This window comes from Mesorhizobium escarrei (assembly GCF_935825525.1).
GTDB classification, from domain to species: domain Bacteria; phylum Pseudomonadota; class Alphaproteobacteria; order Rhizobiales; family Rhizobiaceae; genus Mesorhizobium; species Mesorhizobium escarrei.
Window position 1 is genome coordinate 1 of record NZ_CAKXZT010000149.1, and the last position, 114,108, is coordinate 114,108.

General features: G+C 60.4%; 106 protein-coding genes and 4 pseudogenes (1 of these 110 only partly in view). 50 read left to right on the forward strand and 60 right to left on the reverse strand.

Annotated features, from left to right (window positions below):
* The 5 genes from NMG80_RS25825 to NMG80_RS25845 all read right to left on the reverse strand — a co-directional run.
* On the reverse strand, positions 1-2,065 hold a 2,065-nt coding region (locus NMG80_RS25825; protein WP_254020731.1), incomplete at its 3' end, for a xanthine dehydrogenase family protein molybdopterin-binding subunit.
* Positions 2,062-2,520, reverse strand: coding sequence for a (2Fe-2S)-binding protein (locus NMG80_RS25830; protein ID WP_254020732.1), 459 nt, complete (start codon positions 2,518-2,520; stop codon positions 2,062-2,064). The genes NMG80_RS25830 and NMG80_RS25825, both read right to left, overlap by 4 nt.
* 32 nt (positions 2,521-2,552) lie before the next feature.
* The gene (locus NMG80_RS25835; RefSeq protein ID WP_254020733.1) at positions 2,553-2,873 is read right to left on the reverse strand and encodes a c-type cytochrome; all 321 of its coding nucleotides are present in this window, start codon (positions 2,871-2,873) and stop codon (positions 2,553-2,555) included.
* A 104-nt stretch (positions 2,874-2,977) separates the two neighbouring features.
* Positions 2,978-5,152 (reverse strand): xanthine dehydrogenase family protein molybdopterin-binding subunit, encoded by a 2,175-nt coding sequence (locus NMG80_RS25840; RefSeq protein WP_254020734.1) that lies wholly within the window; start codon positions 5,150-5,152, stop codon positions 2,978-2,980.
* Positions 5,153-5,165: 13 nt separating this feature from the next.
* Entirely contained in the window at positions 5,166-5,636 is a 471-nt protein-coding gene (locus tag NMG80_RS25845) for a (2Fe-2S)-binding protein (protein WP_254020735.1), read from the reverse strand.
* A gap of 296 nt (positions 5,637-5,932) precedes the next feature.
* Between NMG80_RS25845 and NMG80_RS25850 the strand changes: the two genes are divergently transcribed.
* Both NMG80_RS25850 and NMG80_RS37455 read left to right on the forward strand, forming a co-directional pair.
* Positions 5,933-6,835: a LysR family transcriptional regulator gene (locus tag NMG80_RS25850; RefSeq protein ID WP_254020736.1), complete on the forward strand. Its 903-nt coding sequence runs from the start codon at positions 5,933-5,935 to the stop codon at positions 6,833-6,835.
* A gap of 208 nt (positions 6,836-7,043) precedes the next feature.
* Positions 7,044-7,271: an NAD(P)-binding domain-containing protein gene (locus NMG80_RS37455; RefSeq protein ID WP_367186010.1), complete on the forward strand. Its 228-nt coding sequence runs from the start codon at positions 7,044-7,046 to the stop codon at positions 7,269-7,271.
* A 223-nt stretch (positions 7,272-7,494) separates the two neighbouring features.
* Here the strand turns inward: NMG80_RS37455 and NMG80_RS25860 are convergent, their stop codons facing one another.
* Positions 7,495-8,256, reverse strand: coding sequence for an alpha/beta hydrolase (locus NMG80_RS25860; RefSeq protein WP_254020737.1), 762 nt, complete (start codon positions 8,254-8,256; stop codon positions 7,495-7,497).
* Positions 8,257-8,404: 148 nt separating this feature from the next.
* On the opposite strand from NMG80_RS25860, the gene NMG80_RS25865 reads away from it, so the two are divergent.
* Entirely contained in the window at positions 8,405-8,863 is a 459-nt protein-coding gene (locus NMG80_RS25865; protein ID WP_254020738.1) for a MarR family winged helix-turn-helix transcriptional regulator, read from the forward strand.
* A gap of 92 nt (positions 8,864-8,955) precedes the next feature.
* Here the strand turns inward: NMG80_RS25865 and NMG80_RS25870 are convergent, their stop codons facing one another.
* On the reverse strand, positions 8,956-9,192 hold the full coding sequence (locus tag NMG80_RS25870) for a hypothetical protein (RefSeq protein ID WP_254020739.1): 237 nt from the start codon (positions 9,190-9,192) through the stop codon (positions 8,956-8,958).
* Between the two features lie 191 nt (positions 9,193-9,383).
* Here NMG80_RS25870 and NMG80_RS25875 point away from each other — a divergent pair, with 191 nt between their 5' ends.
* Both NMG80_RS25875 and NMG80_RS25880 read left to right on the forward strand, forming a co-directional pair.
* Entirely contained in the window at positions 9,384-9,542 is a 159-nt protein-coding gene (locus NMG80_RS25875; protein WP_436798680.1) for an ATP-binding cassette domain-containing protein, read from the forward strand.
* A 396-nt stretch (positions 9,543-9,938) separates the two neighbouring features.
* The gene (locus NMG80_RS25880; RefSeq protein ID WP_254020740.1) at positions 9,939-10,370 is read left to right on the forward strand and encodes a diacylglycerol kinase; all 432 of its coding nucleotides are present in this window, start codon (positions 9,939-9,941) and stop codon (positions 10,368-10,370) included.
* 66 nt (positions 10,371-10,436) lie between these two features.
* Here the strand turns inward: NMG80_RS25880 and NMG80_RS25885 are convergent, their stop codons facing one another.
* The gene (locus tag NMG80_RS25885) at positions 10,437-11,660 is read right to left on the reverse strand and encodes a DUF6600 domain-containing protein (protein ID WP_254020741.1); all 1,224 of its coding nucleotides are present in this window, start codon (positions 11,658-11,660) and stop codon (positions 10,437-10,439) included.
* 596 nt (positions 11,661-12,256) lie between these two features.
* Positions 12,257-12,502, reverse strand: a complete 246-nt coding sequence (locus tag NMG80_RS25895; RefSeq protein ID WP_254020742.1) for a type II toxin-antitoxin system Phd/YefM family antitoxin — start codon at positions 12,500-12,502, stop codon at positions 12,257-12,259.
* 388 nt (positions 12,503-12,890) lie between these two features.
* On the opposite strand from NMG80_RS25895, the gene rnk reads away from it, so the two are divergent.
* The 3 genes from rnk (at position 12,891) to NMG80_RS25910 (ending at position 14,904) form a co-directional block, all read left to right on the forward strand.
* Positions 12,891-13,352 carry a nucleoside diphosphate kinase regulator gene (gene rnk, locus NMG80_RS25900; protein ID WP_254020743.1) on the forward strand — a complete coding sequence of 154 codons (462 nt, stop codon included), beginning with the start codon at positions 12,891-12,893 and terminating at the stop codon, positions 13,350-13,352.
* A 578-nt stretch (positions 13,353-13,930) separates the two neighbouring features.
* Positions 13,931-14,410 carry a VOC family protein gene (locus NMG80_RS25905; protein WP_254020744.1) on the forward strand — a complete coding sequence of 160 codons (480 nt, stop codon included), beginning with the start codon at positions 13,931-13,933 and terminating at the stop codon, positions 14,408-14,410.
* 50 nt (positions 14,411-14,460) lie between these two features.
* The gene (locus NMG80_RS25910) at positions 14,461-14,904 is read left to right on the forward strand and encodes an SRPBCC family protein (RefSeq protein WP_254020745.1); all 444 of its coding nucleotides are present in this window, start codon (positions 14,461-14,463) and stop codon (positions 14,902-14,904) included.
* Between the two features lie 656 nt (positions 14,905-15,560).
* Here NMG80_RS25910 and NMG80_RS38170 read toward each other — a convergent pair.
* A complete protein-coding gene (locus NMG80_RS38170) occupies positions 15,561-15,773 on the reverse strand; it encodes a Y4oE-related protein (RefSeq protein ID WP_495664013.1) in 213 nt (70 codons plus the stop codon).
* A 200-nt stretch (positions 15,774-15,973) separates the two neighbouring features.
* The gene (locus NMG80_RS25915) at positions 15,974-16,888 is read right to left on the reverse strand and encodes a nucleotidyltransferase and HEPN domain-containing protein (protein WP_254020853.1); all 915 of its coding nucleotides are present in this window, start codon (positions 16,886-16,888) and stop codon (positions 15,974-15,976) included.
* A gap of 51 nt (positions 16,889-16,939) precedes the next feature.
* On the opposite strand from NMG80_RS25915, the gene NMG80_RS25920 reads away from it, so the two are divergent.
* The 4 genes from NMG80_RS25920 to NMG80_RS25940 all read left to right on the forward strand — a co-directional run bounded on the left by NMG80_RS25920 (position 16,940) and on the right by NMG80_RS25940 (position 20,480).
* A complete protein-coding gene (locus NMG80_RS25920) occupies positions 16,940-17,944 on the forward strand; it encodes a winged helix-turn-helix transcriptional regulator (protein ID WP_254020746.1) in 1,005 nt (334 codons plus the stop codon).
* Positions 17,945-18,132: 188 nt separating this feature from the next.
* Positions 18,133-19,443: an 8-amino-7-oxononanoate synthase family protein gene (locus NMG80_RS25930; RefSeq protein ID WP_254020748.1), complete on the forward strand. Its 1,311-nt coding sequence runs from the start codon at positions 18,133-18,135 to the stop codon at positions 19,441-19,443.
* A 59-nt stretch (positions 19,444-19,502) separates the two neighbouring features.
* Positions 19,503-19,964 (forward strand): GNAT family N-acetyltransferase, encoded by a 462-nt coding sequence (locus NMG80_RS25935; protein ID WP_254020854.1) that lies wholly within the window; start codon positions 19,503-19,505, stop codon positions 19,962-19,964.
* A gap of 225 nt (positions 19,965-20,189) precedes the next feature.
* Entirely contained in the window at positions 20,190-20,480 is a 291-nt protein-coding gene (locus tag NMG80_RS25940) for a hypothetical protein (protein WP_254020749.1), read from the forward strand.
* 245 nt (positions 20,481-20,725) lie between these two features.
* Here NMG80_RS25940 and NMG80_RS25945 read toward each other — a convergent pair whose 3' ends face one another.
* From NMG80_RS25945 to NMG80_RS25965, 5 genes are read right to left on the reverse strand one after another with little or no spacing between them, the layout of a single operon-like run.
* A complete protein-coding gene (locus NMG80_RS25945) occupies positions 20,726-22,234 on the reverse strand; it encodes a M81 family metallopeptidase (RefSeq protein ID WP_254020750.1) in 1,509 nt (502 codons plus the stop codon).
* 19 nt (positions 22,235-22,253) lie between these two features.
* Positions 22,254-23,309: an ABC transporter substrate-binding protein gene (locus NMG80_RS25950; protein ID WP_254020751.1), complete on the reverse strand. Its 1,056-nt coding sequence runs from the start codon at positions 23,307-23,309 to the stop codon at positions 22,254-22,256.
* Between the two features lie 38 nt (positions 23,310-23,347).
* Complete coding sequence (locus tag NMG80_RS25955) at positions 23,348-24,142, reverse strand: ABC transporter permease (RefSeq protein WP_436798684.1); 795 nt, start codon at positions 24,140-24,142, stop codon at positions 23,348-23,350.
* Positions 24,143-24,191: 49 nt separating this feature from the next.
* Complete coding sequence (locus tag NMG80_RS25960; protein ID WP_436798681.1) at positions 24,192-25,091, reverse strand: ABC transporter permease; 900 nt, start codon at positions 25,089-25,091, stop codon at positions 24,192-24,194.
* Positions 25,091-26,194 (reverse strand): ABC transporter ATP-binding protein, encoded by a 1,104-nt coding sequence (locus NMG80_RS25965; protein WP_254020753.1) that lies wholly within the window; start codon positions 26,192-26,194, stop codon positions 25,091-25,093. The genes NMG80_RS25960 and NMG80_RS25965 overlap by 1 nt, the downstream gene beginning before the upstream one ends.
* A 248-nt stretch (positions 26,195-26,442) precedes the next feature.
* On the opposite strand from NMG80_RS25965, the gene NMG80_RS25970 reads away from it, so the two are divergent.
* The 6 genes and pseudogenes from NMG80_RS25970 to NMG80_RS37985 all read left to right on the forward strand — a co-directional run.
* On the forward strand, positions 26,443-27,147 hold the full coding sequence (locus NMG80_RS25970) for a GntR family transcriptional regulator (protein ID WP_254020856.1): 705 nt from the start codon (positions 26,443-26,445) through the stop codon (positions 27,145-27,147).
* Positions 27,148-27,224: 77 nt separating this feature from the next.
* Positions 27,225-28,556 (forward strand): aspartate aminotransferase family protein, encoded by a 1,332-nt coding sequence (locus NMG80_RS25975; protein WP_254020754.1) that lies wholly within the window; start codon positions 27,225-27,227, stop codon positions 28,554-28,556.
* 10 nt (positions 28,557-28,566) lie between these two features.
* Complete coding sequence (locus NMG80_RS25980; RefSeq protein WP_254020755.1) at positions 28,567-30,282, forward strand: acetolactate synthase catalytic subunit; 1,716 nt, start codon at positions 28,567-28,569, stop codon at positions 30,280-30,282.
* Positions 30,279-31,055 carry a 3-oxoacyl-ACP reductase FabG gene (gene fabG / locus NMG80_RS25985; protein ID WP_254020756.1) on the forward strand — a complete coding sequence of 259 codons (777 nt, stop codon included), beginning with the start codon at positions 30,279-30,281 and terminating at the stop codon, positions 31,053-31,055. Before NMG80_RS25980 ends, fabG begins: the two co-directional genes overlap by 4 nt.
* Positions 31,056-31,156: 101 nt before the next feature.
* Positions 31,157-31,900, forward strand: coding sequence for a response regulator transcription factor (locus NMG80_RS25990; RefSeq protein ID WP_254020757.1), 744 nt, complete (start codon positions 31,157-31,159; stop codon positions 31,898-31,900).
* A gap of 294 nt (positions 31,901-32,194) precedes the next feature.
* Positions 32,195-32,401 (forward strand): annotated as a pseudogene (locus NMG80_RS37985) (hypothetical protein); the annotation flags it as partial.
* A gap of 15 nt (positions 32,402-32,416) precedes the next feature.
* Here NMG80_RS37985 and NMG80_RS37990 read toward each other — a convergent pair.
* The gene (locus tag NMG80_RS37990; protein ID WP_436798688.1) at positions 32,417-32,623 is read right to left on the reverse strand and encodes a hypothetical protein; all 207 of its coding nucleotides are present in this window, start codon (positions 32,621-32,623) and stop codon (positions 32,417-32,419) included.
* Between NMG80_RS37990 and NMG80_RS37995 the strand changes: the two genes are divergently transcribed.
* Together NMG80_RS37995 and NMG80_RS26000 are read left to right on the forward strand one after the other, a co-directional pair.
* Positions 32,561-32,902: an antitoxin Xre/MbcA/ParS-like domain-containing protein gene (locus NMG80_RS37995; protein ID WP_436798685.1), complete on the forward strand. Its 342-nt coding sequence runs from the start codon at positions 32,561-32,563 to the stop codon at positions 32,900-32,902. The two genes, NMG80_RS37990 and NMG80_RS37995, sit on opposite strands and share 63 nt — an antisense overlap.
* A gap of 376 nt (positions 32,903-33,278) precedes the next feature.
* Complete coding sequence (locus NMG80_RS26000; RefSeq protein WP_254020759.1) at positions 33,279-34,427, forward strand: porin; 1,149 nt, start codon at positions 33,279-33,281, stop codon at positions 34,425-34,427.
* A 454-nt stretch (positions 34,428-34,881) separates the two neighbouring features.
* On the opposite strand, the gene NMG80_RS26005 is transcribed toward NMG80_RS26000, so the two are convergent.
* On the reverse strand, positions 34,882-35,196 hold the full coding sequence (locus tag NMG80_RS26005; RefSeq protein ID WP_254020760.1) for a MarR family transcriptional regulator: 315 nt from the start codon (positions 35,194-35,196) through the stop codon (positions 34,882-34,884).
* A 575-nt stretch (positions 35,197-35,771) separates the two neighbouring features.
* Between NMG80_RS26005 and NMG80_RS26010 the strand changes: the two genes are divergently transcribed.
* On the forward strand, positions 35,772-36,188 hold the full coding sequence (locus NMG80_RS26010) for a LysR family transcriptional regulator (RefSeq protein ID WP_254020761.1): 417 nt from the start codon (positions 35,772-35,774) through the stop codon (positions 36,186-36,188).
* On the opposite strand, the gene NMG80_RS26015 is transcribed toward NMG80_RS26010, so the two are convergent.
* The 14 genes from NMG80_RS26015 to NMG80_RS26080 form a co-directional block, all read right to left on the reverse strand.
* Positions 36,180-36,407, reverse strand: a complete 228-nt coding sequence (locus tag NMG80_RS26015; protein WP_254020762.1) for a DUF2274 domain-containing protein — start codon at positions 36,405-36,407, stop codon at positions 36,180-36,182. The two genes, NMG80_RS26010 and NMG80_RS26015, sit on opposite strands and share 9 nt — an antisense overlap.
* Complete coding sequence (locus NMG80_RS26020) at positions 36,404-37,618, reverse strand: TraB/TrbI/VirB10 family type IV secretion system protein (RefSeq protein WP_254020763.1); 1,215 nt, start codon at positions 37,616-37,618, stop codon at positions 36,404-36,406. Before NMG80_RS26020 ends, NMG80_RS26015 begins: the two co-directional genes overlap by 4 nt.
* On the reverse strand, positions 37,615-38,625 hold the full coding sequence (gene trbG, locus NMG80_RS26025) for a P-type conjugative transfer protein TrbG (protein WP_254020764.1): 1,011 nt from the start codon (positions 38,623-38,625) through the stop codon (positions 37,615-37,617). The genes NMG80_RS26020 and trbG overlap by 4 nt, the downstream gene beginning before the upstream one ends.
* Positions 38,626-38,672: 47 nt before the next feature.
* On the reverse strand, positions 38,673-39,359 hold the full coding sequence (trbF, locus tag NMG80_RS26030) for a conjugal transfer protein TrbF (protein ID WP_254020765.1): 687 nt from the start codon (positions 39,357-39,359) through the stop codon (positions 38,673-38,675).
* Positions 39,356-40,723, reverse strand: coding sequence for a P-type conjugative transfer protein TrbL (gene trbL, locus NMG80_RS26035; protein WP_254020766.1), 1,368 nt, complete (start codon positions 40,721-40,723; stop codon positions 39,356-39,358). The genes trbF and trbL overlap by 4 nt, the downstream gene beginning before the upstream one ends.
* Positions 40,720-41,088: a putative entry exclusion protein TrbK-alt gene (gene trbK-alt / locus NMG80_RS26040; RefSeq protein ID WP_254020767.1), complete on the reverse strand. Its 369-nt coding sequence runs from the start codon at positions 41,086-41,088 to the stop codon at positions 40,720-40,722. The genes trbL and trbK-alt overlap by 4 nt, the downstream gene beginning before the upstream one ends.
* Positions 41,089-41,100: 12 nt before the next feature.
* Positions 41,101-41,847 (reverse strand): P-type conjugative transfer protein TrbJ, encoded by a 747-nt coding sequence (gene trbJ / locus NMG80_RS26045; protein ID WP_436798682.1) that lies wholly within the window; start codon positions 41,845-41,847, stop codon positions 41,101-41,103.
* Positions 41,844-44,342, reverse strand: coding sequence for a conjugal transfer protein TrbE (gene trbE, locus NMG80_RS26050; RefSeq protein WP_254020768.1), 2,499 nt, complete (start codon positions 44,340-44,342; stop codon positions 41,844-41,846). Before trbE ends, trbJ begins: the two co-directional genes overlap by 4 nt.
* Before the next feature lie 13 nt (positions 44,343-44,355).
* Entirely contained in the window at positions 44,356-44,619 is a 264-nt protein-coding gene (locus tag NMG80_RS26055; protein ID WP_236370675.1) for a VirB3 family type IV secretion system protein, read from the reverse strand.
* Positions 44,619-44,888, reverse strand: coding sequence for a TrbC/VirB2 family type IV secretion system protein (locus NMG80_RS26060; RefSeq protein WP_236370677.1), 270 nt, complete (start codon positions 44,886-44,888; stop codon positions 44,619-44,621). The genes NMG80_RS26055 and NMG80_RS26060 overlap by 1 nt, the downstream gene beginning before the upstream one ends.
* Before the next feature lie 49 nt (positions 44,889-44,937).
* Positions 44,938-45,978 carry a P-type conjugative transfer ATPase TrbB gene (gene trbB, locus NMG80_RS26065; RefSeq protein WP_254020769.1) on the reverse strand — a complete coding sequence of 347 codons (1,041 nt, stop codon included), beginning with the start codon at positions 45,976-45,978 and terminating at the stop codon, positions 44,938-44,940.
* Positions 45,979-46,141: 163 nt separating this feature from the next.
* Positions 46,142-46,543 (reverse strand): CopG family transcriptional regulator, encoded by a 402-nt coding sequence (locus NMG80_RS26070; protein ID WP_254020858.1) that lies wholly within the window; start codon positions 46,541-46,543, stop codon positions 46,142-46,144.
* A 54-nt stretch (positions 46,544-46,597) separates the two neighbouring features.
* Positions 46,598-48,595, reverse strand: a complete 1,998-nt coding sequence (locus NMG80_RS26075) for a conjugal transfer protein TraG (protein ID WP_254020770.1) — start codon at positions 48,593-48,595, stop codon at positions 46,598-46,600.
* A gap of 274 nt (positions 48,596-48,869) precedes the next feature.
* Positions 48,870-50,303 (reverse strand): tyrosine-type recombinase/integrase, encoded by a 1,434-nt coding sequence (locus NMG80_RS26080; protein ID WP_254020771.1) that lies wholly within the window; start codon positions 50,301-50,303, stop codon positions 48,870-48,872.
* A 676-nt stretch (positions 50,304-50,979) separates the two neighbouring features.
* Here NMG80_RS26080 and NMG80_RS26085 point away from each other — a divergent pair.
* Complete coding sequence (locus NMG80_RS26085) at positions 50,980-52,176, forward strand: DUF932 domain-containing protein (protein WP_254020772.1); 1,197 nt, start codon at positions 50,980-50,982, stop codon at positions 52,174-52,176.
* Positions 52,177-52,238: 62 nt separating this feature from the next.
* On the opposite strand, the gene NMG80_RS26090 is transcribed toward NMG80_RS26085, so the two are convergent.
* Positions 52,239-52,592: a hypothetical protein gene (locus NMG80_RS26090; protein ID WP_254020773.1), complete on the reverse strand. Its 354-nt coding sequence runs from the start codon at positions 52,590-52,592 to the stop codon at positions 52,239-52,241.
* A gap of 90 nt (positions 52,593-52,682) precedes the next feature.
* Between NMG80_RS26090 and NMG80_RS26095 the strand changes: the two genes are divergently transcribed.
* From NMG80_RS26095 to NMG80_RS26155, 13 genes and pseudogenes are all read left to right on the forward strand, one after another.
* On the forward strand, positions 52,683-52,982 hold the full coding sequence (locus NMG80_RS26095; RefSeq protein ID WP_436798683.1) for a hypothetical protein: 300 nt from the start codon (positions 52,683-52,685) through the stop codon (positions 52,980-52,982).
* Positions 52,982-54,034 carry a DUF7146 domain-containing protein gene (locus NMG80_RS26100; protein WP_254020774.1) on the forward strand — a complete coding sequence of 351 codons (1,053 nt, stop codon included), beginning with the start codon at positions 52,982-52,984 and terminating at the stop codon, positions 54,032-54,034. Before NMG80_RS26095 ends, NMG80_RS26100 begins: the two co-directional genes overlap by 1 nt.
* 328 nt (positions 54,035-54,362) lie before the next feature.
* The gene (locus tag NMG80_RS26105; RefSeq protein WP_254020775.1) at positions 54,363-55,241 is read left to right on the forward strand and encodes a peptidyl-prolyl cis-trans isomerase; all 879 of its coding nucleotides are present in this window, start codon (positions 54,363-54,365) and stop codon (positions 55,239-55,241) included.
* Positions 55,238-56,251 carry a HupE/UreJ family protein gene (locus tag NMG80_RS26110; RefSeq protein WP_254020776.1) on the forward strand — a complete coding sequence of 338 codons (1,014 nt, stop codon included), beginning with the start codon at positions 55,238-55,240 and terminating at the stop codon, positions 56,249-56,251. The genes NMG80_RS26105 and NMG80_RS26110 overlap by 4 nt, the downstream gene beginning before the upstream one ends.
* A 2-nt stretch (positions 56,252-56,253) precedes the next feature.
* Positions 56,254-57,012, forward strand: coding sequence for a hypothetical protein (locus NMG80_RS26115; protein ID WP_254020777.1), 759 nt, complete (start codon positions 56,254-56,256; stop codon positions 57,010-57,012).
* Positions 57,005-58,939 (forward strand): DUF3604 domain-containing protein, encoded by a 1,935-nt coding sequence (locus tag NMG80_RS26120; RefSeq protein WP_254020778.1) that lies wholly within the window; start codon positions 57,005-57,007, stop codon positions 58,937-58,939. Before NMG80_RS26115 ends, NMG80_RS26120 begins: the two co-directional genes overlap by 8 nt.
* Positions 58,940-58,987: 48 nt before the next feature.
* On the forward strand, positions 58,988-59,359 hold the full coding sequence (locus tag NMG80_RS26125; protein ID WP_254020779.1) for a hypothetical protein: 372 nt from the start codon (positions 58,988-58,990) through the stop codon (positions 59,357-59,359).
* On the forward strand, positions 59,334-60,203 hold the full coding sequence (locus NMG80_RS26130; protein ID WP_254020780.1) for a DUF7146 domain-containing protein: 870 nt from the start codon (positions 59,334-59,336) through the stop codon (positions 60,201-60,203). Before NMG80_RS26125 ends, NMG80_RS26130 begins: the two co-directional genes overlap by 26 nt.
* 314 nt (positions 60,204-60,517) lie before the next feature.
* Complete coding sequence (locus tag NMG80_RS26135; RefSeq protein WP_254020781.1) at positions 60,518-61,444, forward strand: DUF2493 domain-containing protein; 927 nt, start codon at positions 60,518-60,520, stop codon at positions 61,442-61,444.
* Positions 61,445-62,421: 977 nt separating this feature from the next.
* Positions 62,422-63,554, forward strand: a pseudogene (locus NMG80_RS26140) (IS110 family RNA-guided transposase).
* Positions 63,555-64,106: 552 nt separating this feature from the next.
* Entirely contained in the window at positions 64,107-64,433 is a 327-nt protein-coding gene (locus tag NMG80_RS26145; RefSeq protein WP_254020782.1) for a DUF736 domain-containing protein, read from the forward strand.
* 145 nt (positions 64,434-64,578) lie between these two features.
* Positions 64,579-64,908 carry a DUF736 domain-containing protein gene (locus tag NMG80_RS26150; RefSeq protein ID WP_254020783.1) on the forward strand — a complete coding sequence of 110 codons (330 nt, stop codon included), beginning with the start codon at positions 64,579-64,581 and terminating at the stop codon, positions 64,906-64,908.
* A gap of 182 nt (positions 64,909-65,090) precedes the next feature.
* A pseudogene (locus NMG80_RS26155) lies at positions 65,091-65,348 on the forward strand (DUF2285 domain-containing protein); the annotation flags it as partial.
* A gap of 149 nt (positions 65,349-65,497) precedes the next feature.
* Here the strand turns inward: NMG80_RS26155 and NMG80_RS26160 are convergent.
* Positions 65,498-65,761, reverse strand: a complete 264-nt coding sequence (locus NMG80_RS26160) for a helix-turn-helix domain-containing protein (RefSeq protein ID WP_254020784.1) — start codon at positions 65,759-65,761, stop codon at positions 65,498-65,500.
* A gap of 107 nt (positions 65,762-65,868) precedes the next feature.
* Between NMG80_RS26160 and NMG80_RS26165 the strand changes: the two genes are divergently transcribed.
* From NMG80_RS26165 to NMG80_RS26195, 8 genes are all read left to right on the forward strand, one after another.
* On the forward strand, positions 65,869-66,147 hold the full coding sequence (locus tag NMG80_RS26165; protein ID WP_254020785.1) for a DNA -binding domain-containing protein: 279 nt from the start codon (positions 65,869-65,871) through the stop codon (positions 66,145-66,147).
* Between the two features lie 180 nt (positions 66,148-66,327).
* Positions 66,328-66,498 carry a transcriptional regulator domain-containing protein gene (locus tag NMG80_RS37460; RefSeq protein ID WP_367186013.1) on the forward strand — a complete coding sequence of 57 codons (171 nt, stop codon included), beginning with the start codon at positions 66,328-66,330 and terminating at the stop codon, positions 66,496-66,498.
* Positions 66,428-67,084: a DUF2285 domain-containing protein gene (locus NMG80_RS26170; RefSeq protein WP_254020786.1), complete on the forward strand. Its 657-nt coding sequence runs from the start codon at positions 66,428-66,430 to the stop codon at positions 67,082-67,084. The genes NMG80_RS37460 and NMG80_RS26170 overlap by 71 nt, the downstream gene beginning before the upstream one ends.
* 135 nt (positions 67,085-67,219) lie before the next feature.
* Entirely contained in the window at positions 67,220-67,510 is a 291-nt protein-coding gene (locus NMG80_RS26175) for a helix-turn-helix transcriptional regulator (protein ID WP_254020787.1), read from the forward strand.
* Positions 67,511-67,686: 176 nt separating this feature from the next.
* The gene (locus NMG80_RS26180; protein WP_254020788.1) at positions 67,687-68,226 is read left to right on the forward strand and encodes a S26 family signal peptidase; all 540 of its coding nucleotides are present in this window, start codon (positions 67,687-67,689) and stop codon (positions 68,224-68,226) included.
* A gap of 67 nt (positions 68,227-68,293) precedes the next feature.
* Positions 68,294-68,620 carry a DUF736 domain-containing protein gene (locus tag NMG80_RS26185; RefSeq protein ID WP_254020789.1) on the forward strand — a complete coding sequence of 109 codons (327 nt, stop codon included), beginning with the start codon at positions 68,294-68,296 and terminating at the stop codon, positions 68,618-68,620.
* Positions 68,621-68,855: 235 nt separating this feature from the next.
* The gene (locus NMG80_RS26190; RefSeq protein WP_254020790.1) at positions 68,856-69,713 is read left to right on the forward strand and encodes a lytic transglycosylase domain-containing protein; all 858 of its coding nucleotides are present in this window, start codon (positions 68,856-68,858) and stop codon (positions 69,711-69,713) included.
* A 216-nt stretch (positions 69,714-69,929) separates the two neighbouring features.
* Entirely contained in the window at positions 69,930-71,696 is a 1,767-nt protein-coding gene (locus NMG80_RS26195) for a relaxase/mobilization nuclease domain-containing protein (RefSeq protein WP_436798686.1), read from the forward strand.
* Positions 71,697-71,951: 255 nt separating this feature from the next.
* On the opposite strand, the gene NMG80_RS26200 is transcribed toward NMG80_RS26195, so the two are convergent.
* The 4 genes from NMG80_RS26200 to NMG80_RS26215 all read right to left on the reverse strand — a co-directional run bounded on the left by NMG80_RS26200 (position 71,952) and on the right by NMG80_RS26215 (position 77,356).
* Positions 71,952-73,571 carry an ABC transporter ATP-binding protein gene (locus tag NMG80_RS26200; protein WP_254020792.1) on the reverse strand — a complete coding sequence of 540 codons (1,620 nt, stop codon included), beginning with the start codon at positions 73,569-73,571 and terminating at the stop codon, positions 71,952-71,954.
* A 1-nt stretch (position 73,572) separates the two neighbouring features.
* A complete protein-coding gene (locus tag NMG80_RS26205; RefSeq protein WP_254020793.1) occupies positions 73,573-74,694 on the reverse strand; it encodes an ABC transporter permease in 1,122 nt (373 codons plus the stop codon).
* A complete protein-coding gene (locus NMG80_RS26210) occupies positions 74,687-75,610 on the reverse strand; it encodes an ABC transporter permease subunit (protein WP_254020794.1) in 924 nt (307 codons plus the stop codon). The genes NMG80_RS26205 and NMG80_RS26210 overlap by 8 nt, the downstream gene beginning before the upstream one ends.
* A 153-nt stretch (positions 75,611-75,763) precedes the next feature.
* The gene (locus tag NMG80_RS26215) at positions 75,764-77,356 is read right to left on the reverse strand and encodes a peptide ABC transporter substrate-binding protein (RefSeq protein WP_254020795.1); all 1,593 of its coding nucleotides are present in this window, start codon (positions 77,354-77,356) and stop codon (positions 75,764-75,766) included.
* Between the two features lie 386 nt (positions 77,357-77,742).
* On the opposite strand from NMG80_RS26215, the pseudogene NMG80_RS26220 reads away from it, so the two are divergent.
* Positions 77,743-77,921 (forward strand): annotated as a pseudogene (locus tag NMG80_RS26220) (integrase); the annotation flags it as partial.
* Positions 77,922-77,946: 25 nt separating this feature from the next.
* Here the strand turns inward: NMG80_RS26220 and NMG80_RS26225 are convergent.
* The 3 genes from NMG80_RS26225 to NMG80_RS26235 form a co-directional block, all read right to left on the reverse strand.
* On the reverse strand, positions 77,947-78,429 hold the full coding sequence (locus tag NMG80_RS26225; protein ID WP_254020796.1) for an RES family NAD+ phosphorylase: 483 nt from the start codon (positions 78,427-78,429) through the stop codon (positions 77,947-77,949).
* Complete coding sequence (locus NMG80_RS26230) at positions 78,426-78,857, reverse strand: Xre family toxin-antitoxin system antitoxin (protein WP_254020797.1); 432 nt, start codon at positions 78,855-78,857, stop codon at positions 78,426-78,428. Before NMG80_RS26230 ends, NMG80_RS26225 begins: the two co-directional genes overlap by 4 nt.
* 141 nt (positions 78,858-78,998) lie before the next feature.
* A complete protein-coding gene (locus NMG80_RS26235; protein WP_254020798.1) occupies positions 78,999-79,694 on the reverse strand; it encodes a GGDEF domain-containing protein in 696 nt (231 codons plus the stop codon).
* A gap of 778 nt (positions 79,695-80,472) precedes the next feature.
* Between NMG80_RS26235 and NMG80_RS26240 the strand changes: the two genes are divergently transcribed.
* Together NMG80_RS26240 and NMG80_RS26245 are read left to right on the forward strand one after the other, a co-directional pair.
* The gene (locus NMG80_RS26240) at positions 80,473-80,931 is read left to right on the forward strand and encodes a TadE/TadG family type IV pilus assembly protein (protein ID WP_254020799.1); all 459 of its coding nucleotides are present in this window, start codon (positions 80,473-80,475) and stop codon (positions 80,929-80,931) included.
* Between the two features lie 45 nt (positions 80,932-80,976).
* A complete protein-coding gene (locus tag NMG80_RS26245) occupies positions 80,977-82,716 on the forward strand; it encodes a pilus assembly protein TadG-related protein (protein ID WP_254020859.1) in 1,740 nt (579 codons plus the stop codon).
* 10 nt (positions 82,717-82,726) lie between these two features.
* Here NMG80_RS26245 and bglA read toward each other — a convergent pair whose 3' ends face one another.
* From bglA to NMG80_RS26295, 10 genes are all read right to left on the reverse strand, one after another.
* Complete coding sequence (gene bglA / locus NMG80_RS26250; protein ID WP_254020800.1) at positions 82,727-84,352, reverse strand: beta-galactosidase BglA; 1,626 nt, start codon at positions 84,350-84,352, stop codon at positions 82,727-82,729.
* Entirely contained in the window at positions 84,342-86,399 is a 2,058-nt protein-coding gene (gene glgX, locus NMG80_RS26255) for a glycogen debranching protein GlgX (RefSeq protein ID WP_254020801.1), read from the reverse strand. The genes bglA and glgX overlap by 11 nt, the downstream gene beginning before the upstream one ends.
* A gap of 73 nt (positions 86,400-86,472) precedes the next feature.
* Complete coding sequence (locus NMG80_RS26260; RefSeq protein ID WP_254020802.1) at positions 86,473-88,101, reverse strand: alpha-D-glucose phosphate-specific phosphoglucomutase; 1,629 nt, start codon at positions 88,099-88,101, stop codon at positions 86,473-86,475.
* Between the two features lie 3 nt (positions 88,102-88,104).
* Entirely contained in the window at positions 88,105-89,550 is a 1,446-nt protein-coding gene (glgA, locus tag NMG80_RS26265; RefSeq protein ID WP_254020803.1) for a glycogen synthase GlgA, read from the reverse strand.
* A complete protein-coding gene (gene glgC, locus NMG80_RS26270) occupies positions 89,551-90,819 on the reverse strand; it encodes a glucose-1-phosphate adenylyltransferase (protein ID WP_254020804.1) in 1,269 nt (422 codons plus the stop codon).
* 35 nt (positions 90,820-90,854) lie between these two features.
* Entirely contained in the window at positions 90,855-93,068 is a 2,214-nt protein-coding gene (gene glgB, locus NMG80_RS26275; protein WP_254020805.1) for a 1,4-alpha-glucan branching protein GlgB, read from the reverse strand.
* Between the two features lie 58 nt (positions 93,069-93,126).
* Complete coding sequence (locus tag NMG80_RS26280) at positions 93,127-95,589, reverse strand: glycogen/starch/alpha-glucan phosphorylase (protein WP_254020806.1); 2,463 nt, start codon at positions 95,587-95,589, stop codon at positions 93,127-93,129.
* Between the two features lie 258 nt (positions 95,590-95,847).
* Complete coding sequence (locus NMG80_RS26285) at positions 95,848-96,630, reverse strand: ATP-binding cassette domain-containing protein (RefSeq protein WP_023802796.1); 783 nt, start codon at positions 96,628-96,630, stop codon at positions 95,848-95,850.
* 2 nt (positions 96,631-96,632) lie between these two features.
* Positions 96,633-97,697, reverse strand: coding sequence for an ABC transporter permease (locus NMG80_RS26290; RefSeq protein WP_236388051.1), 1,065 nt, complete (start codon positions 97,695-97,697; stop codon positions 96,633-96,635).
* Between the two features lie 157 nt (positions 97,698-97,854).
* Positions 97,855-98,832 carry a sugar ABC transporter substrate-binding protein gene (locus tag NMG80_RS26295; protein ID WP_254020860.1) on the reverse strand — a complete coding sequence of 326 codons (978 nt, stop codon included), beginning with the start codon at positions 98,830-98,832 and terminating at the stop codon, positions 97,855-97,857.
* Positions 98,833-99,103: 271 nt separating this feature from the next.
* On the opposite strand from NMG80_RS26295, the gene NMG80_RS26300 reads away from it, so the two are divergent.
* The 4 genes from NMG80_RS26300 (at position 99,104) to NMG80_RS26315 (ending at position 103,098) form a co-directional block, all read left to right on the forward strand.
* A complete protein-coding gene (locus tag NMG80_RS26300) occupies positions 99,104-100,330 on the forward strand; it encodes an ROK family transcriptional regulator (RefSeq protein WP_254020807.1) in 1,227 nt (408 codons plus the stop codon).
* A gap of 3 nt (positions 100,331-100,333) precedes the next feature.
* Positions 100,334-100,780 carry an RbsD/FucU family protein gene (locus NMG80_RS26305; protein ID WP_254020808.1) on the forward strand — a complete coding sequence of 149 codons (447 nt, stop codon included), beginning with the start codon at positions 100,334-100,336 and terminating at the stop codon, positions 100,778-100,780.
* Positions 100,777-101,700, forward strand: coding sequence for a carbohydrate kinase family protein (locus NMG80_RS26310; RefSeq protein WP_254020809.1), 924 nt, complete (start codon positions 100,777-100,779; stop codon positions 101,698-101,700). The genes NMG80_RS26305 and NMG80_RS26310 overlap by 4 nt, the downstream gene beginning before the upstream one ends.
* Before the next feature lie 255 nt (positions 101,701-101,955).
* The gene (locus tag NMG80_RS26315) at positions 101,956-103,098 is read left to right on the forward strand and encodes a DegT/DnrJ/EryC1/StrS family aminotransferase (RefSeq protein ID WP_254020810.1); all 1,143 of its coding nucleotides are present in this window, start codon (positions 101,956-101,958) and stop codon (positions 103,096-103,098) included.
* 234 nt (positions 103,099-103,332) lie between these two features.
* Here NMG80_RS26315 and NMG80_RS26320 read toward each other — a convergent pair whose 3' ends face one another.
* The 9 genes from NMG80_RS26320 to NMG80_RS26360 form a co-directional block, all read right to left on the reverse strand.
* Complete coding sequence (locus NMG80_RS26320; protein ID WP_254020811.1) at positions 103,333-103,572, reverse strand: type II toxin-antitoxin system VapB family antitoxin; 240 nt, start codon at positions 103,570-103,572, stop codon at positions 103,333-103,335.
* Positions 103,573-103,869: 297 nt separating this feature from the next.
* Positions 103,870-104,658, reverse strand: a complete 789-nt coding sequence (gene cysQ, locus NMG80_RS26325; RefSeq protein ID WP_254020861.1) for a 3'(2'),5'-bisphosphate nucleotidase CysQ — start codon at positions 104,656-104,658, stop codon at positions 103,870-103,872.
* A 10-nt stretch (positions 104,659-104,668) separates the two neighbouring features.
* Positions 104,669-106,606 (reverse strand): sulfate adenylyltransferase subunit CysN, encoded by a 1,938-nt coding sequence (gene cysN / locus NMG80_RS26330; protein WP_254020812.1) that lies wholly within the window; start codon positions 106,604-106,606, stop codon positions 104,669-104,671.
* A gap of 2 nt (positions 106,607-106,608) precedes the next feature.
* On the reverse strand, positions 106,609-107,514 hold the full coding sequence (gene cysD, locus NMG80_RS26335) for a sulfate adenylyltransferase subunit CysD (protein ID WP_254020813.1): 906 nt from the start codon (positions 107,512-107,514) through the stop codon (positions 106,609-106,611).
* A 244-nt stretch (positions 107,515-107,758) separates the two neighbouring features.
* A complete protein-coding gene (locus tag NMG80_RS26340) occupies positions 107,759-109,072 on the reverse strand; it encodes an O-antigen ligase family protein (RefSeq protein WP_254020814.1) in 1,314 nt (437 codons plus the stop codon).
* A complete protein-coding gene (locus tag NMG80_RS26345) occupies positions 109,069-110,328 on the reverse strand; it encodes a tetratricopeptide repeat protein (RefSeq protein WP_254020815.1) in 1,260 nt (419 codons plus the stop codon). The genes NMG80_RS26340 and NMG80_RS26345 overlap by 4 nt, the downstream gene beginning before the upstream one ends.
* Positions 110,216-112,588 carry a GumC family protein gene (locus NMG80_RS26350; protein ID WP_254020816.1) on the reverse strand — a complete coding sequence of 791 codons (2,373 nt, stop codon included), beginning with the start codon at positions 112,586-112,588 and terminating at the stop codon, positions 110,216-110,218. The genes NMG80_RS26345 and NMG80_RS26350 overlap by 113 nt, the downstream gene beginning before the upstream one ends.
* Before the next feature lie 46 nt (positions 112,589-112,634).
* On the reverse strand, positions 112,635-113,420 hold the full coding sequence (locus NMG80_RS26355; RefSeq protein ID WP_254020817.1) for a polysaccharide biosynthesis/export family protein: 786 nt from the start codon (positions 113,418-113,420) through the stop codon (positions 112,635-112,637).
* Positions 113,420-114,108: the 3' portion of a tyrosine-protein phosphatase gene (locus NMG80_RS26360; RefSeq protein ID WP_254020818.1), read on the reverse strand. It continues 121 nt past the right edge of the window; the window shows 689 of its 810 coding nt (coding positions 122-810); its start codon lies beyond the right edge, outside the window; it ends in the stop codon at positions 113,420-113,422. Before NMG80_RS26360 ends, NMG80_RS26355 begins: the two co-directional genes overlap by 1 nt.

A 114,108-nucleotide genomic window follows, 5' to 3' on the forward strand; every position in this document is an offset into this window, starting at 1 on the left:
CCTTATTCCACGCCGAAACACATGCACCATCCCACTGGCCCATGGCGGGAACCAGATGCACGTCGATTTCAGGCATCTCGTTGAACCGCAGGTATTGATAGGTATCGAAGTTCGTTTCGATCATCCTGCCATTCTCCACCGTCATTTGGCCGTAGAGGGCCGCGGCGAGGCCTTGCACGATCGCACCCTGGATCTGCTGGATCAGTATGTCGGGGTGCACGACGTAGTTCGGGTCGACCGCACAGGTCACACGATGAACCCGCAACCGGCCATCGGCGATCGAAACTTCGGCCACCTGCGCGCACCAGGAGTTGTCGCCCTGCACCAAGGCGATGCCTTGATGGTGTCCCTGTTTCGCCGCGCCCCATCCGGCATGTTCGGCCGCTGCGTCAAGCGTCGCAAGGGCGCGCGGATTCGCAGCCAGCATTTCGCGGCGCATAGCGTAGGGGTCTATGCCGCGCACCTCGGCGATCTCATCAAGAAAAGCTTCGCGGAACCAGCCGTTCTGCGAATAATTCACGCCGCGCCAAAAGCCGACGGGAATATGCGTCTTTCGCTGCGAGACCGCGACATTCAAAGCCGGAAGCACATAAGGCATGTCCTCCTCGACGAAGGCATCCATCAGCGAATGGTCGATGCCGTCGCGAAGGAAGAAGGGCGCGAGCGTTTCGCCGATCGAGGACCCGGAGAGACGGACCTTCCAGGCGGTCAACCGGCCGTTGGCGTCGAAGGACGCGCTTTGACGGGCGATTACCATCGGCCGGTAGTAGTCGTGGGTGAAATCCTCGCGGGACCAGATCATCTTGACCGGAACATCAGGAACCTGCCGGGCGATCTGGACGGCGGCTACGGCCCAGTCTTGAGCCAGTCCCCGGCGGCCAAACCCCCCGCCGATCAAGCATTTGTAGACGTGGACCTGGGTTTCATTCATTCCCAGAGCCCGTGCGACCGTGCGGCTCGTTCCTTCGCCGTTTTGGGTGGGCGCCCAGATTTCCGTGCGGTCGTTGGTCACCCGCGCGGTCGCCGTCTGTGGCTCCATGGTTGCGTGGGCCAGGAAGGGCGCCTCATATTCCGCCTCGATGATTTTGGCTGCGTTCGCCAGTGCGCTGTCGGCCCCGCCGACATCGGCGCCGACAGCTGCGTCGGCAGCCTCACATCCCTGCTGAAAGAGCGCGCGCAGAGAATCGTTCGAGACACCATCCCCGACGGATTCGTCCCAGCTGACAGGCAGGCTCTGGAGCGCGAGATGGGCCTGGTACCAGGTATCCGCCACGACGGCGACGGCACCATCGTCAACACGCAACACATGGCGAACGCCCGGCATCGACATAACCGCGTCAGCTTCGTAGGAGACAAGCCGGCCGCCGATAGTCGGACAGGCCTTCACCGCCGCATGCAGCATGCCAGGAAGCGACGTGTCGATGGCGAAGATCGGCTCGCCGAAGACCCGCAGGGCCGCATCGAGACGACGCGCCGAGGTGCCGAGGAGCCGCCATGCCCCGGGAGGCTTCAGGGCGACCTCGGCGGGGACAGGCCGCGCCGAAGCCCCTTCGGCCAGTTCGCCATAGGTCAAGGTTCGGCCCGACGGTGTGTGCGTCACGATGCTGTCGCGGGCCGTGCATACCCCAGACGCAACGCCCCACCTGTCCGCTGCTTCGGCGATTAACATCTCCCTTGCCTGCGCTCCGGCCTGCCTCAGGTATTCCTGCGAGGCGCGCACGGAAATGGAGGTCGACGTGACCATGTCGCCCCAAGGCTTGTCGTTGTGGATGTTCTCGTAGGTGTCGCAATATTCCGCGCGCACCTTGGCCCAGTCGCACTCCAACTCTTCTGCGACCAACATAGGCAAGGCCGTCATGATGCCTTGCCCCATGTCGCTGCGGGCGACACGGATCGTGACGATCCCGTCCGGATTGATGGCGATCCAGGCCGTGACATCGGCGGCTTTGTCAGCAGCGACATCCGAAGTCTGCGCCAATACGCTTGGCACGCCGAAGGCCAGGCCGCCGGCCGCCGCAGCAATGCCGAAGAAGAACTGACGACGGGTCTGCGTAAAGGCGGTCATCGCTGCAATCCCGCAGCACGATGGATGGCCTCGCGGATTCTCTGATATGTTCCGCATCTGCAGAGATTGCCGGACATCGCTCCGTCGATATCGGCGTCGGTCGGCTTCGGATTGGCGGCCAGCAGCGCCGCCGCCTGCATGACCTGGCCCGACTGGCAGTAGCCGCACTGCGCGACATCGACCTCGAGCCAGGCGACTTGTGTCGGATGCGGACTCTCGGGGGTTCCAAGACCTTCAATCGTCGTGATCTGCGCCCCTTCGACATCGGACAGCATGGTGACGCAGGAGCGAACGGCCTCGCCGTTTACGTGGACCGTGCAACAGCCGCAAAGCCCAACGCCGCACCCAAAGCGGGTTCCCATCAAACCGAGATGATCACGAAGCACCCACAACAAGGGGATGGCACCATCCGCTTCGACTTCTCGAGGAATTGCATTGACCGTCAAGGACGCCATTCTTCGCTTTCTCGCTGCTCGGTTTCGACTCTTCAATCCGACTGAAGCGTCTTCAGATATGCGATCAGATCCGCGCGGTCCCTGGCCTGGGGGAGACTGACCGTCATCGTCGTGCCGGGAAGAAACTTGGCCGGCGCCGCGAGGTAGCCATCGAGGGCCTGTTCATCCCACACGGCGTGATTGTCGTTCATCGCGCTCGAATATCTGGCTCCGGCCACCGACCCGGCAGCGCGACCGACCACGCCGTTCAGCGGCGGTCCGATGCGGTTCTTGCCATCAAGCGAATGACAGGCAGCGCACCGGGCGAAGACGACCTTGCCGCGGGCGGGATCACCGTCCGCCTGCGCCGGCATGGTCGCGATCGAGAGAAGGGCAGCCGCCCAAAAGAGTCTGGGCGAACGTTGTTGTTGGAGAGTCTTCGCCAATGAAGCGTCGGTTCTCATGTCTCGCGTTGCCTTCAGGTAGGAATGAGGCCGCTGCCGGCGAGCGGGAGATGACGTATGCGTTGGCCGGTCGCGGCGAAGACGGCGTTCATCACCGCTGGAGTGGCCACGGCGATCGGCGGCTCGCCACCGCCACCCCAGAAATCCCTGGACTGCAGAACGACGGTCTCGACCCTCGGCATCTCAGCCAGACGCAAGACGCGATACGTATCGAAGTTGGTCTGCTGGATCGCGCCCCCTTCGACGGTGCACTGTCCGTAAAGAGCCGCGGAAAGGCCGAATGCGCAGGCGCCTTCGGCCTGGCGCGCGATTAGTTCCGGATTTGCCGCGTTGCCCACATCGATCGCAACGACGAGGCGGTCGAGCCTAACGAGAGTATCCTTCAGCGAGACTTCCGCAACCGCTGCAACATAGCTTCCATAACCATTGGCGACTGCAATTCCGCGAAAGACGCCCTCCGGCGCTGCCTGACGCCAGCCGCCGCGCTCGGCGGCGGCTTCGAGTACGGCACGGTGTTTGGGATGCCCAGACATCATCTCAAGCCTGAAATCGAGCGGATCACGCCCTGCGGCGTGGGCTAGCTCATCGACGAAGGACTCGAAATAAAAGAGATTCTGGTTGAGGTTGACTCCGCGCCATGAGCCGGGTCGGATCGACGGATTGAACATGACATGGTCGATCAGCAGGTTGGGGATGCCGTAGCTGAGCGTGCCGTTGCCTTCTCCTACGTAAAGTCCGTGGAAAACGCGCGGGTCCTGACCGTCGACGAGCCGGTGTGGTGCGATCGAACCGGAGATCGACTGACCCGAGATGCGCATGTGCAAACCAGCGATCCCGCCTTCTGCGTCAAGCGCTCCGGTCAGGCGGCAGCGCGTGACCGGATGATAGTAGTCGTGGGTCATGTCTTCTTCGCGCGACCAGATCATCTTCACCGGCGTACCGGGCATCTGCTTGGCGATCAGCACCGCCATCCGCGCATAGTCGTGGTAGAGACGTCTACCGAATCCACCGCCGAGATGAAGCCGGTGGACCTCGCAGTTTTCTGCAGGCAGCCCGCTGGCCTCGGCGATGGTCTCTAGGCAGGCACCGGCATGCTGGGTGGGTGCCCAGATCTCGCAACGATCCGATGTGTAGAGCGCTGTGGCGTTGATCGGCTCCATGGCCGCGTGAGCCTGATACGGATAGCTATAGTCGGCGGTGATCACCCGTTCACTGCCTTCGATCGCAGAAAGCGCTTCGCCGACCGTCGTGCCGGAGTAACCTTGTTCGGCGTCAAGCCCTTCCCGCAGGCGATCCGAAATCGTCGCATCGTTTACGGTTGTGTATGGGCCCGGATCCCACTCGATTTCCACGGCACCCAAGGCCGTGCTGGCCTGCCACCATCGGTCTGCTACTACTACGACGGCAGTGTCATCAATCGTGAGTACGTGGCGGACGCCGGGCATCGACCTGGCGACATCCGCGTTGAAACCACGCAGTTTACCCCCGAAAACCGGGCAGGACTGGACAGCGGCGTTCAGCATTCCCGGCAGGGCGACATCGATGCAATAGAGTTGCTTGCCGGTCAGTTTGTCGGGCGTATCCAGGCGGCGTAGTGGCTGGCCCAAGATCCGCCAGTCTTCAGGTCTCTTGAGGGACACGTTGGCTGGCGGCTCCGTCTCCGCCGCCAAGTGGGCAACCTCTCCGAAGCTCACGCTGCGGCCGCTCGGCATATGTCGGATGGTACCCGCCGCGACCGAACATTCGCGCTCTGCGACATCCCATAGACGAGCGGCTGCGGCGACCAGCATCACGCGAGCGGTGGCGCCTGCCTGCCGAAGCGGCTCATGCAGCTCACGTATCGAACCGCTGCCGCCCGTCTGAAAGTCGCCCCAGAATTCGCCGCGTACAAGATTCTCCCTAGGCGACGCATACTCGGTTCGCACTTGCGACCAGTCGCATTCCAGTTCTTCGACCAATAGCTGCGCCAGTCCGGTAAGCGAGCCCTGCCCCATCTCTGATCGGGAAATCCGAATGACGACGTCATTGCTGGGATAGATCATGACCCAGCCACCAAGTTCATGTGGCGCTCTTGTCGGGTCGAAGGTCTCGGCTGGAGCACGCGCGGCGAAGCTCAGCGCGAATGTGCCGAATGCTGCCGCAGTCGTTTTGAGGAAATAGCGGCGAGACAAGGATGTGCCTGCGGTCATCGCGCCCGCTCCGTTAGTTGCTGCTCTGTTTGGCAAGTTCGACCGCCACTTGTCGGATCGCGGCTCTGACCCGGTTGTACGCACCGCAGCGACAAATGTTGGTTATCTGCTCGGCGATGATCTCGTCGGTAGGCTGCGGATGCTGTGACAGAAGCGCGGCCGCGGCCATTATCATTCCCGATTGGCAATAGCCGCATTGCGGGACGTCGCCTTGCAGCCAGGCCTTCTGCACGGGGTGTGATCCGTCTTCGGAGAGTCCCTCGATCGTGACGATCTTCTGGTCCTGTTTGATGGCGCCTACGGGCATTGAACATGACCGAACGGCCACGCCATCTATGTGCACAGTGCAGGCGCCGCATTGGGCAATCCCGCAGCCATATTTGGTGCCAGTCAGACCCGCTTCCTCGCGCAGCACCCACAGGAGTGGAGTATCCGTGGAGGTGTCGATTTCGTAAGTTTGTCCATTGATCCTCAGGTCGATCATCTACTGCCTTCACTTCTGAACTCAACGTCTTCAAGACGCCGCGGTGGGACTCGTTTTTCCCGACCTCATCAGATTTGGGCGTCGAGCTTGTCCTTCCAACATCGGGAAATTCTCTTATTGTGTCCAATCGGAGTTTGCCTCATATTGATAGAGTATCTCTATCAGCAAGGTGTTTTCGGGCACGACGTCGCGCGATTTGCCTTGGCCCATGCGAGCTTCTGCCGGGCAGCGTCGGCGATCGAGGCATCGCGCACCCGGCCTCCGCGAAGATGGTATGCTCCGAGAAAGGGAGTGCCTTGGATTATCGCGCCCTAGAGTGCTTTGTGATCACTGCGGAGGAGTTGCACTTCCGCCGCGCGTCTGCCCGCCTTAATCTGACGCAGCCGTCGCTAAGCGCGCGAATAAAAGCGCTTGAGAAGGAAGTCGGTACCCAATTGTTGGAAAGGACCCGCCGGCATGTTGCGTTGACGCCTGCGGGAAGGGCCTTTTTGGACAGCGCTCGCTCGGCGGTCGCGAATACCACCGAAGCCCTTAGAAGCGCTCGCATGGCGGCTTCTGGCGAAGCTGGCCGCTTACGATTCGGGTTCACCGGCCTATCCACCTTTGGCGATATGCCCGACCTCGTGCAACGGTTCCGCAGCCGCTTCCCAGCTGTTGAGGTCGAACTCGTTCATGCCGACACGGCAAAGCTAGAGACGGGGTTGCTGACGGAAGAGATAGACGTTGCCTTGCTCCATCCGCCGCTTGAGCATGACCAGTTTTCCCGATTGGACTTCCCACCAGAGGATCTCGTCCTGGCGCTGCCGATGTCGAACGAGCTTGGTAGGTTAGAGGCTATTCGTATGCCGCTTCTGTCTGGCCAGCCGCTTCTGCTCCCCCCTCGGCGCGCCGGGCCGCATCTTTACGATCAGATTATTCACCTTTGCCGTACGGAAGGTGGTTTTAGTCCTTGGGTCGTGCAGGAAGTAGCCACCATGACAACCCTTATCGGACTGGCTGCTGCCGGACTTGGCTGCGGCTTTGTGCTGCGTTCGTTGGACATCATCAAGCATCCGGGTGTGGCCTATCGCCCACTCGCAAGCAAAGCGCCTCGTGTTGATACTTCACTCGTGTGGCGTAAGGGGCGCTTATCCAAAGTAGCGAGCAACTTGGTACAGATCGCCCGCGTAGAGATGCCCCACCATCGTAATGGTCCCTGAAGTCTACGGGCTAGCGCCAAACCTAATACCGGCCCGAATGCAATCGCATTAGGAAACGGCTATGGCGATCGAGGCATACACGCGAGCCTTCCAGAAGGCGCGATCCATATCTCGTCGAGCACGATCAGCGTGGCGCTGTCGGAGCGGCTGACAGCAGCTCATGCCGCAGCCGGCCAACGCCGCAGCGCCGGTATTCGGCCGGCCCGAGATGGCGGTCGCCGGCCGCCTGTTTGTCGTCGCCGCGTGCACTCGTGGCGCCATCGAGGTGGCGACGCCGCTCCTTCAGGCGATTGGGCAGAAAACGTTTGTCGTTTCCGAAACGCCGAACGTCGCCAATCTCGTCAAGCTGAGCGGCAATTTTCTCATTGCATCTGAAATCGAATCCTTCGGAGAGGCCATGGCGCTAAACAGCAGGGGTGGCGTCGACAAGCGTTAGTATCTCGATCTCCTCACATCCAGACCTATGGCACCTTGATCGCCGAGGGAAAGTTCGAGCCACCAGGCTTTGCCGCACCGCTCGGGCAGAAAGACATTCGGCTGCTGCCGCCGCCCGACGTGCTCAACCAGTTGGCTCAATCTCCGGCGATGATGTCGCGTTCATCATGGCGACGAGGAGATACCGGAGCGCCGCGCGCTCCGGTATCTTGAACGATTGACCTTCACTTGGCCGATGCAGCCTGCTCGATGACGGCGGCGACTGCCTCCGGCTTCGACACATAGACGGCGTGGCTGCCCGCGGTTTCGGTGACAATCGAGCCGGCTCGTTCAGCCATCATGCGCTGGGCGGGCGGCGGGATCATGCGGTCATCCGAGGCGACCAGATAGTAGCTCGGCTTCGACTTCCATGCCGGTTCGGTCACGGCGCCCGCCAAAGCCTCCACGCCCCACGGGACCTGCGAGTCGGCCATGAACGAGGCTGTCGTCTCGTCGACATCCGCAGCGAAGGACTCGGCGAACTTCGTCTTGTCGAGGAACAGGAAACCATCAACCGGCGGCAGGATCGGGGGGACCGGTGCACCAGCTGGAGGATTGGCGATCAGCGACGAAACCGACTCGCCTTTGTCAGGTGCGAATGCGGCGATGTAAACAACGGCCTTCACCTTCTCGTCCATGCCGGCGTCGCTGACGACCACGCCACCGTAGGAATGGCCGACCAGCACCACCGGCCCATCCTGCTGTGCAATCGCCAGCTTCGTCACCGCCACGTCGTCGGCCAGCGAGGTGGTCGGATTCTGGACGATGGTGACGTTGTAGCCGTCCTTCTTCAGGATGTTGTAGACCCCCTGCCAGCCGGAACCGTCAACGAAACCGCCGTGGACGAGAACGACGTTCTTTGCGCCTGCCGGCTGTGCGGCGACGGGAGTGATTGCGGTTGCAGCCATTGCCAGCGTTGCTGCTGCGGCGATGAGGGTGTTGGTCATCTGCATATCTCCTTTTGCTTTTCGCGGTAATAATTATCGCGATAATCAACCTATATGCTCGCGTTTTCCCCTTGTAAAGTGATTTCTTTATCGCGATATCATTTTTTGTGGTAAGCGATTCGTATCGCGCTGTTGAACGGAGATGACCATGGCCGCCGATCCACTCCTTCCTCTGGACGGTCAACTTTGCTTTTCGATTTATTCGACTTCGATCGCCATCCAGCGCGTGTACAAGCCCATGCTAGACGAGTTGGGCGTCACCTACACCCAGTATCTGGTGCTGAGCACGCTCTGGGAGCGCGACGGGCTGACGATCGGTGCCATCGCCGACAGACTTGCACTCGAGCCGAGCACCATAACACCGGCCGTCAAGCGGCTGGAAGCTGCGGGCTTTCTCGCCCGGCAACGCAGCACGTCGGATGAACGGCAGGTGCAAGTCCATCTCAGCGAAAAGGGCGCCGCCCTGCACGCCAGGACCGGCTGTCTTACCGCGGCGCTGCTCCGCAACTCGGGCTTCACGATACCGGATATGATCGACCTGAACCGCAAGGTGCAATTGCTGCGGGACGGGATGCGAAAGGCTGCCGAGCAAGCGCACGCCAGTTAGACCTTGTCGTACCGTCCACTTTCAAGGAGGCGCTGCGTTCACTTCGGGCAGACGAAGGTCGACTTCGGGTCAAACATTCACTTTCCGTCGGATCAGAAACGGCGAACCGCCGACTTCCGCAGTACTGCATTTGGTACCGCATCGCCGATTGAAATCCCCTCAAGCTTGATTTGGCTTTTACGTCTCAGTCCGTCCAATCCATCATAGGCAAGAGCAAAACGTCGGTCTAACGTATTCATTTTATTATCTTTTTTCGTTCTCAGTCCGTCTAATACCCCGTTGGACAGATTGAGCGATTTGGCAACCAGCGACCATCCAAACGTATCCAAAGTTACGATTTTGCCGCCATAGCTGAAGGCACTTTTGCCGCAACAAGCGTCTCATTGCACACGCGGTGCACACGAGAGGGATTGGCCTTGCTTAAAGAATCATATTGATGCCTTGGCAAGCTCAGACGCATTCAGGCCATGTTCAATGGTCCGTCCGGGCCGTCGGCTGGCCCCATCCCAAATGGTGAACGATGATCGTCGTCACCCACGAGATAGCCTTTGCCCGTGAGGTGTCGAACCACGTCGCCTTCTTCCACAAGGGCAAGATTCACGAGATCGGCCCTCCCGGGCAGGTGATAGGCAATCCGCAACAACCCGAGACGGCCGCTTTCCTGAAATCTGTCCTGTGACATCATGGTCGCCATCGAAGCAGGGAACTGGCAGAAGTCCGCATTCACTACCGAGCCGACGCTCAGTCACACAACTACGACCACAATGGGGTCCAGGATTGCCGGTTCGTCTTTTCGCTTCGGGTTCCGCTCACGAAGCAGCTCGGTACGAGAATGGCACGGATTCGCAATGTGGGTATCGGCTGTAGCGGTCTCCCGTTACCAAAATCCGATTAACGTCGAGGCGTTGATGGAGGCGAATTTTCCGCCCAGCAGGCGTATGATCGGCCAGTTCAATCCCGTCTTGGTGAATACGGGCACCGAACTCATCCTTTTCGACACAGGCAACGGGCGGGAAGGCAGGGAGCTCGGCACAAACCTTGCGAATGCGACCAGACCGGCTACGGTGGAGTACTCATGAAAAAGACTGTCGTTAGAGTCGTCTGTGCCATTGGCCAAGCGGGGCAGCTCGGCCTCAAAGGGGGCCTTCCCTGGGAAGGCAACCGATCGCCGGAGTTCGTCGCCGACGTTGCACGATTTTTCGACCTCACCAGAGGACACGTCTTGCTCGCCGGTCCCAAGACGATCGCGAGCGTTCCGGATTTTGCTCGCGCGGATCGGGAACTTGTCGTCGTTCGCTCCGGCATGGATCCCGAGGACACACTCCAGCGCTTCGTCGGCCGCGTTGTCTTCATCGGCGGCGGCCCGCCAGTGTGGGACGCCTACGCGCGCTTCGTCAGCCATTGGGATATAACGTGTCTGCCCTATGACGGGCCGGCGGACCGCTGGTTCGATGCAAGATGGCTTACGGCGGGTGGCGAGGTTGGCAGAAATCAGCGCGACCAATGAACGCTCGGCTCACAGCGGGCACCGCGGTGGTAACGATCGCGGTGCCCATAGTCTGTACCCGCACGCCTAGCAGTTCGCCCCAGTCTGCGGATCGCACGCCTTGTTTTCTTGCTTCTGTGGTTTGGGCTCGGCCGCCTGTTCGGGCTCGGCCTGCTCCTGCTCGGCGGCTGGCTGCTCCTTGGCCTTCGGCTTCTCAGGCTTGGCCGCCTGTTCGGGCTCAGCCTGCTCCTGCTCGGCGGCCGGCTGCTCCTTGGCCTTCGGCTTCTCAGGCTTGGCCGCCTGTTCGGGCTCGGCCTGCTCCTGCTCAGCGGCGGGTTGCTCCTCGGTCGTCGGCTTCTCAGGCTTGGCGGTCTCTTCCGGCTTAACCTCTTCATCGGTCGCCGGCGCCTGTTCGGTCGTTGCTGCGCCTTCGGTCGGCTTGGATTTCCGACCTGCCTGAACCTGCTTCACCTCCTCGATGTCTTTGAGCTCAGCTGGTTTGGCATCGGGATCGGCTTTCACTTCACCTTCAAAGATCGTGACCGTATTGTTTTCCAGTTTGCCGGCCTGCTCGGGCGTCTCGGTCTCGCTGACCTCGACGACAGTCACCTGCTGGTTCGTCTCCTTCTCGATCACATCAACATCAATGACTTTGTTGATCACCACGTTGTTTTGGATCGTCACGTCGCCGGCCGGCTCGGCCGCCTCGACAATGCGCACAAACTCCGGCTCATCACGGATAACGACGACAGAAATGTCATCCGCGAGGAATTCGCGGGTCGGGACCACGACCCAGTAAAAATCCGGCGTGGTGTCGATGGTCACCTCGATTGAAATCAAATCGGGATCGCGGCGCGGCGGCAGCGGAGCCCAGACGATGTGCTCCCTTTCGCGCCGCCAGCTCACCCATGCTGGCCCCCAACGAGTGCCGGGAACCCAGTACCAGCCGATGTCGTCGGCATAGCCCCAGCGGCCGTAATGGTATGTCGCCCAGCCGAACGGCTCGTCTGACACCCAGAGCCAGCCATACTGCTCGGTATAGACCCAATGTCCAAGTGTATACGGACGCCAATCGTCAGCTACATCAACCGGGACGAAAACGGTCGCTCCCCGGTACGAAACCCAATCACCGTGGGAAGACAGCTCATCGTAGAATGTGCTGATCGAAATGGAAACGTCGGTGGCAGCCCTCGCCTCGGACACAAGCGACAATGGCGCCACCGGGTTGGGAATCTCGACGACCGTGAGCAGGCCGGCGGCTACGCCGCCCAGCATCAGCCGGACAACGTTTTGGGCAAGGACGCGTTTCATCCTAGTCTTCCTCCGAAACAGATCGCCCTTCGTCCTGAAAACTCACCGGCTGTCGAATTGTTCCGGCTTGGCATCACACGATGAATACCGGGATCAACATCAGAGTTGCTTCATGAGGTCGGCGAACCAGATCACGACCGCCGTCACAAACCTGCGCGGGAGTACCAATGCTACGGAAGCTTTTGCGCAGCGGTCGGTCGAAGCCAGATTCGTCAAAGGCGACGCACAGGCGCGGGATACTGCGCGACCAGATCGTCGACGGTCAGCAACGTCATGCGTTCCACGATCGATTGAGCAATCAGAATCGGATCGAAGGGAACCTTGTGGATGGGGGGAAGCCCCTCTGCCGCTATGGCATGCTCGCTTGTGATTGGCAGCTCATAACAGCCATTGTCGATCAGGCCCCGACGCAAAAGTCGCACATCGACGGTAAAGTCTGCCCGGCCCAGCCCCCGTTTGATCGCAATCTCCCAGAGACTTGCAGCGCTGAACGTCAGGATATTGTCGGCATTCTCGATCTCCGCGAAAGCGGCAGGCGAAAGCTTGTCGGGCTCGCCCGCCGCCCAGAGCAGAAGATGGGTACCCGAGCAGAACTTTCATGCGTCGCCGCCAAACAGCTTCTCGATTTCCTCACCGGCCATGCGATCAAAATCGTCCGGAACGGAAAACTGCCCGGCCATAAACCCGACGCGACGCGTTTCGCCGGCCGCAGGAGCGTCAATGGCGATGACTTTCACCATCGGCTTGCCGGATTTGGCGATGATGAAAGATTCGCCCTTGGCTGCCTTGTCGACAAGGCGGGACAGATGCGTCTTGGCCTCGTGGATATTGACGATGCGCATTGCGAACTCCATGCGTTAGTCCGCGAAACTTAGTCTACCCGAACTTCAAGGGCATCTGCCGAAGAAGGCTGAAGGCCGCGCCTTGCTACAGGGTTGCTACAGGGTCGACTTGACTTCCCCGATCTCGTCACCAGTTATGGTTACATGAACGCCACAGAAAAGATCCGTCGCGATTTTCTTTTCCGGGTTTGCCCCATCGCGGGATCGTAACCCCCGGCTCGGCTGCCATGCGCCCCGGGCCGAGGGGCAAGCACATGAAATCGACATCGAACGTATGCAGGCCGCCAGCACCGCTCTGGAGCATTGGCTTCGAGCAAGGTCTGTCTCGAATTGGCCGGTTCACCATGCTTGAGGCAGCCCGCTCAACTGAGAATATGAGTATTCGAAAATGCAAGATAACATGAAGGCCCGGCGCAAGCCGGCCATCCGCATCTCGCAATCGGACCATGCGCGTTTATCGGTGCTTGCGAGCACCGTGGCCGCACGAAATCCGGAGGCTTCCGATGAACTGCTCGCCGAACTCGAGCGAGCGCGCATCGTTTCCGATGGTTTGATCTCCGCGGGCGCCGTCCAGATGGGTTCGACGGTGACGTTCAAGCCCGATACCGGTGACGCGAAAACGGTGACGCTGGTTTTCCCTGGCGAGGCGGACATCTCCGAAGGCAAGATTTCAATCCTTACGCCGATCGGCACGGCCCTGATCGGCCTCTCGGCCGGACAGTCGATCATGTGGACCGCGCGAGATGGGCGGCGGCATGAATTGTCGGTGCTTGCCGTGAACCGGCCTGCTCGGGAAGGTGATGCAGCCGATCAGCGTGCACCAGCACCTCCGACGACGGCGGGCGTCTAGACTTGGGTGTTTCCGCGAAAACGGCGGGCAGCGCGCCGAGGACCTCAAGCGACTTCTTCACGAACGCCTCGTGATATGACAACCGGTGCTGAAGCAAACGGCCCGGCCCTACGCCGACCCCGCCCTTCAGCCTCTTGACGTGGTCCAGAACAATTGCAGGGTCATAGGGCTTCGCGAGGTGAGGCCCCTGTTCGGCCAATCAGTCGTTCACCAGGCACAGAGTGGGGCGGGTGGGTGTGCCCAGATCGTAGGAATCCATACGCGCGCCAACCGGCGGTTGGAGGGTCGACTCGGTTAGGTGGGCCTGCCGCGTGGCAAAAAAGTAGAGGTTGGCTGTCGGGAGGCGCGCCACTTGTTCGTCCTTGGACAGGAAGCAACGAATGCAGGTGAAAGACCCGTGAGAGAGTTTAGATCATCGAACACATCTCTGGACGGTGTGATACAGGCCGACCTTATGATGGCGTTCATCGGTCCCGTTCTGGCCGACGAGGCGCCCAAGGGCTGGTTCGACTGAAATCTGGCAATCGCGGCGCGAACAAATACCCACAAGAACCGAACAAGAACCGAGGAGATTAGATATGACGAAACTCGTGACCTGCCTGTGGTTCGACCACGGCGAAGCACGCAAGGCGGCAGAGTTCTATGCCGCCACCTTTCCTGACAGTCATGTGGATCGGCTGAATGCGGCCGCGTCGGACTACCCTGGCGGCAAGGAAGGCAACGAACTGACGGTCGAGTTCACACTGCTCGGCCAGTCTTTTCTATGCCTGAACGGCGGCCCGAATTTTAGGGCGAACGAATCCGTCAGCCTCATGGTGCTGACCGAAGATCAGGAAGAGACCGACCGCTACTGGAACGCGATCGTCGGAAACGGTGGCAGCGAGAGCGCCTGCGGATGGTGCAAGGACCGATGGGGCTTCTCCTGGCAGATCACGCCGAAGCTGCTGATGGAACTGACGACCAGCCCAGACCGCGCCAAGGCCAAGCGCGCGATGGAGGCGATGATGACGATGAAGAAAATCGATATCGCGGCGCTGGAAGCCGCAGCAGCAGGCTAACCCGATCCAAGGCAACGACGCCCTGGTGAACTCAATGAATGGAGATGATCATGCCCAACACCGTTAAACTGCACCGGGTTTTGGCCACGAAGCCCGAAAAGGTCTATCGCGCATTTCTGGAACCTGACGCGGTCGCGAGTTGGCTCCCGCCCTTCGGTTTTACCTGTACTGTGCATGAGCTTGAGGCGAAGGAAGGCGGCAAGCACAGAATGTCCTTTCGAAACTTCACGACTGGGCAAAGCCATTCCTTCGGCGGCACCTACTTGAAACTCGTCCCCGGCGAGACGCTCATCTACAGCGACGTGTTCGATGATCCGAACCTTCCGGGCGAGATGAAAGTGACCGTCACGCTGACGGCCGTTTCAGTCGGAACGGAGATGACGGTGGTTCAGGAGAACGTGCCCGATCTGATCCCCGTGGAGGCATGTTATCTCGGTTGGCAAGAGTCGCTGCGTAAGCTTGCTAACCTCGTCGAGCCCGAAATCACGCAATGAACCGTCTGCATGATTTCATCCAACTGCGACAACGAGGGAAACAAAAATGACCAACCAGCAGATCACCATTGCCACCACGATCGCTGCGCCGATAAAACGCGTCTGGGAGGCCTACACGACGCCCGCTGATATCACGCGGGCGCGCTTTGCGTGTTGAATTCATCGAAATGCGCCGTCCGGCAGTGTTCGTCGAAGGCGGCCTCGCTATCCACGCGACCGCGCAACCATGCCAGTCCCGAAACGGCGAATTCACAGCCATTGCGGTCCCGCAGGCGCCGGCGGACCGGACATGCGCGCTAGCACGCGGTGTGATGCGCCGGTTCCCGGCTAGGATGATCTGCAGAACTCACCGGTGAAAAGCCGGCGCGTACCCACAGCGTCGGATCCTGGCGGAAACGGAGTGCCCCGATACATCATTGGCGGCATGCGACAGCGCCTCGACCCCCCGGCGGACTCATTCGTCGCTGTGGCCCGCTTCGCGGAGTCGGCCAAGATCGGCCCGGCAAACGAGGCGCAAGCCGGGATCAGCAGCCGCCAGTGTTGATGAAACGGCCAGGTCTGGAGCCCAATATCGCCTCAACCTGTCCGACACCGTCGAGCTTCATTAGGTTCGCTGGGATAACCGACGGCCGGATCGAGATCTTTAAGAACGAAGATCACTCCCTCCTGTTCGCCGAGGGCGGCGAGAAGTGACTCTCGAAAACCCGAAACCAGAACCGATAATCGGCTTCGCGACCGTCACAGCGCGCGGAAAGAGCACACCAAGCGGCGGCGAGCGCAGCATTATTATGGCCAAGTGTTGCAGTAGTGGCGAGGGCGTTTGCCTTGCCATCAACGGCCGAAGGGGTTTGTCTGTCACGTTTTTGCATGGCGATGTTCCTGCGTGAATGTCCGACGCAGGGTTTTTGGGATGGCCGGACGTTGATCTCCAACTGAGCCACGATCGAGGCAACCCGCCTCGACTTTGTCGTGTCGTCCCTGGCATCCACATCGCCTTCATTCGACAGTCTTGATAGATTCTCCTCTAATCCGAAATAAAATCGGCTGCCGCCGGTTCAAAACCCCAGCCTCACTCAGCAGCAACTTGTTGGGCGAGCATTTCCAGATGTTCGCTGCAGATCGACTCAACAAGACCATGCAGGATCGCCGTTCGTTCGCCGAGCCATTGCAACGCCTCGATGCTGATCTGATAGTGCTCGGAATATCGCGCCTTCACATAAGCCTCGTTCAGTGTGTTGAACCAGGCACGAAAGCGTTGCTGGTCGCGTGGCCAGGCTTCGGTCAACCGCCGGTCGCGCTCCTCGGCCAGAGTGCGAAGGAAGTTCAAGTTGTGTGATGGCGGGCTGTAGCCTGTGAGGGTCAGCAGTAATGCAGAATACGCATGCTCAATTGCCTGATGCAGCTGAAAGGCGGAGTTGCTCAACTCGTTATCGTTGAGTGCTATCGCAAAAAGCTTTAGTTGATACTTCGCGAATGGAATACGATTCTGAAAATGCTCACGAGCCAACCTCAGCGCATCCGCCGGGCTCTGCGGTTTGGGTTCCGCCAACGGCTCGTCATCGAGCTCGTAAAGCACGATACCCTGGCGCCGTATCTCGGAGAAGAAATACTGCCCTTGCCTGAGGGCAGTATTCACTTCGCGGCGAGAGTGCACGATCAAACCGACCTGGGTCGACACACCGCGATCGCGCAACAACCGATCGCTGGCCTTGTACCAGTATGTGGCAAAGTCCGTCAGCTTGCGATTGTTTACGACGACTAACAGATCAAAATCCGAGCGGTACCCTTTTATAGTATGTGGCTCATCCACCCAGTCTCCCCGCGCGTATGATCCGAACAAGATAATCTTTAGAATCCTGCCCTTTTTCTTGAACTCGGCCGAACTGCCTTTGAGCGCATCCTCGAACTCTTCGTGGAAGATCTCGACGACGCGGGCCAGTTCGCGCTGTTTGTTCGTTGGTAGGTGATCAAGGCTGGTTTTCATCATGCGATAATGCGTGGTCCGCGATCTGGGCGAAAGGGTTAGATGATGCCTATGGCGAAATTCATGCCCGCCGGCAAACCTCCCTGGATTTTACCTTGGATCGAGTTTCACAACTCCTGCTTGTCACAAACAGATCCAGGTATTATGTTGCAACATAATCGCGACGTCAAACAGGACGTTGCGCCAACAATAGAGAAAAAGAATCCCAGGGAGAGGCCAGACCTGCTTTTTGCAGTAGAGCCACCTAATATTTCAAAAGGCCATTCTCCCGGATTTGTTGCAACATCAGCGCGACGTCGAACGCAAGTTCGAGACGTCCCATCAACTGCGAGTCCGATCGGGATGAGACCTTGTATTCTCGTTTGCTCCTACGATGCCAGCTATTATCTGCTGATCAGCTATATCCTCGAAATCGAGGGATTTGCTTGTCTGCCGGCCTGCGATTGCGCAAATGCCTTGGAATTGTTGCCGCAACGCCGTGTCACGGCTGTGCTGCTCGATTGCAACGACAATTCATCCTGCAAGCCCGACGCAATCGATCGCATCTGTCAAGCGACTAAGCAACATTTTATTCCCGTTATCGCTGTACTGCCTTCAGGAAACGAAGCCCTGTATTTCGAGCTTCTTAAGGCCGGTGTCGATCACATCTTTATATCGCCACATCACCCGTCGCAGATCGTGCACGCCTTGCGTGGATTGGCAGGTATGGGTGAGCAGCTGGCTGGCCCAGAGGACCTTGGCCAGACCGGATTTTCATGGGGAAAGCTCGAACTGTTTCCTCAGCAGCATCGCGTTCGGTACGACGGCAAGGATATTGTCCTGGGGCCGATACAGTTCAAGCTCCTGGCGACGATGATGCACGACCCCGATCGCATCTTCAGTAGAGAGGAATTCATCCGAGCGGCGTGGGCGCCGAAGGTTCACGTCGAACCGCGCACCGTTGACGTGCATATGGGCCGACTGCGCGAGGCATTGCGGAACGCCGCCGGCCGCGATGTCATTCGTACGGTGCGTTCGGCAGGCTATGGTCTCGATAGCCCAATCGAGAAGACTTAGGTCAAGCCTCGAATGTGGCTCGTAAGTTATGGCCGTCACCAAAGATTGTCGCAAAATTGTTTCCGGCTTTATGGAGTTTCACGGGCCGGGCGCCGACTATTGGAACGACGAGACATGGCGCGGAACTAATTTCCTCTTCATTGGCCCCCTGCCCTTTCTCTCGCTGCGTTGAGCGCTGGAGGAATTCGATGGTCGATCAATCTGTCGGGGCTGCAACCGGTGGCAGGCGCGCAAGCCGAAACACTCAGGGCTTGATCGAAAGGGCAAGCGGCCATTTCGCCGCTGCGCGTCTCGAGGGGCTGATTGCACTGTATGCACGACCATTGACCGGGCGGGGCGTGGCAATCAGCATTGGCGAGGACATGGAACGATCGGTTGTCGATTTCGTCCGCTGTTCCTACCTTGGCCTGGACAACCATCCTAAGATCGTCCGAGGGGCTATCGAAGCCATCGAGTGCTACGGCACATTGCACTGGTCGTGTGCGCGTACGCGTCTGAACTTCGGTTTGATCGGGGATCTGGAAGACAGCCTGTCGGATCTCTTCGACGCTCGCGTGATCGTCTACACGACCGTGCTGGCGGCCAATATGGGAGCGCTGCCAATCCTGGCGTCCGGCCATCTTACCAATGGCAAGAAACCAGTAATGGTATTCGACGAGCTCGCGCATGCATCCTTGGCGTTTCATAAGGGCACGATCGCCGAAGAAACTGAAGTCGTTACAATCCCCCACAACGACTTGCAGGCGCTTGAGGCGATCTGCCGTGACAAAGGCACTGTCGTCTACATCTGTGACGGCATCTACTCGATGGGGGGCGGCGCGCCCATCGAAGATCTGCTGGCGCTACAGCAGCGCTACGGCCTCTTTCTTTATATCGATGATGCCCACGGCATCTCAATCTTTGGCCGTAACGGCGAAGGTTACGCACGCTCTCGGATTCCAGGCACACTTGGCGATCGCACTATCATTGCGAGTTCCCTTGGGAAGGGCTTTGGCGCGTCGGGCGGCCTGATCATGTTGGGCACATCACGACAAGAAGAACTGTTTCGCAGCTTCGCTGTCGCGCACGCTTTTTCGGCCTCGCCGAATGTTGCGGCAATCGGTGCGGCACTGGCATCGGCCGAACTGCATCGCACGCCCGAATTGCATCGCCTTCAGTTGGCGCTTCAGGACAGATTGCAGCTGTTCGACAGGCTGTTTGAGACGAGAGGCGCCCACGGCAAGCTCCCGATTCGCTTAGTTACCATTGGCGACGAGCTGGTTTCGATCGGAGCGGCTCGCGCCATTCTCGACCGCGGCTTCTACGTGTCGGCCGTCTTCTTTCCGACTGTTCGGAAAGGGAGATCCGGCTTGCGCATATGTCCGACGGCCGGACACCAACCCAAAGACATCGAGAATTTATGTGAAGCGCTTGCCGCGATTGTCCCACCCGACGAAGTCGGCCAAAAGGCGCCGGCGACGCTTTCACCAGACGTCCCAAAGGCGGGAGAAGGTCGTTGACAATTCTGGAAACGGGTCGTCTCTTTCTACGCCCTCTTCAGCCGTCGGATGCGGATGCGTTGTTTCAGCTTCACTGCGATCCACTCGTCGTTCGGCTCACAACACACGGCCAACCGATGACCCGTGTCCAGTCGGACGAACGTCTCGACCTTTATCTGCGGGAGGAGAGAGACTTCGGACTGACTTTCTTTGCCGTCTTCGAGAAACAGCCAAACGGTGATCTTCTCTTCGCAGGGCGATGCGGCCTGCGCAGCTTCAAATATGATGCCGTCGAAATCGGCTATTGCTTTTCCGAGCGCGCCTCGGGACGCGGTCTGGCGACCGAGTCCGCCTGTCTGATCGTTGCCGATGCCTTTGGCAGATTGGATCGCCGCAAACTGGTCGGATTGGTCCGGCCGACCAACCAGCAATCGCAAAGGGTGCTCAAGAAGCTTGGCTTCACACAGAACGGCATGACATTTTATCGCGATGTCGATTATCTGTGTTTCGAACGGAACAAGGGTGACAGTGCGTATATCTGAAGCACGCTGCGAGCGGCCACCCACGTCTTTCGAGCCGCACAAGCTGTGCTTTGCAGATGAAAACTTCGCGCCGTCAGTTCGCCGTTCAAACGCTTAGTTTGAAATTCGCAGCGTTGGCCCGGCGGCTACAGAACGGACGCATTGTGCTTATTCTGAATCTTGAAGCGTATGGCCACTCCTGGTGAGAAACGCCCCTGCGCCCGCCTCAGACGGAAGATTGTGGCAATGACACGCCAATCTATTGCCGAAGATCTTGAAAGCGCCGCCGACCGCATCGCGGATATCTCGCGCGCGGATTTGCAGATTATCCTACGTCGCGCTGCGTTGATGCTCAGGAACGTGGCGGGTGTGCCGCTGGATCCGGCAACCGAAGACGCTCTGAATTCCATAGCTGCCGAGATGAACATCGGCCGGTCAGATCTAATCTGGATCGTGCTGCGCGAATGGCTGGAGACGAACGCCTATCTGCCGGTCCTGTCGATGGATGAGGATGGCGAAACCGACGGTCGCGCGTAAACGCAATCTTCCGCGATCTCCAAAGCCCGCGACTCAACTATCACTGAGGCGCGGCAGACCTGATGGCCCGTCTGGCGGACGCCTTTCAAGCAACCTCCCGCCGAACGGCGTTGGCCTGTCGTCACGTGCGAGCTGCGCTGGCCGGCAAAGTGTGACGGCAGACTCCTGACGTTGTGAGGCTTGCTGCGTCTTCATTCGGCGTTGCCGCACTTGCGCTTTGATTCATCCGATCCGAAGGCCGCAGATTACGATGCCGCTCTGTCGAAGATGCGCACATTGACCGCGGGAGCAACAGTATCGTGTTCCGGCCAGAACCGGGCCTTGCGGTAGAAAAGCGAACCCTTGGTATAATATCCGACCCCTGGCGTGCGAACCAAAAGCGGGGTGGCTGCGGCGCCGAAATTCAGCTTGAAATGGTATCCAGATTTGACGACGAAAAAATCGCGTGAGGCGAGCTCGATGCCTTGGCTCGCGAAAACGGCTGGGTCGTGACTGAACGCTGCCTTGGCCGTCAAAACGATGAGCAGCCGATTATCAATCTCCACAAGGGCGGTCCGTCCCATGCTTGAAGGTTCGCCGCCTTGAAAGGGACCGGCCAATGTAAAGTCGCCGCTGCTCAGGTGGATGACTTTGCCGGTGATCGGCAGAGAGTTGAAGCCTGGTGTGATACGGCCACCTACCGCGCAGGAGACGATGTTGCCCACGCCAGCTTCAAAGGCGATATCGACGGCGTGGGGATCTGTGATTGGGATTGCCCCGCGCAAACCGTCACGGCGACGCAACGCAGCTTCCAGGATCGCGGTACTGTCTCCAGGCGCGCCAGCAAGCACACGGTCTCCCATGTCGGCGAGGACGAAAGGCCGGTGAGAAGTCGCTGCAGCAACTGTGTCGAGTGCCTCACCAATCGACAACAAATCGTCGGCGAAACGGGCCCGCTTTTCCCAGAAGGCGCGGGCGAGTGTCTCCGCCACGAGCTCGCCTTTCGAGCCGGCATCATTCGTCAGGACGACGGCCGCTTGGCCGATGTCCTCATCGTCTGCGTAGCGGAATACGTTAAAGAGCGAGACATCCCAAATTGCTGGACATTCCTTCGTGGCAACGCGCGCCTGGTCGTGAATCTCGCGCAGAGGGCCTGTTGCTGTTTCTGCCGCGCCTGGCAGGATCATCGGAATCTTGGCCATGGCGGTCACAGGACGCAAGGACCCGTTCAGCATCGCCAATAGATAGGCGGCGACCTTCTCACCGCATTCGATGACGTCGGAGTGCGGATTTTCCTTGCAGGCAATACAGATATCGACGGCAGCCAACATGGCATCCGTGACGTGCGCATGAAGATCCAGCCCGACACCGATCGGAACCTTTTCGCCAACGGCGGCTCGGAGCCCGGCGAGGAGATCGCCTTCAGCGTCCTCAACCAGCGTGGTCCCCATGGCGCCATGCAGCTCGAGCGCAATAGCATCAGGTTTGAGAGCGATGGCATCCGAGATCAGACGCTCCTTCACCTTGAGGAAAAAAGCATGATCGACCAGCCCGCTTGGAGGCGCGACCACCGAAAGGCTGGGCAGAATGTCTACCTGCTCTTTCGAGAGTTGTTGAATAATACCGGCCAGCGTCGAGCCCGAAGTCGCGGCGGCTGTCAGCAGCTCGTCGCCCTCAGAGATCTGGAAATCAGCCGCTGAGGTCGGCTGCGGATTAAACCCATTCGACTCGTGCCAGATCCGTGCAACCAGGATTCGCGGCGCAGATTTTTTCATGGTCAAACCTCCCGTTTATTCACTGCTGAATCCAAGCGTTCCATCGCTCAAGCAAAACGGCGGCGTTGGCGTTGATCCATTTGGCGTCTGGAGTGACAGGAGTGTTTTGGGGATCTGTCGTACTCGGCATGTCGGCGCGCGCTTGCGGGGACATCAGCTTGATGGCCGCGCCGCTTGGAGGCTTGCAGGACAAAGCTTCGCAGACCTTCGCCTGCGCGGCTGGCGTGTTCAGCCAGTATTCGGCAAGTTTGAGCGCGTTCACGCGATGCGGTGCGTTCTTGATCAGTGCGATGCGGTCTCCGACGAGAAAAGATGCGGCGTGTGACCATGCAATCGGCAGACCTTCGCTTTTCAGGGCCTTGGCGCGGGTCATCCAGATTTGACCGATGACATATTCGCCATTGCGAAAACCCTGCATGCTTTGATCGCCGGTCTTCCACCACAGCGCCACCGCTGGTCGGATTTGTTCGAGCTTCGCCAAGGCACGGTCGATATCGAGCGGAAACAGCTCTTCTGGACTCACACCGTCGGCAAGCAGGGCCGCCGCCATGACGCGCCAGGGGTCATTGAAATCGGGAAAGGACCGGCCGCCCGGGAATTTCTGGACGTCCCACATGTCTGCCCAAGTCCTTGGGGTTGCACCGGCGAAGGCATCCGACCGGAACGCCAGAAGGGTCGAATTCGAGAGCAACCGAACACCCGTCGCGTTACAGGCGTCGGGATCCAGGTCAGTGTGTGTGGAAAATCCCTTGCAAAACTCCGAAAGGTTCTCGGCGTAGAGCAAATGTTGCTCGGAAGCCGCCTGTATTTCGCCTTGCAGGTAAAGGTCCCAGCTGACATTGCCAGTCTTGACCATCGCGGCAGCCTTGGCGCGCATCTCAGCGTTGGTGGCTGCAACGGTGACCACCTCAATGCCCGTCTGCGCTGTGAAGGGATCGAACCAGGCCTCTCGCAGTGCCTTTTCGTAAGCGCCACCGGTTGTCGCGACCACGATCTGCTCGGCGGCGGCACTGTGTCCAAGGACGGCCAAACATGCAGCTGTCGTTGCGATCAATTTCTGGAAAGTCCAAGGCATCGAAATTCCTCCCGCGTCTGGTTTTGGGTAGCCAATCTTTAATGCTGCCGGGTAGTGGCCCTAATGGCTGCCATCAGCAGCAGGGACACGCCGGCCAGCAGCGTCGAGACTGCGGCAATCACTGGCGTGAGATTGAAATCGATGTCCTCGAACATCTTCCGGCTGATGGTTTTGCCGCCTGTATCGGAAATGAAGAACGCCACCGTCGCTTCGTCAAAGGAAGACAGAAAGGCGAACACTGCCGCGACAGCGACCGAAGGCGAGATATTTGGGAGCACAATGAGCAGAAACGATCGCGTCCGACTGGCCCCACAACTAAGCGCAGCAAGTTCCAGCGTGAAATCGAACCGTTGCAGCGCAGCCGTCACGGTGATCAGCACGTAGGGAACGGCAAGCACGGTGTGGGCAAGAAGGAATCCCACGAAGTTTCCTGTCAGCTCCAGGGGCGCGAAAATCAAATAGAGTGCCACACCGAAGACGACATGGGGGACGACCATGGGCCCAAGCGAGAGTGCCTGAAGGGCTTGCTTGCCGGGCAGATCCCCACGCGTCAGGGCGATTGCCGCAAGCGTGCCGATAACCGTTGCGGCAAGACTGGTTGCAAGCGCGATTTTCAGGCTGAACCAAGTTGCGGCCATCCAGTCCGGGTCGGACAGGTATTCGCGATACCAGTGCAGGGTCAGCTGCCGGGGCGGAAACTCGATGTGATTGGCGGTCCCCAGCGAGATCGGCAAAATGACCAGGGTGGGCAGGACAAGGTAAAAGAGGATCAGCGCGAGCACCGCGCCTTGCAGCAGAACGGCGACGGTAGCCGCCCAAGGCCTGTGCCAAATGGTGGCGCAACTGCCGGCCAAAGGGCTCGCCAGGCGGTGAGATCTGGTTTCAATCAACACTTGCAAATCCTTTGGATATGGAAAAGGCCTGGCGGAAAACCAGCACCATCGTCAGCGTCGCGATCAGCAACGTCGTTGAGAGGGCGGCAGCGAAGGGCCAGTCGAGAAGGACGGTCGCTTGTTGGCCGATCAGTGTCGCGACAATGAGGGTGCCTGGTCCGCCGACCAGTGCCGGAGTGATGTAAAAGCCGAGTGCGAGGATGAAACACATGACGCATCCGGCAAAGACGCCTGGCAGGCTGAGCGGCAGGGTGACGCGCAGGAATGCCGTTGACGCCCCTGCCCCAAGAGTACGGGCGGCGCAGACATATTCTTGCGGGATCGACCGTAGCGCCGCGAAGATCGGCAAGATCATGAATGGCAGAAGAACGTGGGTCATTGCCACGATGACCGCCCCTTCATTGTAGATGAGTTTGAGGGGCGCTTCGACCATTCCGAGCTCCGTCATGGCATTGTTGGCCACGCCATTTCGCTGCAGGAGCACGATCCAGGCATAGGAGCGTACGAGCACCGGCGACCACAGAGCGATAAACACCGCAGCCGCCGCAGCCGCCGCCAGGCGCCGTTTGAGGCTCGCCATTGCAAGGGCGACCGGATAGCCAAGCAGGAACGAGGCGATGGTGACGAACAGAGCTATTTTGAACGTCCGCGCCATGACCGAAAGATAAATCGGCTGCTCGATGATCTTCCGGTATGAACTGAGGTCCAGCTCTGGCGTAAACAGACTCAGCTTGATCAGCAATCCAATCGGATACAGAAATCCAATCGACAACAGCAGCAGCAACGGAGCGATCAGTGCAAGCGACAACGGGCGTGAGTAGCGGCTCGCCGAGCCGCCGGGTCGCCTGAAGCTCTGATCGTTTGGCCTGGAAAGGACGCTAGCCATCATCAGGCCTCAGGCGCTGCAAAGACATGGAAGTCTTCTTTGGCGGCATGCAAGCCAACGCTTTCACCCCGCCTGAAAGGTCCGACCGAAGTGGAAGCCGGCAGCTGGATCTGCACGATCGGCTGACCGATTGTGGCAAGGCGCACGAGGTAGAGGCGGAACGCACCGACAAAGATTTCCGCGTCGATATGGCCGGGTATGGCAGTTGCTGAATCTGGCTGTGCGAAAGACAGGCTTTCTGGCCGGACCGCGAGTTTGACGCGTTGACCCTGCTGCAGGCGGTCTGCCCCGTCCGAGGAAGGAGATGAGGCGGCGACGGTGATGCTGTCCGATATGCGGATGTGGCAAGTGCCGGCTTCGTCCCGTTGGCATTCGCCGTCGACGAAATTCATCTTGCCGACGAACTGCGCGACAAAGGGTGACTGCGGTCTATGGTAGATCTCCACCGGACTGCCAAGCTGGACAAGAGTGCCACCAGACATGACGGCCACTCGGTCGGACAAGGTCATTGCTTCGTCCTGGTCGTGGGTGACGTAGACGACGGTAGCGCCGAGCTTGGACTGGATCCGCTTGATTTCGAGCTGCATGGCTTCGCGCAAGTTTTTGTCGAGAGCGCCGAGTGGTTCGTCCATCAGCAGGACAGGTGGTTCGCACACCAACGCTCGGGCGACCGCAACGCGTTGCTGCTGGCCGCCCGAAAGCTGATTTGGGTAGCGGTCGTCGAAACCGACCAGCTGCACCAGATCGAGAATCCGCCTAACACGATCTTTGATCGCTGGACGATCGAATCGGCGCATTCGCAAAGGGAAGGCGACGTTCTGGTGGACGGTCATATGCGGAAACAGCGCATATTTCTGAAAAACCATACCGATGTTGCGGCGGTTGGGCGCGGCTGCGGTGACATCGCGGCCGCCAATCGAGATCTGACCAGAGCTCGGCGCCTCGAACCCGGCAATCATGGTCAGCAATGTCGTCTTGCCTGACCCCGACGGTCCCAGCACTGAGACGAACTCGCCTGGTGCGATGTTGAACGATACGTCTTCAACGGCAACGGTCCGCCCAAAACGCTTGCTGAGAGATTGGAGAGTTAGCGTTTCGCCGATCAAGCTGGTGGTCCTCCGTGCGAAGAATGCGGCTCGCCACCTGACCGTTGGTCAAGATCCGAAGCCCTTATCGATGCCGCCCGTGCAAGCCCGCATACGGCCTTGACACCAGCTCCGAGTGTCGCCGCCCCAAAACTGCGGGACGCGAGAGCGGAAATATGTTATTCAGATGTCACACAAACTTCACTTCGACTTCACAGTTCGAATTTGATGCAACAAAAAATTCACTCTGTCAACTTCAGGATTTCTTGATGGCCTCCAGCACTCAGCTCGTCATAGAGGACGACCGGCAGCCGGCCCGTCTCGGTGATCGCGTGTACCAGCAGATCAAGGAAAAATTGATCCGGGGCGCATATGAGCCCGGCGACAAGCTGACGGTTCGCGGCCTAGCCGAGGATCTGAGGGTGAGTTCCACGCCGGCGCGGGATGCCATCAATCGCCTGGCCCTCGAAGGGGCGCTGGTCTATGCCGGGCCAAAGACAGTCATTGTTCCCCATCTAGAACCACAAGCCCTTGAAGAAATTACGCTTATGCGCCTGGCTCTCGAGGGCCTAGCTGCCGAGAAAGCCGCCGCTCGTGTGGTCGACGAGGACATCGAGGCGCTTAAGGAGATGCAACTGCAAATCAACGCCGGCCTTGACGAAAGGCGATACGCGGAGGCGCTTTGGAGCAATAAGGAGTTCCACTTTTTGATCTACAAGCTGTGTGGCATGCCTTATCTGCTCGCGACGATCGAGACGTTGTGGCTAAGAATCGGGGCCTCGTTCAACGATCTCTATCCTGAATTTGCCGAAGCCAAATATGGTGTCCACAACCACATGGCTGCCATAGAAGGATTGGTCGAACGTGACGGCAGCGCTGTTCGCGCGGCGATCGAAAGCGACATCCGGGACGGCTATCGACGCATCAAACGCGCCAATCGCGAGCGACACGCAGGTCGATCGCGGCCAGCGTGACGTTTTTATGTTGCGTCAATGCAAATTGTGTGTTTTTTGTTGCAACATAAATGCAGTTGCGGCGGGAGACCCTCACGATGTTCGTACAACACGATGCTCCGGATGAACCTCGTGGAGCGTCCAATCTGCTCTTCGATCGCGGACTTCGCGTTTTTCCCGATGGCACGACGCGAGTCACCGTCGAGCGTGATCCGGTCCCGCGCTATGCGAAGGCGGGTCGGGGCGCCTACCTGGAAGACGTAGACGGCAACCGTCTTCTGGACCTGAACAACAACTTCACCACGCTTATTCACGGTCACGCCTACGCGCCGATCGTGGAAGCCGTTTCGTCGCAGCTTGCCTGCGGAAGCTGCTTTGCGAACCCGACCGAGCATGAAATCAATCTTGCCGAACTGCTGATCGATCGTATTCCGTCGGTTGAACGAGTTCGCTTCGTCAACAGTGGCACCGAAGCCGTGATGTTCGCAATAAAGGCAGCGCGTGCATTCACGGACAGGCCTGCCATCGCCCGTATCGAAGGGTCTTTTCACGGCGCCTACGACTGGGCAGAGATCGGCCAGGCAGGAACACCTTCTACTTGGGGACCACCAGAAGATCCGGTGCCAGTCCCGCTATATGCGGGCGTCCCGGCGGCTGTCGCAGATGACGTGCTCGTTTTGCGGTTCAACGATATTGAGGGTTTGCAGCGCCTGGGGGATGCCGCCGACAGACTGTCATGTATCCTTATCGATCCCATGCCCAGTCGCGCCGGTCTGATTGCCGCAGATTCCGATTATCTGAAGGCCGTGACGGCATCGGCACGCAGGAGTGGCGTCCTCATCATCGCCGATGAGGTGCTCAACCTGCGCCAAGGCTACCAAGGCGCATCGGCCCGATATGGACTTGAGCCTGACCTTGTCGCTATGGGCAAGATCATTGGCGGTGGCTTTCCCATAGGTGCCATCGGCGGTCGGGAAGACGTAATGCGCGTTTTCGGCACGCAGCAGGCCAAAGGAAGCCTACCGCAAGGAGGCACGTTTTCGGCCAACCCGGTTTCGATGCTCGCCGGCTACATAGCCATGCAGGCGTTGACGAAGGACGAATTCGATCGGCTCGAACGACTGGGCAACCAAGTCAGGGCCGGTCTATCGGATACAATCAAGCGACATGGCGCACGGTTTTCGGTAACTGGCGCCGCTTCGCTTTTCCGGATCCATCCGAAGGAAAACCCACCGCGCGAGTTCAGACAAGCGTTCTGCAATGGGGACGAGGCAGAGACGTTGATGAGATTGCATCGACATTTCCTGGCGTCCGGCATCCTCCTGCCAAATGGTGCAGCGGCCTCGTTGTCGACGCCCATGGGAGTGACAGAAATGACCATGATTGTCGACTGCTTCGACGGTTTTCTCAGCCAAGCAAACCAACGATGAAGTGGGGCTAATGTCAGTAGATCTCTCCAACACGGTTGCCGGCCGCATTGCGCTGGCACTGAGACGCCATGACGTCTCTCATATTTTCGCACAGAGCTTGCCATCGGCGGTCATCCTGGCGGCCGAAGCTTTGGGAATCCGGCAGATCGCCTACAGGCAGGAAAACATGGGCGGCGCCATGGCGGATGGGTATGCCCGCCGCTCTGGCAAAATCGGCGTGGTGGCCGCGCAAAATGGGCCAGCCGCCACGCTGCTGGTTCCTCCCTTGTCTGAGGCGCTCAAGGCCAGCATACCGGTCGTGGCGATCGTGCAGGATGTCGAGCGCGACCAAGCCGACCGCAATGCTTTTCAGGAACTCGATCATCTGGGGCTATTTCAATCCTGCACCAAGTGGGTGCGCAAGGTTGTGGTGCCGGAGCGGATCGAAGATTACGTCGACGCTGCGTTCGCCATTGCAGGGTCAGGGCGACCGGGTCCCACCGCACTCGTGCTGCCGGCAGACCTCTTGCGCGCAAACTGGATTGGCGCGGAATTCCAGCGAACTGCCAATCTCGGCCACTGGCCAATCGATAGATTGCGCCCTTCTGAACGCGATGTCATCGTTGCGGCCCGACTTTTGAGCGAAGCACGATCGCCGGTCGTCATAGCCGGAGGCGGTGTGCATGCGAGCGGGGCGTCAGTCGAACTTGCCTTGTTTCAGGACGAATGCGCACTTCCTGTTTTCACGACCTTCATGGGCAAGGGAGTGGTCGACGAATTTCATGAGCTCTCGGCCGGAGTGCTTGGTTCTCTTGTCGGGCCGTGTTCCCTAGGGCGTCATTCGGTGGCGCTGTTGAAGGATGCAGACGTCATTTTGCTGGTCGGCACCCGGACTAACCAAAACGGAACGGACAGCTGGACCCAAATATCTGCTGACAAGGCGATCATCCACATTGATGTGGATCCGGCGGAGGTTGGCCGCACCTATGAAGCAAAGGTGCGCCTGGTCGGCGACGCTGCCGAGACCCTGTGCGCGTTGCGCAAAGCCCTTTGCCAATCCGATCTTTCGCGACGGCGCGCCGCCAGGAGCCTGATCGCAAGCCGTATTGGCAGCTTCTGGACGCAATTTCATAACGAGCTTTCAAGCCGCCTTGAAAAGCGCTCGGGGCCGATCCGCCCCGAGCGGGTTATGGCCGAACTGCAGGCGCAGATTTCGCCGGAGACGACCATCGTAGCCGACGCCAGCTATTCATCGATGTGGGTCGCCGGCCAGCTTCGGGCGTTGTCGCCGGGGATGCGGTTTTTGACCCCTCGTGGTCTGGCCGGGCTGGGGTGGGGAATTCCACTCGCCATCGGGGCAAAGGCCGCGCGACCGGAACACCCGGTGGTGGTCATCGTTGGCGACGGTGGATTTGCACACAGTTGGGCCGAGCTTGAGACCATGGTTCGCTGCAAACTTCCAATTACGGTGGTTGTACTCAACAACGGCATTCTCGGCTTTCAGCGAGATGCCGAGTCAGTCAAGTTCGGTGCCTTCACGAGTGCGTGTCACTTGGGTCAGGTCGATCATGCAATGATCGCGAGGGCTTGCGGCTGCACGGCGGTTCGGATTGAATCGGCGGACCAGATTTCTGATGCGTTGCGGGCCGGCATGGCTGCAAATTCTCCTTTTGTCATTGAAGTCATGACCGACCCAGCTGCTCATCCGCCTCTATCGCTGTTTGCGGAGGTCGACGCCGCAGCATGATCGATGGCAGCGAACCGCAGATCGCCGTGATCACCGGCGGCACGACCGGGATAGGACTCGCGACCGCGCGTCGGCTTCTTTCTCGAAATTACCTGGTTGCGGTGTTCAGCCAGCGCCAGGAAAGCGTCGAGGCTGCGCGCGACGAATTGGCCAAAGAGTTCGGTACGGAGCGGATCTTCGCCCGACCCGTCGACTTGGCAATGCCGGCGCAGATTGAAGCGTTTTTCGTTGCACTTGGCGCAAGATGGGGCACGCCGCACGCACTGGTCTGCAACGCAGGTGTTTCGCCCAAGGGAACTGACGGTGCCACTCCCTTTAACGAGATCCAGTTGAAAGAGTGGAACGAAGTCTTGGCTGTCAATCTGACCGGAGCGATGCTCTGCTGCCAGGCAGTCGGCCCAGCCATGATGGAGCGCGGTTTCGGCCGTATCGTTATGATCGGCTCGGTCGCAGCGCGCACGCGGCCCAAAATTGCTGGGGCGAGCTACGTCGCCTCAAAGGCTGCGCTGTCGGGACTGACCAAATCGTTGGTTACTAACTATGCGCCTTTTGGCATCACCGTGAATGTGGTCGCGCCGGGCCGGATCCTGACAAACATGGCTGGAGAACCGGACACTCCCACCAACAGGGCAGCACTTGCTGCTATTCCGGCCGGTAGACTCGGCCAGCCCGATGACGTTGCGGCCGTCGTCGAGTTTCTGATCTCTCACGAAGCCGGATTTGTGAATGGCGCGGTCGTGGACGTCAATGGCGGAGAATTCCTGCCTCTGTAGGTGTGCTGATCGAGGCCATCTGGCGAGCAGACGGGAGCGGGTGCGAAATGATGACGACGTGAAAATGCGAGAATGTGCCTAACGCTACGGGAGGTGATAAAATGAAACCTGTTGTGGTCTTGAGCTCTGAAGACGCAGAATTCTGCTTTCTTCTCCAATACATCCTTGAGGCCGAGGGGTATGCGGTGTGTCTGGCTAGCAAACCGGCTCAGGTGGTCCGTCTTGCGGATCACCCCAATACGCATGCCATCCTTCTTGATTGCTCGTCGAACAACCTCGATGCGATATGTGAAGGACTGAGACGCAGCGCCCTAACTGGCCGCATTCCGATTGCGGCACTGGTTGGCGCCAACAGCGATCGTCACATCGAACTGATCGAAGCGGGTATCGATGAAAGCCTTGTCCGTCCCTTGGCGCCCGCCAGACTTCTGCAGTTTCTCAAGACAGGTGCGACGAGTGGTCTACCTGGCGAGGGTCTCGGCCAATTGGGATCAGGTAGGACGCTGCGACAGCTCGAGATCGAAATGAACCTTGCCAGCCAAAGGGTCAGATGCAATGGGCGGCCGCTGGATCTGGCGCCGATCGGGTTCCGGCTGTTGCAGTGTTTTCTCCAGTTTCCGAACACGGTGCACAGCAGATCATCGCTCATCGCAGCGGCATGGCGCGGAACGAGACCCGTCGATCCGCGTACGGTCGACGTTCATATCGGGCGATTGAGGCAGGCGTTGCGACAATTGAGCGGTTACGATGCAATTCGAACGGTCCGCACGGCCGGTTACATGTTGGAAACCCGCGCGGGCCGCAGCGCGCGGCCATCCCGCCATATGCGGGCTGTAGAGGGGTAATTTGTTCGAAGCTCTATTTTGTCTTCCGGATTGGTGTCGAATCCTCGTCACCTGTCGTACCGGTTGGGCGGGAGCGCATGGTTTTTTCAATCTTCCGATCAGCTCCACGCGTTACGATTCGATAACCGCAACGTCATCTCTGACGAAACCAAGGTCGCCGGTGCGTCTCTACAAGCAGATCCGGTCATCGACAGACGCAAAGGCAGACGGGACGTGCCTCGTTTCATAATATTCCACCCCTGAGCTTCGCTCATGACTCTGCTTCTCCCGTATTCAGCGTCGGCGTGACACTGCATGATTGAGCGGCCAAGCTCCGATCCCAAATACCAACTGGATGAATTCGAGACCTTCATAGCGTTGGAGGTTGAGCGTGCCTTGGCTCGGCGCGACCAATCGAGAAAAACCGCTGTCTCAGCTGGCAAGATCGCTGGCGGCGTTGCTGCGGCAGTGGCGCTTCTTGCACCCGTCCATTTGCGCGCCATTGACAGTATGCAGGACGACTTGCCCAGACTGGCGTCAGAGTTTGTGCGATCGCTTGCGGTCAGGGCGATGCTTCGTTCGGAAATGATCGTCGTAAGCCAAGCGCAACATCCCGCCGCCGCCCCAGTCGCAGGTGACCCTTTCCAGGACCTGCCGGATCAGAAAGACCGCCTTGAAACGATGTTGATCGAAGACTGGGCTGGGCAGGTCGTGGGGCAGACGTATTTGGAAGAACAGCTTCATATACCCCGATCGACACTCCACCTGTGGAGGCGGCACAATGAGGTCGTCGCATTGCGGGTGGGGAGCCGCAAACATGTCTTTCCCTTGGCCCAATTCGTAGATGGCAGGCCCGTTCCTGGAATAAGGGACGTGCTCTCCTGCATTGCGAACCCACGGCGAGCGTGGTTCTGGCTGAATAGCCCTTCGTCCTGTCTCGACGGCCGGACCCCCATTGCCATGCTCCGGCAAGATTTTGTCGCAGAGGTCGTCTCAGCCTTGAGCCGCAACGCGTCATTCTAAAAGCACCACTGAGAGCTGCTGCAACAGTAACTCCTATAGGCACCGCGATCCTTTGTCGCCGCTTGATCTATCGGTCGGATATTTCTGGCGACGTCGATAGTGCACGAATAGCACAAAGTATACAAACTGCACGTTCTAAACTTGTTGAACAATATTCATGATGTATTGTGTCATTTAAGCAACGAAGCTTTCTCATGCTCAATAAAATTTACTTACGTCTCGGTTAATTAATTGAATTTCGACGAGATCTAAACTTCATTTAGATTCCGAGAAAGGCACGGGAACCCGCCTTTCTCAATCGCAGGACGGGTGGGCACGCTGTGCTTCGGCATAAAGGCCCGGACCCTTTTTTTAAAAACTTTTGGAGGGTACGAACATGAACCTTAAGAGCCTTCTTCTTGGATCTGCTGCGGCGCTGGTTGCCGTTTCCGATGCGCGCGCCGCCGACGCTGTCGTCGTCGCCGAGCCGGAAGCCGCTGAATACGTCCGGATCTGCGACGTCTACGGTGCTGGCTACTTCTACATCCCCGGCACCGAGACCTGCCTGCGCATCGGCGGCTATGTCCGTTACGACATCGCCGCCGGCGACGCTGGTTCGTTTGATGGCGCTAACCATGTTCCAGACCGGATGGGCAACGGCACCAACTCTGCCTGGGAAAAGAATGCGCGCTTCACGCTGAAGACCTGGACCGGTCAACAAACCGAGCTCGGCGCTTTGAAGACCTATACCGAGGCCCGCATCAACTTCGGCAATAATGGCGGTGACTATGCCACAGGAGGCACCAACTGGCAGGCCCGCGACAAGGGTCTGACGTTGAACTTTGCCTGGATCCAGCTCGGCGGGCTGCGCGCCGGCAAGGACGAATCGGCGTTCGATACGTTCATTGGCTATGCCGGCAGTGTCATCAACGATACGCTGATCCCCTATGGTGGATTGGGCACCAACGTCGTCCAGTATTATTTTGAGGCCAGCAACGGCTTTTCGTCCGTGATTTCGCTCGAACAAGGGTCAGGCGTGGTTGGCACGATCGATAGCTACGTTCCGCATGTCGTCGGCGGTTTGAAGTTTGCGCGGGCCTGGGGTGCGGTAACCGGCGTGGTAGCTTACGACAGCAACTATGAAGAGGTGGCCGGGAAGGTTCGCCTCGACGTTACGCCGATGCAGAATCTGTCGCTGTTCATCATGGCCGGCTATGGCACCGACGACAACCTCCTGGACGACTTGAACAACACAATCGACGCCAACGGCCGCGGCTTTTACAAGCAATGGGGTGGCAACTGGGCGATCTGGGGTGGCGGCACCTACAAGATCAACCAGAAGACTTCGTTCAATGTCCAGATCTCCTATGACCACGACAAGAATTTTGCGGTCGCGACGAACATTGCATATGAAATCGTGCCGGGCTTCAAAGTCACGGGCGAAATTGACTATCTTGAGGTGGGGTCAAAGGACACGTACAACTGGACCGACGCCACCGACAAATCCAACATCGGCGGCATTGTCCGCTTTCAGCGCTCGTTCTAACAGACCAGCACGCGTGGCAGAGATGGCCCACAATGACAACTTGGGCCATCTCGGCTTGGCACTCTGCCGCTCACGACCCGAATCTAAAGATCTGAAGCTTGGGCCCGGATGTCTGGCTGCCACGAGAGGCCCGCACACGCCGATGATCGTGACGACTATTGCGCCACGGGAAACGACTGTTTTGTTTACGCAACATCTTTTGAAGCCTGCCTTCATGACGTTCGAGAGCACATCATGACGCTGCGACAGGATTCCTATGTCGGCGTTCGGATCGGATGCCATTGTAGCCCTAGCCTATGGTCAATGCCGGCGGCATCAGCATCACCCATTTAGGGATTAGCCCAGGGCTCAACCTCGTAGTCCATAGATTTTCAGCGGAGGACAATCCGGCGCGTGATCTGTCTGCCTTAAGACATATTCGGCATGACATCGCGCCGTTTGCACCGGGACTGCTTTATTTTTCTTTGCGAGGTGACCGCTCGAACTGTCGGATCTGTTCGAAGATCGTTTCGGGGATCGAAAATCGTCGCGCCTTACCACGTCCAAGGGTATTCCTGACCTCAACTTCATCCAGCAGCCTGCGTTTGACCAAACATGCGATAGTCTCATAGACGCCACCGCGCGTGAGCCCAGTCTCGGCCGTTATTGCGGCAAGGGTCAGCGGCTGGTTGCCGACATGCATGCAATAAAGGACGCTCATCAAGCCGACCTGCTTTAGCCGGGACGAAGCGGTCTCGTCCTCCAACGGATTGTCCATGATTTCGCGCATGACGAAGGCGGTGAACGACAATGCGCGCCAGCTGCTGTCCAATGCTCTTGAAACCATATTTACTGCTTTATATAAGACAGTTAAATGTTATCAGATGGCTTTGTAAATAGGAACACCGCATCTTTATTAGCCATGTATAAATTACCAATTCAAGCACCCTGTCGCCGGCGCGACCTCGCTGACTGCTCACAGATTGTTCTGCAGCAGAGTGTTGCGCTTGACGAAGCTCTCCTGGCCACCGGTTTGACCAGGTTATTTCAACCAGCGCGAAATAGGGTCAGCGCGTTCAGCGCACCTTCACGAAGCAACGTCCGGAGCACAGCCGGATCAATGAAGCCGTCATTGGCTCGCGGCCTCACCCAAACGGTGGCTGTCCCCGCGAGCTTTGATAAGCGGCCTTTGGCTAGAGTGCGCGATATGCGTAAGGCGAGCACCAGGCTGGCGCAGCCTACAATTGAAGCTTGTGAGGTGGCCTGAGGAGCGCGCCGCCCAGATATTTCAAGCCGGTGAGAGAGCGAACCATCTCTCGAGCCGTGATCCGACGAGCCAGATGGCGTCAAGACGAAGGAAGGGAGATGCGACGAGTCCAGCTTATTACGCTCGATTGCGCACTCGTTGTCGCCGAAGAAGGGAGTTTTCTCGGCGCTTCTCGACGTGTGGGTATCCACCATTCAGCTCTGAGCCGGCGAATTCGAGACCTAGAGCATTCGCTTGGAACGGTGCTGTTCGAGCGCCACGCAGGCGGTGTCCGACCAACCCCAGCCGGCATGAGACTCCTGCACAACCTTCGTCGCGTCCTGGCCGATCTCGACGGCACGCTTGCCTTCGCAGAGACGACCGGAGGAGCACAAGCTGGCGCCCTGTTTATCGACTTCGATGCATCCGAGCACGCTATCGAATTCCTGCATGCAGTTGCCGAATTCGTTCGGAGCAGGCCGGATGTCGCCCTCAGCTTCATGGAAGCGAAGCGGACCGCGGGCCGCCTATCGTGACTTGGTTTGGCGTCGAGCTCGGCTGAAGGCGCGGTCCGTGGTCATGAATCGTTGCAGCATCGGTGCAACCAGCTTCGTCGGATCGGCAATGGTCTGGTCAGTCTCTTGGCCGAGCACTTCGGCATAGGCGACAAGATCGCGGTGGACAGCGGCAGGCAATTCGATCGTGACCTTGACCGGCCGATCATCGGGAATGGAGGAGAGTTTCAATCTGGTCATGATGGAGCCTTCGATGCGCCGTACGGCGCAAGAACTAGGTCGCGATTGACGATCACGCGAACCGGGAAACCGGGCCGGACGGTGAGTGTCGGCTGGATATCAAGTTGACGGCGCACGATCTGCTGGCCGACCTCGGACGCCGAATCCTGCGCGCTCTCGCGGATGGCTTTCGCGATATCGCTCTCATCATCGCTGGAACCAAGTTCAGTGCCGACGCCCAGCAAGGTCGAGAGCGCTGCGGCGCGGAAGAGCTGGCCCCAGTGATGGTCTACCTCGTCCTCGAGACCGGAGAAACCTTCAGCGTCCGCGCCCGGTTGACGCTCCAGCACGATCGAGGTGCCGTCGGGCATGATGAGCCGATTCCAGACCAGCAGCACGCGGGACTGGCCGAAGGCGACCTGGCTGTCGTACTGGCCGATCAACCTCGCACCCTGCGGGATAAGGAGGTACGATCCTGTCGGGCTGTCGTAGACGTTCTGTGTAATTTGAGCGGTGACCTCGCCCGGAAGGTCGGAACGGATACCGGTGATGAGAGCGGCCGCAATGACGGAGCCGGCCTGCACGACATAAGGCGAAGCCTTCTGAGCAAGACGATCAGGACTGACGGTGCGGCGATCCACCTCCGCGTTGACGAAGGCGAGCTTGCGGTCCTGCATGTTTTGCGCGGAGCCCGGCTCGAGCGGCGGCTGTTCGGTCGGTGGGATCGAGCCGGAAATGGTGTCGGCGATTGTCTTTCCTACGCCAGCATCCTGTCGCGCCGGGTTTGCCTGCGCATTGGTGTCAGTAAAGAGCTTTGCTACGCGCGCGGCCTCGATCTCGGCAAGCCGGCGCTGTTCGTCCGGGTCGGCGCGCGGTGTGCTGACGCTGGGCACCTCGACCGGCTGTCCGCGCTCCCGCGCGCGTAGTATTGGCCGTCCAAGATCGCCCGGCAATGGCGGACCGAGCTGGGGGATGCCAGAGTAATCCTTCGGCAGCATATCCAGGCCGTCAGCCGTCGTGCGATTTTCAATGGTGAAGAGCTCGGAGGGCTGCTCGTTGCCGCGCCGTCTGGTGTCGAGCGCCCAGATCAATGTGCCGAGGATCGCAACGCTGGCGACGCCGCCCAGCCCGATGAGTACCTTGCGCGAAAGGCGCGTGACCCTGGCGGGCTCGGGCCGCAAGCGCAGCTCCTCCCTGATGTCATGGTTTGGGGTATTTGGGGCGTCGCTCATCGGAACAGTCCCGCCCTGCGCTGCGGTTTTCCGTCGGTGCGCACGATCCTGACGCGCTTCTCGCTTGTCTTGTCGCCGAGCCTGAGTTCGGCGGCGGCGAACAGCCGGTCGACAATGTAATAATTCTGACGCGCGCGGTAGTTGACCAGTTCAGAGCCGCCCGATGGGCCGACGACAAACAGCGGCGGCATTTCGCCCTGCGCAATGCCCGACGGAAACTCGATATAGACTTTTGCGCCGTCGTCGAAGGCGCGGAGCGGCTTCCAGGGTGCAGCGTCGCCCTCGATGCGATAGCGGAAGTTGAGCTTCTGAATGTCGACTCCGGACGCGACCGGTTGGGCAGCGGCAGCCTGCGTGTTCTGGCGCCGTAGCGCGATCAGTTGATCCTGCGGATATTGCCAGGACACGGACGCCATATAAGTTTTTTCAGTTGATCGCAGCTCGAGATGGTAGGTGCGGCGGTCGCTGTTGATGACGAGATTGGTCTGCAGATTGGGCCGCGTCGGTTTGACCAGAATGTGGACCTGCTGCCGATCCCCCGTCCCACTCTGCGTATCGCCGATGATCCAGCGCACCGTGTCGCCGGCAGCGACTGGCCCAGTGCCGACGAGTTGCTCGCCGGGCTGGAGTGCGATGTCGGTGACCTGGCCAGGTGCGGCATAGATCTGATAGAGCGCGCCCTCGCTCCAGGGATAGAGCTGGATCGCATTGACGAAACCGTCGCGGACGGGCTGCATTCGTGCAGCCTCATTGGCTTGGCTGACCCGCTGTTTCGGATCGCCCGACTCTGAGTTCATTTTGCCGCTCTCGAGCGGCTTCAACTGGCCGGGAAGCGGGAGCGGTTTCGGCAGCTCCACCACCTTCACCGGACCAGGCGGGTCGACCTTCTGCACCGCAGGCTTGGCATCATCATATTGGATCTCGGGCGGAATGTATTTTTTCGAGGCGCAGCCTCCCAGCGCGGTCGCCGACAGCAGTATCAGGGCCAACACACGCGCCTGTGTCATGGTGCGGGCGGTGCGTCTTGTCGTTTTGCATATTCGTGGCGCACACATCATGAAAGTTCCTTCGACCAGTTGATGGCGTTGACATAGATACCGAGCGGATTGGTCTTCAGCCGTTCGGCGTCGCGGGGTTGTTGAATCGCGATGGTGAGGATGGCGGTCCAGCGCTCTGTGCTTGCCAGACTGCCATTTTCGTAGCGGCGCTCGACCCAGGCGACGCGGAAGGAGTCCAGCGATGCCCGGATGACGCTGGAAACTTCGATTGCGATCTGGAGTTTGCCCACTTTGGCAAAAGGGTCGTTCAATCGGGCGTAATCATTGAGAGAAATGGCACCGCGGTCTGTGGTGTAATCATAGGCGCGCAGCCAGTTCTGACGAACGATGACTGGGTCGACCGGAATGCTCCTGACCTGTTCTATGAACCGGGCGAGATGCCATGCGATCTGCGGGTCGTTCGGCCGATAGTCGGCAACGGCCGGGGCGATCGCTTGCGCCTCGCCGAGCTTGTCGACTTGTACGACCCAGGGAACCACGGAGCCGCGCGACGACTGCCAAACCAGCGCGGATGCGAAGCTGCCGGCCAGCACGAGTGAACCAAATGCCATCAGCCGCCAGTTTTTCGCCTGCACGCGGGCCGAGCCGATGCGCTCGTCCCAGACCTGCGCTGCGCGCTGATACGGTGTCTCCGGTTCTGGCGTACGCGCATAGCGCACCGACGGTCGTCTGAAGAGGTTCATCTGCGGTCATCCTGATCGAGAGGGACGTTCATGGAGCCACCACCGTGATCGCCGGAGCGCACGGAATGGGCGGCGACGCTGGCGCCGTGGCTCATTGCGCTGCTGCGCTTCATGCGCGCCGCCCAGGCCGGCGGTGCCGAGGAAGCCGAAGAAGCGGCGATGGAAGCGTCGTCGGCCGCAGCGGCGACGGGTGACTGGCCGCCAGTGTCAGTCCATGCTCTGGCCTGGCCGGTCCGGTAGCTGGTGCGGATGGTTTCAGCGGCGCGTGACGCGGCGCGCTTCATCGGCTGAGCGGCGGCGCCTGCGCCGGCACTCGCAACACCGGCTAAGCCCGCGGCGACGGTTCCGGCACCGGATTGGCCGGAGGTGGAGGCAGCAAGGCCATAGGCGGCCGAGGTGCTGCCCGCTAGGTGCGCTCCGCCGCGCGCGGCCGACGCTGTCATGCGCCCGCCGGTTTCGATAGTACGTGCGGCGCCGCTCAGCCCGGCACGCGCGCCCATATAGCCGGCCGCACCAAGTCCGACAGCGGCGAGACCCGTTCCCACTGCCGCACCCGCTCCGAGCTGCGGCGCGCCGGACACGAGGCCGGTGGCGATACCGGGGCCGAAGATCGACAGGCCCATCAGTGCCAGCGCGCCGAGCACGAGCGACAGCGCGTCCGTGATGGTCGGCTGCTCGCCGAAACCGGCGGTGAATTCGCCGAACAGGCCCGAGCCGATGCCGACGATGACGGCAAGCACGAGGATTTTCACGCCCGACGCGACGATGTTGCCGAGCACCTTTTCGGCGAGGAAGGCGGTTTTGTTGAACAGTGCGAAGGGGATGAGCACGAAGCCGGCCAGCGTCGTCAGCTTGAATTCTATGAGCGTCACGAAGATTTGGACGGCGAGAATGAAGAAGGCGATCAATACGATCGCCCAAGCGATCATGAGCACCATGATCTGTACGAAGTTCTCGAAGAACGAGACGTAGCCCATCAGTTCGCCGGCGGCCTCGAGAATGGGATTGCCGGCGTCTATGCCGACTTGGGCGACACGTCCTGGCTGCAGCAGTGCGGAGCCAGAAAGTGCCGATCCTCCGGCCTTCAGGCCGAGCCCCGAAAAGCTCTCGAAGACGATGCCGGCCAGACGATTGAAGTTGCCGATGATGAAGGCGAAGAAGCCGATATAGATCGTCTTCTTCACCAGCCGATGCAGCACGTCTTCGTCGGCGCCCCAGGCCCAGAACAGGCCAGCCAGCGTGACGTCAATGACGATCAAGGTGGAGGTGAGGAATGCGACTTCCCCACCAAGCAGGCCGAAGCCGCTATCGATATAGCGGGTGAAAGTCTCCAGGAAACGGTCGATGACGCCTGTGTCGTTCATGGAGCCACCGTACTCGGGCGAAGTTGGTCTTCCGCGGCGGGCCACGTAGACGGCCGCACCGGCAGGAGCCGGCTCTGGTCTTCTTCGGTCGATGGAGGCACGTATGGTGCTGCGGGCCGGGAGGGGCGCAGGAAACGCCGGCGGTTTTCTGCCCAAGCCTTTGCGCAGGCCTCATCGGCAATTGCGGCCATGCCGATGTTCCGGCATCGGGCAAGTTCGATTTTGGCCGGCTCGCCGCCCGGATGTGCGGAGCGCGGGGAGGACGCGTCCTGCAAGCCGTCGCCGCGCAACGCCATGAAGGCGGCGGTCATGGCGGCGCCAAGGGCAAGAACGACCGTCATCCGGGCGGCGATCTTAAGATTCATGCGACTCTCGCCTCAGTCGTGGAACATCTTTACGGCTGACGGGCTGTAGCTGCTGCCCGTCATGAAGCGGCTGAACTGCTCTCGTGCCTGCTCCTGCGCTGCGGCCTTGCTTGCCTGATCAAGGGCTTCAGCCCTTCCTTGCGCGGCCAGCATCGCGGTGAGGTCGGCAAACTGCTTCGCCTGCACGGCGAGAAGCTGGTTGCCGGCTTGCGTCGCCTGCAGGACGCCGACAGCTGACTGGCTGGCGCCGACCAGCGAACTGGTCTGCTCCTGGGTCCCCTCGATGTTATCGACGGCGACGGCGCCGGCCTTCAGCGAATGCTCAAAAGCCGACACGGAGGTCTGCCAGCGTTGACGCGCGCCATCGACAAGCTGCTGGCTGGAAAGGTCCGATCCGAGCTGCTGGTAGATCGAATTAAACTGGCTCTCGATATCCTGGACGCTGTAGGCGAGCTTGTTTGCTTCGCCGAGCAGGCTTTTCATCTGCGAGAAGTTGCCTTCGATCTGGCCAAGCAGCGAGGTCGGCAATGAAGTGAGGTTCTTCGCCTGATTGATCAGCATCTGTGCTTCGTTGTGAAGCGAGGTGATCTGATTGTTGATCTGCTCCAGGGCTCGTGATGCCGAAAGCAGGTTTTCGGCATAGTTCCTGGGATCGAATACGATCAGCGCCGATGCCGAACTTGATGATAACGCAACGGCGACGGCGATCGCACCAGCCGCCATGCGACGGATAAGGCAACGTGCAGGAATGGATCTCATGAGGGAACCTCCTTTGCGGATTGGTCGATGACGTTAGTGAGATCGGGAATGAGGCCGGCCGCCCAGGAAAGACCGCGGTTCGTAAGCCAGGCCTTGAGGAAGTGCCGCCTGTCGCCCTCGGCGATGATTGCGTCGATTGCCGCCTGGTCAGACTTCGAAGATGCAGCACAGAGCGCCAGCGCGACCGGACCAAGGCCTAGTTCGAACAGCCGGTTGCCACGCCGCGACTGGCAGTAGTAATCGCGCTTCGGCGTCGCCCTGGCCACGATCTCGATCTGGCGGTCGTTCAGGCCGAAGCGGCGATAGATCGTGGTAATCTGCGGTTCTATGGCGCGCTCGTTGGGAAGGAAGAGGCGCGTGGGGCAGCTCTCGACGATGGCCGGCGCGATCGTGCTGCCGGCGATGTCCGACAGCGACTGTGTGGCGAAGATGACGGAAGCGTTTTTCTTCCTGAGCGTCTTCAGCCACTCACGCAGCTGTTCGGCAAACCCGCCATCGTCCAGCGCAAGCCAGCCCTCATCGATGATGAGCAGTGTCGGGCGGCCGTCCATACGCTGCTCGATGCGGTGGAAGAGATAGGCGAGCACGGCCGGCGCGGCTCCGGTGCCGATCAGCCCTTCGGTCTCGAATGCCTGGACCGATGCTTGACCGAGGCGCTCGTGCTCGGCGTCGAGCAGCCGGCCGTAGGGACCGCCTATGCAATAGGTCCGCAACGCCTGCTTCAGCGCCGACGATTGCAAGAGGACGGAAAGACCGGTCAGCGTCCGCTCCTCGACCGGGGCGGAGGCGAGCGAGGTCAGCGCCGACCAGAGATATTCCCTTACCTCCGGCGTGATTGGGATGCCCTCGCGCAAAAGAATGTCAACGAGCCAATCGGCCGCCCATGCGCGCTCGGATGTCTGATGAACGTTGGCAAGCGGCTGCAACGCAACGGCATTGATGTCGTCTGACAGATTTGTCAGAGCGAGCGGATGGTCACGCCCCTGCCCGCTTGAAGCGTTGCTGCCAAGATTGTGCCAGTCGCCATCCATAGCCAGCATGGCCGCACGGATCGAGCCACCGAAGTCGAAGGCAAAAATCTGATTGTTCTCGTAGCGCCGGAATTGCAGTGCCATCATTGCCAACAGGACCGACTTGCCGGCCCCTGTTGGGCCGACAACGAGGGTGTGACCGACATCGCCAACATGCAGGCTGAACCGGAATGGCGTGGCGCCTTCGGTTCTCGCGAAGAACAGCGGCGGCGCGCCAAAATGCTCGTCCTCGACCGGACCTGCCCAGACGGCAGAGAGCGGGATCATGTGAGCGAGGTTTAGGGTCGACAGCGGCGGCTGGCGCACATTCGCGTAGGCGTGACCAGGGATGCTGCCAAGCCATGCCTCGATGGCATTGACGCGTTCGGCAATGGACGTGAAGTCCCTGCCCTGGATGATCTTTTCCACCAGCCGCAGCTTTTCGTTGGCGATCGACGGATCGGCATCCCAAACCGTCACGGTAGCTGTGACATAGGTTTCGCCGATCTGGTCGGAGCCCAGGTCCTGCAGCGCTGCGTCGGCATCGGCCGCCTTGTTCGCGGCGTCGGTGTCGAGAAGGACGGACGCCTCGTTGGTCATCACCTCCTTGAGGATCGCTGCGATTGACTTGCGTTTGGCAAACCACTGGCGGCGGATCTTCGTCACCAACTTAGTCGCGTCAGTCTTGTCGAGCATGATTGCCCGCGTCGACCAGCGGTAAGGGAAAGCGAGCCGATTGAGATCATCGAGGATCCCCGGAAAAGTGGTCGTCGGGAATCCGGTGATGGTGAGGATGCGCAGATGGACATCGCCGAGCCGCGGCTCAAGCCCGCCGGCGAACGGCTGATCAAGAAGCAGCGCGTCCAAGTGCATCGGCGTTTCTGGGATTCGAACCCGATGGCGCTTGGTGGAAATGCAGGAATGCAGATAGGTGAGCGTCTCGGCGTCATCGAGCCAGGCGGCTTCGGGGACAAACCCTTCGAGCAGGTTCAGCATGCGGTCGGTGCGGTCGACAAAACTCTTCAGGAGTTCCCACGGATCGACGCCGCTTTTGTCCCGGCCTTCGTAAAGCCAGCTCTCCATCCGGGATGCTTCCTCAGCGGGCGGCAACCAGACGAAGGTGAGGAAATAGCTGCTCTCGAACAGCACACCGGAGGCTTCAAACTGCTCGCGCCGCTCAAGGTCGAAGAGTGCAGATGCGCTATCGGGAAAACTGCTGTTGGGATAGTCGGTGGCTGGGTTGCGTTGTGCCTCGACAAAAATAGCCCAGCCGGAGCCAAGACGGCGCAGCGCGTTATTCAGCCGCGCCGTGGTGCCGACCAGTTCGGCCGGCGTGGCAGAGTCCAGATCGGGACCGCGAAAGCGCGCCGTTCGTTGAAAACTGCCGTCCTTGTTGAGTATCACACCCGGCGCCACCAGGGCGGCCCAGGGCAGATAGTCGGCGAGCGTGGACGAGCGCTTGCGGTACTCGGCGAGGTTCATCATGGCGAAAAATCTCTCAGCAGCCGAGATGGGCGGGATAGCGCAGGTGCCGGCGAACGACATCGACGAACTGCGCGTCGCGCCTGGCGGCCCAGACGGCCGCAAAATGGCCAATCGCCCAGATGACCAGTCCGGCAATCCAGAGCCTCAGGCCCAGGCCGACCGCGCCAGCCAGGGTGCCATTGGCTATGGCGACTGCGCGGGGCGCGCCGCCGAGCAGGATCGGTTCGGTGAGCGCGCGATGCACCGGCGCGAAGAAACCGCGGATGTCCTCATCCATCAGATCAGCGCTCCGCCGCCGAAGGAGAAGAACGAGAGAAAGAAAGAACTCGCCGCGAAGGCAATCGACAGCCCGAACACGATCTGGATCAGCCGGCGAAATCCGCCCGACGTGTCGCCGAAGGCGAGCGACAGGCCGGTGACGATGATGATGATCACCGCCACGATCTTGGCAACCGGGCCCTCGATCGATTCGAGGATCTGTTGAAGCGGCTCCTCCCACGGCATGGAGGACCCGGCTGCATATGCGGGCGCGATCATCATGGTCATGACCGCAGCAGTCGACGCAGCCAGCGGCAGCACCGCACTAAACCTCGGGCTATAGGATGAAGTGAAGCGGATCGGATTCATTGTGGGGCTCCATGCGGGCTGGGGATTCTTGGGTGGGTTCGGTCTCGAGCCTGGCATCGTGCGTTCGATAATCGCGGGTGGCAGGATCGATACCGTCGACGAGTGCGATCTCGACAAGGCGTCGGGCCGAGCCGCGGCCTGCGAGGACGACGATGAGGTCGATGGTTTCGGCGATCAGCGCGCGCGGAACCGTGACGACAGCCTCCTGCACGAGCTGCTCAAGTCGACGCAGTGCGCCGACGGCGGAGCTGGCATGGATCGTGCCAATGCCGCCGGGATGGCCGGTGCCCCAGGCTTTCAGCAGATCGAGGGCTTCTGCGCCACGCACCTCGCCGATCGGAATACGGTCAGGACGAAGCCTCAGCGATGACTTCACCAGATCGGACAGCGAGGCGACCCTATCCTTGGTGCGCAGCGCGACCAGATTGGGTGCCGCGCACTGCAGTTCTCGTGTGTCTTCGATCAACACGACGCGATCGGACGTTTTGGCGACCTCCGCCAGCAGTGCGTTGACAAGCGTTGTCTTGCCAGTCGACGTGCCGCCGGCGATCAGCAGGTTTTTGCGCTGATCAACGGCGAGCCGCAGAACACCGGCATGGCTCTCCGTGATGATGCCGGCGGCAACGTAGTCTTGCAGCGTGAACACTGCGACGGCGGGCTTGCGGATGGCAAAGGTGGGTGCCGTGACAACGGGCGGCAGCAGGCCCTCGAAACGCTCCCCGGTCTCCGGCAATTCAGCCGACACTCGCGGGCTGGCGGGATGCACCTCGGCGCCGACATGGTGCGCGACCAGTCGGACGATCCGCTCGCCATCGGCGGGGATCAGAACTTCGTTGGTGGCGACAAGTCCTTCCTTCAGCCGGTCGACCCAGAGCCGCCCGTCCGGGTTAAGCATCACCTCGACGATTGCCGGGTCTTCGAGGAAACCGGCGATGGCCGGGCCGAGTGCGGTGCGCAGCATGCGCGCCCCGCGCGATACTGCTTCTTTGCCGGCATGAGTGTATGCCATGATGGTCCCCATTTCTTGCGGCGAACTGGTTCGTGCCGCGATCGGGGATGATTAGAAGAGGCAGGAATGGTGACCTTGCAACAAGCAAATCGAGCAATCGCACTGCGGCCTGAAGAGACTTGCGAAAGGCGGCGCTGCGGTCTCGCCGGCTCGCCTCCACTATCTATCTAGCTGTCAAATCATCCGCGTCGGCGCGCGATGCCGGCGGGACGTCCTCGGCGATCTCCTGCCTGAGTTTTGGCCCTTTGCTCAGTCTACGGCCAAGTGCGTCGACGAACCGGTCATAGCGCTGCAGTCCCTTCGCGCGGACTTCGGCCTGCGCAGATTCCGGCAATGCCGGGGTCGAGCTGAGCCAAAAACGGATAAACAGCGCCAAAGTCTCGATGGCGATGCCGACGTCACGCTCGACGCGCTGCACGCGACGGTCGATCTGGTCCAGGCGCCTAGCAACTGCCGCCTTTTTCCGCTCCTCCGCATCCGGTGACAGAAACGAGGCGATCGCCGCCTCGGCGATCAGGGACAGCGAAACGTCGCGCCGCGCCGCGTAGTCGGCGAGCGCTTTCATGACGTGAGGGTCGAGATAGGCCGACAGCCGTTTCTTCTTAGCGTTCTTCACAGTTCAAAGCTCGATGCCGTCATTGGGATCGAGGCTGGCCTGCCGCGCGGCGCGCCGCATCGCCTGGTCGACTGAGCGTCGACGGACGGCGTCATCATCGGGTTCGTCCCGATCAAGGTCGAACTCGCCGTCACGCTGTGCGGTTCGCTCGGGCGCGATATCCTCGTGCTCCGGAATTTCGGGCTGACGGCGGATGCCGCTATTTGCCGGATCTTCGTCCTGCGGTTCTGTCGGGGGTTTCAATTGCTGAGGATCATCCCTTGGTACCGCAGGAGTTGTTACGTCTGTCCAGTCGTCGGGGCGCGAGGTTCCTTCTGTTATCGCGGGCTTCGGTGGCGGCACAACACGTTCGGCAAATCGGGGATCCGCAAAATAGCGCGCCTTCTTTGCCCGGATCGGAAACAAACCTGACACCATGACGATGGCGTCAGTCGATGGCATCTGCATGACCTCGCCAGGCGTCATTAAGGCGCGTGCCGTTTCCTGCCGCGACACCATGAGATGTCCCAGCCAAGGCGAAAGCCGGTGCCCGGCATAGTTCTTCATCGCGCGCAACTCGGTCGCCGTGCCGAGCGAGTCGGAGACGCGCTTGGCGGTCCGCTCGTCGTTGGTGGCGAAGCTCACCCGCACATGACAATTGTCTAGAATGGAGTTGCTTGGACCATATGCCTTTTCGATCTGATTGAGCGATTGAGCAATCAGAAAGCTTCTGATGCCGTAGCCCGCCATGAAGGCGAGAGCTGACTCGAAGAAGTCGAGCCGGCCAAGAGCCGGGAACTCGTCAAGCATCATCAACAGTCGCTGCCGTCGACCCTTCGCATGGAGATCTTCCGTCAGTCTGCGGCCGATCTGGTTGAGCACGAGCCGGATCAGCGGTTTGGTGCGGCTAATGTCAGAGGGCGGCACAACCAGATAGAGCGTCGTCGGCCGTTCGCCCTCGACGAGGTCGGCGATGCGCCAGTCACAGCGTGACGTTACCTTTGCGACGACCGGATCGCGGTAGAGACCCAGAAAGCTCATGGCTGTCGAGAGGACACCAGATCGTTCGTTCTCCGACTTGTTGAGCAGTTCGCGTGCGGCCGACGCCACGACCGGATGCGGACCGCCCTCACCCAGGTGTTTCGTCAGCATCATGGTGCGCAGCGTCGTCTCGATCGGTCGTTGTGGGTCTGAGAGAACATTGGCAACGCCGGCGAGTGTTTTGTCCTTTTCGGCGTAGAGGACATGCAGGATGGCGCCAACCAATAACGCGTGGCTGGTCTTCTCCCAATGATTCCTGCGTTCCAACGAGCCCTCGGGATCGACCAGCACATCGGCGACGTTCTGAACATCGCGCACTTCCCATTCACCCCGCCGCACCTCCAGCAATGGATTGTAGGCCGCCGACGTCGCATTGGTCGGATCGAACAGCAGTACGCGGCCGAAGCGCGACCGCCATCCGGCCGTCAGTTCCCAATTCTCCCCCTTGATATCATGGACGATAGCGCTTCCCGGCCAAGTGAGCAGCGTCGGCACAACGAGACCGACGCCCTTGCCGCTTCGCGTTGGCGCGAAACACAGCACATGTTCTGGACCATCATGACGTAGATAGTCGCGGTCGAATTTCCCGAGCACGACGCCATCGGGACCGATCATGCCTTCGGCTCTGATTTCGTCGCGCGTGGCCCAGCGCGCCGATCCGTAAGTCGCAGCATTCTTTGCTTCCCGCGCCCGCCACACGGACATCCCAATCGCGATGGCGATCGCCATGAAGCTGCCGCTCGCGGAAATCAGCGCGCCCTCGATGAAAACCTCAGGCGCATAGGCATCGTAGAAGAACCACCACCAGAAAAATGCAGGCGGTGGATAGACGGAGTTGCCAAAAAGCTCGAACCAAGGCGAGCCTAACTGCGGCTGGGAGTCCAGCCGCCACGCCGTCCACTGCGTCGCACCCCAGGTGGTGATGAGTACAATCAGAAGGACAGTGAGGACTTGGCCCCACAGTATTTTGGTGGCCTGCATTCCTCTCCTCCCTGGCTGAACGATAGCAGGGAATAGAGAATAGCTAGTTCCCTGATACACAAGGACAAAGAATATGTCAGAGTAAAACTACCTAACTTGACGTGGAGAGACTTGCAAAGTGCGGTTGCTTCGCGACGACACAGCTGCGTACATTTCGCGACATTCATGGCCTCTCACCGTGCAAACCGCCCGCATCGCGATCAAATTCCGCTAAACTGACCCGGAGCCATTCGACCCAGCGAGCCGATTAACTGCTCTTGCCAGAGTCGCCGGTTCAAAAATCGCATAGATTGCCGGGGGGCAGCTCAGCGTAGCGGGCGTATTTGGCATGCTGTGTGGCAGGATTTGAACCTGCGACCCCATCGTCCCGAACGATGGGGATTGGCAGCAAAGCTGCGGATTCCCAAGCCCTCCCGTCACGTTCGCTTGCCATTGTTCTCATTTCTTTCCGGCAATTCTGTGGGGAAACTGTGGGGTGATGGTGCGGCATTGGCGCTTTGTTTTGGCCCATCCTGAAGACGGTTGTCGGCCCCTTGGCGGCAACCTGCTTCTTCGCAATCTTGTCGGCCGCGTCTGCCTGAAAATCGGGATGATGGTGACCATAAGTGTCAATCAACACATCCACGGTCATGCCGAGAAAGCCCGCTGCCTGCCAGACGTCCGCACCAGCCTGCATCAGCCAAGTCGCGGCGGTGTGGCGGAAGGTATGCGGAGTGACATCGGGGCCGAGGCCTGCGGTTTTGCGCGCCGTCCTGAAGCCCTTCTTGATCGATTGGACCGGCTTTCCGTTCCACTCGACGACAAAACTCTGCGATATCTTGCGGCCGATATTCGCGCTCTTGCCCCGCCCCTTGGTCTTGATGTCGAGATCGGTGCAGGCCCAGCGACGTAAATGTGCGAGCAGCCGGTCCGGCAGGCGCACAGGTGGCTGGCGCTTTTTGGTCCTTTTGGCGCAATCAGCACGGCGATAAAATAGACCTCGCTCGAGATCCACATAACCACGCCTTTCGGTGGGACGGATGGCGGCACCGCAGACTGCGGCCGAGCGCGTCCCCGTGTAGAGCGCGACGAGCATGAAGCGGGCAAGATGGCGTCCGGTGCGCCGGCCACTCTCCTGGCCTTTCCATGTCTGTTTCATGCGCCACGCGGCCCAGATAAGGGCGGCCGCTTCACTGCGCCTCAGCCAGCGTTCGCGCGCCGCCGGCTTCTCAGGCAGGGCAATCGCGGGCGCGGCTGCCGTATAACCTTCCTGCCGGTAATATCTTATGGCCGCGCGAAGATCCTCGAGTTGGCGGCGCGCAGCGGCTTCCGTTGGCCTGGACGCGACGTAATCACGGCAGAGCTTGCGGTTGATGGCGGCGAGCGTCTTTTCGCCGAAGAAATCGAGGATCTTGTCCAGCCGAGCCGCCGTCTCTTCTGGCGCGGCATGCCTCGGCGCAACTTCGGTCAGGTAGACATTGATCACATCGGCGATCAGGACATCATCCGCACCGCGTCCGCGCTCGCGCGCTGGCTGGTACGTGTCGGCGATGTAGGCTGCGAGCGCCTTTTCATTTTCAATTCCTGGGCGGCTTTTTTCGCCGCCGCCAGCGCTGATGAAGGTTGACCTGTCGCGGATGAACCATCCGTCCCTGTTTCGGAGCGTTCCGTCATTTTTTCGGCTTTCGTCCCGCCAGACGAGGCGTGGCCCTTTCGACGTCCGCGGCATAGCTCCCTCATTCTCGCGATCGCCGCCAAGGTGACGTACTCCTTTCCGGCGATTAACTCCGTTTCAAGTCGACCGGCATCACGTTCCTTGCGCAAACCAGCTGCGCCTATCGAGCCGTCGGGAAACGCAATTTGCGCAGCAGTCTCGATGCGCAGAGGTGTGGCATTGTCGAATTGCTCTGGGATTTTCAATGCGGAGCCCTCAGGCAATCGCCATTTGGGCGCAACGTTTCCATCTTTGTCTCGCCGTTCTGGACGCCCGCTGCATCAGATATGCCCAAACCTGGGGCTACGAAAAGCGGCATTGGGAGATCCTGCAGCAAAGATGTCCCATTGACCTGCTAGTCGGAAAGTTCGCCGTTCCTGTTGCAAACATCGCTTCTGGGTTCGACTCGTCGGTGCGCTTTGAGATCTTCCCAAAGGCAGAGGTGCGTCGCTGCGCTTAGTGGGGACTCTGCCGCCACGTCCCGGATTGTCGCGTGAACCTTCAGCCACGTGGACATTTGGCAATTTCGTCAAAACTGCCTTTTTGCCCGCGCCTGGACCAAGGCCTGGTTGACCCTTCAGCGGACGCTCCACCCCGCAATGCCCCATAAAAGTGAGAGGGCTGCGGCTTTCGCCGTGACGGGTTGAAGGTCGAGAGAGAGGCTCTCGGCGGTCCGTCATGGAGATTAGCCATGCGCAATGTTGAAGTTCTGGACGCCACTCGCGATGCAAACGGCGGCTACAAGGTGGATGTCGGTCGGGGCCAGCGGATCGGGCGCGTGTCGTCAGAATGGTTTTTCCGGCCCGATGACGAGCGCTTCCTGTCCTTGTCGGAGTTGTTCGATTCCGTGAACAGCCGCAGCGAACGCAGTCGGACACGAACCGTCGAGAGCGCGGCGGTCCGCGTCGAAGCCAGCCGCGATAATGCCGTACGCCTGTCCCTCATATTGCCAGGTGCGGCCGAACCGGTCTCGCCAACCCATTGGAGCTTTGGACAACTCACGGGCTTGGTCGGCGCGCCGGCTTCCTACCTTCGTCAGCTCCCCGCTGCACTTGCGGGTATCAACCTGCAATATGGCTTAGCCTCGCACCGGACCGAGCAGATCAAAACGCTTGAGACCGATGACGGCCGCGTCGAACTCCGCGCCGTCACAGGCCCGGACTATGGCCGCATCTTTGACCACGAGCTGGTCGCTGCAGTTCAGCGCATCGCCGGTGACGGCACCGGCGACACACGCTGGAAGGTGCCGGGAGTGCTGGACTGGTCATCCGGCATCTACAACCCCCGCGCCGGCGTGACGAAGGACACGACCACCCTCTACGCCAGCGACCGAGATGTATTCCTCTTCCTGGTTGATGATCTTAATCCCATCGAGGCGGGGCGACTGCCCGATGGCTCGCCTGACCTCTTCTTCCGCGGCTTCTACTGCTGGAACTCGGAGGTGGGCGCCAAGACGCTCGGCATAGCATCCTTCTATCTTCGCGCCGTATGTCAAAACCGCAACCTCTGGGGCGTGGAGGATTTCGAGGAGATCACGATCCGGCACTCAAAATATGCTGCCTCACGCTTCGCTTACGAGGCCGCGCCGGCGCTCGCGCGGTTCGCGGATTCCAGCCCAGCACCCTTCGTCAACGGCATCAAGGCGGCTCGCGCCCGGATCGTTGCCCGCTCGGATGAAGACCGTACCGACTTCCTCCGCAAGCGGGGCTTTAGCAAAGCCGAGACCACGAAGATCATCGAGACGGTGCTCGCCGAGGACGGCCGCAAGCCCGAGAGCGTCTTCGACTTCGTCCAAGGCATCACTGCGGTGGCGCGCGATAAGACGCACCAGGACGTGCGGCTCGGCCTGGAGGCCCGGGCGAAGAAACTGCTCGACCTGATCGCCTGAGCCGGATTCGCAGATTTCCCGGCTCGACGTCCTGTCGGGCGTTCGGTTCTGCGGCTCGTCTCTCAGAGTGAGAGATGGGCCGCAGCTTCGTGATGGTGTGGAGGCCGAGAGAGAGGCTTTCGGCCGCCCGTCGCGGAGCACATTCCAATGGCTACAGCTGCCAAGAAAATGATCTTGTCGTCGTGGTGCGACAGTTCCTTCAACCAGCTCGTCATCTCCAGGCGAACGCCTGCTGGCTTGGGCCGCTTGCCGGAGCCGCTGTACCCGTTCGTCCGCACGATCGGGGCAGTCCCGGAAAACGACCGAGCCGAGCGGCTCGCAATCGCGAGTTCGCAGAAACGGCGGAACTCGGCGGCGAAACGGTTATGGCGGACGCCGAGCCGCAGCTCGAAGATGAGCCCGAGATCGACACCCATGCGATCGCCATCGAATAGCCGAAGGGTCAATGCGTCCACCCGAGGGCCCGCCGGCAATGGCAGGCCCCTTCTTCGTCTGGGGAGGTCGCTATGAAAACCGCAACGGATCTTGCGCAACGTCTCGGTCGCAGGGCCGAAGCCGTCTGCCGCTACTATCTCTCAGCTGGGCACCGCGAGGGCGGCTATTGGCTGGTCGGTGATGCCCGAAACACGCCTGGCCGCTCGATGTTTGTCCGGCTGACGGGGCCGGAATCCGGCAAAGGCGCGGCCGGCAAATGGACCGAATATGTTGCGCCGAGGGTCATGTTGCGCAAACGCGATTGGGTGCTGCCCTACAGGCGATCGACGGCGTCTACGCAACATAATGTCTGCGCGCGGGAGGTCTCGTGATGCCCCGCGACGCTTCCGAACTGGCTCGCCGCCTGGCTCGCCACGCCGAGGCGGTATGCCGGCACTACCTGTCCAATGGTCGACGCCGAGGCCGCTACTGGACGGTGGGCGATGTGCGCAACACGCCCGGCCGGTCGATGTTCGTCCGGCTCAGCGGGCCGGACTCCGGTCCCCGTGCAGCCGGGCATTGGACTGATGCCGCCTCAGCCGAATATGGCGATCTCCTCGACGTCATCCGCGAGAGCTGCGGGCTCGTCGATTTCCGCGATGTCGCCGATGAGGCGCGGCGCTTTCTGAGCCTGCCGCAGCCCGAACTCCGCCGGGCCCCGACATCTGTTCGCACACCTGTTCCCGCCGGATCGCCCGAAGCGGCGCAGCGCCTCTTCGCCATGTCGCGATCGATCAGCGGCACGCTGGTCGCCACCTATTTGCGCAACCGCGGCATCAGGAACTTGCGCGGCACGGGTAGTCTTCGATTCCATCCGCGCTGCTACTATCGACTTGAGGGCGACGGCCCGACCGAGACCTGGCCGGCGATGGTCGCCGCTGTCACCGATCTCGAAGGGACGATCACTGGAGCGCATCGTACCTGGCTTGCCCGCGACGGTTCCGGCAAGGCGCCGGTCGACACGCCGCGCCGCGCCATGGGTGGTCTCCTCGGCCATGCCGTCCGCTTCGGTGCGCCGCGCGAGGTCATGGCGGTCGGCGAAGGCATCGAGACGATGCTGTCGCTGCGCTGTGTGCTGCCTGCCATGCCGATGGCGGCCGCGCTCTCGGCCAACCACCTTGCCGCCCTTCTGCTCCCGCCGGCGCTGCGTCGGCTCTACATCGCCCGCGACGCCGACGCCGCAGGCGACACGGCGCTCGCGGCATTGACCGAACGCGCCGAAGCAGCAGGCATTGAGGCGCTTGCCCTGTCTCCACGGATGGGCGACTTCAACGAGGACCTGCGTGCATTCGGCCTCCGCGCGCTCCGGGCGGCATTGCGCATCCAACTCGCGCCCCAGGATGTCGTTCGCGTCATGCGTCAGGGAACGGCCAGGACAGTGTGACAGATGGCGGTTTTGGACCGTCTGGTCGATCCGGCGAGGCCCATGCCGGACAAAGCCGCGCCGACCTTCTAGTGGTAGAAATCACTTTTGGTACCCGCGACGGAACACCGGATTCGACCCGAGAAGCGGAAGCTCGCTTGCGTCGGGTCAATTCACGGCCGTGACCCTTCCGTCGGATAATTTGAAGGGAAGCAATGACCCCGAAGCCGACGCTTAGGAAGCGAACCTCGAACGGCGACTTTTTTAACCCAAGCGGACATTTAGCCGAGGCGGGCCGCTAAGCACTCTGCCCGTTTACGTGCAGAGGTTTGGGGCATACGGTTGTTGGATGAAGCTGCTTCGAGAGCCGTTAGTTCATTTTGTAATTGCGGGCGTGGTGTTGTTTTCCGCCTATGCCTGGCTGAATGGGAGCAGGCCCGCATCGGACGGCGTAGAGCCGGTACGGATAAGCGCTGGCCAGATTCAATGGCTGAGGCAAACCTATTCCAGCCAATGGCTGAGGCCGCCGGATGCCAATGAGCTTCAGGGGCTGGTAAACGATCTCGTCAACGAAGAACTGCTTGCCCGCGAGGCGCAGACGATGGGCCTCGGTGAAGACGATACGATCGTCCGCCGCCGGCTGGCCCAGAAGCTGAAATTCCTCGTCGAGGATACGTCGCGGCTGGCCGAGCCGACAGACGCAGAGCTGCGCCAGTATTTCGAGGCCAATGCGGCGCGTTTCGAGGACAGCCCTCGGGTGTCGTTCACCCAAATCTATTTCAATCCGGAAACCCGCAAGGATGCGGCTGAGGATGCCGGGCTGGTCCTTGCCGGGCTGAGCGCCAACGCCGGCGACGATGGGGCGGAACTCGGAGACCGGTTCCTGCTAGAAGCAGAGATGAGGCAGGTTGACAGACAGGCCATCGCCAACGCCTTCGGAGATGAGTTCGCCGATGCGCTGCTGACGTCGCAGCTCGGCAAATGGGTTGGGCCGCTAAAGTCGGGATACGGCACGCATCTCGTTTTCGTGAGCGCAAGGGACCCTGTCCGAAAGCCGGCGTTCGAGGCGGTGCGTGACGAGGTGATCGCAGAGTGGCGGCGCGAGAGCGAACAGAAGGTGAGCGCCGACTACCTTGCCCGACTGCGCGGGAAATACGGTGTGGAGTTGGACGATAGCGTGAAGGCGCAGCTCGAGCCGTTGCCGGCGGCAGATGTGTTGATGCGATGACGCCGCACCGGTTCCTCCTGCGTCTTCTGGTTGCCTTCTGCGCAGCCGCTGCATCGCTTGTCGGTGCCGCGGCCCATGAAGTCCGGCCGGCCTATCTCGATGTCCGCGAAGAAACGCCGGGCGTGTTCAGCGTGTTGCTGAAGACGCCCATGCAGGGCGACGCGCGGCTGGCCTTGTCCGCGGCATTTTCGGGCAATGTGGTGAAGCTCACGCCGGTCGTCTCGCGGCCGACCGGCGACGCGATGCTGCAGACTTGGGAAGTACGCGCCGTCGAACCGTTGGAGGGCCAGGCGATATCGATCGACGGCCTCCAAAACACGATGACCGATGCGCTGGTGCGCATCGAATTCCTCGATGGTTACGTCTGGCTGGAGAAGCTCACGCCGGGAGCGCCCGGCGCGACGATCCCGGCCTCGCAAAGCAGCTGGACCGTGGCGAAAACCTATGTCTCAAGCGGCATCGAGCATATCCTTCTCGGCTTCGACCATCTGCTGTTCGTCGCCTCTCTGATGCTGATCGTGCGGGATTGGCGCATGCTGGTGAAAACCGTCACCGCCTTCACGGTGGCGCATTCGATAACGCTCACGTTCGCAACGCTCGGCTGGGCGACGCTGCCCTCTGCACCGGTCGAGGTGATGATCGCGTTCAGCATCGTGCTTGTCGGCACGGAAATCGTCCGGATGGAGCGCGGCCAGACCAGCCTGACCATCAGCTGGCCCTGGGTCGTGGCTTTCGTGTTCGGGCTTCTGCATGGGTTCGGTTTCGCCGGCGCACTTGTCGATCTCGGCCTGCCGCGCGGCGACATCCCGCTTGCGCTGTTCTCCTTCAACGTCGGTGTCGAACTCGGCCAACTCATGTTCATAACGGCGATTCTTACAATCGTCGCCGTGGCCAAGCGGTTCTTCACGATCCCACGGCAGGCCGTCATCGCATCTGCATATGGGATCGGCACAATGGCGGCATTCTGGGGCGTCGAACGCATCGACGCGATGCTGCGAGTGGGCGGATAGCGATGAAAGCACTGACGAATCCGAGAAGGGCAGGTGTTCTGGGCGTGGCCGTGGCAGCGGGGTTGATGGCCACTGCGCCTGCACATGAAGCGTTTGCGTGTGGCTATCACGATCCTCAGTCGGTTAGCCGCGGCTTCCTGAATTGGACCTATCCGGATTCGCTCCACGTGATCGGCGCGATATCGAGGGAGGTCGCGGCTCGCCGGCTGCCCCTACCGCACTTCGATCAGGTCGGAGTGGATTTGTTCGGACGCAGATATCGCGCGACGAAGATTGCCCTGGATCGGTTCGGCGAAATGCTCCGCACCGCGTCTCCCACTCAATCGCAACCGATCTCCCTGGTCCTGGTCGAGCCGATGCTCTGGACTCGCTTCGAGCGGAGTGCCGATAGCCTGCACGCGAAGGTCCATGTTTCCGGCGCCGAGCCTGGCGATCTGGTGCTTGTCTCAGGCGAAGCGGTCTTAGGCGAGATCGCCGCGCGACGGCTAAGCTTCGGCGATGCCGTTGAGCGGGGCACGGTGCGACTCTACGGGACCGAGCCGCAGATTGCTGAATTCGTCCTCACGTTCGGGCAGGTCGGCGGGTCCGACGGCCATGCCGATATTCAGCAACCGCCGGACGCTTCGCTGTTCACTGCATCGGCTGGGCAGACCGGTCTGGCGGCGCAGCAGTCATTTCCGGCAGACACCACGCCCGCCGAACTCGGGTGCACTCCTGACCATCAAAAGACTTCGTTCCATAGGGAGAGAGACCATGATTAGGAAATTGCTCGAAACGACGTGCCTTGGCTTGCTAGCCGCCTCTATCGGTACGGCGGCGCTTGCGCAGGATGCCGGCACCTACAGTGTCGAGGAAGCAGAGAAGGCCTTCAAGGCCAGGCCATACTCGCCCTACGCCGAACGCAATTTTCCGAGGCGTCCGCTGTTTGGCGACACGCATTTGCACACGACGCTCTCCTTCGACGCCGGGGCAGCCGGGGCTCGGCTAGGCCCACGAGAGGCTTATCGTTTCGCCAAAGGGGAGGAAGTCATTTCCTCGACCGGGCAGCCGGCGAGGCTGTCGCGTCCACTCGACTTCCTGGTCGTAGCGGATCATTCCGACAATATGGGATTCTTCGGCGATTTCCTGGCCGGAAAACCTGAAATTCTGCAGAATGCACAAGCCCGCGAGTGGTACGACATGATGCAGTCAGGTAAGGCCGCCGAGGCCGCGTGGGACATTGTCGTGACCTTTTCGCAGGGAAAGTTCCCGCCGGATATCATTTACCAGCCAGGCAACCCGGCCTACCGATCGACATGGCAGGGCATCATCGCGGCGGCCGAGGAGGCCAACGATCCGGGACAGTTCACCGCTTTCATAGGCTACGAGTGGACGTCTCTCGAAAAGGGCAACAACCTGCATCGCAACGTCATCTTCCGCGACGGTGGCGAAAAGGCCGGTCTCATTGAGCCCTACACGACGCAGCCGCCACTCGGCAGCAACAACCCGCGCGATCTCTGGAAGTGGCTGCACAACTATGAAGACAGGACGGGCGGCAGTGCTCTTGCCATCGCCCATAACGGCAACCTCAGCAACGGGACGATGTTTCCGCTGGTCGAGTCGTTCACCGGCAAGGAAATAGAACGGGAATATGCCGAGCAGCGCGCCCGCTGGGAAGTGCTCTACGAAACTACCCAGATGAAGGGCGACGGTGAGAGCCATCCGACGCTCTCACCCAACGACGAGTTCGCCAATTTCGAGAAGTGGGAGAAGGGCAACCTCGACCTCAGCGAGGCGAAGAAGCCGGAGATGCTGGAGTTCGAGTACACGCGCTCGGCGCTCAAGAACGGGCTGAAACTGGAAGCCGAGCTTGGCGTCAATCCCTACAAGTTTGGCTTGGTCGGAAGCACCGACGCCCATACAGGCCTTGCCACCGCCGACGACGATAATTTCTTTGGCAAGATCTCGACGTCCGAACCGAGCCCCGAGCGTGCCATGCATCCTTTCATGACGAACCCCAAGCTCGGGCTCAAGATCATGGGTTGGGAGACGACCGCCTCCGGCTATGCAGCGGTGTGGGCCCAGGAGAACACCCGCGCCTCGATCTTCGATGCCATGAAGCGGCGCGAAACCTACGCCACCACAGGGCCGCGCATGCTGGTCCGCTTCTTCGGCGGTTTCGATTTCGTCGCCGCGGACGCCGATAGCCGCAGCCCAGCAATCGCGGGCTACACCAAGGGCGTGCCGATGGGCGGAGATCTGACCAACGCACCTGCCGGCAAGGCACCGACATTCCTGGTCGCGGCTCTGAAGGATCCAATCGGCGCGAACCTTGACCGCTACCAGATCGTCAAGGGCTGGCTCGACGCAGCAGGCGAGGTGCACGAGATGGTCTACGACGTAGCATGGTCGGGTGATCGCACGCCTGGCGCTGATGGAAAAGTGCCGTCGGTCGGAGATACGGTCGACGTTGCGAACGCGACCTGGACCAATACGATTGGCGGTCCGGAACTGATCGCGGTCTGGACCGACCCCGAGTTCGACCCGGCGCAAAGGGCTTTCTACTACGGCAGGGTGATCGAGATTCCGACGCCGCGCTGGACCGCCTACGACGCCAAATACTACGGGATCACCATGCCCGAAGGGACGAGGATGACCACCACCGAGCGTGCTTATACCTCGCCGATCTGGTACACGCCGGGATTGTAGAGGCAGCAGTCGGCATCGAGCATCCGGAAAGAAAAAACGGGGATCGCTATGCCGGTCGCATTGTTGCTTGCAGTCGCCGCATTCATCGAGGCAGCCACGGGCGCTGCCTTGGTTGTCGCGCCGAGTACGGTTGGCTTCTTGCTACTCGGTAACGGTCTGTCCGGTACGGGGCTGAGCGTCGGCCGCCTAGCCGGTATCGCGCTGCTCGCTCTGGCCGCGGGTAGCTGGGTTGGCCGGCAGGAGCCAGGCAGGAATGCAGCGCTCGCAGCCATGCTGACCTACAACGTCCTGGCCGCAATCTATCTCGCGTATCTCGGTGTCGAAGGTGCCCAGGTCGGAAAACTGTTGTGGCCGGCGGTTGCTGCCCACGCAGGTCTGGGCCTGCTTCTGGCGCGTGCCTGGCTTTCTTATCAGCCCTGACGCCGCCACCGGCGAGCACGGCGACCTTCTCGACCTCATCCGTGAGAGCTGCGGCCTCGTCGACTTCACGGACATCGTTAACGAGGCGCGGGCCTTCCTCAGAATGCAGCCTTACGAGCCTGAGCCTCAGTCCCGCCAGCGGCTGGCACGAATGCCGACCGGATCGCTCGAAGCAGCCCGCCGCCTCCTCGGCAGGTCGAAGCCGATTTTGGGCACAATCGTCGAAGCGTATTTGCGTGAACGCGGCATTGCGCATTTGCAGGAAACAGAACGCCAGCGGTCCCACCCCCGCTGCTATTATCGGCCTGACAAGCACAGCCCGCCCGAAGCCTGGCCCGCGATGATCGCCGCTGTCACCGATCTCAACGGCCAGATCACTGGAGCGCACAGGACGTGGCTCGACCCCAGTGGCCGCGGTAAGGCCCCGATCGACACCCCGCGACGGGCAATGGGCGCCCTTCTCGGCAATGCGGTGCGGTTGGGCATAGGTGACGACGTCATGGCAGCCGGCGAAGGGATCGAGACCGTCTTGTCGCTCCGTTCGGTCCTTCTTGACATGCCGATGCTGGCGGCACTTTCCGCTGCCCATCTAGCCGCTGTCTTATTCCCGCCGAGGCTCCGCAGATTGTATATCGCCCGCGACAATGATCCGGCCGGGGACTGGGCATGCAACACGCTCACTGCGCGGGCGCGCACTGCCGGCATCGACACGATTATGCTGTCGCCACAGCGAAGCGACTTCAACGACGATCTCCGCAATCTCGGCCTCGAGGCCCTGCGGACGGCAATCCGGATGCAGGTCGCGCCCGACGACGTTGGCCGCTTGATGTCGAACGCGGCATAGGACGCAGGATCGCATTGGCGAAATCGCACCAACGTGGCTCGCGGGCTTGGCTCCCCCTTGGCGCCGGCGAGGAACGCGACCCGGCCTTCGAGAGGGCGATCGGCCGGCAAACGGCTCCGACCGACAATGCCTGCGGCCGGCTATTTTCCGCCGCCCTTTGGGCTTTGCAGCGCGAAACAAAATAGCCGGCCTTTCGTCATCCTTCGCTGCCGCTTCGGCCCGCGCTTCGCTTCGGGTGCAGGTCGTCGCGCCCGCCGGCTTTCGTCGCCAGAAGGCCGCGAAGGTCGCGGTCATATCCGGCGAAGGAGAATACAATGAGCGACCGCGATCCCGACTTCGAGCCCGCCCAGGCGTCATCCCCGATGCACCAGGTTCTTACCGAACTCCAGCTCTATGGCTACCGTCCCTTTGCAGATGAGCCGGATCCTCGGCCTCTGCCGGAAGCCGACGTCGTCGCCGGCGCAATCAGCGACATCTTTACGACGCTGGTAGTGGCGCTCGCCGACACCCGACTCGAGCCCGACCTCAATGATTTGCTGTGGTCAGCAGTCAACATCTTTCACCGTGCCAGCGGCCGCATCGAACGCGAGCTCGATGACAACGAGCAGGCGCAGCGCCGCAGCCAGCGCGAACAGGACGGCAGCGAAGTGAAATCCGTCGAGCTGGAACGCCTGACCGCCGAGGGGCGGACGCTGGTCGAGCGCCGCGATGTCTTCGAACTGATGCGCGATGAGGCTGCCGAGCACTACGAGCACCACACCGGATCAAGCTGGAAACCGCGCAGTGGGTCGATGACCAACCACAAGGCGGTGACATCTGCAATGATCGATAGTCGGGATTTCCTCGCTGCGAAAAAGCGGGCTGAAACGCAGGTTCTGCTACCACCAGGGCCGAAGATCGCCTTCACCGGCGGACTCGACTTCAATGATCATGGCCTGATTTGGGCCAAGCTCGACCAGGTCCACGCCAAGCACCCCGATATGGTGCTCATGCACGGCAAATCGCCGAAGGGCGCCGAAAAGATCGCCTCCCTCTGGGCGGACCATCGCAATGTGCCGCAGATCGGTTTTGCGCCCGACTGGACCAAACACGGCCGTGCCGCCCCCTTTAAACGCAATGACCAGATGCTCGACGTTCTGCCAATCGGCGTGATGCTGTTCCCCGGCAGCGGTATCCAACGCAACCTCGCTGACAAAGCCCGTAAGCTCGGCATCCCAGTCTGGCAGTTCGGCGGCGGGTGACCGCCGCCGCCTATCTCCGGCCGCTTTGCAGACGATGCGGTAGTCGCGCACCGGGATACTGATGCGTTGAATGCGCACATATCTCTCCCTCGGGATCACGAGCGTGGACCAACCGCACAACCCAATTAGGCAATAGCTCGCGATCAGGTTGAACGCCGACTGGGCCGTACCGCAGCGCTCCACAAGAGCCTCTTGCCATCAGGCCATACCCTCCTGCGAGACCGGCAAGAGGCGAATGGCCCGTGGAATCTGTCCGCAGTCCTAAGGCCTCCGCAAGATCATCTCGAGAAGCCTGATAGGCAGCTATAATAGCACTGGCGTCCACATTGCTGAGCGGTCCCTCCTCGCGGTGATGATTGCCGAGCATCAAGTCACCTATGGCGTCGTTAAACACCACTGTGCCGTCGGGAACTGGCAGTCGCCTCTCCCGTTGTGGCGTTCGTCCTCGGCAGGTGAGTTGGCACGCATGAGCAGCTCGGTCCGATCATGTCCTCGCCTTATTGGAGCGTTTGGACCAGGTCGGCGTCACACGTCGGGCATCATGTTCCGAGTGCGACGATGGCGCAGCTTCCGAAAATTCCAAAAGGCTGCGGGACGAGGGCATCGCCGCCCGTTTAAGCTCCGGCCAAAGATCATTGAAGTCGGGATGAATGCGCCACGCTCTCCGTTGATCTGTTTCTGACAGTCGACCGCTCCAAACGGCCTCTCAAGGGGCTGATCTGGCCGAAGGCCGGCTGCGCCTCGACCGCCTATGCCGCAACGGCGCGATTACTACTTTCTTCCCCTGGGCTGCGCCCATTCCTCGCGAAACAACAAAGTCGGTCTCGCGCCATCCTACGCTGGCGCTGCGGCCCGCAAGCGGGTGCGGCGTCGGTCGCCTTCGGCCTGTGGATCGCCATCGAGATCCTATGAGTAATGGCGGCGACCTGCTCTGATGCAGCGGGTATTGTTTGGCCGTTGTGGAAAGGAGCAAGAAGATGACGCAAGGCGGTATACAAGAAAATGGAGTGCGCAAAGAACTTGAGGCGATCTTCATATCGGTAGAGTTGAGCAAGAAGACCTGGCTAGTCACCTCGATCTCGCCGGGAGCTGGCGAGAGGCTATCGCGCCATACCATCCCCGGCGGGGATATTGCCGGGCTCCTCGACCGCCTTGGTCAACTGAAGCGCAAGGCTCGTGACCGAACTGGACGGGATTATCCGTTCATCATCATCCAGGAGGCTGGGCTCGACGGCTTCTGGGTCCACCGGGTTCTAGAGGCGGAAGGCCATGAAAGCCATGTCGTCGATGCGGCGTCGATTGCAACATCGCGGCGTAAGCGGCGGGTCAAGACGGATCGGCTTGACGGGGAAACGCTTATCCGGGCGCTGCTGGCGTTTGGGCGTGGCGAACCGCGGGTCTGCTCCATGCTACGCGTGCCAACCCCCGATGAGGAGGATCGCCGCCGCATCGTACGGGAACGCAAGGTGTTGATGGAGGAACGTATCCGGCACAGCAACCGGATCAAGGGTCTTCTCTTCTCACAGGGCATCTCCGGCTACGATCCTCTACGGCGTGATCGTCGCGATCCGCTGGAGACACTGCGCACTGGCGACGGGGGAAGCGCCAGGTTGTGCGCGAGCTCGACCGGATGGAACTGCTGCTCGATCAGATCAAGGCAGTCGAGGCGGAACGGGACGCCATGCTCGCCGAAGAACGCCAATCGTCTCGAGAGGCGGTTATGTTATCGAAAGTCGTCGGCATCGGACCGGAGTTTGCGGCCGTGCTGTGGGGTGAAGGCTTGTTCCGGTGCTTCGACAATCGCCGGCAGGTGGCGGCCTATGCCGGCCTTGCGCCGACGCCATGGCAAAGCGGGTCGATCGACCGGGAACAGGGGATCGGAAAGTCCGGGAATCCGCGCCTGCGATCGACGCTGCTGGAAATGGCGTGGCTCTGGTTGCGGCACCAGCCCGCCTCGGCGCTCAGCCGCTGGTTCAACGAGCGAGTCGCCCAGAATGGCGGACGCTTCAAGAAGGTCATGATCACCGCATTGGCCCGCAAGCTCGTGGTGGCCCTGTGGAAATACGTCCGCGCCGGCGTGGTGATCGAAGGAGCGTTTGTCAGACCATGACGATCTGACCGCATTCCAGTTCGGCCAGGGCCTGATCAGCCCGCCGGAACCAGGGTGGACGACCGCATTGCGGCATGGCTTTGACGCCGTCATCGAGACTGGTCTCGTCCTCCTGAGCCCTTGCCGCCGCAGGCGGGATTATGGTGCAGCTGCTCGAGCGCCGACCGGATGTGAGGTTGATACGTGCAAACGCGCGGATCAGGAATGGGCTCAGACCTCAGGTTCACGTGGCGGCTGGGATCGCGCTGCTTGTGCCAAATGCATGGCTGAAGGGCCGATGGCCAGCATCGTTCTCGGTGAGACTGATGCTGAAATCCGCCCTATACGGCCTCTCTTCTGGCTGGTCTGGCGCCGATCGGGCCTCTGCCTGCAACGGCTTCGCCGACCTTCTTCCCCTGCGGCTTTGCCGCATTCCTCGCGGGACAACAAGCTCGGCTGCCGCCGTCCTCCGCTGACGCTGCGGTCCACAGGATGCAGTCGGCCCGATCGTCGCCGCACGACCGCTATCGAGGCCGCACAGGGCGGCTTCGGCAACCAGTCAGGAGAACGACAATGGCTACCATCGGTAACTTCCAGCAGTCCAGCGACAACGAGTTCAACGGCGAGATCGTCACCCTCTCCCTTCAGGCCAAGAAGGTCCGTATCGTTCCCGATACGCGCTCCAGCGGCGAAAACGCCCCCAGCCACCGGGTCTTTATCGGCCGTATCGAGATCGGTGCCGCCTGGTCCAAGCAGTCCAATGAGGGCCGCAACTACCTGGGTCTCAAGCTCGACGATCCCAGCTTCACCGCCCCGATCTACGCCAACCTAGTCGAGGGTGAGGACGGTCAGGGCTACAGCCTCATCTGGTCACGACCGAACCGTCGCAACGGCGACTGAACAACTTCGATATGACGCCCCGTATCCGGCGGGGCGTCATTCAGAAACCGGCCACTCAGCAGCTCAGAACCACAGCTTGACGAGTGGTTCCTCATGTGAGGCCGCAATGGTGCGGGCTCGGAATCAGTGATCAAGGAGAACTATCATGGCGACCATCGGCACCTTCAAAAGCACTGGCAACAACGAGTTCATCGGCGACATCGTTACCCTCTCGGTCCAAGCCAAGAACGTCCGCATTGTCCACGTGGCCAATCGCCCCGGCGAAAACGCCCCCAGCCACCGTGTCTTTATCGGCCGGGTCGAGATCGGGGCTGCCTGGTCAAAGCAGTCGAACGAGGGCCGCGACTATCTCGGCCTGAAGCTAGACGATCCGAGCTTCACCGCCCCGATCTACGCCAACCTCTTCGACGACGAAGAAGGCGAAGGCTACAGTCTAATCTGGTCCCGCCTCAGCGGCCGCCGCAACGTGGACTAAACCGCCTGAGCAACCCCGCCCGGAACACCGGGCGGGGCCACTCCTTTCATGGCCTGCGACAAGGAACGGGATGAACGAATTCTTCTTACTTTGTAACGCGCGACAGCCGCCTGTCGGTGCCGCCTCAGATTGCGTGCACTGAGTATTCTCTACAAAACGCATTCAAACGAAGGAAATTGTCTTTGCTTAAACCGCTTCTCGATCCCGATGTCGCCGACGTTGCACCAGATGCCCCAATCCTGACCGGCTATGATGAGGAGCGGCTGCTCACCTATATCCGCCTGTTCGACGCGGCGGCCGAAGAAGCAGACTGGCGAGAGGCCGCCAGGATTGTTCTTCACATCGATCCGGAGCGGGCGTTTAGGTGATGGGAGACCCATCTTGCCCGCGCCCTTTGGATGACGACGGACGGCTACCGTCATCTTGTGGCAGGCGGTGCGCGCACTAAACATGGTCGCCCGCCCGCGATCCGAGACGCTCCACATAAAGCAGATTTCACCAACTTGGAAACCAGCAAGATCATCGTCAAGACGTACAGAGGTGAGCTACCCGTCCGCGGCATCGTGGATTCGTCATGACCGCGCACGCCTTAATGATTTCTGGCGGGCATACCCGGAATCACCCTTGCTACCTCATCTAGAACCTCGTGAGGATCAAATCCAATTGTCTCAGCCAGATCGAGGAACTCGACCACATCCAGGCGCCGTCCCCCTGATTCGATGGCTGCGACTACCGATTGATATCGATCTATCGCTTTGGCCAGTTCAGCTTGGCTCAGGCCTGCTGCTTTGCGCTTGTCCACGATCAATTGGATAAGTCGCAAATGTCTTGGCGACCGAAGTGTCTTCTGCATTCGCTGCCGGTCCTTGACGAAACCGGCAGATCAATTAAATGGAAATCCAGATAATCAGAAAATCTGGTTGCGCGGCCGTTGCTGCTTTCGCGAATTTTTGGCGGACTATGCTTAAACCACTGCTCGATCCCGATGTCGCCGACGTTGCGCCGGATAGCCCGATACTGACCGGTTATGACGAGGAGCGGCTGCTCACCTATATCCGCCTGCTCGACGCGGCGGCCGAAGATGCGGACTGGCGAGAGGTCGCCAGGATTGTTCTTCACATTGATCCGGACCGGGAGCCGGAGCGGGCGTTCAGGTCATGGGAGACCCATCTTGCCCGCGCCCGTTGGATGACGACGGACGGCTACCGTTATCTCCTGGCTGGCGGTGCACCACACTGATCGCCGCTGCCCTTTTGCCATGATTTGCTGAATCAGCACAGCGGTTTGTCGACTCTCCAACTACCCAACGCCCGTGTCGCCTTGGATGTTTAATTCCGAGGTCCTCAACCAGATGAGGGCATGCGGAGAGGACTTGGAACGTTGCAGGGTAATTGGACCAGTCCGGCAGCCTACGCGCACATGAGCGGCTACGAAGCTGCCGAGTTCGCTACTGAGTATTTGGTCCGGAACGACGCTTTTGTCGCCGAATGTAGCGAGCTTGCGTCGCGCGGCACACATAATGGAGAACTTCTCGGTCCGCCTGACTTCGCCGCTCGTTGGGGTGCGCGATTTCAGGATTACAGGCGATGACCTCCCGCTTGCTGAGAACATCGTCTGGACTGAGCGGGCTTTCCCGCGTGTGCTCCGAGGCACGACCATGCCTGCCGTTGTCAGCTTTTCGCATCGAACAGTTCAACTTCCCGAGTTTGGCAATTTCCACGCGTGGCAGCAGGCCAAAGAGTTTGTGGTTCTTTGGCCGACATCGGGGTCAACGCACAGGCTGATTGCCGAAACTCGTAAGGATTCGCCTAGCATCAACGCCATCGTTCTGCCGCTCGACGGCGCGTTCGCCACGCGGATCGATGCGGCACGTCGGTTCTGGCGGGCGCTGAGCGGTCGTTCGCTCGGTCCGCCCTTTGGCGCGCTGCCGCAACAGACCAAGATCAGGCATGTCCTCAATTTGCGCGCGCATGATGGTCGCCGCGCGGGTGCAACTTACCGCCAGATCGCGGAAATGCTGTTGTCGCGAGAGCCGATCGCGCCGCGCGATTGGCGCGATCATCATCTTCGCCACAAAACCCGGGCGATTCTGCGCCGCGCAGATCGTTTGGTCGCTGGCGGCTATCGCGATCTTCTCTTCTATCCCCATAGCCGCGATCGGAACTCCGACTGCTGACGTCCTTCCTCGCAGGGGTAGCCAAAACGCAGCCCCCGATCTTTGCCCTCCCTCGCCCTTTCTCATTTCGACGATCCTCCATTTCGCGCGTCCCGGCAGGCCAGGACGACAGCAGAACCGAATGGAGATCGAGCGATGTCGAAGGGTCCCGCGGACGCGCCCCAAAAATACCTACGAACCAAGGAGGCAGCACCTATCGTCGGGCTTTGCGCCCGAACACTGGAGAAGCACCGGACCTACGGCACCGGCCCAAACTATCGCAAAGTCGGCGGCCGCGTCCTCTATGACATCGACGACCTGCATGCCTGGATCGCGCTTGGCGCACGCACCTCCACGAGCGATACGACCGCGACCGTTGTTCCGCCGGCCAAGCCGCATGCGGCGCGTGCGCCAGCCTATGCCGGTAGACGCAATCACACCTGCTGACCTGCAGGGGTGATGGCAATGCGGCATCGGTCGACCGACGAGCAGAAAACTGAGCTGTTTCAGGCGCGGGCCAGCGAAACCGCGCCGCGCAACGCGCGGGACCTGATGTTCTGGCCGTTGTTCTTGGTCGCCTCACCCCATCACGAACCTTGGCTATTGAGCCACCGCAATGAGCCATGAGTATGCGCCCAGCGATCATTGCCGCGATGCTCGGAGGCTCGGTCCTGGTCGCCGCGCCAGCGTGGATCGACCAACGACCGAGATTCATCTGGAATGCATCGGCGAGCGTTCCCATCGGGCTTTATCGTGTCGAGCCGGCCAAAGAGATCGGTGTTGCCGATCTGGCCGCAGTCATGCCGCCGGAGCCGCTGGCGAGCTTCCTGGCCAAACGCGGATATCTGCCGAAGAGCGTGCCTCTCCTGAAGCGCGTGCTGGCACTCGCAGGTGCGACGGTCTGTCGGCAAGGCACAGCCATCATCGTCAACGGCGTGAGCTTTGGAGATGCGCGCGAGCGTGACAGTCGTTGCCGACAGCTGCCCGTCTGGCAGGGCTGCCGTATCATTGCTGATGGCGAAGCCTTCTTCATGAACCGGGATGCGGCCGACAGTTTTGACAGCCGCTATTTCGGGCCGCTCCCGCTCAATTCGGTCATCGGTCGCGCGATCCCGGTCTTGACGACCGACCGCACCTCTTCGGCGTCGAATCCTAGCGGCTGACCGGCTCCCGGGGAGCCGTGACGGCTCCCACAAACCTCTCATCAAAGCTCATGAAAGGAGCACTGCAATGACCCAGATCGGTACCTTCACCCGCAACGAAGACGGCTTCTTCGGCAACATCTCTACGCTGGCGCTCGACGTGAAACTTGCCATCCTGCCTGCCGAGAAATCGGATGCCGAGAACGCGCCCGACCATCGCGTCTTCTGCGAAGGCATGGAGGTGGGCGCTGCATGGGATCGTAACGGGGAGAAGGCCGGCGCCTATCTCTCGGTTGCGATTGACGATCCGTCTTTCACTCAACCGATCCGCGCCAATCTGTTCCAGTCCGACGCCGACAAGGACGCCTGGAACCTTCATTGGAGCCGGCCGTCGAAGCGCGATGAGAGAGGCTGATTGGATGCTCCGATTGCGCCTCAACGAGCCTTTCGCGTCCAACCCTTTGATAGGTCGGCCACCGATCAAACCCGCCGACCTAATCGCCCATCAAGGGGCTGCCGCACGCCGCCAAGCTCAAGGGCAACCGGGCGCTTCTCCCTCGTTTTGGACGCGCACTGCCTCACAGTTTGGGGGAAGCTGGTTCGGCCGGCGAGGCCCTGACCTTGACGGAAGCGAGCACGGTGGCAGGTTGTTGGCGCATCGGGACGACGGTATTTACGCTGTCATCTTCCAAGGCATCACAGCGCTTTCTGCATGCGTCATACTTACCGTTTCAGTGTCCGCCGTTTGCGCAGAACCTCCCACGCACGGTGAACGGCCGGCGCGCTCCAACAGCAAGACCTCGTCCTATAATCGCTGGTCGACGCATATCCGGGAGGCCGCGAAACGATTTGCCATTCCCGAGCGCTTGCTTCGCGCCGTCATGCATGTCGAGAGCGCTGGTGATGTTCATGCGCTGTCGAGCAAGGGCGCGATGGGCCTGATGCAGATCATGCCGGGGACTTGGAAGGAACTTCGCATGAAGCATCATCTCGGCGAGGATCCTTATCAGCCGCGCGACAACATTCTTGCCGGTGCTGGCTACCTTCGTGAGCTGCTCGACCGGTTTGGTCGCAACGGCTTCCTCGCTGCCTATAATGCCGGACCCGGACGTTACGAAGAGCATCTTTTGACCGGCCGCCCGCTGCCGCGTGAGACGATCGACTACGTCAGGAAACTCGCCCCGCTGATCAGAGGTGCTGTGTCCATTTCGCCGCACACTCGACAAGGAACAAACAGGGCGAGTGCACTCGAAGGGGCAATTTTCGTGCAAAGCAGCGACATCCGGAATGTCGTCGCGTCGCATGGCGACGGTGATGCAGATGTTGCCGCAAAGACGATCTTCACGGCGATCCGTTCGCCTAGCATGCAGTCGCCGGTGGGTGTTGCTGTCACTGACCTCACTGCGCTCGAGCCGCAGCTGGATAGTCTGCCCTTCCAAGCTATGTTCGAGCCGAGATCCTCCAACAGAAGCCTATTTGCACAGCATTTTTCCGAGACACCTCGATGATCGGCGCGTTCCTGGTCAATCGCATTCCGACCGGTTTCGTCGCGGAAATTGCGACGGGACGGGTGGCCGCAGATGAGGTGAATACGGGCGGCAGGATAAAGAGCCGCGATGTGCGGTCTGGTCGAAATGGCGGGAGCGTAAGGGTTTCAGAGGCCACTAAGCGATGTGCGAGGATTTTGCGCGATGTGCGCCATCGCCACTTTCTGCATTTTTCCGATGGAAGCTGCACCTCGCGGGGAAATAGCCTTGAACCGAGATGAAGACTTCCGTGTCCGCCCTGGCCGTATCCGCTCTCGCGCTAGCCAGCGTGCACGACCATTCACTTTTCAGGCGCTCGCGGCTGCACAGCGTGCCGGTGGGACCGTTTCACGCACAGGCCATTTGGCCTCGCCGCGCCACTCCACTTTTGGACGTGGCCGGACGGCGAGCATCCGCGCCAATCGCCTCATCACCAGCCACTCGCGCGGCGTCGTCGTCAAAGCGCGCGTCGTCCGGCAGTTCAGGAGCTCGGGGAGGCTCGCCGCTCATCTCAAATATCTCCGCCGCGAGGGTGTGACGCGCGACGGCAACGCAGCGAAGATGTTTGGTCCTGAAACGGACGAGACTGATCACGATGCCTTCTGCGATCGATGCAAGGACGACCGGCATCATTTCCGTTTCATCGTCTCACCTGATGACGCCACCGAGCTCGGTGACCTCAAGAGTTTCGCACGCAACCTTATGGGCGACCTGCAGCGCGATCTCGGCACCAAACTTGACTGGGTCGGCGTCGACCACTGGAACACCCAACATCCGCACGTTCATATCCTCGTTCGCGGTGTCGCCGACGATGGCGAGAATCTCGTCATCTCGCGCGACTATATCCGCCAGGGCATGCGCGACCGCGCAGGCGACATCCTTACCCAGACGCTAGGGCCTCGGACGGACCATGAAATCCGCCGGACGATCGAGCAGCAGCTTGAGACTGAGCGCTGGACACAGCTCGACCGCCAGCTTGCCCGCGACACGGATCGTGATGGGATCATCGATCTGGCGCCGCATCCGGAGAGCCCGCCGGACGAGTTCCTGACAATCAAGGTTGGGCGGCTGCGTCGGCTCGAAAGCCTGGGCCTCGCCAACGAGATCCGTCCTGGCCAGTGGATGATGGCCGAAGATGCCGAGACGACCCTGCGCTCGCTCGGCGAACGAGGCGATATCATCAAGCGCGTCCACCGCAGTCTCGCCCGGCACGGCATCGACAGGGGAACATCGGACTATGTTCTCGCGGCCGAGCAGATCGAAACGCCAGTCGTCGGACGGCTACTCGAACGTGGCCTGGATGACGAATTGCGCGGTTCGGCCTATGCCGTTGTCGACGGTGTCGATGGAAGGACACATCACATCGGTTTTCATGATCTCGATGCAACTGGAGACTCCGCGCCGGGCTCGATCGTGGAGTTGCGCCGTCACGAAGATACGAAGGGCCGTGTCGCACTCGCCGTCCACTCCGACCTTTCGATCGAGGAACAGATCCACGCTTCCGGCGCGACCTGGCTCGACCGACAACTCATCGCGCAAGAGCCAGCCGAGCTCGGCGATGGCGGCTTCGGCGGGGACGTAAGGCAGGCGCTGAAAAATCGTGCCAATCACCTAGTCGAGCAGGGTCTGGCCTGGCGGGAGGGACAGCGCGTTATCATTGCGCGGAACTTGATCGACATGCTGCGCGATCGTGAAGTTGAGACGCTCGGCATGCAGCTCGCTGGCGAGACCGGCCTGTCGTTCACGACGGCCGCAGATGGCGATCATGTGAGCGGCATCTACCGGCGGCGTTTCTCGCTCGCTTCCGGCCGCTTCGCGATGATCGATGACGGGCTCGGCTTTAGGCTCGTGCCCTGGTCGCCGTCGCTCGAACAGAGATTTGGCAATCATCTTTCTGGGGTGACGCGTTCCGATGGCGGCGGTGTGGATTGGGACTTCGGAAGGAAGCGCGGCGTCGGGCTGTAAAGCTCGCAACTGCCGCGCAAATTAAGGGGTGCTCTGTCTGGAATGCCAGTTCAAGGCACTCTTGATTGTCTCCATCGCAGGAATCATGCTGGTGTCGACGTTGGGTCCTGAGAGTCGCGTGGGCCCTACCCTTCAGGGTTTGTGGTCAGACAGGTAGTAACCCACCTACCCGCAATGAAACGTCTCCCATCTCCCGGGAAGGGCCAGTGGTTGGCTGGAACCGACCACCATCCGCTGCAGTCCTGACTGATCGCGTTACGCGCTCAAGCGAAACCGTGTGACGTCGATGGCCGCGGCCATCAGCGTCTGCGTGTAGGCAGCTTGCGGATTGCTGAAGATCGCCTCGGTCGGACCTTCCTCGACTATCTTGCCCTGCTTCATGACGATGATGTAGTCGGACATGGCGCGCACGACGGCAAGGTCGTGGCTGATGAACAGGTAGGACAGTTCGTGATCGGCCTGCAGCTTGCGCAGCAGTTCGACGATCTGCTTCTGGACGGAACGGTCAAGCGCCGACGTCGGCTCGTCGAGGACGACCACCTTGGGCTTGAGGATCATCGCCCGCGCGATGGCAATGCGCTGGCGCTGGCCGCCGGAGAATTCGTGCGGGTATCGATTGCGCGCATTCGGATCGAGCCCAACTTCGCGCAGGGCGTCGACGGCGCGCAGATCGCGCTGCCTGCCCGACAGGGTCGGCTCATGCACCAGAAGTCCTTCGGTGATGACCTGGCCGACGGTCATGCGCGGCGACAGTGAACCGAACGGGTCCTGGAAGACCAGCTGCAACTCACGCCGCAGCGGCCGCATGGCCTTACGGTCGGCGGCGGAAATATCGCGATCGCCAAAGCGGATGAAGCCGTCGCTTGGAAGCAGACGCAGCAAGGCCCGGCCGAGTGTCGACTTTCCCGAACCGGATTCGCCGACGATGCCTATGGTCTGATTTCGTTTCAGCCGGATCGAAATGTGGTCGACTGCGCGCAGGATCAGCGGCTCTCCGGCAAGAAACCCGCCGCCGATCTTGAAGGTCACTTCGACATTCCTGCCTTCGAGCAGGACGGGCGCATTTAGCGGTGGCGGCGCCTTGATTCCGGTCGGCTCGGCGGCCAACAGCATCTTGGTATAGGCATGCTGCGGATTGACGAAGATCGCTTCCGCTTCGCCCTCCTCGACGACTTCGCCGTAGCGCATGACATAAACGCGGTCGGCAAGGCGCCGGACAATGCCGAGATCGTGGGTAATGAAGACAATCGCCATGCCGAGCTTGCGCTGCAGCTCCGCGAGCAGCATGAGAATCTGCGCCTGGATGGTGACGTCGAGCGCCGTCGTCGGTTCGTCTGCAATCAGTATGTCGGGGTCGTTGGCCAGCGCCATGGCGATCATGACCCGCTGTCGCTGGCCACCCGACAATTCGTGCGGATAGGATTTCATCCGCCGCTCGGGATCGGGAATATGGACCAGCCGCAAGAGCTTGAGCGCCTCTTCGCGTGCTTGCGCAGCGCCAAGCCCACGATGCCGGCGGATCGGTTCGATCAGTTGGTTGCCGATCGAATAGAGCGGATCGAGCGAGGTCATCGGCTCCTGGAAGATCATGCTGATCTTGCGGCCGCGGACTTGGTTGAGCTCGGACTTGCTTAGGGTCAAAAGGTTGCGGCCGCGATAGTCGACGACGCCCGTCGCCTCGCCGTTCGAGGCCAGCAGGCTCATCGCCGCCATCATCGTCTGGCTTTTGCCGGAACCGGATTCGCCGACCACGGCAACGGTTTCGCCTGCATTGACGTGGATGTTGATGCCCTTGACCGCCTCGACCACACCGTCAAGCGTGCGGAAGCGGACGCGAAGATCCTTGACGCTGAGGATGGTTTCGGAAGTGTCCATCTCAACGATCCCTGGGGTCGAGCGCGTCGCGCAGGCCGTCGCCGACGAAATTCAGCGCGAACAGCGTCGAGACAAGGAAAAAGGCTGGGAACAAAAGCAGCCAGTTGGCGGTGCCGATGTTCTTGGCGCCGGTCGAGATCAGCACGCCCCAGCTGGTCATCGGTTCCTGCACGCCGAGCCCGAGGAAGGACAGGAAACTCTCCAGGATGATGACCTGCGGCACCAGCAGCGTCATGTAGATGACCACTGGGCCAAGCAGGTTGGGAATGACGTGGCGGATCAGGATGCCGCGCTGACCGACGCCCATCGCCTCCGCCGCCTGGACATATTCCTGCCGCCGGATAGACAGCGCCTGGCCGCGCACGATGCGCGCCATGTCGAGCCACAGCACGGCGCCGACCGCCAGGAACATCAGCACGAAGTTCCGACCGAAGAACACCACCAGCATAATGACGAAGAAAATGAACGGCAGCGAATAGAGCACATCGACAATACGCATCATCACCTCGTCTATCCTGCCGCCGGCAAGGCCAGCCGCAGCGCCGTAGAGCACGCCGATGACGCCCGCCACGACCCCGGCGAGCAGGCCGATGGCCAGCGAGATGCGCCCGGCCATCAGCGTCCGCGACAGGAGATCGCGGCCGGTATTGTCGGTGCCGAACAGGAAATACTGCTGCCTGATTGAAGCGCTCATCACCGCTTCAAGGCCGTCAGCCGATTTGCTCTCTATCTTGGTGTTGTCGAAGGCATCGGAACGGTCGAGGTAGCGGACATTGCGGTCGTCGATCGGCTTGCGCGATGTGACGGTGACGAAGATGCGATTGTCTTCCTGCCGCCACTGCTTGATGTCGACACGCATGCGCTTGATCGCCTCGTTGAGCGCGGTTTCTATCTTGTCGGGCTTCGGATAGGCCGACAAGCTCGGCGGCATGCGCACATAGTCGGCGTAGATGGTGGTGTATCGATGCGGCACCAAAGAGGGTCCGAACACGCTGAGGATCGCGATGAAGGCAAGATAATACAGGCTGAACATGGCGGCGCGGTTGGCCTTGAGGCGGGCCCAGGCATCGCCCCACAGGGAACGGCCAACGACGGCCGGAGCGGTGGCTGCGATGTCAGTCATAGCGCACCCTCGGATCGACGAAGGCATACATGACGTCGACGATCAGGTTGAAGACGATGGTGAACAGCGCGATGACCACCACGGTGCCCATGACCAGCGTGTAGTCACGGTTGAGCGCGGCCTCGACGAAATAGCGGCCGATGCCGGGAATGGAAAAGATCGTCTCGACGATGATCGAGCCGGTGAGCAGTGCCGCCGCCGCCGGGCCGGTGAAGGAGACGATCGGCAATATGGCGCCGCGCAGCGCATGCTTTACAACTACCGACCAGTCCGACAGGCCGAGCGCACGTGCGGTGCGAATGTGGTGCGAGCGCAATGATTCGATCATCGAGCCACGCATCAGGCGGGCGACGATGGCGATCTGCGGCAAGGCGAGGGTCAGCACAGGACCGATCTTGTTGAGCAGGGCCCCGTCGCCCCAGCCGCCGATCGGCAGCAGTCTCCAGGTCAGACCGAACAGAAGCTGGATAACCGGGGCGATGACGAAGGTCGGAATGGTGCTGCCGGCGGTCGCCAGAGCGATCACCGAGTAGTCGGCAAGCTTGTTCTGGTTGAGCGCGGCAATGGTGCCGAGCAGGCCGCCGAGCAGCAACGCCAGGATCAGGGCCGAGGCGCCGATCTGGATCGAAACGGGCAGGCCCCTGGCAAACAATTCGCCGACAGTGAAATCCGGCATGTTGTAGCTCGGACCGAAATTGCCGCGCAGCAGATTGCCGAGATAGTGGACATATTGCAGCCAGAGCGGGTCGTTGAGACCGAACTGCGCTTCGAGATTGGCCTTGATCTCGGGGCTCAGGCCCCGCTCCTGATTGAACGGGCCGCCAGGCGCAACGCGTATCAGGAAGAACGCCATGGTCACGATGACCAAAAGCGTCGGGATGGCGGTCAGGAGCCGCCGGAATACGTAACGCAGCATCGGTTCCCCGCTTTGCTAGCAAACCGGGACCGCCGCCCCTAACGCATAACCCCGAACCGAAGTTCGGAAACGATCAGGCGTAAATCAAAGCGTCCTTTGCGCGCCCCGAAGGACGCGCGGCGCTGTAAGGGAGCGGCAGTCCGGCCAAGGAGATCAGTCCTTGGAGATGAAGCGGGACGGATGCACGTCCATAACGTTATCCTCGAAGCCATGAAGCTTCGGAGAAACGATATCCTTGTAGCTATAGTAGAGAAGCGGGATGTTGCCGACCTCATCGACTAGGATGCGCTCGGCCTCGGCGAGTTCTTTCATGCGCACTTCGGGCTTGCCGCCGGCGGCGGCCGCCTCGTCCATGGCCTTATCGAATTCCGGGCTGTTGTAGTTCGAATAGTTGTTGCCGCTTGCCTTGCGGGAGATGCCGAGGAAGGTTTCCGGATCCTTGTAATCCGCAATCCAGCCGACACGCGCCACGTCGTAGTCGCCCTTCTGCTCAAGGAAGGAGTAGTGGGTCTTGGTGTCGGTGTTGAGCAGCGTGATTTCGACGCCGAGCGGCTTCAACTGCTCCTGGATGGCGACTGCAGTGTTCTTATGGTTTTCCGACGTGTTGTAGCGGATTTCCATCTTCAGCGGTTTCTCGGGCGTATAGCCAAGCTTCTCGAGTACCTTCTTGGCCTCATCCTCGCGGTCGATCTGCGACATGTCCGCGTATTTGGCCATTGCCGGCGTATAGCCCTCAACGCCTGGAGGTACCATCGAATAGCCGGGCAGCATTGAGTTCTGCCAGACTTTTTCGGCAAGGAAATCGCGGTCGACTGCCATGGAGATGGCATTGCGCAGTTCGACGTTGTCCCACGGAGCCTTGTCGGTCTTGATCGAAAAATAGTAGGTGCCGAGGTAAGGCCCAACGCGAATCTGATCGCCAAACTTGGCCTTGAGGTCGGCGAGCTGCTCGGTCGGGAGGTCGTCATAGCTGTCGAGTTCGCCGGCCTCGAAGCGCTTTATCGCCGACGAACGATCTTCGGTCGGGATGTAGTTGACGACGTCGAGCTTGACGCTCGCAGCATCCCAGAATTTCGGATTCTTGACCAGTTTGATGTGGTCGTTGGGAACCCACTCCGCCAGGGTAAAGGGGCCGTTGGAGACCAGATTGCCCGGCTTGATCCAATCGGCGCCGAGCTTGTCAATGGACGCCTTGCTGACCGGATAGGTCGCCTGGTGGGTCAGCATTTCAAGGAAATAGGGCGTGGGCGCCTTCAGTGTCACTTCCAGAGTGTTTGCGTCAATTGCCTTGACGCCCATCTCCTCCGGCTTCGCCTTCTTGGTGTTCACCTCCTCGGCGTTCTTCACGGGATAGAGCATCGAAGCGTATTCGGCGCCAGTGGCCGGATCTTCCAATCGATGAAAAGCGTAGACGAAGTCATCTGCCGTGACCGGGCTACCATCCGACCAGACGCCGTCCTTGCGCAGCTTGAAGGTATAGACGGTGCCGTCGTCCGATACTGTCCAGCTTTCGGCGGCGCCCGGAATGACGTTCGCCTTCTGGTCTTGCATGACCAGCCCCTGGAACAGGTCACGCAAAACAGCGGCTTCGTATATTGTCGAAGTCTTGTGCGGGTCGAGCGACTCCGATTCGGCAGCGGTACCTCTGTTGTAGACGACTTCGGCGAAGGCCGGTGTGTAGAACGTGCCGGCGGCCAAAGCCATCGTTGTGGCGAACAGCGTCGCCTTCAGCATGTTTTTCAGCATGAAGTTCTCCCTGTCGAGGCGGCCGTTCAGCTGCGCCTCTTGAGTGTTGACGCCCCGAAACCGATTCGCTGGCTCCTTTGAGCGCGCCGCCGGTTCCCTTTCCGGCAGCTGGTGGCCAAACAGTAACGTGGTGATTTTTTATTTCAACAGACTCGTGAGGTCACCCTAAGTAAGGCGCAGCGACAGCCACTGAGCGATCGGCGAAACAGCAGTCGAACCCGTGGCCCGAGCCTATTAGCTTCTGCTGTCGATGTTGCGGATGCTTTCGCTCTTGGCGGATCGCTGTTCGTCAGGCCGGAACGACTTCTGATGCAGCCTACGGCTGCCCGCAGACGATGTTCGAGGTTGCCTTCAACAGCCGCCAGTGTGCGCGGCGCGCCTGTCGGAAGGCCGAAAGGGGGCCAAAATTCTTCGGCCATCCGCTTCGCGCCAGACTTGCCTCGTCGGCCGAGGTCGACGAGCGCTATGCGCAAAAGCAGCTCGGCCACGCCTCGGCCGAGCGATGCTACGCAGATACCAGCGCCGACGTGACCGGTTCCGCGTCGATCTCACCAAGGCCTCGGGTTGTAAGCGACAGAATGCCCCTACCGTTACGCGCCAAACAGCCGCCGGTCCCAGTAGACGGGCTGGTGCAGACTTGTCTGGATCTTTGAAAACTCCGGATGCGCCGGATTGATCAGCACATTGCAATCGAGACGCGCCACGACACTCGGTACCAGCAGGATGACGCTACGCCGTTCTGAACACCAGGTTTCACCAAATCCCTTGCTCACCGTCGCCGGCATCGTGTCCCAGCCGGGCAGTGACGGCTGGGAAAAGACCTCGTAGCTCAGTCCGCGCGGGATTGTGATTTCGATGTAGTGCTGGTTGGGCGGCAGTCGGCCGCTGCCATGCACCAGCTTTTCCAACAGGGCCGTCGAATAGTGCTCGCTGGTGTAAATGAGAGGACTTCCGGGCGTGTTCCACCGCCCAGGCGCGATTGTCGAGCCGGTCGCGTCGAAGATCGGGTAGGTGCCGGCGGGGTCGCCGATGCGGAAGGACGATATGGTGCGATCGAGAGTCTGCGCCGTCACGCAGCACTGCCGTACTTCAGACCTGCGAGAATATCGACCACCATTTCGGCACCGAACTCGCTCATGATAACGACGTCGATCGGTCGCTTGTCCTCAATCATCGGGTGCGGCCGAAACAAGAAATCCCGCGCTTCCTCTTCCTTCTGCCAGACATCGACAGCAAGACCCCAGACGCGCGCGACGCGGGCCAATCGTGTGCCCTCGTCCGACGAGAGACGATGTACCGCCTTGCGCCGCTCATAGGTCGCCTTGGGGATCAGCCGATATTTGAACTGAGCATCGCCAGGCGCCAGAAGATGCGCAACGCGCTCGAGCGCCCCGATGGGAAGTCCATTCTCGATCCGGGAGATCAGCCCGAAAGGCGACCGCGCCGCCACCTCTTTAATGGGCAGCCCCAACACGTCGGCGACATTTCCGAACGCTAGCATTTCACTCTCCATTCCATGTGAGGCAGAATATAGCCTCACATGATGCGTCATGCAAGTCACCCGTTCGATCTGCAGCCTGTCTGCGGGTGCCAACCGAGAAGGCGAGGGCAGGGATTTTTCGGTCGGCATTGCCAGTCACGATCATGCGAATACCGGTCCGAACCCGGTGGTTGCGACGATGCAGTCGCGCCCGCTGTTCTTTGCCACATAGAGATTCTGATCAGCGCGCAGCAGGATGTCGTTCAAGGTTTGGCCTGGTCCGTGCACGCAAATCCCGATGCTGACGGTGATTTCCCGGTCTTCGATGCCGACTGCCCGTCTGACACCGCGCATGTTCTGTCTGATGCGCTCGGCTACTTCCAATGTCTTGTCGCGGCCAGCTTCGACGAGGAACACAGCGAACTCCTCGCCGCCGATGCGCGCCGCCAAGTCGCTTTCCCGAATCGAGCTGCGAATAACGCCGCCCATCTCCTGGAGGACAGCATCACCGATGGCATGACCAAAGGTGTCGTTGATGGATTTGAAATGATCGGCGTCGATGAACAGTACGGCGCCTTCCTTGAAGGCCTCCGAACCAACGATTGCCTCGGCCTCCTCAAAGAAGGTTTTCCTGTTGGCGAGGCTTGTGAGGTGGTCGATGCGTGCTGCCCGGTCGAGCTTGGCGGCAATCAAGGCGAGCTTCAACTGTTGTCTCAGGAAGAAATAGCCGAGCGGAAATCCAACCGCGACGGTGATGACCGTTGTCAAAAACAAGTCCAAGAGGAGGCGGTCGGCAAAGAAGATACTATAGAAAACGAGCGTGAGTGTATCCGCACCGATGATGGCTGCCAGAACCACGACGCAGGTCTGCCTGAAAAGCGAGAGCTTCCCGAAGCGTGTCAGGAGATAATGTGATGCCGTCATTCCGCCAACTGCCTTCGGGTAACCCTAACCCGTGAGTGGTAAACACAAGTTACAGCTAGCGGCAGCAATTTTGACACAACCCGCACGTCAGATCCTACACACCTCGAGGGACGGGCCCTCAGCGGATCGCATGATATTGATGCGGGTCAATTGGTTCCCTTACTATCGAAACCCTATACCTCAGGTCGTGGTCGATGGGATCGACGGTTTTCTCTGCTACGAGCAGGTGAACCCCACGTCTTGGCGGAGAACCGGCATTCTGGCGGCGTTGAGCAACCTGTTTGGGGTGACGCCGATCGCTTAAGATCATGACCCCAGAGCCGGTCGCTGCGGCTCTGCTCCACAATCGAACAACAACGGCTTGGGTTGTTAAGACGGCGACCCTCGCAGTTCTGAAATCCCCTGAGGTGCAGACCGCTGACTTCAGAGGCGGCCTGAGGGCTGGTGTGAAATCGCGCAGAACAGTGCCCCAGGCACCGGCCCGCTCAAGTGTTTGACAGCAACGGGTCGAGAGTTGTCGCCCCGGCCAGAGTTCGCCGGGGATGGTTGAACATGCATGGAATTGGTCTAGCTCCGTTTTCGCCGCTTCAAGGATTTGTTTCCGCAAGAAATCTGTCGTCGATTCCACTTTGCCACAATGTCTTAAGCCGCCTTTAAGCAACCACGGGTTACTTCTTTTGCGGGCTTTGGTATGTCCCGATAGGCGAAGGACATGAACAGCAGAGAAACTAAGACAATCTCTAGGACGCGGCGTAAATTGCGCCAGTTTAGAGAGCGGTCCGGAACTTCCGCGATTGAGTTCGCGCTGCTTTCGCCGATTTTTATCTTCCTTTTACTCGGAATGGTTGCATATGGAATCTATTTTGGTGCAAGCCACTCGGTGCAGCAAATCGCAGCGGACGCCGCACGCACGGCGATTGCCGGGCTGAACGAAGGTGAGCGCCAGGCCCTGGTGACCAGTTTCGTCAACAACAATGCCGGCGGATACCCCTTCGTTCAGTCCGACAAGCTGACCTATCAGGCCAAGGACAGCACGGCCGACGGAAACCAGTTCGTCGTGTCCATACAATATGATGCCCGCAACCTGCCGGTCTGGAATCTGTTCCCGGCACTGCCCATGCCTGGCACCACGATCTCACGCCAGTCGACAATCCGGGTTGGAGGCATCTGAATGTCGGAACCTTTGCTGGGAAGGATCGGCTGGGCCGCCCGCTCGATGCTTGGCGACCTGACGGCAAACTTCGCCGTCATGACGGCGCTGTGCGCACCGTTCGCGCTGGCGCTGGCTGCTTTCGCCATTGATGAAGGCTCGATCTATGTGGAGCGCCGGGAGGCTCAGTCGCTGGTCGATCTTGCGGCAATCACCGCCGCCTCCAACATCAACAACATTGAGGCCGCGGTGGTGACCACGCTCGGCGACAACGGAATGCCGGGTATCGTTGTTCAGAAGGCAGGGCAGACGATCGCCCCTGCCCTCGGAAAAACTATCGTGTCGGTCACCCCCGGCCGATATTCAGCAGAGTCGTCGCTCGGCGTCGACACGCGCTTCGAGGCCGGCAAAACGCCCTACAACGCCGTCCATGTCGCGCTCAAAAAGATTCCTGCCCGCTACTTTGCGAGTTCCCTCATTCCTACGCCGGTGATCGGCACTGAAGCTACCGCCAGCGTTGCGCCGCAGGCGATGTTCTCGATCGGGTCGAGACTCCTGAGCCTCAATGGCGGCATCCTGAACTCGCTTCTCAGCGGCCTTCTGGGCGGCAACATTTCACTCAGCGTCATGGACTACAACGCTCTGATCGCAGCCGACGTGAACCTGCTTTCGTTCATCGATGCCCTTGCCGTTGAGATGCAGCTGACGGGTGTCAGCTATTCGGAGGTGCTGGCTTCCAAAGCGACGGTGGGCCAGATAGCGACCGCCATGGCTAATGTTTCACCCGTTGGCAGCACCAGCAAGCTGGCTTTGCAGACAATCGCGTCAAGGACCACCAACACAGTCAAGATACCGCTCAATCATCTTGTCGATCTTGGATCAATGGGCCGGTTGGGCCTCGGGCAAAAGTCGCCCGGTTTTTCGGTCGACGCCAGCGCCATGGGCATGCTGACAACCGCCGCTGCACTGGCCAACGGCTCGAAGCAGGTCGAGCTCAATCTCGGAGCCACCATTCCGGGGCTTCTCTCCACCACGCTTGCTATTGCAATCGGCGAACCTGCACAATTCTCGCCATGGCTGACAATCGGCGAGAAGGGCGCCGTGGTGCGTACGGCGCAGACGCGGATTAAGCTGGTTGCGTCCGTCGGCGGCGGCAATGCGAATCTCGGTGGCGGCATCAGCCTGCTGGCCGTCAAACTGCCGCTTCATGTCGAGGTGGCCTCTGCCGAAGCCAAGCTGACCGACATCAGCTGCCCGACGGGGCACCCCGACAGTTTGAAAGTTACCATTGCCGCACGTCCGGGCCTTGCCTCGCTGCACCTTGGCGCCAGCGATGCCGATAACAGCCCCTCCGCCTTCGCCGATTTCAGCGACCCACAGTCGTTTCAAAATGCCGAAATCGCGCAGGTCAGCGTGAAGCTTCTGTTTCTCACCCTCAATCTGATCGGCGTGAATGGTTCTGCAGCCGTTGAGATCGCCAACACCGATCCGACGATCTTGACCTTCAACAGCACCGACATCGCAAGCAAGACGATAAAGACCGCCTCCACGAAAAACCTGACGCAATCTCTCACCACGTCGCTGGTCAACAATCTGTCGCTTTCGGTCAGTGCGCTGGGCCTCGGGCTTGATGTAACCGCCTTGCTTGGAACCGTGAAGCCGGCAGTGGTGGCGCTGCTGAACGGCGTGACGGCGCCTGTCGATGACTTGGTTTACAACGTGCTTGGGGCGCTGGGCGTGCGCGTCGGCGAGGCCGATGTCCGGGTCATGGGCGCGACCTGCGGGCGCTCTGTGCTTGTTCAATGAGCTAGAGAGATCAGCCGGCTCGTCCGAGAAAGCAGCCCAAGGGCGGCAGCGACAGAATTTTTTCCTGCAAGGCAGCACCAGCGCCAAGGTAGTTCGTTTTTGCGACATCGATACCCTGCGGCAACGGCCAGTTGGCCGGCTCCTCGGCGAAGTTGAAAACGCACAGCAGCTTCTCGCCGCCGCCTTCGCGAATGAAGGCAAGCACATCGCTCTCGGCATCGAGAAAGCAGATCGAACCCTGTACCAGAGCCGCATGCTGCTTGCGCAAGGCCAGCATCGCCCGGTAGCTGGCCAGAACTGACTTTTCCTCGCCGTTCTGGATATCGACCGCGCGGGCGCGATGGCTTTCCGGGATTGGAAGCCACGGCCTGCCGGTTGAAAACCCGGCATTGTCAAGGCCGGCTTCCCAGACCATTGGTGTGCGGCAGCCATCCCTGCCCTTGAAGCCGGGCCAGAAGCGGATGCCATAGGGATCGCGCAGATCCTCGAACGCCAATTCCGCCTCCTCCAGCCCGAGCTCCTCACCCTGATAGAGGCAGATCGATCCACGCAGGCATGACAGCAGCGCGATGGAGAACTGCGCCATCCTGTCCGGATCGCCGCCGTGCCTCGTCCATCGCGTCACATGGCGAACGACATCGTGGTTGGAAAACGCCCAGCAGACCCAGCCGTCGGAGACTGCACTCTCGAACGCTTCGACGCATCCACGCACGTGTGCGGCCGAGAATTGCGGACCGAGCAGGTCGAAAGTGTAGCACATGTCGAGCTTGTCGCCGCCGCCGGTGTAGGCGGCGAGCGTCTGCAACGAGCGGGTTTCGTCGCCGACCTCGCCGACAGCGGCGCGGCTTTCATATTCGTCGAGCAGCGCCCGAAACCGCTTGAGGAAAGCCAGGTTTTCGGGCTGCGTCTTGTCGAACAAATGCTCCTGATAGAGGTAGGGATTGGTTTCGGTGTTGGTGCCTGCGACGCTTGACGCCAGGGGCGGGTTGCTGCGCAGCCAGCGGTCATGGACATAGTAGTTGACCGTATCGAGCCGAAACCCGTCGACGCCGCGCTCCAGCCAAAACCGCACCGTTTCCAGCACGGCGTCCTGAACCTCCGGATTGTGGAAATTGAGGTCCGGCTGCGAGGCGAGAAAATTGTGCATGTAATATTGCCTGCGGGTCGCGTCCCACTCCCAGGCGGGGCCGCCGAAGACCGACAGCCAGTTGTTGGGCGCGGTGCCGTCAGGTTTCGGATCGGCCCAGACATACCAGTCCGCCTTGGGATTATCGCGGCTCGCGCGGCTTTCGACGAACCATTCGTGCCGGTCGGACGAATGCGACAGAACCTGGTCGATAATGACTTTCAGGCCGAGACGGTGAGCCTCGGCAACCACTGCGTCGAAATCCTCCGATGTGCCGAACATCGGATCGACGGCTGTATAGTCGGATACGTCGTAGCCCATATCGGCCATCGGCGACTTGAAGAAGGGCGACAGCCAGACGGCGTCGGCGCCAAGCGATGCGACATGGGCCAGCCTCGATGTGATACCACGCAGATCGCCACTGCCGTCCCCCGTCGTGTCCTGGAAGGAGCGCGGGTAGATCTGGTAGATGACGCAGCCGCGCCACCACTCGGCATGGTCACTTGCCACTCGGATTCTCCTTTATCTGAACCAGCGCGGCTTCGTGTTCGATCATGAAGATCACCGTTCGCCCCGGCACCGGCCGTGAAATTCCGGCCGCGCCGCCCGGTGTTTCGATGGCTGGCTCCCAGCGAAATCCGTCGCGCTCCGGCAGCGTGAACATACACGCCCGGCGATCGCCATTGATGACCGCGGCAAGGCGGCAATCATCGCCGCCGAGCATCAAGACCAGGCGGTACCGCGCCGGATCGTGCCAGCCTGCCTCGTCGAGCGGCGTGCCGGTTTCAGTGAGCCAGACGACGTCCGTTATTTCTGACCCGGCGAGCGGCTCTCCAGTCAGGAAGCGCGTGTCGGAAAGCGCCGGCACGGAACGACGCATCGCGGCGAGTAAAACGGCGCATTGTTCCAGCGCCTGATCGCGGCCGGACCAGTCGAGCCAGGTGATCTCGTTGTCCTGCGCATAGGCGTTGTTGTTGCCCTTCTGGGTGCGGCCGAATTCGTCTCCGGCCGTCAGCATGATCGTGCCGCGTGAGGCAAACAGCGTGGCTAGCAGCGCACATCGGTCATCGAAACGTGCCGTAATGATCGCCCGGTCGCAGGTCTCGCCCTCGACGCTATTGTTCCAGGACAGGTTGTCGTCGTGGCCATCGCGGTTCTGCTCGCCATTGGCCTCATTGTGCTTGTGCTCATAGGCAACAATGTCGGCCAGCGGCATGCCGTCATGCGCGGCGATGAAATTGATGCTGCGGCTTGTCTGCTGGCCTGGCTTGGCAAACACGTCGGAAGAGCCGGCAAGCCGGGTGGCGAGCGCGCCGACCATGCCGCTATCGCCGCGCCAGAACCGGCGGATGTCGTCGCGATATTTGTCGTTCCATTCGAGGAAGGGCGGCGGAAAATTGCCAAGCTGATAGCCGTCCGGGCCGATGTCCCAAGGCTCGGCGATGAGCACCCTGCCACCAAGGGCCGGGTCGTTCCGAATAGCCATGAGCAGTGGCGCAGCCGCGTCGAACGCGCCATCGACCCGCCCCAGAATGGGCGCCAGATCGAAGCGGAAACCATCGAGGCCGGCATGGCAGACAAAGTGACGAAGCGTGTCGAGGACCATTTCCCGGACGATCGGATGATCGCAAGCGACGGTGTTGCCGGTACCGGTGTCGTTGATCAAGCTGCCGTCCGGCCAATGCCGGTAGTAGGCGCGGCTGTCGAGGCCGCGCAGCGACAGCGTCGGCCCCAGCCTGTCGCTTTCGCCGGTGTGGTTGAAGACAAGATCGAGGATGACGCCGATGCCGGCCCCACGCAGCGCGGCAACCGTCTGCCGCAATTCCGCGAGGCCGCCTGGCGCCAGGCGCGGATCGAGCGCCATGAAGGTCACGGGATTGTAGCCCCAGGCATTGCGCAGCCCGAGCGGGGGCAAATGCCGCTCGTCGATCGATGCCGTCACCGGCATCAGTTCGACCGCCCCGACTCCGAGTTTTTTCAGGTGCTCGACGATAGCCGGATGGGCAAGCGCTGCAATCGTCCCGCGCTGGTGCTTCGGGATGTCCGGATGCAGCATGGTGAAGGCGCGCACCGGCACTTCATAGATCAGGCCACCGGGCTGGAACAGCGGCGGCAAGGCAGGCACCGGCTGCGGCAGGGTGGCGGCAATCACCTTCGGCAGCAGCGGCGCAGTGTCCGTGCCATCGCCCCGGCGCGCGGCGAGCCTGATATCATAGACATAGGGCCTGTCGATTTCGACGGCATAGGGGTCGACCAGCAGCTTGTCGGGATCGAACCAAAGCCCAATCTCTGGCGCATACTCGCCATCGGCGCGAAACCCGTATCGGGTGCCGGCAGCGAGGCCGGCAACGAAAAGCGTGTGAATGCCCTCGCCTTCCGGCTGGAGTTCGAGCCGGTCGATCTCCCTCTCTCCCTGCTCATCGAAGATCGAGACCCAGAGCCGGCTGGCTGCAGACGACCATGCGGCAAAGCGAATGCCGTCTTTCTCGACAAGTCCGCCAAATCGCAGCCGATACGGCCGCTTACCGGCCGGTATCCTGTCTTCCTGTTTGACCATCATCCTTTCCGAAAACCGGCTCCCACTTTTGGCTGACGCGGACCGTCGGTTCGGGATCATGGTCTGGATGGCATCAGGTGATGACGCTCGGCTTAGCGCGGCCGGTATGGCTGCGAATCCCGGCGATATCATCGGCTGCCGCAATCAAGTCGGCAAGCGCCTCCTGCGTGTCGAGATCGTGCCTGGACTTGTCCGGCTCGTAGCGCTCGATATAGACGCGCAGCGTCGCTCCCGAGGTACCGGTGCCGGAGAGACGGAAGACGACGCGCGATCCGCCTTCGAAAAGCACCCTGATGCCCTGGTTCTCGGCTATCGAGCCGTCGACCGGGTCGTGGTAGGCGAAATCATCGGCGCTGGCGATCTTCATGCCTCGCACGCTGGTGCCGGGCAGTGATGCAAGTTTCTCGCGCAATTCGTCGACCAGCGCATTGGCCTGGTCGGTCTCGACCTCCTCGTAGTCATGGCGTGAGTAGTAATTGCGGCCATAGGCGGCCCAGTGCTCGGTGACGATCTGCTTGGCGCTTTCGCCCCGGGCAGCGAGGATATTGAGCCACAAAAGCACGGCCCACAGCCCGTCCTTTTCGCGGACATGGTTGGAGCCGGTTCCGGCACTTTCCTCGCCGCAGATCGTTGCCATGTCGGCATCGAGCAGATTGCCAAAGAATTTCCAGCCGGTCGGCGTTTCATAGATGCCGATGCCGAGCTTTTCGGCGACGCGGTCGGCTGCACCGCTGGTCGGCATCGAGCGGGCGATGCCTTTAAGGCCGGCCTTGTAGCCCGGCGCCAGATGAGCATTTGCGGCGAGCATGGCCACCGAATCCGACGGGGTGACGAAAATGCCCTTGCCGATGATCAGGTTGCGGTCGCCGTCGCCGTCGGAAGCGGCGCCGAAATCCGGCGCATCCGGTCCCATCATCTCGTCATAGAGGTGCTTTGCGTGCACCAGGTTCGGGTCTGGGTGGTGGCCGCCGAAATCTGGCAGGGGAATGAAGTTGCGGGCGGTACCGTTTGGCGCGCCGAGCCGGTTTTCCAGGATCTCTTTGGCATAGGGCCCGGTCACGGCATGCATGGCGTCGAAGCGCATGCGGAAACCCGATTTGAACAACGCACGCAGCGCATCGAAATCGAACAGGCTTTCCATCAGCTCGGCATAGTCGGCGACCGGGTCGATCACCTCGACGGTCATGCCGCTCGCCTCGACGGTGCCGATCGTGTCGAGGTCGACCGTGCCAATATCGGCGATCTTGAAGCTGGAGATTACCTTGGTCTTGGCGAAGATCGCGTCGGTCAGCTTTTCCGGTGCCGGGCCGCCATTGCCGGCATTGTATTTGATGCCGAAATCCTCGTGCGGGCCGCCCGGATTGTGGCTGGCCGAAAGGATGATGCCGCCGAAGGCCTTGTATTTGCGGATGACATGCGAAGCGGCCGGCGTCGACAGGATGCCGCCCTGCCCGACCATTACCTTGCCGAAACCGTTGGCCGCCGCCATGGCGATGGCCTTCTGGATGACCTCGCGGTTGTAAAAGCGGCCGTCGCCGCCGATCACCAGGGTCTGGCCCTTGAACCCGTCCAGCCCATCGAAAATCGACTGGATGAAGTTCTCGGCATAGTGCTCCTGCTGGAACACCGGCACTTTCTTGCGCAGCCCGGAGGTGCCGGGCTTCTGGTCGAGATAAGGTTTGGTGGCGACGGTGCGTATCATGCGTCAGACAGCCCTTTTCGAATGCAGCAAGCGATAGAGTTCGAGGTATTTTTCTGCGCTTTTATCCCATGACACATCCGCCTTCATGCCTTGCCGCTGCATCGACGTCCAGACCGTAGGGTTGGCGTGCGCCGCGACCAGCCGGCGGATGGCGTGCAGCAAGGCGCCGGCATCGGCGGGCGCGAACTGGAAGCCGGTCGCCACACCTGCCGAAACGGCCGCTTCATTGGCGTCGATGATGGTGTCGGCAAGACCGCCGGTGCGGGCGACGACCGGCACGCAGCCATAGCGCAGGCCGTAAAGCTGCGTCAGTCCGCAAGGCTCGAAGCGCGACGGGATGACGATGGCGTCACAGCCGCCCTGCATGGTGTGGGAAAGCGCCTCGTCATAACCGACGACGACGCCGATGCGCCCGCGATGGCGGGCGGCGGCGGCCAGCATCGCGCCTTCGAGGCCGGCGTCGCCCGACCCCAGTATCGCCAGGCGCGCACCCCTCGCAACAATCCCGTCGACGACCGCTGCCAGTATGTCCATTCCCTTCTGCCAGGTGAGCCGGCTGATGACGCAGACGATCGGACTGTCGTCGCGGTCAAGGTTGAACCGATCCTCGACGGCGGTCCGGTTGGGATGCCGCGCCTTCAACGTCTTGGCCGTGTAGTTGGAGACCAGATGCTTGTCGGTTTCAGGGTTCCATATCTCGGTGTCGATGCCGTTGACGATGCCATAGAGATCGACGGACCGCATGTTGATGAGGCCATCGAGCCCCATGCCGAATTCCGGCGAGCGGATCTCCTGCGCATAGGTCGGGCTGACTGTGGTGATGGCCCAGGCGGCCTGCAGGCCGGCCTTGAGGAAACCGACGCCGCCATAATATTCGACGCCGTCGAGCGCCATGGCCGCCGCCGGCAAACCGAGTTCGCCAAAGATGCCGGCGCCGAACTGGCCCTGGAAAGCGAGATTGTGGACGGTGATCATCGACGGCGTGCCGACCGCCTTGCCGTAGCGCATATAGGCCAGCGTCATCGCCGACTGCCAGTCATGGGCATGGACGATGTCCGGCTGGTAGCCCGAAACGGCGCCGCCGGCGATGTCGCCGCCAACCTGGCTCAGGGCCGCGAAACGCCGCCAATTGTCCGGCCAGTCGGCGCCGGTGGCATTGCCATAGGGGCCGCCGGGGCGATGGAACAGATGCGGCGCGTCGAGCACGAACAGGTCGAGCCCGGCGATCTGGACGGCATGGACCGAAGCCTTGCCGCCTTGCAGCAGCGGATAGTGATGAACGGGTTTTTTCTTCTTGAAGGCATCCATCACCTGGGGATAGCCGGGAACAAGTGTTCGCATCGTCACGCCCTTGCCGGCGAGCGCGACGGGTAATGCGCCGGTCACGTCGGCAAGCCCGCCAGTCTTGATCAGAGGAAATATTTCGGGCGTGACCGACAGGACCTGCATTCACGACAATCCCAGTTTGTCGATCATGGCCTGCGTGACGAGGCAGATGCCCTTTTCGGAAACGCGAAAGCGCTTGGCGTCGAGGACGGGATCCTCGCCGACCACGAGCCCTTCGGGAATCCTGACGCCATGATCGATCACCACACGCTTCAATCTCGCGCTGCGGCCGACCTGGCAGTCGGGCAGCATGACGACGTCCTCGAGCGTCGAATAGGAATTGATGCGTGCGCCCGTGAAGATCAGGCTCCGCTTCAGCGACGCGCCTGAGACAATGCAATCGCCCGAGACGAGCGACGATACCGCCGAGCCACGGCGGCCATCCTCGTCATGCACGAACTTTGCCGGCGGCTTCAGCTCGGCATAGGTCCAGATCGGCCAGTCGCGGTCGTAGAGGTCGAGCTCCGGCGTGATGTCGGTCAGGTCGATATTGGCTTCCCAATAGGCGTCGACTGTCCCGACATCGCGCCAGTAGGCTTCGTTCTCGGCGGTCGAGCGCACGCAGGATTTGGCGAAGCGATGGGCGATCGCCTTCCCGTGCTCGACGACATAGGGGATGATGTCCTTGCCGAAGTCACGGCTTGAGCCCGGTTCGGCCGCGTCGCGGCGCAATTGCTCCATCAGGAAGTTGGTCTTGAATACGTAGATGCCCATCGAAGCCAGGGCAAAATCCGGCTTGTCGGGAATGCCGGGCGGATCGGCGGGTTTCTCGATGAAGGAGATGATGGTGTCCTTCTTGTCGACATGCATGACGCCGAATCCGGTCGCCTCCATGCGCGGCACTTCGAGGCAGCCAACGGTGACGTCGGCGCCGGCGTCGACATGCTGGCGAAGCATCAGCTCATAGTCCATCTTGTAGACGTGATCGCCGGCCAGGATGACCATGTATTCGGGCCCGTAGGCCTCGATGATGTCGATGTTCTGGTAGACGGCATCGGCCGTGCCCTCATACCATTGCGTTTCCGATACGCGTTGGCTGGCCGGCAGGATATCGAAGCTCTCATTACGCTCGGGCCGCAGGAAGTTCCAGCCGCGCTGCAGGTGGCGGATCAGCGAATGCGCCTTGTACTGGGTGGCAACGCCGAGGCGGCGAATACCGGAATTGATCGCATTGGAGAGCGCAAAATCTATGATGCGCGTCTTGCCGCCGAAATAGACCGCGGGCTTGGCGCGCCGGTCGGTCAATTCCTTGAGGCGGCTGCCACGACCGCCGGCCAGAACATAGGCCATGGCATCGCGCGCCAGCGGCTGCGTCCGTTTTATATCTGCCATTTTTGTCCTCCCAAGTTACGCGCTGCGAGACATCGCTAGTCCGGAGCAAATTCGAGCATGATCGTCGACAGCGGCGGCAACAGCATCGTCGCCGAGATGCCTCCTCCTTCCGCCCGAGCCTCGACAGCGCCGCCATTGCCCTTGCCGGAACCGCCATAGTCGGTGGCGTCGGTGTTGATGATCTCGCGCCAACGTCCGGCCATTGGCAACGGCACGCGATAATCGTCACGCGGCACCGGTGTAAAATTGGAGATGACGGCGACCGGGTTTCCGCCCGGCGCGCTGCGCAGCCAGGCAAAGACAGAGTTGGCGCTGTCGTCGACGATCAGCCAGGAAAAGCCCTCCGGCTCGCAATCGCGCGCATGCAGGGCCGGGCGCGAGCGGTAGAGATAGTTGAGATCGCGCACCGTCTGCCAGACGCCGCGGTGGGGCCCGAAATCGAGCAGGCTCCAGTCGAGTGCGCGCGCCTCGCTCCACTCGCGGCGCTGGGCGAATTCCTGCCCCATGAACAACAGCTTCTTGCCGGGGTAGCCCCACATGAAGGCGTAGTATGCGCGCAGTGTTGCGAATTTCTGCCAGTCGTCGCCGGCCATCTTGCTAAGCAGCGTCCCCTTGCCGTGCACGACCTCGTCATGGGAGAGCGGCAGCACGAAATTCTCTGAGAAGGCGTAGACCAGACCGAAGGTGATGTCGCCGTGGTGATGCTTGCGAAAAATCGGCTCTTTGGAGAAATACTCCAGCGTGTCGTGCATGAAGCCCATGTTCCACTTGAAGCCGAAACCCAGCCCGCCCTCATGCACCGGCTGCGAAACTTTTGGCCATGAGGTCGATTCCTCGGCGATCGTCATCACGCCGGGATGATGGCCGTAGACTTCCTTGTTCATCCTCTGGAGGAAGCTGACCGCCTCAAGGTTTTCGCGCCCGCCTTTTTCGTTAGGGATCCATTCGCCGGCCTTGCGCGAATAGTCGAGGTAGAGCATCGAGGCGACGGCATCGACGCGCAAACCGTCGACATGGTATTTCTCGGCCCAAAACAGCGCGTTATTGACCAGGAACGAGACCACCTCGCGCCGGCCGAAATTGTAGATCGCGGTGTTCCAGTCGGGATGGAAGCCCTTGCGCGGGTCGGCATGCTCATAGAGCGCGGTGCCGTCGAAATTGGCCAGCCCATGCGCGTCCACCGGAAAGTGCGCCGGCACCCAGTCTAAGATGACGCCGATGCCGGCGCGGTGGGCGCCGTCGACGAACCGGGCAAAACCGTCCGGATCGCCGAAGCGGGCCGACGGCGCGTAGAGACCCGTCGTCTGGTAGCCCCATGACGGGTCATAGGGATGTTCGGAGATCGGCATGAATTCGATATGGGTGAAGCCGGTGTCGACGACGTAGGGGATCAGCCGGCCGGCAAGCTCGTCCCATGACAGGAAGCTGCCGTCGTCGTGAAGCTGCCAGGAGCCGGCATGCACCTCATAGATCGACACCGCCTCGCGGCGGGGGTCGGCGTTGCGCCAGTAGTTGCGGTGCGCCTCGTCACCCCATTCATGCGCCGGCGGAAGCGCCGTCACCGAAGCGGTGGCCGGGCGCAGTTCCGACTTGAAGGCGAACGGATCGGCCTTCAGCGGGAGTCTCACGCCATCGGGCCCGATGATCTCGTATTTGTATGGCCGTCCGGCGCCGATGTCGGGAATGAACAACTCCCAGATACCGGTGTCGCGGCGGACGCGCATCGCATGCCTGCGGCCGTCCCATTCGTTGAAATCGCCGACCACCGAAACGCGCCTTGCATTGGGTGCCCAGACGGCGAAATGCACGCCGGACGCACCCTCGTGATCGATGAGATGCGCACCGAGCTTGTCGAACAGCCTGAGATGAGAGCCTTCGGCGATGTAATAGTCATCCAGCGGACCGAGTACCGGGCCGAACGAATAGGGATCGGTCAGCCACCAGTCACCGCCGGCATTGCGCGCGTGATAGCGCAGCGGCTGACGCTTTTTGAGCGACAGGTTGCCCTCGAAGAAGCCGCCTTCGTCGCGCCTGGAGAGTTCGCCGGCTTTCTTGCCGGTCAGCGTATAGGCAGTGACGAACTCGGCATGGGGGACGAAACAGCGGGCGACAAAGCCCTTGTCAACCTCGTGCACACCGAGGACAGCGAAAGGATCACCATGCGTGCCGGCGACAATTGCCGCGACATCACCGGCTGACGCCTGTCCATCCGGCCCGCTTGTCGCAGCGGTCGTGCGCGGCTTCCTCATCAGGCAGTGACCCTCCCCGGCACCCGGACCACATTGTTCGTGGCCTCATGCAATCACATCAAACGGGCACGTTCCAGATTTCTTTCGCATATTGGCGGATCGTGCGGTCGGACGAGAACCAGCCGACGCGGGCGACATTGCGGATTGCCTTGGCGTACCAATCCGGGCTGTTGCGCCAGACGGCGTCGACATCGCGCTGGGTTGAGGCGTAGGCATCGAAATCCGCCGCGACCATGAACCAGTCGCTCTGATAGAGGCCGTTCATCAGGTCGCGATAGCGTTCCGGATCGACAGGCGAAAAGACGCCCGATGAAACGGCAGCCACGGCCTGCGCCAGTTCGGGAGAGGATTCGATCACCGATCGCGGGTCGTAGCCGTTGCTGCGCCGCTCGGCGACCTCTTCGGTGGTCAGGCCGAAAATGAAGATGTTGTCGTCGCCGACGCATTCCTTGATCTCGACATTGGCGCCGTCGAGCGTGCCGATGGTCAGCGCACCGTTCAGCGCGAATTTCATGTTGCCGGTGCCGGAGGCTTCCATGCCGGCGGTCGATATCTGCTCTGAAAGATCGGCGGCCGGCATCATGATCTCGGCCAGGCTCACATTGTAGTTCGGCAAGAACACCACTTTGAGAAGGCTGCGAACGGCCGGGTCGCGGTTGATGACCTTGGCGACGTCGTTGGCGAGTTTGATGATCAGCTTGGCGTTGTGGTAGCTGGGCGCCGCCTTGCCGCCGAAGAACTTGACGCGTGGCATCCAGTTGCGCTCGGGATGGGAGCGGATCTGGTCGTAGAGCGCGACTGTTTCGAGGATGTTGAGGAGTTGGCGCTTGTATTCGTGGATGCGCTTGATCTGGATGTCGAACAGCGCCGAGGGATCGACCTTGATGCCGAGGCGGTCGGCGACGAGATTGGCAAGTTTGACCTTGTTTGCCCGCTTGACTGCCGCGAACTTGTCGCGGAAGGCGGCGTCGTCGGCAAAGGCATCGAGCTCCTTGATCGCGTCTATATCGTCGAGAAAGCGGTCTCCGATCGCCTCGCGGGTAAGCGCGGTGAGACCGGGATTGCACTGGATCAGCCAGCGCCGCGGCGTGATGCCGTTGGTCTTGTTGTTGATACGGTCGGGATAGAGCCGGTGGAGTTCGGCAAACACCGTTTCCTTCATCAGCTCGGTGTGAAGGGCAGAGACGCCGTTGATCGAGTGCGAGCCGACAAAGGCCAGATTGCCCATGCGCACCCGGCGCTCGCCGTTTTCCTGTATCAGCGAGATCTGGCTGATCTGCTCGTCAGAAAACTGGTCGGAGGCGCGCGCCTCCAGCAGCACTTCCGCGTTGATGGCGTAGACGATCTGCATATGGCGCGGCAACAGCCGCTCGAACAGCGGCACCGGCCAGCTTTCGAGCGCTTCGGGAAGCAGCGTGTGGTTGGTGTAGCCGAAGGTGCGCTTGGTGATGCTCCAGGCCTCGTCGAAATCCATGCCGTGGACATCCATCAACAGGCGCAGCAGCTCGGCCACTGCGATGGCCGGATGGGTGTCGTTCAGATGGATCGCCGCTTTGTCGGGCAGCGACTGCAGGTCGCCATACTGGCTGAGATGACGCTGAATGATGTCCTGCAACGATGCGGTGGAAAAGAAATACTCTTGCCTGAGCCGCAGCTCCTGACCGGCCTTGTGGGAATCAGCAGGGTAAAGGACGCGCGACAAGGCATCGGCCTTGTTGCTTTCGGCGAGCGCGCCGATGTGGTCGCCGGCGTTGAACTTGTCAAGCAGGATCGGATCGATCGGCATGCCGGACCAGAGCCGCAGCGTGTTGACGCGGTTGGCCCGCCAGCCAACCACCGGTGTATCGTAGGCAACCGCCAGAACGTGTTCGATCGGCTTCCAGACGTGGCGCTCAAGCCTGCCGTCCTTTGAGGTGATCGATTCCACCGAGCCGCCGAAGCCGACCTCGAAGGCGCGTTCGCGCCGCTCGAACTCCCAGGGGTTGCCGTGATCGAGCCAGGTTTCGGGCAGCTCAACCTGCCAGCCGTCATGGATCTCCTGACGAAACATGCCGTTGGCGTAACGAATGCCATAGCCATGCGCGGGGATGTCGACGGTTGCCATGCTTTCCATGAAGCAGGCGGCGAGCCGGCCGAGACCGCCATTGCCAAGCGCTGCATCTGGTTCGAGGGCCGCGATGAGGTCAAGGTCGACGCCCAGAGACCGCAGCGCTTCACGCATATTGTCCATCAGACCGAGATTGGAGAAGGCGTCGCGCATCAGGCGGCCGATGAGGAATTCCAGTGATAGGTAATAGACGCGCTTTTCCTGATGGGCGTAGGCCTCTTGCGTCGCCTGCATCCAATGATCGACGATATGGTCGCGCACGACCTTGATCGAGGCGGTGAGCCAGTCGTATTGCGTCGCGACGCTGGTACCCTTGCCGAGCCTGTATTTGAGGGCCTTCAAGACTTCGTCGGCAAGCGCCTTGGGATCGGAGTTTTCGAGAATGGGAGCTTCGGTTGTCATCGCGCGCGTCATGCTGCCTCTCGTGCGGTTGCCATGATCATACCGGCTTTCACCATTCCTCCCAGCCCATGCTATCGCATATTGTTAAGCGTTCAATCGAGTTAGATTGCCGCGGAGAAGCTTACTCAACGGCAATTAGAACTTAAAGCGCATCGCGTTTGGGCGGCCTATGCGACGCGCCTTAAGTTCTTGCTTATGTGCATGTCGTCATCCCAAAACCGCTGCGCACCCTCGGTTCACGCCCGAGGGCATGCCTTTGGGCGACATGCATCAGGCCGCCAGTGCCGCCTCCGGCGGAAGCTTCGCTCCGGTCATGAAGGCGACGGCGTCGGACATCGTATATTGCTTGGGATCGATGACGCAGAGGCGACGGCCCAGCCGATGGATATGAATGCGGTCGGCCACCTCGAAGACATGTGGCATGTTGTGCGAAATCAGCACGATCGGCAGGCCGCGCTTCTTCACGTCGAGGATCAGTTCGAGCACGCGGCGGCTCTCCTTGACGCCTAACGCCGCCGTCGGCTCATCCATGATAACCATTTTCGAGCCGAAGGCGGCGGCGCGCGCCACCGCCACGCCTTGGCGTTGGCCGCCCGACAGCGTTTCCACGGCCTGGCTGATGTTCTGGATGGTCATCAGGCCAAGTTCGGTGAGCTTGTCGCGGGCGCGCTTTTCCATTGCCGGGCGGTCGAGCATGCGCAGCCAGTCGCCCAGAAAACCCGGTTTGCGGATCTCGCGACCGAGGAACATATTGTCGGCGATCGACAGGGCCGGCGACAGCGCCAGGTTCTGATAAACGGTTTCGATGCCGGCTTCACGGGCCTCGATGGGCGACTTGAAGAGCACCTGCTTGCCGTCCAACTCGATGATCCCCTCGTCCGGGACAACGGCGCCCGAGATCGCCTTGATCAGCGTCGACTTGCCGGCGCCATTGTCGCCGATCACGGCCAGGATTTCTCCCGGATAGAGATCGAAGTCGCAGCTGTTCAGTGCGGTAACGCGGCCGTAGCGCTTGACGAGGCCGCGCGCGGTGAGGATGGGCTCCTGGGTCATGGTTACACCGAAACCTTTCTGATCCACTGGTCGATCGCCACGGCGCCGATGATCAGCACACCGGTGAGCAGCACTTTCCATTGCGGATCGGCGCCCAGCATGTTGAGGCCCATCGAAACGACGCCAACGATCATCGCGCCGAACAGCGTGCCCAAAATCGAGCCGCGCCCGCCGAAGAGGGAAATGCCGCCGATCACCGTCGCGGTGATCGCCTGCAAATTGTAGTCGGTGACGGCGGCGGACGGCGAGATCGAGCCGTTGCGGCCGATGGAGACCCAGGCAGCGAAAGCGGCGATCAGCCCGGCAAGCGTGTAGACCGAAATCAGCACCTTCTTGGTCTGGATGCCCGACAGCTTCGCCGCTTCCGGATCGTCGCCGACAGCGTAGACATGACGGCCCCATGCGGTGTGATTGAGCACGTACCACAAGAACAGCACCAACACGACCATGGCAATGACACCGAACGTCAGCACCGCCGTGCCGACCTTGAAGTTCAGGCCGAACAGATGCAGCAGCGGCGCCTGGACGTCGACGTCGGCGTCACGGATCGTCTCATTGGCCGAATAGATGAAGTTCGTGGCCATGACGATGTTCCAGGTGCCGAGCGTGACGATGAAAGGCGGCAGCTTCATGTAGGCGACCAGCAGCCCGTTGAGCAGCCCGCAGGCCCCGCCGGCGGCAAGCCCGATCACCACGGCAAGCAAGGTCGGCAGACCATAGGTGACCGCGCAATTGCCCATGATCACGGCCGAAATGACCATGATCACGCCGATTGACAGGTCGATGCCGGCTGTCAGGATGACCAGCGTCTGCGCGGCTCCGAGAATACCAACGATGGCGATCTGCTGGAGGATCAGCGTCAGCGTGTAAGACGAAAAGAACCGTCCTCCGATGGTGACGCCGAAGACAGCGATCGACAGAACCAGCACGATCAGCGGCACCGCAGCCGGAGTGGAATGCAGGAAATGCTGGATGCGCTTGACGAGCGACGTGCCATGCTCGTCAAAAGCAGCAACGCTTGTCTCGCTGTTCGCGAGAGCCTTTTCGAATTCCTGAACCTGAGACATGTTTCCTCCCATGAGGCTTCAGCCACGCGCCGACGCCCGTCCAACCATTCCCGATCTGCCGTCGGTATTGTTCGCGCTTGCGATTACCGCATCGTCCACCCGAAGCGGCCGGGGATCAAGCCCCGGCCGATCAGTCCTGTTGCCTGTCAGACCGGCATCAGCCCCAGCACTTGGCGAGGCCTTCCTTGGTGTCGATGGACTTCACGCCCTCTGCGGGCTTGTCGGTCACGAGGTTGACGCCGGTGTCGAAGAAATCCTTGCCTTCGGTCGGCTTGGGTTTTGTCCCGTCCTTGGCGTAAGCGGCGATCGCTTCGATGCCGAGTGCCGCCATCTGCAGCGGATATTGCTGTGAGGTCGCACCGATCACGCCCTCGGCGACCGACTTCACGCCGGGGCAGCCGCCGTCAACCGACACGATCAGCACATTGCCTTCGAGGCCCACGGCCTTGAGCGCCTGGTAGGCGCCGACGGCTGCCGGCTCGTTGATGGTGTGGATGACGTTGATGCCGGGGTCCTTCTGGAGAAGGTTCTCCATGGCCTTGCGGCCGCCTTCTTCGTTGCCGTTGGTGACGTCGTGGCCGACGATACGCGGATCGTCCTCATCGCCGATCTTGTTGGGGTCCTTCACGTCGATGCCGTAGCCCATCATGAAGCCCTGGTCGCGCAGCACGTCGACCGTCGGCTGCGAGGGGGTCAGGTCGAGGAAGCCGATCTTGGCATCCTTCGCCTTGTCGCCGAGTGTCGCCGCGGCCCACGCGCCGATCAGCTTTCCAGCCTCCAGATTGTCGGTTGCGAAGGTCGCGTCGGCGGCGTCGAGCGGATCAAGCGGCGTGTCCAGCGCGATCACGAGCAGACCGGCGTCACGTGCCTTCTTCACCGCCGGGACGATGCCCTTGGTGTCCGACGCGGTGATCAGGATGCCCTTGGCGCCGTCGGCGATGCAGCTTTCGATCGCCGCCACCTGGCTTTCGCTGTCGCCGTCGATCTTGCCGGCGTAGGCTTTGAGGTCGACGCCAAGTTCTTTAGCCTTGGCAGACGCGCCTTCTTTCATTTTGACGAAGAACGGGTTGGTATCGGTCTTGGTGATCAGGCAGGCGCCGACATCGGCGGCGGACGCAGCCGAGGTGAACGCCATGAGGCCCAGTCCGGCCGCGGCAAAAACGGTGGATCTTAGCAGTGCTGTCTTGGTCACGATTTTCCTCCCAGGGGAACGAGTTCGGATGCCGGCCAACCGGCATCTGCACAAAGCATCCAGACGACTTCTCCCGGCGTGGACGCTTGCCCCAAGAGAATACCAGACTGAGGTTTCTGTCAATAATTAAATCACTCTTATTTATTATTGACAGCGTGGCGCCGGTCACTCATTCTGGCCAAAAGCATTGTGGAAAACGACGGGAGGAGAAGGGGTGGAGACCGGCATCACGAGGCACGGTTCGCCCGAGGCAGCCAAAAGCCGCATTCACCGCGGCACCAACCAGAGCGGCATGCGGGACCACAATGAGCGGCTGGTGCTGTCGCTGGTGCGTCAGCACGGCAGCCTGGCGAAGTCCGACATTGCGCGCATGACCGGACTTTCGGCCCAGACGGTTTCGGTCATCATGCGCGAGCTCGAGGAGGACAACCTTCTTGTCCGCCAGGCGCCGCTGCGCGGCAAGATCGGCCAACCTTCCATTCCGATGGCGCTCAATCCCGATGGCGCTTATTTCATCGGCCTGAAGATCGGCCGTCGCAGCGCCGAACTCGTGCTGATCGATTTTCTCGGCAATGTGCGCTCGATGCTGCAGCATTCCTACCGCTATCCGGCACCACGCGAGACGGTCGAATTCGTCACCTCCGGCATGAAGACGATGCGCGGCGAACTCACCCCGGCGCAGGACAAGCGCATTGCCGGACTTGGCATCGCCATGCCGTTCGAATTGTGGAGCTGGGCCGATACGGCAGGTGCGCCGCGCGAAGTCATGGACGAATGGCGCCACCGAGACATCCGCGCCGACATCCAGGCACAGTGCGAATTCCCGGTCTACCTGCAAAATGACGCCACCTCTGCCTGCGGCGCCGAACTGGTGTTCGGCAAAGCGGGTACAGCACGCGACTTCATCTATTTCTATATCGGTGCCTTCGCCGGCGGCGGCATCGTGCTGAACGGTCACCTGTTCGGCGGACCGACCGGCAATGCCGGCGCGCTGGGTTCGATGCCGGTGCCTGGACCGGACGGCAAGCCGACCCAATTGATCGACGTGGCGTCGATCGCCATGCTGGAAAAGGCACTCAACGCGCGCGGCGTCGAAGCCTCACATCTGTGGACGTCACCGGAGGATTGGGGCGAAATCGGCGTCGAGCTCGACGTTTGGATCGCCCGCGCCTCGCAGGCGCTCGCCTATGCCATTGTGGCTGCGTCATCGGTTATCGATTTCGAGGCGGCGGTGATCGACGGATGGATGCCGAAGGCCGTGCGGCGCCGGCTCGTCGATGCCGTTATCGATGCTATCGGCAAGATTGACGGTGAAGGCCTGAAGCTTCCGGCCGTGCGCGAGGGGACTGTCGGCATTCATGCACGTGCCCTGGGCGGTGCCAGCCTGCCGCTTTCCGAGCGCTTCCTCATCGGCTCGACCACGATTTCCAGGAGTGCCTGAGCGATGCTGATCGGAATCCCGGTGCTGCTCGGTCCACAGCTGCTGGCGACGCTGCGTGCCATGGGTCATGGCGATGAGATCGCCCTTGTCGACGGAAACTACCCGGCGAAAGAGCAGGCACAGCGGCTCATCCGCGCCGACGGTCATCATCTCGTTCCGATGCTCGACGCCATCCTCAGCGTATTGCCTGTCGACGACGCAGTGCCAGAGGCGCTGTTTCGCGCCTCGGTCAAGGGTGATCCCCTGCTTGCCGATCCCGTTCATCACGAGATGGAGGCGATCTGCGCCAAGCGTGCTCCGGGCCGCAGGGTGGTTGCGCTTGCCGGCGCCGACTTTTATCAACGGGTCAGGTCCGCACACGCGATCGTCGCGACAAGCGAGCCGCGGCTCTACGCCAACATCATCATCCGCAAGGGTGTGATCTATCCGCCGGAGAACAGGAAATCATGATCCTCTGTTGCGGCGAAGCCCTGATCGACATGCTGCCACGCACCACGACGCAGGGCGAGCCGGCCTTTGCGCCCTATGTCGGCGGCGCGGTGTTCAACACGGCAATAGCGCTCGGCCGGCTGGGAGCACCCGCCGGTTTCTTTTCCGGCCTGTCGTCGGATCTGTTCGGCGGCCAGTTCAGGGAGGCGCTGGGGGCAAGCAAGGTCAGCTCCACCTATGCGCACACATCGCCCCGGCCGACGACGCTTGCCTTCGTGCGGCTGGACGACGGCCAGGCGACCTATACGTTCTACGACGAAAACACCGCTGGACGGATGCTGACCATCGACGATCTGCCGAAACTCGGCAGCGAGATCGAAGCCATGCTGTTCGGCGCCATCAGTCTGATCTCGGAGCCGGCCGGATCCGCTTATGAGGAATTCATGCGGCGGGAGCACAGTCGCCGCGTCATGATGCTCGACCCCAACATCCGGCCCAATTTCATACCGGACAAGGCCAAGCATCTCAGGCGCATCCGCTCAATGATGGCCATGGCCGACATTGTGAAACTGTCGGACGAGGACCTCAACTGGTTCGGCGAAGCCGGCTCGCACGAGGACGTCGTCCGCAACTGGCTGGAGCGCGGCCCGACACTGATCGTTGTTACCCATGGCAGCGAAGGCGCCGTCGGCTACACCAGGGATCACAAGGTCACGGTCGTGCCGGACAAGGTCGAGGTGGTCGATACGGTCGGCGCCGGCGACACGTTCAACGCCGGAATCCTGGCCTCGCTGCACGAGCAAGGGCTGCTGTCGAAGGAGGCGATCGCCAATCTGTCGGAAGACGCCATCCACAGGGCGCTGGCGCTTGGCGCCAAGGCTGCGGCGGTAACCGTGTCGCGGGCCGGCGCCAATCCGCCCTGGCGGCATGAAATCGCCTGATTGGACGGCGATGCGCTGAAGACGCGCAGGACGTCAATCACTTTATGTTTCGCCCAGCCGAGCGCGTGCGACACGAAGGCCGTATCGTGCGCAACAAAGCCCCGGATTTCCGGCGTCTGATGGGGACCTGTCGGACTGACAGGTAACAGGCTGCGACATTTGAGCAATTCGTGGTTTGGTCCGTGCAGCTTTCTCGGCCGCGCCAAGTCTGATACCAGCGGCCGGTTATCTGGCTAGTCCCGTTTTGAGGCCGACATGCATTTCATCGATCTAGGCGCGCAACGCGAACGAATCCGCGACAGGCTGAAGGCAGCCATCGACCGCGTCGTCGACGAGGGGCGCTATATTCTGGGACCTGAGGTCACTGAATTCGAAAACAAGCTCGCCGCCTATATCGGCACCAAGCATGTCGTCGCCTGCGCCAACGGCACCGACGCACTGCTGTTGCCGCTGTTTGCGGCCGGCATCGGCCCAGGTGACGCGGTGTTCGTGCCGAGCTTCACCTTCGCCGCCACGGCGGAAGTGGTGGCGCTGGCCAAGGCCGAGCCGGTTTTCGTCGATGTCGACCCCCAGACCTATAATATTGACATCGCCAGCCTTGAGGCGGCCATCGCCATGATCAAGGCGGAAGGCCGGCTGAAGCCAAAGGCGATCATTCCCGTCGACCTGTTCGGGCTCGCCGCCGATTACGAGGCGATCATGGCCATCGCCAACCGCGAAGGGCTGATGGTGATCGAGGATGCCGCGCAGGCGATCGGCGGCTCGATCGACGGCAAGATGCTGGGTTCGTTCGGAGCGGTCGGATCGACCAGCTTCTACCCGGCAAAACCGCTCGGCTGCTATGGTGACGGCGGCGCGATGTTCACCAACGACGATGCGCTGGCCGAGCAACTTCGCTCGTTCGCCTTCCACGGCAAAGGCGAAACCCAATATGACAATGTCCGCGTCGGCATCAATTCGCGGCTCGATACTCTGCAGGCGGCGATCCTGATCGAGAAGCTGGCCATTCTCGAAGACGAGATGGTCGCCCGTCAAGCGGTCGCCAACCGGTATGCCGAAGGCCTCGGCGACATCGTCAAGGCGGCGCGCAACCTGGACGGCGGCCGTTCGGCTTGGGCGCAATATGCCATCGAGACGCCGAAGCGCGACGGGCTGAAGGCGTATCTCGGGGAAAAAGGCATCCCGTCGGTGATCTATTACGTGAAGCCCTTGCACAGCCAGATCGCCTACCGCGATTATCCGCGCACGCCGACAGGTCTTGCCGTTTCGGAGGAGCTGCCGAAGCATATCCTATGCCTGCCCATGCATCCCTATCTGAGCGAGGCCGACCAGGACCGGATCATCGAAACGGTCCGTAACTATATCGGCTCGAATTCGGCGCAAATCGCCGCAGCATAGAGCCTGACACGCGCGATCGCCGGTATATCCCCAGCGCTACGCCGATCGCGTGCGGTATCAACAAAGTCAGGCTGCCTCGCGCGTAGAGTTGCGAAACAGCCCAACTGTTCCCTCCCCCGACAAATGTGATCGGCCGTGGCTGGCGCGCGGCATCGAGCGCCGCCGCAAGGTAAGGTCCTCGGCCTCAGGCTCTTCCGTCACCAATGGCGATGATTGCAGACGCATCGACGAACATCAGTAGTCACGGCTGAGGTCATCGAAAAATGCCTTGTCCGCCGCAAGGCCGGTGTCCGGATAGGCCGCGATCTTCGCCCGCAAAGGCTTCAGCCGCTCCCACAGAGGGATCGCCTCCTCGGCACGGCGCAATTCGTTCTCCAGGGCTAGCTTCACGGCAGCCGTCTTGTTCAAGCGCGTGCGCGCGGCCAGCTTTTCGGCAAGCCTGTTTACCTCTTCACTACGAATGTTGAGCGGCATTAGCCAATTCTCCTGTGTGTAGACGACACCCGTTCATCAGGACAGCATAAGGTTTTTTGCCGTCTGGCCGCTGCCGCCCGCGTATCTCGCCAAGCGCAAGGACATTCTTGCCATGCGCGAGGAGCTCTTCCAGGTTGTTGCGAGCGGCACGGTAGGATCCCGGTCCAACTCCGCATGCCGCCTGCCCAGGCGTACCGCCGGGTTCGAAGGAAAGCAACGACCTGCGCAGCGATCCTGTGCTGCCGTAGCTTTTGAGGATCGTCCGCCCGACCCTGCAAGCCAGCGACACAATCATCGTCAGGTTGGCCGGGCCACCTTGCCGCTAGCAATGAAATGCGGATTGGCGAAATCCTCGTCGTCGCTCTGGTTACGCTTGCCATAGGCCAGCGGCTTACCGTCAAGCGTGTGCGTCATGCCGCCGGCGGCACGCAACACCGCGTCACCCGCCGCGGTGTCCCATTCCATGGTGCGGCCGAAGCGCGGATAGACGTCGGCCTCGGCTCCGGCGACAAGACAGAATTTCAGCGACGAGCCGACCGAGACGATCTCGGCAGCGCCCACCGTGCGGATATAGGCTTCAGTCTCGGGCGTATTGTGGGACCGGCTGGCGACGACGGTCAGTGGCGCCACGCCCGCCCTCACCGAGATCGGCCGACGGCCGACGATCTGGTAGTCGCCATTGACTTCAATTGCCTCAGCCCTGCCCGGCCGGCCGGAAAAGAAGCGTCCGGTGCATGGCGCAAAGACGACACCGATCTCCGGCACGCCGTGGCGAACGAGCGCGATGTTGACGGTGAAGTCGGTCCTGCGGTTGACGAATTCCTTGGTGCCGTCGAGTGGATCCACCAGGAAGAAGGCGTCGTCGAGATCCGGCGGCACGATGCCGGCCGATGCCTCTTCCTCAGCCACGCAAGGGATATAGGGGAACGCAGCGCGCAGCCCGGCGAGAATGATCTTTTCGCTCTGGCGATCGGCTTCGGTCACTGGCGAGTTGTCTGATTTCTGGTCGACTGCGCAGCCGGCATCAAAAACTCGCATCACCTCCCGCCCCGCCGCCAGGGCGAGGCGCTCGAACAAGCCGAGCATCGCTTCGTCTTCAGATACCGCCGCCGCTATCATATTGGTTTTCGGCAATGTCGCGCTCGTTCAGCCAGAGTTCCAGGGCCTCTACCATCTCCTCGGCGGACTTGCCGAGCGTCTTGAGATGGATTTCGGGGTTTTCCGGGGCTTCGTACGGTGAATCGACGCCGGTGAAATTTTTGATTTCGCCATTCAACGCCCGCGCATAGAGGCCCTTCGGATCGCGTCTGGCGCATTCCTCAAAGGGTGTGTCGACAAACACCTCGACGAATTCACCGGTGGCCATCAATTCTCTCGCCATGCGCCGCTCGGCGCTGAATGGCGAAATGAAGGAAACAATGACGATCAGCCCGGCATCGGCCATCAGGCGCGCCACTTCGGCCACGCGGCGAATGTTTTCGACGCGGTCGGCGTCGGTGAAGCCAAGATCGCGATTGAGGCCGTGGCGGACATTATCGCCGTCCAGGATGTAGGTATGCCGGCCGGTGGCGAACAGCTTCTTCTCGAAAAGGTTGGCGATCGTCGACTTGCCCGACCCCGAGAGCCCGGTGAACCAGAACACGGCAGGCCGCTGGTTCTTCAGATCGGCGCGGCCATGCTTGCCGACATCGAGCGATTGCCAGTGGATGTTTTCGGCGCGGCGCAGCGAATGCAGGACCATGCCGGCGCCGACCGTGGCGTTGGTGATACGGTCGATCAAGATGAAGGCGCCGGTCGTGCGATTCTCGGAGAACGTATCGAAGGCGATCGGCGCTCGCGTCGAGACATTGCAAATGCCGACCTCGTTCATTTCCAGCGACTTGGCCGCCTCATGGGCAAAGTCGTTGACGTTGACGCGGTATTTCAGGTCGGTGACGGTTGCGCTGGCCTGATCGGTTTCCGTCCGCAGGATATAGGAACGGCCCGGCAGCAGCGCGTGCTCGTCGAACCAGACGATGTTGGCGGCGAACTGGTCGGCGACCTGCGGCCGCGCCGCCGGCGACACCAGCATGTTGCCGCGCGAGACCTCGACCTCGTCGTCGAGGACAAGGGTGATGGCCTGGCCAGCCACCGCCTGGCTCAGATCGCCGCCGTGCGAGACAATGCGCCTGACATGAGCGGACTTGCCGGATTTGGCGACAACGACTTCGTCGCCCGGTGAGACCGAACCGGATGCGATCGTGCCGGCAAAACCGCGAAAATCGAGATTGGGGCGATTCACATACTGCACCGGAAAACGGAACGGCAGTTCGACAACGGCTTCATCGACCGACACGGTTTCCAGGTGTTCAATCAGCGTCGGGCCGGAATACCATTCTGTTCTATCGGAAGGGGCCGTAACGTTGTCACCATAGCGGGCCGACATCGGAATGGACACGATCGACTGAAAACCGAGTTCACGTGAGAACTGCGCGTAGTCTGCGACGATCCGTTCGAACACGGCCTGGTCGAAGCCAACGAGATCGATCTTGTTGACGGCGAGCACGATGTGCCGGATGCCGAGCAGCGAGGCGATGATCGAGTGGCGCCTGGTCTGGCGCAGCACGCCCTGCCGGGCGTCGATCAGCACGATGGCCAGATCGGCGGTCGACGCGCCCGTCGCCATATTGCGCGTGTACTGTTCGTGGCCGGGCGTGTCGGCAACGATGAATTTGCGTTTTGGCGTGGCAAAAAAGCGATAGGCGACATCGATGGTAATGCCCTGCTCGCGCTCGGCCTCGAGGCCATCGACCAGCAGCGCGAAATCGATGTCGTCGCCCGTCGTCCCATGCTTGCGCGAATCGCGCTCGAGCGCGGCAAGCTGGTCCTCGAAAATCTGCTTGGTGTCCGAAAGCAGGCGCCCGATCAGCGTCGACTTGCCATCGTCGACGGAACCGCAGGTCAGGAAGCGCAGCAGCGACTTTCGTTCCTGCACCGCCAGATAGTCACGAATGCCGTCGGTGGGGGCGAGGCTCTTGGCCATGATGTGGCGCATGCTCAGAAATACCCCTCGCGCTTCTTCTTTTCCATCGAGCCGGCTTCATCACGGTCGATCAGGCGGCCCTGCCGTTCGGATGTGCGCGCCGTGAGCATTTCGCCAACAATGGCCTCCAGCGTGTCGGCGTCCGATTCGATCGCACCGGTCAGCGGATAGCAGCCGAGCGTGCGGAACCGTACCAGCCGGTTCTCCACCGTCTCGCCGGGACGCAACTCCATGCGGTCGTCATCCCTCAGAATGAGCATGCCGTCACGTTCGACGACCGGCCGCTCCTTGGCAAAATAGAGCGGCACGATCGGGATCTCTTCCTGGAGAATGTACTGCCAGATATCGAGTTCGGTCCAGTTCGACAACGGAAACACCCGGATCGATTCACCGGTCGCGATGCGGGTATTGAATATCTTCCACATCTCCGGCCGCTGGTTCTTCGGGTCCCAGACGTGCTGGGCATTGCGGAAAGAGAAGATCCGCTCCTTGGCGCGCGATTTCTCCTCGTCGCGCCGCGCCCCGCCGAAGGCTGCATCGAAGCTGTATTTATCGAGCGCCTGTCGCAGCGCCACGGTCTTCATCACATGCGTATGGGTGTTCGAGCCATGGTCGAAGGGATTGATATTATCGCGCACACCATCGCCGTTGACATGGACCAGGAGATCGAAGCCGAGCTTCTGCGCCATCTGATCGCGAAAGGCGATCATCTCGCGGAATTTCCAGGTTGTGTCGACGTGGAGAAAGGGAAAGGGCGGCTTGGCCGGATAAAACGCCTTCATCGCAAGATGCATCAGCACGGAGGAATCCTTGCCGACCGAATAGAGCATGACCGGCTTGGCGAAGGTCGCTGCAACCTCGCGAAAGATATGGATGGATTCGGCTTCAAGCCGCTGCAGATGCGTTAGCGCGATGTTCATGGACTTTAAGCGTTCTCTCGTGCCGCCCAGATCTTGCATCGATGCATCAGGCGCAATTTTGCAGCGGCCCGGTTCAAGCTTCACTTCTGGACGATGTTCTTTCGTGCAGGCGTTCTAGCAGATCGCCATTGTCTATAACAATGCAAGACAAGCCTGCGCTGGAGTGGTTCGAGAATGAATTTTCCACGCAGGGACCAGAACTCGGAAATTCCTGCTCAGATCGCAGAACCGTCGCCAGGAGGCGCTAGGACGGCGTTCCGATGGGGACAAGTAATTTGTCACCGTTGTGGTCGATCTCGATCAATTCACTCTTCTGGCGGGCTGCAAATCCTTTGTGGAAGATAATGGCGTTCATAAAGGCAAACGTCATTGCAAGCGCTTCGGTCCGCAACGGATAATCAACCAGTGAATGAATGAGAAGAAAGGAAACCGAGAGGAATGCCGCCTTCTGGAGCGGATCACGGCGAATTCTAGAAAGCGCAACAAACAGCACGACGAAATACAACACCATCAATATAATGGCAGGAATTCCTCCTTCGAAGGCTATTTCAAGATAATCATTGTGAGCATGGTTAACATACTTCTTAAAGATCATCTCCTCGTTCTCGTATATCTGATAGGCCTTTTGAAAGCTTCCAAATCCGACACCCGTTGCCAAATTGTCTTGGATTCCTTCAACAGTGGTACGCGCAAATTCTCCTCGTCCGAAAGCCGGATCGATCGCGTCGGCATCGATCTTCGTCCATGCGCCCACCGTGTAGGCTGAAAGTCCTATGAAAATCGCAAGGATGCTCCACCCACTTATCCTGGAGCGAGCCGAAAGAAAGACGACGGATAAGACGGTAATCGCCAACCCAATCAGAACACCGGCACGCGAACCGGCGGCCAAAAGCAGCAGCAAAAGCGTTATCAACCCGAGTGATCCGGACAAAAGGTGTCCACGGAACAGACCATAATAAACAATGAAGGGAATAGTAACAAAAAGCAAAGCTGAGAAATGATTCTGGTTGGCAAAAAGCCCAGCATTTATCGTAAAAGGCAGTAGTCCCTCTATGGCTATATCGGCAGAGAGTGAATATTGAATCGCTCCCGCCAAGCCGTTGCAAATGACACCCATAAAAAAGAACGGAAGAAGTGCGTGGACCTGCTCGGTGCGCAAACGCAACACGCTCAAGAAAAAAGCTGCTGACGCCACAAGATACAACAGACATTCGATCGTCCGCCCGACTCCGACACTGACGAAGCGGAAGCCACTTTCCCCGGCGAGCCATGGATCTCCGAGCAACAGCTCTGGTCGCAAACCGTTGAATACCGCCGCAGGCAGCGGCACGACTTGAAAAATCACCAATGCCACAGCCAAGATAAGCAGCCACAGAACAGAACGGGGGATTGTCTGGTCAAAGGTCTGCGAAAAAACAAACGCGGCCGAGATGATTGCCACAATCTCAATCAGTGTGTCCGTATAAAGACCACTTGCAGTACCACCGCCGATCAGCAGAGATATAAACAAAACCGATCCGAGGAGATATTTATCCCATTCCGATGGCCGGTCGCTCAAGATGAAAGTCTCTCGATGCTCAATTTGTGCATTACCAATGTACCGACATATCGAAAGCGCCAGCTCTCGGCAATGGCGGCAGTCTCCAGCTTCAACAATTGCATGGGGCACCGACCAGGTCCAACCGAAAACTCCTGGCTCAGGGCCTGGCGATTGTATGTACCCTCTGGAATACTGAACCGCGCTATTTCGCTGGCCTGCCCCACGCATCTGATCGACCAGAACAATTCCTTGGGAAGCTTCAAGGTCCTTGCAGAGGCGATCAGAGAAATCTTGTAGGAACCTGGAGGCAATTCAACATACTGTTGAAGAGCTGTGTTCTTAACCGGCGTATTCAGGAAGCGGACGATCGCTCCACTCTCGCCTTCGACCGCTTCTTCAGATGATACAAACTTTACTTCCATGCCCGACTGATCGCCGACCTGCCAATCGAAAGGCTTGCCGCTCGACACCGGCTGAAAGGTGCTGTTGAAAATATATCCACCCAACTTCCGTTCTTCATCAGACAGGCTGAAAAGAAACAACCGATATGCTGGTTCATATCGTTTCTGATTGATAAAACCATTGATCACAAAGGACAATTCGTTCGATTTTGGCGGTGCGCCTGATCCAGTCAAATCGAGCAACAGCCGGTTTGCGGAATCGAGCCCTTCGGGAGTTCTGCCGAGAGTGGCGAACAGACTGGTTCTCCAGGGCGCCTCTGCTTTGACGGCTGCCAGCACTGCCTGGTACCCGTCGGGGCTTGAAAGGATTGTTGGCAGGCCCTCGGCGACGGCCGGAAATCGATCTGGCCATCGCCTTAGCAATATATCAATCTCACCGGCAGCCTTTGCCAGATCGCCTATCTCGATCGAGTGGCCAATGGACCTTTGGAGCGCGTGGATTTCGGTCTTCGATAACTTTCGAGCTTGGTCGAAGAATTCATAGGCCTCTTCTTTTTTGCCCTCTCGGTATTTGATCTCGCCGATCAGACTGTAGAGCCGTGCGTCCGCAAGGTCAAAACGAAGCGCGCTTTCGGCCTTGGCAAGCAATGCGTCGAGATCGGGAGCATTGCTTGTATCGTTCAGGTCGTGAGTAATCTCGCCTATCAACGCATTGACGTTCAACGGATCCAGCGCGAGGGAAACGGTTGGTGTTTCGTTTTCAAGAAACCGACTTAGCCCGATCGACGAAGCCGCCAACACTAGAACGGATGCGGCGAACCAAACGCCTGAACGCCGTAGATTTCGCATAAGCGGGCTGGTCTGCTCCGTCATCGACTTTGCCCTCAAGTTTCGGGGTTCCGTAGTCGTAATACTGGTAGTTCATGTATTTGTAGCCGTAGTTGTAATCGAACTTGTTCACTGCAAACTTCGACATCGCGGCTCCGACCACGTTCGCGCCGGCAGCTCGCAGGCGCTTCAACGCTGTCTTCGCCGACTTGCGCGTCACCTGATTGGTAGAAATGACCATCAATGTGCCCTCGGCAAGCCGGCTGAGGATGGGCGCATCTGAAAGGCCGACGATCGGCGGGGCATCGATTATGACGAGATCAAAGCGTTTGCCGAGATTGGTAACGATGAGTGCCATCTTCGGTGAAGAGAGCAGGTCAGCAGGGTTGGGTGGGATCGTTCCGGAAGTCAGAACGGTCACATTAGGATATTTTGTCGCCCTGAAAATGCTTGCCAGATCCTCCTTGCGGACGGTGTTCGTCAAGAGATTGCTCAGTCCGATTGTGTTGTCGAGACCAAACAGGCGGTGAAGATTGGGCTTTCGAAGATCGCCGTCGACAATGAGAACCCTGGCACCGAGCGCGGCAAAATCCTGTCCGAGCTTGAACGAGGTGGTCGACTTGCCCTCCGAGGGTTCCGAACTCGTGACCAGCAGCGATCGCGGCGCGCCTTCGGCGCCGGAGAACTGCAATGACGTTCGAAGCGAACGGTAGGCTTCGGACAGTCCCGATTTCTGATCGGCGATGCTGGCTATGAGTTCCCGGTCATCGACAAGCGGTAGGATGCCGAGCATCGCCAATCCCAGCTCCTTTTCGATCTGCTCAGGATTGGTGAAGGTGTTGTTCAACAACTCAATTATGTAAATTATTGACGCGCTGAGCGCCAGGAAAAGAGCCAGAGCGACCGCAAGATTGACACTCAGGCGTGGAGAATAAGGATTATTAGGCTGCGTCGCGAAATCGACAATTGCCGCACTTTGTGTCTTGAGTTCCGAGCTCACACCAACCTCGTTCAGCTTGGCAATCAAATTGTCATACTGAGAGCGGTTTGAATCTACTTCTCGCTTCAAGATGGTGTATTTAATGTTTTTGTCGTTGAAGATGACCTGCTGCGTCTCCATCTCGGCAAGTTTTGTCTTAAGGTCGGCCTCCTTGTTCTGAGCCTCCTGGTATTTCTGCCGCAGTGAATCGGTTATCGTCAAAACGCCGTTGTCATAAAGCCGCTGCAGTTCCTTGATCTGCGCCTGAAGCTGCTGCATCTCTGGAAAACCGGGCTTCAATATGCCCAGCTTCTGCTGATACTGGCTGGTCAAATCCGACAGCTTCTCGGTGATTTTCTGCAGACCCTCGCTTTCCAAGACTGGGCCGAGGCTCGACCCCCGACCTTTGTCTATCTGGTCCACCATCCGCCCGGCATCGAGACGTTCCTGGATTGCTGTCGCGAGCGCGGTGTTGAGCGTCTCGATGTTCGACCCTATCAGCGATTTTTCTTCGCCGGTTATCGTGATGCCCGCATCCTTTGCATAGGCGACGAGTTCCTCTTCGGATTTCTGAAGCTTTTGCTTTACCTGCAGAACCTGTTCCTGGATGAACTGCCGTGCCAGGTCCGACGTCTCGCTAGTCTGATCGAGGCGTTGATCGATAAAACTTTGCGCGACCTGATTGGCTATGTCACTTGCATATTTCGGGTTCTGGTCGGCAAACGCAATCGACAGCAGGCTTGTGTTGCTGACCAGCGTGACCGTGAGGTCATTCATCACGCGACCGATGGCAATCTTCTCACGTTCCTCCGGGGTTTTCTCTTCTATGGAAGGCGCCTTTGAAATTCCGAACGCACGATAGAAAATATTGCTAGGCGAGAAGTTCGGGGTCGGAAACAGGAAATCCGGCTTTTCGCTGAGCCCCAGTTGGAATACTACGCGCTGGGCCAAAGCCCGGCTTTTCAGCTTTTCACGGGCGGTTTGAAAGGCGCGCAGGTCGCTGCTTTCAGAAACCACTTCAATGTCCTGGAATACCTTGGCCGAAGGAACCAGCACTTCCAACTGCGTTGTTGCCAAATATTTTGGCGTCTGCATCATAGTAACAACCATGCCGGCAACCAGCCCGGCTGCCGCCATCATCACTATCAGCCACCGATACTGGACAACATAAAACAGCAGCCTGAGGGGATTGAAGCGCTCGTCGTGCTCCGAATAATCGCGGCCATACGAGCTATAGTTTTGCGCACCGTCATAATACAGTTCGGCAGACAAGGCTTGGCCATGCCCTGGGCCTGCAATTTGATGCTGTCTATTGCGATCGAGCATGGTGCGAGGTAATCCTAGGTTTATCTGACCGGGCCGCGATTTACGGTCACGGAATCACAGCAATACGGGCTGCACTTGAGGCGACGCCGAGGGCGTCCTTGAGATTGTTTATGGCAATTTTCGATTTCGAGGCGAAGACGACAATCTTGTCGCCACCAAAGATGCGTGGGTTGCGGCTCTTGCCGGCACGTATCTGCTCCACATTGTAATTCGCGACCAGGGTGTTTTGGCCGACATTGCGATAGACAAAGACTTTTTTTGCATCGCCAACGGCATTGAACCCGCCAGCAAGGGCGATCGCATCAATGAGAGAAGAATTGCTCGACACCGGAAAGATACCGGCCCTGGTGACTTCGCCATCGACGGTAACGCGCTGTCCGATCGATTCCTTGACGAAGACCGACACATCGGGCGACTGGAGATAGTTGGCGCCGTAAGCCGTTTCGATTTCCTGCTCCAACTGACGGACGGTCTTCCCTGCCGCGGTGACGGTTCCGATAAGTGGAAGCGAAATTTGCCCGCCAGGGTCGACTTGAACGGTTCTGTTCAGATTGTCGACCTGGAACACATTTACCTCCAGCACATCGTTAGGCGACAAGGGCTGCTCGTTGCCGTTCTGGCTGTTTTGCGGCGCAGGCAGTTCCTTTACGACCTGCAGGGCGCCGCCGGCGGAGAGCGGCGCCGACGATGACGTCAGTTGCAGCGCATCGACCGATGTCGGCGAAGACGATGATGTCGTCGACGAGGTGCTCGTGCAGGCAGACATCGAGAGCGAAGCGAGCAAGGCACATATCGCGCCCGTATAATTTTTTGCGAAATGAAACACGGCCACTACGCTGCCCCACCCTTCAACAGGCGACCCAATCCTGCAAAGCGACCGAAATTGCCGGGGCTTGGCTTTTTCGAGCGTGCCTTTCCGACCGGCTCGAGGGGCCGGTTCGCCAATATCTCGCCTGGACGTTTCAACACCATATTGCGGGCCTCATCTTCCCCACATCGCTTCGCGGCAAGGGCAACCGCCTGCGAAAGCCCAGGGCGCCGGCGGGTAGCGCCGTGGGTGTCCGAAGCGATAATATCTACTCTACCCTCGTCAATCAGCTTTTCCGAATAGTAAAGCGCCGTGCGTCCAAAAGCACCAACAATCGAGTCTGCGGTAAGTTGAATTAGGCAACCCACTGCATTCAATTTCTCGACAACATCGTAATTCGTCTTGATCCAGGTTAGTCGCTCAGGATGGGTAAGAATCGGAACGAACCCGGCGTTTATGAGGCGCAGAGCCAAATCTTCCAGCTTTGGCGGCAAGACGTGGTGCGGCGGTTCGAATAGAAAATAACGCGACCTGTTCAAGGTCGGCACGCTATCCAGCGCCAATTGCTCCGGCAGATCCGGCGCTATATGCACATCGGCGCCGACGTAAAGAGCAAGCGGTATTGCGGCGCGGCTCAGCGCCTGCTCCAACTCTTGAACCGCTCGGGAAATATTTGCCGATCCGTTTTCATACATGCCTGGTACGATATGCG

Excerpts from the sequence above, each read along its gene's own strand:
- NMG80_RS25830 (WP_254020732.1), bottom strand. The coding sequence starts at position 2,520 with ATGGCGTCCTTGACGGTCAATGCAATTCCTCGAGAAGTCGAAGCGGAT.
- NMG80_RS25835 (WP_254020733.1), bottom strand. The coding sequence starts at position 2,873 with ATGCCGGCGCAGGCGGACGGTGATCCCGCCCGCGGCAAGGTCGTCTTC.
- NMG80_RS25840 (WP_254020734.1), bottom strand. The coding sequence starts at position 5,152 with ATGACCGCAGGCACATCCTTGTCTCGCCGCTATTTCCTCAAAACGACT.
- NMG80_RS25845 (WP_254020735.1), bottom strand. The coding sequence starts at position 5,636 with ATGATCGACCTGAGGATCAATGGACAAACTTACGAAATCGACACCTCC.
- NMG80_RS37455 (WP_367186010.1), top strand. The coding sequence starts at position 7,044 with ATGGCGGTCGCCGGCCGCCTGTTTGTCGTCGCCGCGTGCACTCGTGGC.
- NMG80_RS25860 (WP_254020737.1), bottom strand. The coding sequence starts at position 8,256 with ATGACCAACACCCTCATCGCCGCAGCAGCAACGCTGGCAATGGCTGCA.
- NMG80_RS25865 (WP_254020738.1), top strand. The coding sequence starts at position 8,405 with ATGGCCGCCGATCCACTCCTTCCTCTGGACGGTCAACTTTGCTTTTCG.
- NMG80_RS25875 (WP_436798680.1), top strand. The coding sequence starts at position 9,384 with ATGATCGTCGTCACCCACGAGATAGCCTTTGCCCGTGAGGTGTCGAAC.
- NMG80_RS25880 (WP_254020740.1), top strand. The coding sequence starts at position 9,939 with ATGAAAAAGACTGTCGTTAGAGTCGTCTGTGCCATTGGCCAAGCGGGG.
- NMG80_RS25885 (WP_254020741.1), bottom strand. The coding sequence starts at position 11,660 with ATGAAACGCGTCCTTGCCCAAAACGTTGTCCGGCTGATGCTGGGCGGC.
- NMG80_RS25895 (WP_254020742.1), bottom strand. The coding sequence starts at position 12,502 with ATGCGCATCGTCAATATCCACGAGGCCAAGACGCATCTGTCCCGCCTT.
- rnk (WP_254020743.1), top strand. The coding sequence starts at position 12,891 with ATGCAAGATAACATGAAGGCCCGGCGCAAGCCGGCCATCCGCATCTCG.
- NMG80_RS25905 (WP_254020744.1), top strand. The coding sequence starts at position 13,931 with ATGACGAAACTCGTGACCTGCCTGTGGTTCGACCACGGCGAAGCACGC.
- NMG80_RS25910 (WP_254020745.1), top strand. The coding sequence starts at position 14,461 with ATGCCCAACACCGTTAAACTGCACCGGGTTTTGGCCACGAAGCCCGAA.
- NMG80_RS38170 (WP_495664013.1), bottom strand. The coding sequence starts at position 15,773 with ATGCAAAAACGTGACAGACAAACCCCTTCGGCCGTTGATGGCAAGGCA.
- NMG80_RS25915 (WP_254020853.1), bottom strand. The coding sequence starts at position 16,888 with ATGAAAACCAGCCTTGATCACCTACCAACGAACAAACAGCGCGAACTG.
- NMG80_RS25920 (WP_254020746.1), top strand. The coding sequence starts at position 16,940 with ATGGCGAAATTCATGCCCGCCGGCAAACCTCCCTGGATTTTACCTTGG.
- NMG80_RS25930 (WP_254020748.1), top strand. The coding sequence starts at position 18,133 with ATGGTCGATCAATCTGTCGGGGCTGCAACCGGTGGCAGGCGCGCAAGC.
- NMG80_RS25940 (WP_254020749.1), top strand. The coding sequence starts at position 20,190 with ATGACACGCCAATCTATTGCCGAAGATCTTGAAAGCGCCGCCGACCGC.
- NMG80_RS25945 (WP_254020750.1), bottom strand. The coding sequence starts at position 22,234 with ATGAAAAAATCTGCGCCGCGAATCCTGGTTGCACGGATCTGGCACGAG.
- NMG80_RS25950 (WP_254020751.1), bottom strand. The coding sequence starts at position 23,309 with ATGCCTTGGACTTTCCAGAAATTGATCGCAACGACAGCTGCATGTTTG.
- NMG80_RS25960 (WP_436798681.1), bottom strand. The coding sequence starts at position 25,091 with ATGATGGCTAGCGTCCTTTCCAGGCCAAACGATCAGAGCTTCAGGCGA.
- NMG80_RS25970 (WP_254020856.1), top strand. The coding sequence starts at position 26,443 with ATGGCCTCCAGCACTCAGCTCGTCATAGAGGACGACCGGCAGCCGGCC.
- NMG80_RS25975 (WP_254020754.1), top strand. The coding sequence starts at position 27,225 with ATGTTCGTACAACACGATGCTCCGGATGAACCTCGTGGAGCGTCCAAT.
- NMG80_RS25980 (WP_254020755.1), top strand. The coding sequence starts at position 28,567 with ATGTCAGTAGATCTCTCCAACACGGTTGCCGGCCGCATTGCGCTGGCA.
- fabG (WP_254020756.1), top strand. The coding sequence starts at position 30,279 with ATGATCGATGGCAGCGAACCGCAGATCGCCGTGATCACCGGCGGCACG.
- NMG80_RS25990 (WP_254020757.1), top strand. The coding sequence starts at position 31,157 with ATGAAACCTGTTGTGGTCTTGAGCTCTGAAGACGCAGAATTCTGCTTT.
- NMG80_RS37995 (WP_436798685.1), top strand. The coding sequence starts at position 32,561 with ATGTTGATCGAAGACTGGGCTGGGCAGGTCGTGGGGCAGACGTATTTG.
- NMG80_RS37990 (WP_436798688.1), bottom strand. The coding sequence starts at position 32,623 with ATGAAGCTGTTCTTCCAAATACGTCTGCCCCACGACCTGCCCAGCCCA.
- NMG80_RS26000 (WP_254020759.1), top strand. The coding sequence starts at position 33,279 with ATGAACCTTAAGAGCCTTCTTCTTGGATCTGCTGCGGCGCTGGTTGCC.
- NMG80_RS26005 (WP_254020760.1), bottom strand. The coding sequence starts at position 35,196 with ATGCGCGAAATCATGGACAATCCGTTGGAGGACGAGACCGCTTCGTCC.
- NMG80_RS26010 (WP_254020761.1), top strand. The coding sequence starts at position 35,772 with ATGCGACGAGTCCAGCTTATTACGCTCGATTGCGCACTCGTTGTCGCC.
- NMG80_RS26015 (WP_254020762.1), bottom strand. The coding sequence starts at position 36,407 with ATGACCAGATTGAAACTCTCCTCCATTCCCGATGATCGGCCGGTCAAG.
- NMG80_RS26020 (WP_254020763.1), bottom strand. The coding sequence starts at position 37,618 with ATGAGCGACGCCCCAAATACCCCAAACCATGACATCAGGGAGGAGCTG.
- trbG (WP_254020764.1), bottom strand. The coding sequence starts at position 38,625 with ATGACACAGGCGCGTGTGTTGGCCCTGATACTGCTGTCGGCGACCGCG.
- trbF (WP_254020765.1), bottom strand. The coding sequence starts at position 39,359 with ATGAACCTCTTCAGACGACCGTCGGTGCGCTATGCGCGTACGCCAGAA.
- trbL (WP_254020766.1), bottom strand. The coding sequence starts at position 40,723 with ATGAACGACACAGGCGTCATCGACCGTTTCCTGGAGACTTTCACCCGC.
- trbK-alt (WP_254020767.1), bottom strand. The coding sequence starts at position 41,088 with ATGAATCTTAAGATCGCCGCCCGGATGACGGTCGTTCTTGCCCTTGGC.
- trbJ (WP_436798682.1), bottom strand. The coding sequence starts at position 41,847 with ATGAGATCCATTCCTGCACGTTGCCTTATCCGTCGCATGGCGGCTGGT.
- trbE (WP_254020768.1), bottom strand. The coding sequence starts at position 44,342 with ATGATGAACCTCGCCGAGTACCGCAAGCGCTCGTCCACGCTCGCCGAC.
- NMG80_RS26055 (WP_236370675.1), bottom strand. The coding sequence starts at position 44,619 with ATGGATGAGGACATCCGCGGTTTCTTCGCGCCGGTGCATCGCGCGCTC.
- NMG80_RS26060 (WP_236370677.1), bottom strand. The coding sequence starts at position 44,888 with ATGACCATGATGATCGCGCCCGCATATGCAGCCGGGTCCTCCATGCCG.
- trbB (WP_254020769.1), bottom strand. The coding sequence starts at position 45,978 with ATGGCATACACTCATGCCGGCAAAGAAGCAGTATCGCGCGGGGCGCGC.
- NMG80_RS26070 (WP_254020858.1), bottom strand. The coding sequence starts at position 46,543 with ATGAAAGCGCTCGCCGACTACGCGGCGCGGCGCGACGTTTCGCTGTCC.
- NMG80_RS26075 (WP_254020770.1), bottom strand. The coding sequence starts at position 48,595 with ATGCAGGCCACCAAAATACTGTGGGGCCAAGTCCTCACTGTCCTTCTG.
- NMG80_RS26080 (WP_254020771.1), bottom strand. The coding sequence starts at position 50,303 with ATGCCGCGGACGTCGAAAGGGCCACGCCTCGTCTGGCGGGACGAAAGC.
- NMG80_RS26085 (WP_254020772.1), top strand. The coding sequence starts at position 50,980 with ATGCGCAATGTTGAAGTTCTGGACGCCACTCGCGATGCAAACGGCGGC.
- NMG80_RS26090 (WP_254020773.1), bottom strand. The coding sequence starts at position 52,592 with ATGGGTGTCGATCTCGGGCTCATCTTCGAGCTGCGGCTCGGCGTCCGC.
- NMG80_RS26095 (WP_436798683.1), top strand. The coding sequence starts at position 52,683 with ATGAAAACCGCAACGGATCTTGCGCAACGTCTCGGTCGCAGGGCCGAA.
- NMG80_RS26100 (WP_254020774.1), top strand. The coding sequence starts at position 52,982 with ATGCCCCGCGACGCTTCCGAACTGGCTCGCCGCCTGGCTCGCCACGCC.
- NMG80_RS26105 (WP_254020775.1), top strand. The coding sequence starts at position 54,363 with ATGAAGCTGCTTCGAGAGCCGTTAGTTCATTTTGTAATTGCGGGCGTG.
- NMG80_RS26110 (WP_254020776.1), top strand. The coding sequence starts at position 55,238 with ATGACGCCGCACCGGTTCCTCCTGCGTCTTCTGGTTGCCTTCTGCGCA.
- NMG80_RS26115 (WP_254020777.1), top strand. The coding sequence starts at position 56,254 with ATGAAAGCACTGACGAATCCGAGAAGGGCAGGTGTTCTGGGCGTGGCC.
- NMG80_RS26120 (WP_254020778.1), top strand. The coding sequence starts at position 57,005 with ATGATTAGGAAATTGCTCGAAACGACGTGCCTTGGCTTGCTAGCCGCC.
- NMG80_RS26125 (WP_254020779.1), top strand. The coding sequence starts at position 58,988 with ATGCCGGTCGCATTGTTGCTTGCAGTCGCCGCATTCATCGAGGCAGCC.
- NMG80_RS26135 (WP_254020781.1), top strand. The coding sequence starts at position 60,518 with ATGAGCGACCGCGATCCCGACTTCGAGCCCGCCCAGGCGTCATCCCCG.
- NMG80_RS26145 (WP_254020782.1), top strand. The coding sequence starts at position 64,107 with ATGGCTACCATCGGTAACTTCCAGCAGTCCAGCGACAACGAGTTCAAC.
- NMG80_RS26150 (WP_254020783.1), top strand. The coding sequence starts at position 64,579 with ATGGCGACCATCGGCACCTTCAAAAGCACTGGCAACAACGAGTTCATC.
- NMG80_RS26160 (WP_254020784.1), bottom strand. The coding sequence starts at position 65,761 with ATGCAGAAGACACTTCGGTCGCCAAGACATTTGCGACTTATCCAATTG.
- NMG80_RS26165 (WP_254020785.1), top strand. The coding sequence starts at position 65,869 with ATGCTTAAACCACTGCTCGATCCCGATGTCGCCGACGTTGCGCCGGAT.
- NMG80_RS37460 (WP_367186013.1), top strand. The coding sequence starts at position 66,328 with ATGAGCGGCTACGAAGCTGCCGAGTTCGCTACTGAGTATTTGGTCCGG.
- NMG80_RS26170 (WP_254020786.1), top strand. The coding sequence starts at position 66,428 with ATGGAGAACTTCTCGGTCCGCCTGACTTCGCCGCTCGTTGGGGTGCGC.
- NMG80_RS26175 (WP_254020787.1), top strand. The coding sequence starts at position 67,220 with ATGTCGAAGGGTCCCGCGGACGCGCCCCAAAAATACCTACGAACCAAG.
- NMG80_RS26180 (WP_254020788.1), top strand. The coding sequence starts at position 67,687 with ATGAGTATGCGCCCAGCGATCATTGCCGCGATGCTCGGAGGCTCGGTC.
- NMG80_RS26185 (WP_254020789.1), top strand. The coding sequence starts at position 68,294 with ATGACCCAGATCGGTACCTTCACCCGCAACGAAGACGGCTTCTTCGGC.
- NMG80_RS26195 (WP_436798686.1), top strand. The coding sequence starts at position 69,930 with ATGGAAGCTGCACCTCGCGGGGAAATAGCCTTGAACCGAGATGAAGAC.
- NMG80_RS26200 (WP_254020792.1), bottom strand. The coding sequence starts at position 73,571 with ATGGACACTTCCGAAACCATCCTCAGCGTCAAGGATCTTCGCGTCCGC.
- NMG80_RS26205 (WP_254020793.1), bottom strand. The coding sequence starts at position 74,694 with ATGACTGACATCGCAGCCACCGCTCCGGCCGTCGTTGGCCGTTCCCTG.
- NMG80_RS26210 (WP_254020794.1), bottom strand. The coding sequence starts at position 75,610 with ATGCTGCGTTACGTATTCCGGCGGCTCCTGACCGCCATCCCGACGCTT.
- NMG80_RS26215 (WP_254020795.1), bottom strand. The coding sequence starts at position 77,356 with ATGCTGAAAAACATGCTGAAGGCGACGCTGTTCGCCACAACGATGGCT.
- NMG80_RS26230 (WP_254020797.1), bottom strand. The coding sequence starts at position 78,857 with ATGCTAGCGTTCGGAAATGTCGCCGACGTGTTGGGGCTGCCCATTAAA.
- NMG80_RS26240 (WP_254020799.1), top strand. The coding sequence starts at position 80,473 with ATGAACAGCAGAGAAACTAAGACAATCTCTAGGACGCGGCGTAAATTG.
- NMG80_RS26245 (WP_254020859.1), top strand. The coding sequence starts at position 80,977 with ATGCTTGGCGACCTGACGGCAAACTTCGCCGTCATGACGGCGCTGTGC.
- glgX (WP_254020801.1), bottom strand. The coding sequence starts at position 86,399 with ATGGTCAAACAGGAAGACAGGATACCGGCCGGTAAGCGGCCGTATCGG.
- NMG80_RS26260 (WP_254020802.1), bottom strand. The coding sequence starts at position 88,101 with ATGATACGCACCGTCGCCACCAAACCTTATCTCGACCAGAAGCCCGGC.
- glgA (WP_254020803.1), bottom strand. The coding sequence starts at position 89,550 with ATGCAGGTCCTGTCGGTCACGCCCGAAATATTTCCTCTGATCAAGACT.
- glgC (WP_254020804.1), bottom strand. The coding sequence starts at position 90,819 with ATGGCAGATATAAAACGGACGCAGCCGCTGGCGCGCGATGCCATGGCC.
- glgB (WP_254020805.1), bottom strand. The coding sequence starts at position 93,068 with ATGAGGAAGCCGCGCACGACCGCTGCGACAAGCGGGCCGGATGGACAG.
- NMG80_RS26280 (WP_254020806.1), bottom strand. The coding sequence starts at position 95,589 with ATGACGCGCGCGATGACAACCGAAGCTCCCATTCTCGAAAACTCCGAT.
- NMG80_RS26285 (WP_023802796.1), bottom strand. The coding sequence starts at position 96,630 with ATGACCCAGGAGCCCATCCTCACCGCGCGCGGCCTCGTCAAGCGCTAC.
- NMG80_RS26290 (WP_236388051.1), bottom strand. The coding sequence starts at position 97,697 with ATGTCTCAGGTTCAGGAATTCGAAAAGGCTCTCGCGAACAGCGAGACA.
- NMG80_RS26295 (WP_254020860.1), bottom strand. The coding sequence starts at position 98,832 with ATGGCGTTCACCTCGGCTGCGTCCGCCGCCGATGTCGGCGCCTGCCTG.
- NMG80_RS26305 (WP_254020808.1), top strand. The coding sequence starts at position 100,334 with ATGCTGATCGGAATCCCGGTGCTGCTCGGTCCACAGCTGCTGGCGACG.
- NMG80_RS26310 (WP_254020809.1), top strand. The coding sequence starts at position 100,777 with ATGATCCTCTGTTGCGGCGAAGCCCTGATCGACATGCTGCCACGCACC.
- NMG80_RS26315 (WP_254020810.1), top strand. The coding sequence starts at position 101,956 with ATGCATTTCATCGATCTAGGCGCGCAACGCGAACGAATCCGCGACAGG.
- NMG80_RS26320 (WP_254020811.1), bottom strand. The coding sequence starts at position 103,572 with ATGCCGCTCAACATTCGTAGTGAAGAGGTAAACAGGCTTGCCGAAAAG.
- cysQ (WP_254020861.1), bottom strand. The coding sequence starts at position 104,658 with ATGCTCGGCTTGTTCGAGCGCCTCGCCCTGGCGGCGGGGCGGGAGGTG.
- cysN (WP_254020812.1), bottom strand. The coding sequence starts at position 106,606 with ATGCGCCACATCATGGCCAAGAGCCTCGCCCCCACCGACGGCATTCGT.
- cysD (WP_254020813.1), bottom strand. The coding sequence starts at position 107,514 with ATGAACATCGCGCTAACGCATCTGCAGCGGCTTGAAGCCGAATCCATC.
- NMG80_RS26345 (WP_254020815.1), bottom strand. The coding sequence starts at position 110,328 with ATGACGGAGCAGACCAGCCCGCTTATGCGAAATCTACGGCGTTCAGGC.
- NMG80_RS26350 (WP_254020816.1), bottom strand. The coding sequence starts at position 112,588 with ATGCTCGATCGCAATAGACAGCATCAAATTGCAGGCCCAGGGCATGGC.